Origin of the sequence: Paenibacillus piri (assembly GCF_004354045.1) — a bacterium.
In the GTDB taxonomy this organism is placed as follows: domain Bacteria; phylum Bacillota; class Bacilli; order Paenibacillales; family NBRC-103111; genus Paenibacillus_S; species Paenibacillus_S piri.
On the sequence record NZ_SMRT01000010.1, the window covers coordinates 57,672 to 173,014 of the forward strand.

Here is a 115,343-nt window from a genome sequence, read left to right on the forward strand (position 1 = left end):
CGGCGCTGACGGCCAAGGGAAGCCCGTATATAAGCGGAACGAGCCAGTCGTTCATCCTGTCCGTCGGAAACAACGCCATCCCGTTTACGGTAACGGCGCAGAACGGATCTACCAAGACATACACCGTGAATGTCACCCGAGGAGCCGCGGCCGATAACGGCAGCGCGGAATTGAACGCCTTGACGCTGTCAAGCGGAACGCTGAGTCCCGCTTTTGCGCCGGATATTACCGCCTATACGTCTCAAGTGGGCAACGGAATAACGAGCCTTACCGTCACGGCTGGCGTATACGATTCTGCCGCCACATTGACCGTGAACGGTATTCCGGCAGCTAGCGGACAAGCGAGCGAAGCGATCCCGCTGGATGTGGGCAGCAACGTGATCACAATTATGGTGAAGGCACAGGACGGTCCCGGCAAGACGTACACCGTAAACGCGGTCAGAGCGGCCGCAATCACGGCTGGCGCCGACGCACCGGTTCAAATAACGAACGATCCCGTAACGATCAGCGTTCCTTCGGGCACGGCAAACGCCAAGCTTGCGGTTACGCCTGTAACGGTAGGAACCCGCAAGGAGGCGACTCTTCCGTTAATCGAAGTCCAGGCGGCGACTTCGCTTGGCAATGTGACCGCAGCGTTTCCGGCCGGGACGAAAATTACGGCTTCCGCCGGTTGGGACGGCACGATCCGGCTTCCGGAGGCGCAAAGCAACAGCAGTGTAGTCATCAGGGACGCTATTGTGAACGCCGTTATTGAAGTCGGCTCGCCGGACGAATCGCTGATTTTCGATCAGGCGGTGCGCTTGCTCATCCCGAACCAAGGAGGGAAATTGGCCGGTTTCGTCAAGGATGGCGCGATCGTTCCGATTACGGGGACGGTGACGGAAGATACCCAGGCGGCGACCAACCGGGAAATTGCGGACGGCGGCGATGCCACCATCACCGTTGGCGGCGATCTAGTGATATGGACGAAGCATTTTACCCAATTTGTCGTGTACACGCCGGTTACTCCTTCGAACCATCGGAGCAGCAGCAGAGGGAGCGGCACTTCGGCCAATACCGGAACGATTTCGGGAGCCGACGGAGGAACGCTGACCTTGAATGGGGTTCGCATCGAAGTGCCGGCAGCGGCAGCGGATAGCTCCATGCAAATAACCGTAAACAAAGTAAGCGACACCTCGATTTTGCCGACAGACCAAGCATGGATCCTGTTAAGCGATGTCTACGAGATTACGAAAGATCGGGACGGCGACTTCAGCAAGCCTGTCGTCATTACGCTTCCCTACGATAACGCGAAGCTGGATTCGAGCAAGCATACGATAGGCTTGTACTGGCTGAACGAGCAAACCCGTCAGTGGGTACTGTTGAATGACCAGCAGGTGAATCCAACCAGTTCCGAGGTATCGGGCTCTGTGACGCATTTCACGAAATTCGCCGTACTTGGCTTGGAAAAAGCCGACGCGGCCGCAAAGCCTCAGGTTAACGAAGCGGATTTCACCGATATCAAGGGGCACTGGAGCGAGGCCAGCGTAAAAGATTTGGTTCAGCTTGGCGCGATTAACGGCTACCCGGACGGCACGTTTAAACCGGATAACCGTATTACAAGAGCCGAATTCGTTACCGTTGTCGTCAAAGCCTTCAAGCTGCAGCAGCAAACCGGCAAAAGCTTTGCCGACACCCGGGGGCATTGGGCGCAGGAGGCGATTTCGACAGCGGCGGCGATCGGAATCGTCGACGGGTATGATGACGATGCCTTTGGTCCGGACGACCTCATTACCCGCGAACAAGTGGCGGCGATCGCAGTCCGCGCCGCGCGGATCGAATTGGCGAGCAAGGACATCAGCTTCACGGATCGATCCGAGGTATCCGAATGGGCTCGCGCGGCGCTTGCCGCCGCAGCGGCCAAAGGGCTTATCAACGGCTATGAAGAGGGTACGGTAAGGCCAAAAGCGAATACGACTCGCGCCGAAGCGGCGGCAATTGTGTTAAGAGCCTTGCAAATAAAATAGAAATGGAGAAAGCTGTTTCTTGGCGGGCTTGCCAGCTGAGAAGCGGCTTTTCTCATAGCTGAAAGGGTACCCGTAAGAAGACAAAGACGCCCCCAGCCCCACCAATACAGTGGTTCTGGAGGCGTCTTTGTACTTCTCTGCTTTTCACGATTAGCCTGCCATACCTTGACTACTTGATTAGTCTAATAGCGGTTAACATAATGATAGCAACAGGCAATTTGGTTTTGAAGTCTTACCAAATATGAGGAATTAAATGATAACGTGTTTTCTTACAATATTCCTCATATCCTTGTAACTCTTTTAACAATACCTTTTCTTCATTTAACAGCCTAAGAACGATAAATATGATTATAGAAATCGAGGGAATCAATGCCCAAATTGAACCTAAAGCAAGAGGAGTGAAAAGTATAATAAATATAGCCCCTGTATACATTGGATGCCGAACCAACGCGTATGGACCCGTAGATATAACTTTTTGGTTCTCACTCACTTCGATTATGGCAGACGTGTAAGAATTTTCTTTAAAAACTAAGAAAACAATCGAAAAACCAAGCAAGATGACGACATCTGCTATTAATACAATGAATAAAGGAATATTTGACCAACCAAATCGATAGTCTAAACCAGGAAGGACTAACAATCCCACAAAAAAAGTGATACCAGATATGGATTGGAACATTTTTTGTTCCTTTTCTTTTTCTTTAGCATGACTTCTTCTCTCTATTAGTTCAGGATCTCTCTTCAAAAAATATCCAGTGATAAAGAACGTTGAACCGAAAAAGATTACAAAATAAATCCATGCCTCCCAAAAGTGAAGTGATCCTGCAGGCAAAAAGAGAAAAGTAAAGAAAACGATTGAAAACAGGAGCGTCCTAAAATAGACTTTTTTCTTTAACAAAAAATACACCTCCCATAAGAACTGTTCAAATATATAATTGGATAGTCCTCCTTGTTCCCCTTCTTTATGATACTATGCTGCCCATTAACACAACGCGACTGCCGATCTACGCCGGCAGCCGCGTCTCCGTTTTATATTAAGCTATGGTACTCCGTTAGGTTAAAGTTCCTTGCCCATTTTGTACCAATTTAGCGCTTTCCTTTCTAATTCTTTAACAAACGCATCTTTACCGTCCATATAAGCTTCAATGTCCCTTGGGAACTGTTTGGCGAGGCTTTCTTTTAAATCTCCATAACGACTTGCTTCATCCGAATGCATTCGGAGGTAATCCCTTACTGCTAAATGGCGAGTAATATCTTCCTTGTTATTCCTCTGAAACACATGTACTTGATGCGTGCGATTATCTCCGCCTTTTCGGAAATATCTTCTTCCTTTCATGCCGAGCTCGCCCATACATTCATAACCAAGCTGTTCCATTCGTACATTAAACGAATCTATTTTCTCAATATCTTTTACTACTGGCATAATATCGATGATTGGTTTGGATTTTAACCCTGGAACTGAAGTGCTGCCTATATGATGAATGTCAATTAACTCATCGCCAAAAATTTCCTTTATTTTTAGTGATTCCTCGCTAAACTTCTGTTTCCAATTATCGTTATATTTTGTAACCACAACATTCATTTCAGTAACCTCCTCCGGAAAATATTCATTGTGACCAGTTTAGGGCATTAGATCATCATATAAAACTTCTTATTCAAATACAACCATTTCTCCGACGTCTATAAATCCAAAGCGCTTATAGATATTTTTTCCATCCTCAGAAGCCTGTAAAACAACTGGTTTTTGTTTATCCTTTGTTTGATTTAGAAGGAATTGAAACATTTCACTGCCGTATCCTTGACCTCTAAATGTTTCTTTTGTCATCACATCATAAATACCATAACTATCTTTGCTTTCTATTAATAAACCAGTAGTTACAGTCATTTCGCCTATGCATCCAATAAACATTTGAACTTCTGAACCTAATTTTGTTTGCGAAAACTTATTAAAATAACTTTCTAACACATCTTTTTCTGGTGTACCTTCAAATAGACTCACAAAAACCTCTTTATATTTCATAAGTTCTTCATTATTTCTCACATGAGTAATCATAAGCTGCTGGGAAATTTTTTGATCAACATTAAAAGTATTTTCAAGTTTCATCATTACATTACGTTCCGCTTCTTTTAGGTCATATTCTTGCATAAGCTTTTTCCAGTCATCGTTTAAATACCGAGCATCAATCCAAGTACTAAAGGGATGTTCTTTAAAGGAAAAATTATCGACTCCATGTCTAATCTTAACTGCATTTTTGATACTTGGAGATTTCGGCAATAATACATTGAATGTATTAGTGGGAATTTCTGTATTCGCTATGACGAAATCTTCTTCCTTTGTAAGTTCTCCACTAACTGCATGAGTAAATACTTTTAATTTTTCTTCAAAATTGTTTATAACTAACTGTTGATTTGTAATCATTTTTTTGCACCTTCCAATTTAATTTAGCGCGCTCTAGCAGAATAATTTTGAAAATTACTGTATTTTATTGTTGCACATTATATGTTGTGTTTTTTCGATCATCAAATAATAAGTTCTAAAGGTCACCTTTACTCGGATTGTTTTATTTTATCAAACGTCAGGCGGTTATCGTTGTCCGTTTATGTTTATATGAGTTTCTTTCCAATATACATGAGTTCTGCTATTACATTTTGGTTATGTTGGTCGGGCTGCGAGATATTAGCTTTTGTGCATCCTCTAAATTTGCCTTCCATTCAGCTTGCGGTAATCTCCCGGCGTCAAATTCGTCGCCCGCTTGAAAACGCGAATGAACGATGCCGCGTGCAAGTAGCCGACCATAGCAGCCACAGATTGTACTGGCTCTTTAGTTTCCAGCAGCAGCCGCTTCGCTTCCTCCATCCGAATCCGGGTTACGTAATCGAGGAAGTTCTCTCCTGTCTCCTCGCGGAATATCCGACTTACATAACTTGGATAAAGACCCAGCTTGTCACTGACTAAATTCAACGACAAATCGCTGTCCGCATATTGCTGTGTAACCCATTCTTTGATCAGACGCACCGCGTCTTGACCGGGATGCCGTTGACGCAGCTCGGCTAAGACATCGCTGGCCTCTTGTAAAATGGTTGTATAATGAAGCCGAATCTCATCGAGTAATTCAAAATTCGTAATTTTTTCCATTAGTTGATCGGCCTTCAGATGCCAATGAACTCGGATATCTGGAGCCAAAGCTGCCATTTCCTTATTTAAGCAATAAAGAAAGTAGTGTAGCAGGTTGACAAGCTCGTCCCGGTCTTGCGCATTGGATTCGAGAACGTCGAACAAGGCATTGAGCTTCTCCTTCCACATGTCGTCCCCGAGTCGATAAACAAGGGCAACCTGTCTAACCGCCTCAAGTTGGTGGATTATATCCTCTCGCTCCGAGAAGTCGATATCGCGAATCAGAATAGACCGGTTGCCGCCGAAGGTTGGCTTATATTTCAGCGCTTTGGCCGACTGGGCGTATGCGAATGAAAGATCATGTCCCGATTCCATCGGATCGCTGATTCCGAGCGTCACCGTAAACGGGACATGTTGTCCGAGCCACCCTCTTAGCCGGTCCCCTATAACCAACGAGGATTCAAGCACGTCAGCGGCTTCTTCTCCCGGCACGGTCGAAACAACGGCCGTAAGCTGGTTGGGCTTAATCCATTCCGACCATATGATAACGCCAACATCGATTGACAGCTCCTGCATCACCTTCTGAACCATATATTTGAACAACTCCTGATCCCGCGGGCTGTATTTCTCCTGGAACCCGCGATACTGGTCAATTTCGATCGAAGCAATTACCCCCCGCTCCATTCGGGCAAACACACCGGCGTCGTTTAACTCGTCAGTCAACTGTTCGGTCCATAGCCGATGTCCGAGCACAAGCTCGTAAAACACGTTCCGCTTATGTGTGGCCAAATGTTTATTTTCTTTTTCCCGCTGTTCGTGAATATCGTGAATGAGTCCAACCAATGTAGCTTCAATAACCGACAGCTCGTCTACCTTCCCGGACGCTCCCGATTCCGCTGTGGTCGGATTCACAACTCCGATCTTGTTCATTATTGTGGCGATCGGACGGTAATGTTTGCGCGTTACAAATAACATCCAACTGCAGCCCAGAAGCAGCGCGGTCAAGGCGGCTCCCGACCAAACGTAGGACAGTGTCTTCGCTATACGAAGTATGTCTGGCTTGATGCCGCTCGTAATTGTCCAGCCCGTGTAGTCCGACTTCAAACGGAACAGTAGCCCGTCGTTCGACTGATCGTCCACCGTCGGACCTCCGTTGTTGAATAGCTCGGCTCCACTGCGGTCGGTCAGTCTTATATACTGGGGGGACGAGCCGGCAGAAGCTCCAACGATTCGCGGGATCGCATTGATGCTTATATTTACGACAACATAACCCAGTTCTCCCGAATTGGCCGGGTACTCCTTAATCAAGGAGATAACCTCTTCGGGCTTCTCTGATGAGGCAGCGATTGTTCTTCGCTGCAGCCAGTACGAAAGTGCCGGCTCGTCCACAATGCTCTCCAAAAAACGGTGATCATGAAATTGTGCCAGTGTCGTCCGCTCACTTGATGTCATGACTAGACCGTCACTCAGTCTGAACAAGTACACGCTTTCCAATTCTGGAATCGTATTGCGCAATACGCGAAGCGCTTTGGAAACCTGATATTCGTCCATATATGCGTTTCGGCCTTGAACAGGACGGTAGAACAAATCCATCCAATCACCTACGAACATTTCCTTGATCATGAGCTGATCGACAGTCTGGACATACGTGTCTAAAGAGGCAATCAAGTTGTGGCCAACCATCTCTGCCGAATTCCGTGCTTCTCGCTGCGCGAGCTCTGTCACGAACCATATGAAAGCTAGCAACATTATAACAACGGTAATAAGCAACACCGGTAAATACGAAAGAAACAGCTTGAATGACCACTTGCTCGACAATAGGTGCCATTTCATCCGCATAGCCACCATCCGCCTTTACGTTTTTTATTGAAGTGAAAGAATAGCCGTATTATACCACATGCAAAAGCCGTAGCATTTGATTTATAAAAACGGTCAATGACGTTAAAAACAGTTAATCGATCGACGCAGTTTTCGAAGCCGCTTTCACGAACCATACCACGAACCATACATTAATGATAAAAACGGTTAACCGCAAAAAATAGTGTGCATTGCCGACAGACAGCCGCCTGACTTATCGTTAATGCATGGCAGTCGCAGGACGCGAAGTAAGGAGGTGATATTAATGAAAGCTACTGCAGCGGATTCGTTGAAAAATGCTCCTGCTCCAACTGCCGGAACGAGGCGCTTCCGGCAAAATATACCGCTATTACTTATGTTTGCTCCCGTTGTCGTCTATTTCGTGATCATTAAATACGCCCCGATGGCAGGATTGCTGATCGCCTTCAAGGACTACTCATTGCGTGAAGGCATCTGGGGCAGCGAATGGGTCGGCTTAGCAAATTTCCGCTTGCTGTTTGATAATCCGCAGTTACTGAACATTTTGCGGAATACACTGCTGCTGAGCCTGCTCAACATAGTTGCCGGGTTCCCTGTGCCAATTATTCTTGCTATCCTGCTGAACGAGGTACGCCAAATGCAGTTTCGCAAAGCGGTACAAACGCTTGTCTACTTGCCGCACTTCTTTTCCTGGATTATCGTGGGCGGCTTTGTCGTGACGATGTTTTCCATGGAGAACGGCATCGTCAATCGGATCGCGCTTGCGCTGTTTGGGGAAACAAAGGCGTTTCTTTACGAGCCGCAATCATGGATAGCGATTTTTGTCGGCTCGGCTATATGGAAGGAAGCCGGCTTCGGAGCCATCGTATATTTGGCAGCCCTCTCCTCCATAGACCCGTCCTTATATGAGGCTGCATCGATCGACGGAGCGGGAAAAGCGCGTAAAATTTGGCACGTTACGCTCCCCGGCATTCGGCCGACCATTATTCTGATGCTCATTTTGTCCATGGGACGGGTCATGGAGGTCGGCTTCGATCACATCTACGTTTTGCAAAACCAGGTTGTTACCAGCATATCGGAAGTGATCAGCACTTACATTTACAAGGTCGGACTTGGCCAAGGCATGTACAGCATCACGACCGCTCTCGGCTTGTTCGAGTCTGTAATCGGCCTTATTCTCGTCTGGACATCCAATCAGGTTGCCCGTCGTTTCGACCAATCGTTGTGGTAAACTTCAAGGAGGTACTACATGAAGCCAACCAAAGCGGAACGGCTTTTCGCCTTCTGCAATATCGTTATACTCGCGGCCGCCGCCTTAAGTTGCCTGTTGCCGATCATTCATCTGTTGTCCATATCGTTAAGCTCTTATGACGCCGTCGTCTCCGGCAAGGTGACACTGTGGCCAGTCGAACTGTCCGCAGCCGCATACTCGAACCTGACTGAAGGGACCGGTATCATGAAGGCATTCGGCAATAGCGTGACGATCACTACGGTCGGAGTCGCTTTAAGCATGCTGTTTACCGTTATGGCCGCCTATCCATTGTCCCGGTCGTATTTTTATGCGCGTCGCCCCTTTACGCTGTTCATCGTCTTTACGATGCTGTTCGGCGGCGGGATGATACCGACTTATTTGATCATTAAATCGCTTGGGCTTGTGAACACATTTGGCGCGATTTGGGCGCTACAACTGATCAGTCCTTTCAATATGCTGATTATGAAAACGTTTTTCGAGCATATTCCCGAGGAGCTTATAGATGCCGCCAGAATAGACGGATGCGGGGAAACGGGCCTGATCGGCCGCATCGTACTACCGCTCTCCCTGCCTGTGGTCGCCACACTCGGTTTGTTCTACGCGGTCGGTTACTGGAATGCTTTCATGTCCGTCTTGATTTATATGAACGACACGGGAAAATACAATCTAATGGTGCTCGTTCAAAAAATGATCCAGAGCAACACACTGCTGAACGACATACATGCCGATATGTCGGGAGAATCCGAACCGCTACTGCCCGAAATGGTCAAAGCAGCAGGATTGATGGTACTGATCGTGCCAATGCTGGCCGTCTATCCGTTTATTCAGAAATATTTTGTTAAGGGCGTTATGGTCGGAGCAATCAAAGGTTAATCTTACAATCAAAAGGAGTCACGCCATGAGTATGTTTGCTAATCAGATGATGGTAAAGTCCGGCGCTGCCGTGTTGGCTGCAGCGGTACTGCTGGCAGGCTGCACCCAAAATAGCGGGCCGCAGCCCAAGAAGAACACTTCGGAAACAAAGCCGAAAATTAAAGTGGCACTTTACGACAGCAATAAAGTCCCCCAAGAGGAAGGGACGCTGGAGAACAATCGGTGGACCAAGTGGATCAACGAAAACGGGCCGGTTGAGGTGGAATTCGTGCCGATTCCGCGCGGTGCCACTGAAGCTTTGCAGAAATACAACATTTTATTCGCATCGAATAGCGCCCCGGACATTATTATGGCCATTGATGCTCCCGTTCGCAACAATCTTTATTCGCAGAAGCTGCTGCTGCCTCTTGACGAGTTGATTAATAAATCGAGTACGACGTACAAACAGTTTCTGGACAATAATCCGGAGTTCCGCAAAGTCGCTGTCAAAGATGACGGCAAAATGTACGATATTGGCATTACGAGAAGCTACTACCCGAACCACGTGCTTATGATTCGGACAGATTGGCTCAAGAAGCTGAATCTGTCCGTGCCGAAAACGACCGGCGAGCTGTTAGAGGTTGCCCGTGCCTTTGCCAAGCAAGACCCTGACGGGAACGGCAAGGCGGATACGTACGGCATGGCGCTTAGCGGAGCATCCGATTCGGTGTTAAAGAACATGTTCGGCGATACGCAATGGCTGCTGACCAACGACACGATCACATTAAACTTGGAGCGTTCGAAGGCGTTTGTGCAGTTCAAAAAAAGCTTGTTTGACGAAGGAATTGTCGATAAAGATTTCCTGACTGACAAAGACGGCAAAAAGTCATTGCAGGATTGGGTTAACGGCAAAATCGGCATTTATGGCGACACCTACACCGCGGGCGGATTCAATAATTATCAGGTGCTCAAGAAAAACATTCCAAATGCCGAGGTATCGATCATCCAGTTGCCGGTGAGCCCGTTTGGACAGTTCAGTCCGTTGCTTCACAACCCGCTGTTCCCGACAGCCAGTGTAAACGCCAATACGAAGCAACCGGAGGCCGTCATGAAATATATCGATTTCATGGCCAAGCCGGAAACGCAATATATGCTTAACTTTGGTATCGAAGGGGTTCATCATACGAAGAGTGACGCTTCCGGATGTCCGAAGCCGGTCAGCACGGAGAAGAACAAACAGGAGCTAGACTGGAATCGCTACTACAATCTGCTATCCATTTCTTCCGACAAATGTTTGCAAATTTACAAATACAGCCTTGACCCCGCAGACCCAATCCAGAATGACTACATTCGGCTTGGGGAGGAAGCCGAAGCCGCATACATTACGGCTGAAAGACAAGTTCCATCTTTTACTCATATCAACTTAATGCCCAGCCTGCCAAAAGAAATCGGTCTAATCCATACGAATGCGATGACACCGATTAGCGATTTGTGGGTAAAAGCAATCGTTAGCGGCAGAGCTTATACAGTTGACCAGGCTTATCAGGAAGCGATGGATACGTGGAACAAAGCCGGCGGCGCGAAGGTGGAGCAGTGGTACAAAGACTGGTACAAGGAAAACAAAAGCAAGATCATTCCTACAGCCGATCTATTAAAATATGCGCCCAAAACAAAATGATACTCAAGGACGTGACCTCGGATGAACATTATATACATGCATTCCCACGATACAGGCCGATATATTCAGCCTTACGGCTATCAAGTTCCGACGCCGAACCTGATGCGGCTGGCACGGGAAAGCATCCTGTTCCGTCATGCCTACTGCGCCGCTCCGACTTGCTCCCCCAGCCGGGCTGCTCTGCTCACCGGTATGTCCCCGCACAGTTGTGGCATGCTCGGGCTGACGCACCGCGGCTTTGTTCTGCACGACTATGACCGCCATCTGTCAGCGTACTTAAGGTCGCAAGGCTTCGAAACTGTGTTGTGTGGTGTCCAGCACGAAGCGCCACAGATCAAGATGCTCGGTTATGAACGCGTGCTTGCCGATTCGTCCGACCATTCCGGTGATTTGGCCAGAGCCGGCTTGGCCGCGCAATATATCAAATCGCGCGATACATCCAGGCCGCTGTTTCTTGCATTCGGCATGTTTCATACGCACAGACCGTTTCTTCCTGCTACGCCTGATACCGATCCGGATTTCCTGCAGCCGCCCGCACCACTTGCAGACATCGGGACAAATCGAGAGGATATGGCCGGCTATGTCACCTCCGCTTCAGTTATGGACGACTGTGTAGGCGTAATCCTGGACGCGCTAGCGGAAGCGGGGATGCAGCACAATACGCTAGTTGTTTACACGACCGACCACGGACCTGCGTTTCCGGGCATGAAGTGCACTCTGTACGATGCGGGCATTGGCGTATCGCTTATGATGCACTATCCCGAGGGACAGTTTCGCCGCGGTGCAACTGATGCGCTCGTTTCACAGCTAGACCTGTTCCCGACCGTCTGCGATCTGCTGCGTTTACCGAAACCCGATTGGCTGCAAGGAGAGTCTCTGTTGCCCCTGCTGTCCGGCGAGGCGGACAGCGTCCGGGACTGCATCTTTGCAGAAGTAAATTTCCACGCCTCCTACGAACCTATGCGGTGCATCCGGACCGACAGGTACAAATATATACGGCGATTCGACTCCTACGATGGTTATTTGCTGGCCAATATGGATGACGGACCTGCAAAAGCATTTTTGGCCGGACATGGCGCATTCGAACAGAGCCGCGAAAGTGAGCTGCTGTTCGACTTGTATGTCGACCCTCACGAACAAAACAATTTGGCCTTTACTCCGGAGCAGCGTGATCGGGTAGAACAGCTAAGCGGTCGGCTCCGACAGTGGATGGAATCGACGAGCGATCCGCTGCTGACAGGGCCTCTGGAGAAGCCGGCCGATGCCCGAATCAATAAACGAACCAGTTTATCGCCTTCGGATAGTGACTACGAATAAAAAGCAACAATCCGCAACGTGCAGCCGTACTTGTCCGCAAGGCTGCACGTCGTGGTGCAACAGCAGAGGAGAAGTAAACGGTTGAGAAGCTGAATAAAGCAATGAAAGAAACACATGACAAACGGTTGTATGAACGTTATTTAGCTGTACGATTGCACTTGGAGGGGCGCAGCTTTGCTGAAATTAGTCGTTTTCTTGGTCTTGTTCGCCAAACCATCAGCAGCTACTGGCGTTGCTATCAAGAAAAAGGGTTAGCCGTCCTTCCCATGAAGCATTCGCCTGGAAACACGCCAAGACTGAACGAAGAGCAGCACGAACAATTGGCTGAATAGCTGATCCATAAACGGCCTGCGGATGTCGGCTTTGAGGCGCGTGAAAAAAACTCCTACCATTGTATTTTTAACTTGAGAAATGTTTTGTTCAACAACTTCAAGTAACTCGTCCATTTTTATCTCCTCTTTGACAAAGAACATGCAGCCTACTCTTAGCAGGCTGCATAACCTATAGTATTCTTATCGCTTCACCTTATAAAACTCCTGATACAGCTTCATCAGCGCCCTCTTCTCAATCCGCGAGACGTACGAACGGCTGATGCCCAGCTCCTTTGCGAATTCCCGCTGCGTCCGCTCCTCGCCTCTAGCTTCGAGCCCGAACCGGCCAGCGACAACTTCTTTCTCCCGGTCATCCAATCTATCTAAATTTCTGTAAATTTTACTTTTCTCAATTTTCAATTGGATCACCTTAGTTTCGAAATCCAGAAGATGCCTGACGATACGTGGATGATTTGTTCCTTTGCGTATGATCCATTCATCGTTTTGACAAAGTGGACAGCCTTGCTTTGTGGGCTACTGGAGTAGCCTCGATATGAATTTCATTTGCGCCAACCGACAGAATCTGTTGGATTTGAAGCTCTGGTAAGTTGAGCATTTCCTTGATATACGGGTTCTGCATCTGTTTCATCCTTTTAGTTGTTGGGTAGGATTTTCAACAATACAGGATGTGCGGATGTTTTTCCATTTTTGACCTTGCTTTAGATCGTCAGGCACTAGTTTTGGTTTTGAGCCGGAAATGATATTAAACTTATTGCTCGCCTAGCAAAGTTATGTTTCTTTGTATGCAGTGCATCGTATCTATAAAACGTTCCGAAATTTACTGTTTATTTTTAGATCAGCTTAGGCGAACCTCCTCTATCCGGCAATTAGGCATCTGCACAATCAATTAGTTATTCACCTACGTATCATGAAATACGCTTTAATTTAATTTGGTGAGTATCTACTTGAAGGAGTGGAATCAAATGACATTTTTGCCATCCCCACCGCCGCCTCATCCCCCTGCTTATCCATCATTCCAATATCAGCTATAAAGCTTATCAAGTCTCATTTGTGTTTCTCATATTTTAAATATAAGGAGAAGATCAACATGATTAGTATACCGTTCCCTTCACGGTGGGGTATCCACGCTTCTGTAGGTGGTAGACCCGTCGTTTATGGCACATTCAACATCAGCTCTGTTACAGATAACAGAATAACTGGTACAGTTAATTTTCGTGGCAGGGATATTCCAATTAATGGATTTTGGGATGAAAGCACTCAACAAATAAGCCTCGAATCACCTTATGCCTCGTATTCTGGTAATTTAACTATATTTGATGATCCCTCGATTAGAATTCGACATTTTACTTTAAGTGGACGGATTAATATGAAGCCTCCCTCTTTACAAGCAGGTGAGTTTGGAACTTGGATTGCTACAACCGATACAAGTCTCACCGGATCTCCCATTATTAATAATGCCCTGCCTCCTGTTGGAGTCTTTTTAACATCAGATTTACTTTATGGAGGAGCTGGGAGGTGAACAGACGGATTTTCCTTATTTGCGTCGCATACAAATAGAGTTAACATAATCATTCATACTGGTTCAAAGAAGCCCTAAGATTTTATAATTTTAGGGCTTTTTTTATGTGCGGAATTACCCCTTTCATCTTCCAAACTCATTAAAATCGGACGTGCTGCAGGTGAAGTCAAAAAAAGTTTGCTGAAACGCAAGTACGGTTTGAATCGCAGCCGGTATCGGAGCTTTGCTGGCTCCAAAACCTGGGCCGGTCATCCCATTATTTTACCAGGTCGTGACGGTTTGGCTGTGCAGGAAATTTCAATCTTTATGTCCAATATTTACAGGTAAGTACTAAAACAGTGCTCCTTGTCTAACGTGATTTTTGAAATGCTGCCTGTGAAGTGCGAAAGTTACAGCAACCAGATTCTATAAAGGGCGAGTTACCAATAGGATGAATTATTTAGGGAGAGGACGCGATTATGGTTTATTTAATCCGAAGAGCACTCGTTGTGACGCTATCGATGTGTTTGATTTTGGCTTCATTCCATGCGGTACTCGCAGAAGTGAAGGAAGAAATTCCTGCCGATTTAAAATCTTCATGGGCTTCGAATGTACTGCAGGAGTGGTGGGCGAACGAATGGATTCGTGGCTATCCGGATGAAACATTCCGGCCGGACACGAACATTTCGCGAGCGGAATTTATTACGCTGGTGAATCGGGTGCTCGGTTTGTCGGTACATGCCGATATTTCATTTCCCGACCTTCATCCCGGCGACTGGACATACGGTCAAATCGCTATCGCCCTCCATGCCGGTTATGTGAAGGGTTATGAAGACGGCACGGTTCGCCCCAATTCCGCCGTAAGCCGGGAAGAAGTTGCTTTTATGGTAAACACTTTGTTGCAGTTGGATTTGGGCGGAAACGACGTCTCGAAGTTCAAAGATGCGGCGGGTTTTGCTGGTTGGAGCAAAGCCTCAATCGGCGCGCTTGCGGTCGAAGGCATATTGACCGGTTACCCTGACGGCATGTTTCGGCCTGAGAATAAGATTACGAGGGCGGAAGCCGTCGTTGTCTTGAACAACGCCATGCAATATGCGAAGAAAGTACGTACGAAAACCTACGATAAGACAGGGGTGTACGGAACCGCATCCGGCGTACCTTCGATCGTGGGAAGCGTTACCGCAGCCTCATCCGGCATTACGCTTCAAAATATGCTGATTCTTGGCGATTTTATCATTGACGGGGCTGACGTCGACGGGAATGTCACCCTCCAGAATGTGATCGTGCGCGGTAAAACATACGTATACAGCGGCGTAAGCCGGGTCAGTATCGTCGACTCCTCACTTGATAGCTTACAGGTCTGCATGAAAAACGGTTCCGTTCGTATCGCGGCGGAAGGCCGTACAGATATTCACCGAACCGCTTTATGTTCAAGTGCCGCTTTGGAAGAGAGGCTATCGACCGGAGGCGGTTTTCATGAGGTGAGCTTGGCGAAGGAAATGCCGAGAGGCTCCGTTGCCGAACTCATGGGTGCCTTCGAATCCGTTGCCGTGGATGCGTCCGGGGTTAAGCTGCAGCTCGAGCAAGGCACGTTTCAGACGGTGACTTACGGCAGCGATTCCGGCGGCTCCAATGGAGCGGTCGGCAAAGATGCGACGATCTCGCATCTCGTGCTGGATTCCGTTGTTTCGATATCCGGGCTAGGCACGATTGATACTGCAACGTTAAATTCGGGCGCAGCGGGTTCCAGTTTCGAACGTAAGCCGGGTAAGATCGACGGCTCACAAGCAAGCAGCATTGTCGTATTGCCCGGCGACGGAGGCGGGGGCGTTAAAGTCAAGGTGCCGAGTGATACGACACCGCCAAAATTTTGGCCGACGTACCCTAAATGGGCCGCGGAATCCGAGACTACTGTGCAAGTCCTTTCAAAGGCGGACGAACAAGGACGGCTTTATGCCATTGCGGTCCTCCCGAATGAGCCCTCGCCAACTGCGGACCAAGTGAAAGCCGGCAAAAACAGCAGCGGCGGCAATGCAATATCGTTCTCGCAAAGTCCTTTTGCGGCTAATGACGAGATCGTTCTCCAATTAATCGGCCTGACTGCCGGAACGGACTATGATCTCTATGTTGTTGCGGAGGACAGCAGCGGGAATATACAGTCGAGTCCAACGAAGGGGAGCGTCAAAACAAGCGGAGTCGCTCCTCTCAAGTTCGTGACGACCAGCTTGCCGAGCGGGAAGGTAGGCGCCGCTTACACCGCTCTGACGATCGAAACCTCGGGCGGGATCGGAACGCGGACTTACTCCCTGAAAAGCGGCTCTTTGCCGGTAGGGATGGCGTTCTCGTCGATGGGGATTTTCTCGGGCACGCCGACTACGGCGGGGACTTATTCCTTCACCCTTCGGGTATCGGATAACCAAGGGGCAAGCGCCGAGCAAGCCTTCTCGGTCGTCATCGATCCGCCCGAACCGCTTAAGTTCGTCACGACCAGCTTGCCGAGCGGGAAGGTAGGCGTCGCTTACACCGCTCTGACGATCGAAACCTCGGGCGGGATCGGAACGCGGACTTACTCCCTGAAAGGCGGCTCTTTGCCGGTAGGGATGGCGTTCTCGTCGATGGGAATTTTCTCGGGCACGCCGACTACGGCGGGGACTTACTCCTTCATCCTTCGGGTATCGGACAGCCAATCGGCAAGTGCCGAGCAAGCCTTCTCGGTCGTCATCGATCCGCCCGAACCGCTTAAGTTCGTCACGACCAGCTTGCCGAGCGGGAAGGCGGGCGTCGCTTACGCCGCTCTGACGATCGAAACCTCGGGCGGGATCGGAACGCGGACTTACTCCCTGAAAGGCGGTCTTTTGCCGGTAGGGATGGCATTCTCGTCGATGGGGATTTTCTCGGGCACGCCGACTACGGCGGGGACTTACTCCTTCATCCTTCGGGTATCGGATAACCAAGGGGCAAGCGCCGAGCAAGCCTTCTCGGTCGTCATCGATCCGCCCGAACCGCTTAAGTTCGTCACGACCAGCTTGCCGAGCGGGAAGGCGGGCGTCGCTTACGCCGCTCTGACGATCGAAACCTCGGGCGGGATCGGAACGCGGACTTACTCCCTGAAAGGCGGCTTTTTGCCGGTAGGGATGGCATTCTCGTCGATGGGGATTTTCTCGGGTACGCCGACTACGCCGGGGACTTATTCCTTCACCCTTCGGGTATCGGATAACCAAGGGGCAAGCGCCGAGCAAGCACTCTCGGTCGTCATCGATCCGCCCGAACCGCTTAAGTTCGTCACGACCAGCTTGCCGAGCGGGAAGGCAGGCGTCGCTTACACCGCTCTGACGATCGAAACCTCGGGCGGGATCGGAACGCGAACCTACTCCCTGTTAGGCGGTTCTCTGCCGGTAGGGATAGCGTTCTCGTCGACGGGGATTTTCTCGGGCACGCCGACTACGGCGGGGACTTACTCCTTCACCCTTCGGGTGTCGGACAGCCAAGGGGCAAGCACGAGTCAAAGCTTTACCTTCGTGGTCAATCCTTAAAACATGTAAACCTCATTTCCCGGAAACAGGCAAACAAAGCAGAAAAATCGAAAGCCCATGAGCATGTAAGACTCATGGGCTTTACGTTCAAAGCATCTTGCTTTTAATGATTGGGTACTACATATACGCTGCCGTCGGGCAACAGCTTCACTGTGCCGGAAGCCGACTCAATTTCCCGGATCGCCCAATGGTCTTGCGGCACATCCGGCCAACTCGGTGATTTTACGGCTGCCGCCGGCCGTTCAAACAATCGGTTCAACACCTTCACCGCTTCGGCGCGGTTCAGCCTGTTTTCCGGCTGGAAGGTGCCGTCCGGATAGCCTTCCAGAATGCCGGCCTGTGAAGCTTGTTTGATCGCTTCGGAAGCCCAATGCCCCTGCGCATCGCTGTACTCGCCGCCGCCAGTCAACGCTTGGCCAGTCACGGCTGCTGAGAGCAGTCTGGCAACGATGCTGGCCAGTTCCCCGCGGGTCACGGCATCTTCGGGACGGAACAGCCCGTTGTTATCGCCAAGCATCAGTCCCGAGCGCTGCACGCGGGCGATGGCTTCCGCCGCCCAATGTCCTGCAGCAGCATCAGGGAAGCTTGCCGCCTGCGACGAAGCCGTTTCGCTTGCGGAGCTGCGTACTCCAATGCGATCCAGAATCATCGCCAACTCCGCACGCGTGATCGCTTGCGATGGACGGAAGGTGCCGTCCGGATAGCCGGACAAATAAGGCTCCAGCACCTTCAACACATCGGCTCCATGTTTCTGAATGACTGTAAAAGTGCTGAACTTATCGATTTGTATAGCAATACCGGCCAGCTTGCCTTCCGCATCATAACGGATTTCTCCTTGCGAAAGCGCCTTGTCGCCGTCGCTGTGCTCAATATATACAGCCAGCTCCGACAAAATTTGCTTGGCGGCCGCCTCATTTTCAGGCAGCGTCAAGTTATTCAGCGGGAACATAACCTCTGTCGTGTACCCGGAGTAATTCGTTTCAATTTTGAGCGGTTGGCCGATCACGGCAACCGATTGACCTCCTGCCGCGTTTCGTACAAGCTCGGCGGCCTGAACGCGCGATGCAACCTCGCTGCGTTCGGCATTGTCGCGAATCGGAACAACCCGGAAATAAGCATCTTTACCGTCTTTACCAAGCTGCTGCAGCGAAGCTGCCGGCAACGTGATCTGCGCATCGGGCATCACGATTTGCAGCGACATGCCGCCATCTGCAAGCAAGCTCACAGAATCGGCACTCAAGCTTACAATCCGCTCATCCGCAGGCGCATCAGGCACGTCGGTCACATAAATACGAGCGACGCTGTCCTTGTTCTGAACAGCTTTTTCCAGTATGGCGCGCACTTTTTCCGCATCCAGCTGTACCGTATCGATAATTCTTCCGCCTTCCGCGACGGACCGAACGATTGAGGTTTGATCCGTCCAGCCTCCGGAGCTGCCTGAGATCGTCGTTTGACGTACGTTCCCCGTCTCCGGCTTCTTAGAACCTGGCCGCACACGCTTCACATCGACGGAGTAAGTTTGCGATGCGGTTAAATTAGCGGACTCGACTCTTACGATAACGGTATTATCCCCCACATCGAGATCGGGCATGAAGCTGCCGCCGCCTTTTATCGATACGCCGCCTACCGTCACTGCAGCTTGCGGATCATTGGCAATCGCCGTGACTGTCGTTTTACTGCTAGTCGTCGTTTGGGTGGTGCCATATTTAAGCTTGTAAGGATTGAAAGCACTATCCAGGATCGTATCCACTTGCAAGCTCGCCAACAAAGGCGGCTGTGCAGGCGACGGCTGCTTGCGCAGCAAAGAAACGGTGTACGTGAGTACGGTGCTGCCGTCCTGGGCGCTTACTTCGATCGCAAATGTTTGTTTATCCTTGGTAAATGGAATCGATAGGGCGGAACCGTTCGTCACGGCTCGGCCGTCGATGCGAATCGTTGCATCAGACTGCTCCGCGACAGGCAGAAGCGTAAAGGCTTCAGTCGCATAAGGCACAAACGCCTGATAATTCAATGTGGCCGGATCAAAAGCGGACACCAGTTCCGCTCCGTCCGCAGCCAGCCCTAACTGCTGCAGCCGCGCGTTACTGCTCGCTTCCCGCCATACGGCTACCTGATAGCTGCGCGTTTCCGTGCTGTCCGGTGAAGTAACGGCCACAGGAATTTGATTCTCGCCTACTTGCAGCTGAATCGATTGGGAAGCTTGTCCGTTCTGAACGGCTTGACCCTTAACCTTAATGCCGGATCCCGTCTTCAGGGCGCCAGGCGTCAAGGTAACGCTGTCCACCGAATTGCCTACATAAACGGTATAGCTTTGTTCCGTCCCTGTAAAGGCCGGTGCGGCGATCTCTTCGCCCGTTTGCGAAGCAGTGGCGTTATTCAGCTTCAACGTTTGCAATACAGCAACGCTGGAGAGCGATCCGTCAATTTTCAAGGTGTACAGCTTATCTGCCGCGTTGTCGGGATGAACCCGTATTTGCACGGTACGTCCGGCCGCAGGCACCTCCACATCCGCGTAGCCGCCTTCCGAAAGCGCCTGTCCGTCGACAGTCACCGCGGACGAAGCAACCATCGGAACCGCATAGACGCGAACCTTATCCGAGTTAGCCAATGCTTGATACGAGGTCGTGCCGAATACGTAAGGCGTGTTCATCTTCGCATTCCCCGTCGTCAGTGCGGCAAGGTCGCCAGGATACGCCGATGTCGTGCCCGCCCCGTCCCGCAGCACCTCGAAGCCATACTCCGTCTTGTTGCCGATCCCGTCGGATGCCGTAATCTTAAGCTGGTTCCGATCCGCCTGCGTTGCCCAATCGAGCGGAGCGTAATAGACGAAACGTCCATTGTCATCGAGGGGAACGTTTATTCCGTTAATAACAAGCTTCGCTCCGGCATCCGTTTGGCCGGTTAAATAAATCTTGCTGTCATTGGTAATCGTACCGTTCAACGCAATCGGCTTGCCCTGCGCATCATTGCCCCCGGATACGATAAGCATCGGACCGGTACGATCGACAAACAGCTTGCGATACGCCATGCTGCGATCGCCGCGTTCATTGACCGCCTCGATCAGCAGACTGTATTCCCGCTCTTTCAGCACGCTTACGTTTAGCAGATCATGAAGCGCAAACGCATAAGTCCCGCCAGCCGGTACTTGCTGGCTGCCAAGCCGTTGCCCGTTGACGGACAGAGCCAGCGTCGCGCTTTGATTCGCGGTGACCTTCAAGAAAGCCTGCTCAGCCGCCGTAAGCAGCAGCGTTTCCTCATTTCCGTCCAATGCCGTATAGGTACGCTCGCTGACCGCACGCGAGCCTGCGTCAAGCGATACCGTCAAAACGGCCGGTTGAGGAACAGGAAGCTCCGAGGTCATGCTTGCGGACCGTGGACTTAATACGATACGTCCCTGTTCTTGTCCGATAGCCGATGCGGCAAAGGTGTAGGAAGCTCCGGCCGACAAGCCGGAAACTGCCGCATACTGCCACTCTCCCGGCTGCGGGGTAAAGTCCATGATCGGTGCGGCAGCTTGACCGCTCGCGCCTCCGCCGACCCAAACCCGATACGCCGTCACAGATCCCGGTATGGAAGCAAAACGCAGCGATACTTCCCCGTTGCCTGTAGAGACCGCTTCAAGCCGCTCAGGCGCATGAAGCGTATATGGAGCGGTTACCTCAACCGTTCCTTCTGCTATCGAGTACACCGGCGCTTTGCCGGCGCTCGCGCCCGCCACGGACAAGTAATAAGTTCCGGGCATCGTTGAAGCCGGGATATCGATGGTCGCGCTGCCGGAAGCCGGCTGGCCTTCGGCAATCGCTTCTCCAATGCTTTGGTCGGCGCTGTCCGTCAGCATAATGGTCACTTCCGCATCAGGCGCGGCATTTTCCATCGACCACGTCGCTTGAATACGGTTTTCCGCGCCGGAAACAGGCGATACGGACGCCTTGATAGCAGGCAGCGGGATCAGCTTCTGGATTTGCAGGTCAATCTTTTTCGCATTTTGGATCTTCCATTTGCCTGCAGGCGCGTCCAGCAGCGAGACGTAAAGCATATCCTTTCCGTCCTGCGCAGGGCTTGGCGTGTCAATCTGCGTCTGCTGCAGCGGATCCCCGCCCGCGCTTGCGCTTGGCATCCGGTCTGCCGCCGGCTGCACGTAGGCGTTGCCGTTTGGAGCGTCAAAGTTCAAAGTATATGGCGAGCCGTCCGGGGCAGTAATCACCGTGTTAGCATCTCCCCCGCTGACCGCCAGCATATAATTTCCATTCTCCGGCAATTCGAAGTACTTGGAAAAGCGGCCTTCCATCAGCAGCGGTTTGATCGATTTGAACTTTTTGCTGGATTTGTAGGCGACAACGCTGGTAAAGCCGCTGCCCACTGCCTTCCACTGTCCGTTCAAATCGGCCTCGTTAAGCAAAATGGTCAGCTTCTGCTGCGCTTCGTCATAAATGGCATTCATGCCGGGCTGATTCGGATTAAGCTGCAAGGTATAAAGCTCGCCGCTTGGCGCATACAGCTTCGTCTGCGCGTCCGCCCCGTAAATTTCGACAATGGCCTGACCGTTGTCCGTGGGGCTCATTGGAAATACCGTAGGGTATGCTTGTGCTTGCACCCATTGTACGACATCGCCGATCGTTGTCTGTGACGGTACGATGTTCAATGCTGCCGTCGGGCTGGCACCGGCGCTGACGATCCAGGTTCCCGCCTCCACCGCATCGAGCTTCGCATACAAATTGCCGTTTGTATCGCGGTAGGCGTTCCAATCCGGCTGATTCTGAGCCGTCTGCAGGCCGTAAGGACGTCCGTCCGGCTTGTAGACAATGACCTCGCCCTGCGATGCACCGACCTTCAGTACATAAGCTCCGCGCTCCACCTTGGTAAGCGAGGTGACCGTCCGCTCAGTCGCTTGCACCCATAGCGCCGCTAATGCACCAGGCGTCAGCGATTGGCTCGCAAACAGCAGTTCATATACACGGATGCGGCTGCTGCCATTCGTCGCAAGCTTCCAGTTTCCTGAATACAGCGGCACGCGCATAAAGGTTGTATCGCTAGCAGCGTCATAGAACGTTTCCGGCTGCACGACTTCTCCGGTCTTCTGACCGGAAGCGACAGGAGCGGTCAACACGGCACCCCGCTGATCGCCCGTCAACGTAATAAGCGCGTTATAAGAACGTTCCACCGCAAATCCGGCGGTAAGCTGTCCGCTCGAAGCGTTGGTCTCCGTTGTCATCAGCGGCGTCCGATCCAGCGCAGTAAGCTGTCCGTCGACAATTCGCGCCTTGACGTCCGTTTGCACATTAGCCTCCGGTTGGAAGGACAAACTTACCGGCGTCAAATCAAATACCCTTTTCATCGTATCGGCAGAAGCGATGTTGACCAGCTTGCGCGAATCCGGCTTCATCAGGAACAGTTCCTCCGCCAAATCCAGCCATGGCTCGGCTGCGTCCATAAAGTCGGAAATGTTGTTAACGAAGTCCAGACCCTTTTCCCACCACGACTTCTTCGGCGGCTCCGCTTCCACCTCAAACAAAATCGTGTTGTTGTTAAACGTATACTTCACATTGGCGCCGATCCCGTTATGCTTGAAAGAGCCGTATATACCGGTTTCATTCACGCTCATCGCCACATTTTTGACCGTAGCCCCGCCGATGCGCGGAATGCCTTTTGGAACATATACGGTTCCTTTGATCGCCCCGTTAAATCCTTTTTTATTGAAGGAATAAGTAGCAATGGCTCCCTTCACCATATCATACAGGTTAATCTCGCCCTTCGAGGCAAAGCCGGGGGAAGAAAACCCTTGAATTCCGGCCGTTGTCGGGTTAACCACCGTCTGCATGTTCATGTTATTCACAGGCAGCCAGTAATAATACTCGATCCCGCTGGCGCTAAAGCCGTAGTTGGATATATCCATATTTATCGAATCGGTTCCGATCAGATTGAACTTGTAATTAGCCTGCGGGTGCTTAAGCTCAGGCACGATTACATCCAGTACCGAGCCTGTGACGCCGAACTTCTGGGGAACTTGCGTTTTTTCCGCCAGATTGTCCACGCTGCCGAACAAATAATTGACCTTAAGGCCTGTCGAAGCAAGCTTCGTCTTGCGGTACATACCGAAGTTTACGCCATCAAGACGTCCCTGCTTGGTCTTCATGTTCAGATCGAAGCTAAGATCGGTATCGGGCAAGCTGCCCGTGCCCTGAACGCCGATATATGGAATGCGGCTATCCACGACAAATTTGGTGTCGCTTGCGTTAAACGGCCCCATCTTGAATTTGTTGTTCATCGTATATGTGCCGGTCAGATCAAAGCGGTTATTGCGAAATTTCAGCTCTTCAATCGGTACGGAGCTTGAAATCTTTTGATTTCCTAACTGCAAGCCGACCTCAAGGTCGCCGGTCAGACGCAAGCCGTCCTTGGCAAAAACAAGCGAGCTCGCCTTGACCGGTATGCCGATATTCATATAATCGGTCGCTTCGCTGCTGTTCAAGGCGATGGAGAAGTTGTCCGACGAGATCGTGAAAGGCCCATCCTGAATCGTGTAGGACACATTCGTTCCGAGCTCCCCCCCGCCGTTCATATATAGACGGCCCTCTCCGCTAATCGTGGTCTTGCCTGTAGCCTTGTCCTTTTCCTTGTCCACGACAAGACGGCTGCCCTTGAACATGACCGAATCGTTGATCGCCACGGGTTCGGACGTATCGTTAAGCACGAATACATTCGGCTCCGACGGGTCTTCCGTAAAAGGCCCTTGCAGCACCAAGCTGTTTACTTCGTTGCTTGCGGACGTGCTCGGCACTTCCACACGGGCGAAGTTGCGCGGCTTGTAGAAGTCTAGCGCCGTCAACAACAGCCCTTCCGCATATACATAAGGGTTATAATAGGCATGCTCCAGATGTATATCATATTTGCCCGGCGGCAATTCCTCTTTCCATGTCAGCTCCAACTGACGATCGTTTAAAATATTGTAAGTCAGCGGATATTGCGTGCCGTTCTGGCCCTGCAGGAAGTAATGAATGCCCTCCAATGGCTTGCGCAGCAAATTGGTGACGCCTGTGCCGACAGCAACCAGCCGCTTCTTGTCCTTTACGTGCAGAGCCGATGCGCCGACCCGATCGTACTTGACATCCGGAGGCGTCATGTTCGGATCGTCCTTCATCGCGAAGCTCTTGATTTCGGTATAGCTGGTGCCGATCTCATTGACGGCGTAACCCCGGTATTCGTAGTCCTGCTGCCAGGTCAGACCTGTTATGGTGACGGTAAAAGAGCCTGTTCCTTGCGAGTTGTCAGGCACCTTGGTCCAGGGGCTGTCCCCTGTCTTGCGGTACTCCACTCCCCGCGAAGTGACGGTTCTTGTGCCATCGTCATAAACATTCGCGATGACACTGACGGTATCGTTCGTATGCTGCGGGTCATAATTGATCACCGGTTCCACATCGAACTTGACGCCCGGTGCCGTCGGCGGCGTATAGCCGAAGATCCAGGTTTCGTTCACATTGCCTGCGGGCATATTGCCGACTACGGAGCCGAAAGGCTTGTCCATAATACTAATCTGGCTGCGGTCTCCGCCAAATATGACGAAATTTTTGCCGTCAAACGCCATGCTCGCATAGCTGAGCGGAAAAGGCAGCTTATGCGGTACCGTTTGGACCTGATATACTTTGCCCGAGGCATCAGTATCGCTTTGATAGACCGTTTCCATGGATACTGTGCGCGGATAGGTTTCCCATGCACTGCCTGTCCAGCCGTATGCCAAGTGGTTTGCCATTAGCGGATACGTGGTCGAAGGCAATTTCAGGCCCTTCACCAATACGGCATTAAACATGTGGACATAGTCCCTTTCCCCGCTAAAGAATACAACGCGGCGTCCGTCATAAGCCATAGCCTGGCCCCAACGGCCGTAAGATTCCGGGCCATTGACCAGGCTCCATGTCCCGGCAGCGCGGTCCCACTTCCACAACAGCGGCGAGCCGTCGTCGTGAGTGATCGACTTGGTCTCATGAGTACCGGTGCTCTCATAGGTCGCAGTGATCGGCCCCGTATCGCCGCCATACAGCACAGCCGTGTGGCCGTCATAGGCCATTTGGCCGCCGTAGGCAGCGTCCGGAGACTCGTCGGGATGCGCTTCCGTCCATGCCGTTCCATTCCAAAGCCACGTATCCCCGAGCGGTGTCTTGGAGCTTCCGCCGCCCGTATAACCGCCAAACAATACTAACTGCTCCCCGTCATAGGCAAGCATTGCTCCACCGCGGGCCGAAGGGGCAGGTCCGCTTACTTGCTCCCACTTTTCATTCATGCCGTCCCACAGCCACGTATCGCCAAGCACGCCTGACTGGCCTTCGCCGCCAAACAGAAGCACTTTTTTGCTGGCGGGATCATAAGCCATTACCGCGCCTTTACGCGGAGAAGGCTTGGAAGAAAGATGCTGCATTTCCTGCCAGGTTTTCTCCCTGCCATCCCAAATGAACGTGTCATTTAATAGAGCGGTATTGCCTTGGCCGCCGAACATAACCACATTGCCTGCTTTCTCATCGTGAGTCATCGCCGCGGCATGTCTGGCAGGGATAGCGAAATTAGTCTCCACTTTCTCCCATACATAATCCGTTATTTTACTGCTGATCGATTGGGATGCAATCGTTTGGGGTGCAATCGATTGTCGCGCAATGGGTTGCGCCATCGGCGTAACGACAGTATATGTATTTGACTGCACCGTGCCGGCTCCGCTTCCGTATGTTTGTTCCGTTACTGTACCCTTTGCCTGAACCGCACTCGGTCCCCCATGCAAGAGAGGCGCGCACTGCAGCAGCAGCGCAGCGATCAATAGCTTGGTCAGTCCGACCTTCCACCGTTTTCGCACTTAAGTTTCCCTCCATTTGTACTACACTTGTCGAAAAGCGTTAATAGAAAAACAATCATTTTATCCCCTGCATGCAAGCAGACGAAAATACTGCATAATTTGACACTCCCGCCCTCTCTTTTGTCTAATTTTATAGAATCCGCAGGTTTAAAATGATTATAATCGTCTGCAATAAACAGATTATAAACAAACAAGGGGAAGCCCCTTCAAAATGAAGATCCGTTAAAGCGGCTGGTGCGTACATGACGGCCCCGGCCAAAAGCTTTTTCATATCAGATCGACCCGCTCATATCGTGCTCACCCAGGCATTTTTTGCCGGGCATTTTTTGCTTGACGATTTTTTATTATGATGGTACGATCTTTATAACAACTAAACATACTTGTTTACTTGGTTTTAATTGCTAATTTAACTTTAACCTTTTGTTTTCCGCTTTATTGTTTGCCGTCGACCGGGTAACCGGAGACTTTCGATCCAGCACTTTACGGTCGGAGTCTCTTTTTTTATTTTTCAAAATGTAAAGGAGCGTCATCCCGTGTCAAAATGCAGGTGGAGTTGTTGTCGCCGCTCCGATCAATAAAGTCTCGCAGTTGATCGGCGAAATCGCTTATCGGCAGCCGCTCCGTACAGCAGCAGCCTTATAACCGTTCTCTTACGTTTGCCATGCCGATTGGATCACCAAAGGCTCCCTTATTGTCATCGACCCATGCGTCCGGACAATAGGCGGGGTCTTTTTTAATACTTTTGCATGAGACCAACCAGTCCAGGTTTTCCTGAAAGGAGCGCATTGCCATGAGCAAGCAAGCTAGACACATGCATTTAGGCGCGTTTTTATTCGGAGTCGGCCATCATGTTTCCGCATGGCGCTACCCGGATACGGAGGCAGCCGGTATTTTGGATCCTTCGTTTTACGAGCGTTTTGCCCAAACTGCGGAACGCGGCAAATTCGATATGCTGTTTTTGGCCGATTCCCTCGCCTTGCTCGGCCGTTCTCCCGCGCATACGGTTTCCGTCCGTCCGGAGCCTATAACCCTGTTATCCTATCTGGCCGGAGTGACGAGCCGGATCGGGCTCGCCGCCACCGTGTCGACAACCTACCACGAGCCGTATAACCTGGCGCGGGAATTCGCCACGCTGGATCATTTAAGCGGCGGCCGCGCCGCCTGGAACGTGGTGACATCCAGCCGGAACGAAGAAGCCGCCAACTTCAGCCAGGAGCGGCATCCCGAGCATGCGGTTCGCTATGCCCGCGCCAAGGAATTTATCAAAGCCGCCGCTGCCTTATGGGACAGCTGGGAGGATGACGCCATCATTGCGGACCGGGCTTCCGGCCAGTTCGCGCATCCGGATAAGGTGCACCGGATCGACCATCAGGGCAGCTTTTTCAAAATCCGCGGACCGCTGAACGCTCCGAGACCGCCTCAAGGCCGCCCGGTCATCATTCAGGCGGGCGCCTCCGAAGCGGGCCGGCTGTTGGCAGCGGAAACGGCCGAGGTCGTCTTCACCGCATGGCAGACGATTGAGGAAGCCCAGTTGTTTTACGGCAATGTCAAGTCGCTGCTGGCTCGGTTCGGCCGAACTCCAGACCAATTAAAAATCATGCCGGGCATCTTTCCCGTCATCGGCACATCGGAGGCCGAAGCCCGGGAGAAGGAACAGGCGCTGCAGCAGCTCGTGCTGCCGGAGGTCGGTCTGTCGATGCTGTCGGGATCACTGAATGTCGATCTCAGCGGCTATCCGCTCGACGGCCCGCTGCCCGAGCTGCCCGAGCTGGAAGCCGTAAACGGCGGCAAAAGCCGGTTTCAGCTTGTAGCGGACATGGCCAGGCGGGACGGACTGACCATCCGGCAGTTGATCTACCGCGTGACGGGGGCGCGTGGACACCGCACGATCCACGGCACCCCCGTGCAAATCGCCGATCAGCTGGAAGCCTGGTTCACGCAGGCAGCCTGCGACGGCTTTAATATTATGCCGCCTTATTTGCCGGGAGGCTTGGATGAATTCGTCGATCAGGTCATCCCGGAGCTGCAAAACCGCGGACTGTTCCGTACGGAATACAACGGCACTACGCTTCGCGAACACCTTGGGCTGCATCGACCGACCAGCCGGTTCAGCCGAACGTCCGAAGCTTCCTCCGCCTCCCTGTGAGAGCATGTTTCTTTTGCTGTACTTTGCCAATAAACCAATGAGGAGCGCGATCGAACGATGGCACATACACAACGGCAGCTCCACCTCGGAGCTTTTGTTTACGGCGTAGGCCACCATATTGCCGCCTGGCGGTACCCGGAGACGAACACGCAGGGATTGTTTACCTTCGACTTTTACAAACGGTTCGCGCAGACGGCCGAGCGCGGTAAATTCGATATGATTTTTATCGAGGATATTCCCGCCCTGCCCGAGCATCTCGAAACCTCCGTGCAATATACCGTTCCGGTTCGGGCGGAGCCGCTTACTCTGCTGTCCGGCCTTGCTTCGGTCACCTCGCGGATCGGATTGGCGGGCACCGTCTCGACCACATACAGCGAACCTTACCATGTCGCGAGGAAGTTCGCTTCCCTGGATCATTTAAGCCGCGGCCGCGCCGCCTGGAACGCCGTCACCACCAGCATGGAAATTACAAGCCAAAATTTCGGCCAGGACCATCATCTCGATCATTCCGTTCGTTACGAGCGCGCCGAGGAATTCGTCGAGGTCGTCACCTCGCTGTGGGACAGCTGGGAAGAAGACGCGCTGCACATCGACAAAGCGTCCGGTTTGTTCGCGGATGCCGACAAGGTTCATGCCATTGACCATCGCGGCCGCTTCTTCAACGTGAAAGGCCCGCTGTCCGTGCCGCGAACGCCGCAAGGACGCCCCGTGCTCGTTCAGGCAGGCTCCTCCGATACCGGGCAAAATTTTGCCGCCAAAACCGCGGAGGTCGTTTTCACCGCCTGGCAAACCTTGGAGGAAGCGCAAGCGTTCTACGACAGCCTGAAAGGAAGGATGGAACGATACGGCCGCAGCCGCGATCAGTTAAAAATATTGCCGGGCGTGCTGCCGGTGATCGGTTCGAGGGAACGCGAAGCCAAGGAAAAGGAAGCGCAGCTGCAGGAGCTGGTGCTGCCGGAGGTCGGCTTATCCATGGTATCCAGAACGCTGCGCATCGACCTGTCGGCTTACCCGCTTGACGGGCCGGTGCCGGATCTGCCTGACGCTGCGGAAATCAACGGCGGCAAGAGCCGGTACCAGCTTCTGGTCGATATGGCCCGCCGCGAGCAGCTGACCATTCGGCAGCTGGTAGCCAGAGTAACGGGGGCCCGGGGGCATAAAACGATCTCGGGTACGCCGGAGCAAATCGCCGGTCATCTGGAGAGCTGGTTCGTTAACGGAGGCTGCGACGGCTTTAACATCATGCCGCCTTACCTGCCCGGAGGGCTGGACGAATTCGTCGAGCAGGTCATCCCGATTTTGCAAGCAAGGGGTCTGTACCGGACCGAATACAGCGGGACCACGCTCCGGGAGCATCTGGGGCTTTCCGTTCCGGACAATAAATTTCTATTGAAGGCCCGTCATCAGCACGCCTGAACAATGCCGGTCTATCATTTATATCAATCCAGGAGGGTTACATTCATGGCAACTCGAAATCGTAAATTGTTCATTTCCACGCTGCTCGGCTCCATCCTTTTATCGCTGGCTTTAAGCGGCTGCGGAACTACAGCGGCCACCAACACTTCGGCCACCGCCCAGGCGGGAGGCTCCAATGCCGGTGCGGGGAAACCGCAGGAAAAAATTGTCGTCAATATCGGGGTACAAGGAAAAACGGGCATCCTGCCCTATGCGAGAGATAAGGGAACCTTCGAGAAAGCTTTCTCGGCCGTCGGCGCCGAGGTCAAATGGAACGAATTTGCCAGCGGCCCCCCTCATTTCGAAGCATTAGCCGCAGGGCGGATCGACTTCGGCGCCGTAGGCGGAACCCCCGTCGTATCCGGTCAAGTGGGCGGCATCGATTTCAAAGCGATTGCCGTCACCGGCGACGGCAAGAAAGGAAACATGATCGTCATCCCCAAAAACAGCCCGATCAAAGAGTTAAAAGATTTGAAAGGGAAAAACATCGGGGTAGCCAAAGGCAGCAGCGCTTATAATTTCCTCTATCTGGCCATCGATAAAGCAGGGCTTAAAGGCAGTGATGTCAAGGTCATTCAGCTGCAGCCCGACGAAGCGAGACCGGCTCTCGACACCGGCGCCATCGACGCCTGGTCGATCTGGGAGCCTTACGCCACCACAGCCGTGTTTCAGACCGGAGCCAAAGTGCTAGTGAGCGGTCAGGACTTGAATATTAACGCTCCCGGCTTTCTGATCGCCCGAACCAAGTTTACGACCGATCATCCCGATTTAACCGTTCTTTTCCTTAAAACTTATGAAGAAACGCGAAAATATTACGTCGAGCATACCGAGGAAGTCACGAATGAGCTGTCCAAAGCGCAAAAGCTGGACCGGGAAATCATCAGCACCGTGCTCAAGAACACCGAGCCGCTGCTCTCTCCGATCACGCCGGAATTTGCCAAAGCCCATCAGGAGCAGGCCGACTTCCTCTTCTCCGTCGGGGCTATCAACAAGAAGCTGGATACGTCCCAAGTGCTGGAAAGCAAGTTCGTCGAGCAGGCATTGAAAGAATTGAAGGAGAAGAAGTAGCCGAATTCTGCGAATGGCGCTTGCATAAATAGTGATGGCCGTCATCTGATTTGTCATATGGCAAAACAAAATAAAACCGGTTCGCAATGCGAACCGGTTTTGGTTGTAAAGAAGATTTATTTTAGGAGAACTGCATAACGACAGGCTCACTTATCACATCGATGTCATTGGAATTTAACGCATCCGGCAACATGCTCTCTGAAATCCAGATATGTTTAAGCTCCAGTGTGTTCTTGATTCGAACCATTCGTACTTGGCGCATGTCAAAAGCATTACAAGTCCTTACCGCCGCCTGGACCGCCAAAGTTTCCGTAGGCAGAAACATAGGTACTTTTACAGGAGTTAGAACGGTGCTTGTAAAAGCGTTCATATAGCCCTTTTCCCAATCTATTTCATCGAATAATTTGCGTGTAATCACATCGGCAGGACCTATTCCCAGTGCATTCCCTTGCGTTTTTTCCGTCAAGCCAAGCACTACAATGCGACTGATTGCAGGTGCCTTACTTTGAACATAGGGCGTGTTGAAGCGCCCTGTAATATTAGGATCCATGCCGCTTCCGGATATATCCTTGCCAACCTCGTCCACAATTAAAACATCAATGGGATCGAATAATAAACGCGGCATGAAGGATTTGGCATCCAGCAGCAGCTGCGGCTCAACATGCTGCATGTCTTCAGCCGGTACTGCAATAATTTTAGCCGGCCTATCGTAAGCATTTTCAATAGAAGCCAAACCGAAAATAATAGGAAGCTTGGATAGCGCAATTTTAGCCATCTCAGGAACATGCTCCGCCATGAATTTAAACCCGTATGCATGAGCTGCATCCGCTCCTTTATGCTTACCTAAACCAATTGTGACCATTTTCATTAATCCGCTTTCAATCGGGCCGCTAAAAGCCGTATGTGGTTTAATTCGATTAATTACGATAATTTTATCCGATTGATAAGCGAGTTTGTCTGTAAATACAGGCAGCCCTTTGGGTAATCTCCCGATCTCTACAACCTCCATGCTTGAACGGATGGGGGCGCCTGCACTTTGCTCCGTTACACCTAAATGTTCCAATACTTCGACTTGACCCGCTGCCGTTGCGCCGCCATGACTTCCCATCGCGGGTACAATAAAAGGTTCACCGCCGACAGCTTTTACAGCATTTACGACTTCTCTAACCAAAATAGGAATATCCGCTACTCCCCGACTGCCGACGGCTATGGCCACCCGGTCACCCCGTTTGATCCTGGATAAAACTCCTGCTGTTTTGATTGCTGTATGTACGGCTAATGCCGTATCCTCTATTTCCGGAGCAAAAAAATTTTGCCTTACTTTTGCCATCTTAGGAATGGGTATATTACACAATAAATCCTCCACTTTCTTCATAATGAATCTCCTCATTCTGAATATTTAAAGAAGCTGTCCCTCCATGAAAACAGCTTCCAAACAAAGTACAATTACTTTACTCCTCCTAAAGTCATACCGCTAACCATGAATTTAGAAGCTAATAAGTACAAGATGACAACAGGTACGGAGGCTACGATAGATCCGCCCATAAGAGGTCCCCAAGCGAATACGTCCCCCACCACCATCTCCGCCAGGCCCAAAGTAATCGTCTTATCTGATCCTTTCGTTATAATAACCAGAGCGTATAAATATTCGCTCCAGCATAACGTAAAGGAAAAAATTAACGTAGCGGCGATTCCTGGAGCTGCCAGCGGGAAAATGATTCCGAACATTGTCCTTAACCTTGAGCAGCCGTCAATCATAGCCGCCTCTTCGATTTCTACAGGAATGGACTTAAAATACGAAATAAGCATCCATGTCGCATAAGGCACTGTAATCGTAGGATATATCAGCAATAAGGCGTAAATGGAGTCGTTCAATCCGATCCAGGAAACCAGCATATATAATGGAATGAACAGCACCGCTTTGGGCATTAAATAGGCATATAGAATACTTTTCGATATTAAAGATCTTCCTTTAAAATACAGCCTTGAAATGGCGTAAGCTGCAAGCATACTCGCAAAAATCGATACAATTGCGGAAATTATTGCTACTAATAGACTGTTTTTAATATTGTGCAGGAAATTTTTTTCCACGATCAGCTTTACATAAGAGGACCATTGAAGTTTCTCAGGCCAAAACGCCGGAACCAGCCTGTAGATCTCATTTTGGGTTTTAAGGGAAGTATTAATCATCCAATAAAGAGGGAATAGAGCAAAAACCAGCATAATTGCCAAAGTAAAATATACGATGATTTGTTTGCTTAAATTTGGTGTATTCATGAGCCACTCCTCATTTTGACGACAGTGTTCGTTTAGTAACGAAATTAATCAACAGTATCATTAACGGTAAGGAAAAAATCGAAATAGCGAGTGCCTTGCCTAAATGCAAATTGAGAAACCCGGTAGTGTAGCTCAAGGTAGACAGTACTTGAGTTGCGTTGGAAGGCCCGCCTCGTGTCATGAGCCATATGATCTCAAAATCGTTCAAGGTCCAGATCATTGTAATCACTGCCGCCAATAACGCAACTTCCTTTACCGATGGCAGCGTGATGTAGATAAATCGTTTAACGGCGTTCGCACCATCCAACATAGCAGCTTCATACATATCGCTGGAAATTGCCTGCAAGCCAGCCAAAATGCCGATCCCCACAAATGGAATACCCCTCCATACATTGACTAAAATGACCGAAAACATCGCCAAATGGGCATCAGCCAACCATCCGACCGGAGCTTTAATAATGCCAAGCTGGGTTAATAGAAAGTTCAACACACCGCCTACATCGGAAAAAATCCACTGCCAGGTAAAAATGGAGACGATCGTCGGTATCGTCCACGGTAGAAATAACAGTACGCGGAAAACGTTGCGAAATATCAATTTTTCATTAAGAACCAGCGCCATGATCATACCGAACACGACTTTGGCGCTGACACAAACTAATGTAAAAACAAGGGTATTCGTTACCGCTTTCCAAAACATGAGGTCGGCCAGCAGATTCACATAGTTTTTTATCCCGATGAAATTTCCTGGAGTTCCGACCATTTTGTCAGTAAAGCTCATGTATATCGCCCATCCGAACGGGATTACCATGACCGCCATCAAATAAAGTACAACGGGAGCGACCAAAGTCATGGCCAATCTATTTTCGTAATTCGTTCTCAAGTATAACCACACCCCAATCATTTTCGGTAAAAATATGAATCTGGAGGAATCCTCTCCTCCAGATTCAGCTCATGCTTAGCTTCAGCTATTTCTTGAATACCTCTTCTATTTTGGTCTGCAGGTCCTGCATTGCCTTTTCGGGCGGAATGTTTTTGCCGAGCATTTCCTGGAACGTTTCATTTACATAACGAAGGTTATACACCTCTCCTGATTTAGGATTGAATCCTCCTGGATAACCGAGGAACGTGTACGATTTCGTAGAATCAACAAATATTTTATAATCATTCCAAATTGGCTCGTCCGCCAGCTTGGTCAGCATTGGAGCTGCCAATGGAACACCTTTTTCAACCCAGGTTTTATACCAGCTTGCATCGGCAACGTATTCGAGGAATTTACCGGCCAATTCGGGGTTTTTAGCATTTTTGAAAATACCCAAATTATTGCTGATACCCGGTATGAAAGTTCCTTTCGGCCCTGCCGGAAGCATAGCCAAGCCTGTGTTGTTATAGAGTTCGGGATTGTCTTTTTTAATGGAATTTAATAGACTTCCGACGTTCATTGTCATGGCAACCTGTCCGCTCAGGTAAGCTTTATTGTTCCCGGAATCATCCCATCCAAGTGCAGATGGAGGCGTACTCTTATCCGTTATAAAAATATCTCTAATTAATTTTGCAGCTTCGATCGTTTCGGGACTGTTGACTTTGACGGTTTTGCCGTCACTCGTATCCAGTGATCCGCCGTATGACCAAATCATAGCTCTAGTCTGCCATTCCGCATCGGTATCATTTTTACCAAATCCGATCCCTGCTCCATACAGCCCTTTCGATGAATCGGTAACCGCTTTCGCTATTTTACGGAATTCCTCCCAGGTTTTTGGCGGTCCGTCAAATCCCGCGTTTTTCAATATATCCTTCCGGTAAAAAAGCACCGTTCCTTCAGCCCAATAAGGAAGCGCGTATTGTTTGCCATCATATGTAATCGCTTTCTTCATTGTTTCATAAATAGGACCGTTTTTCTCTTCAATTCTCTTGACAACATCACTTATGTCCGCCAACAAGCCCTTTTGTTGAAACTCGCCGACGACCTGGTAGCCGAACTGGGTTACATCCGGGACGTTACCGGACTCAATCGCGGCGGTCCATTTAGGATAAAAATCATCCGTTGCGATAAGCTCAATGTTGACATCCGCATTATTTTCAACACCGAACTGTTTTGCGCGCTCTACAAACAATTTGTTTTGATCTTCAACCAACAATTTTTTCATCCAAACGGTAAGGGTCTTTTTCTGTTCCTTTTTTCCTGTTGTGCCGGTTGCGTTATTGTTGCTGCATCCGAAAACCATCGAGACGCTTAACGTGATTAGTGTTGCTGTCATCAGCTTTTTTTTCATACTTCATCCCCCTTTAAAATAATAAGTGAACATTATAATGACGCATTAAGCGAGTAACCCTTGTTCCTTATAAGTCATAACTACTTGCTTCAGTTCTTCCATCGCTTGTTCGGACAGCTTGTCCACCGGTAAACGCGGCGGTCCTGCCGGAAGATCGATCATGTTCATCATTTCTTTTAAAACGGATGGAAGCGTCCCCAATCCAAAAGCGCTGCGAATGGCCCTTAAGATTCTTTGCGCATCTTCCGCCTTCCTTATATCTCCTTGCCTCCAATACTCGTAAATCGATACCACTTCGGCCGGAAATACATTGGCAGTCGAGGCTATTGCTCCTTGTCCCCCTGCCAACAAAGTTGAGAGAATCAGCGAATCGGTGCCGGCTAATACGGAAAACTGTTGGGAGTCGGTCGCCGAAATATAGGCCAGAATGTTATCAAAACTGCCGCTGCTGTCTTTGATGCCAACGATATTCGGCAGTTTGGACAATTCCGCTACGGTTTTAGCCTGCAAATGATTTCCGGTGCGAGCAGGAATATTATATAGAACAATTGGCAAAGAAGTTGAATTGGCCAGGCTCATGTAATGATTCTGAAGTTCTTTTTGCGTAAATGATAAAAAGTAAGGAGTAATGACGGAGACGGCATCAATTCCGATGTCCTCAAACTTACGGGTTAACTTCATAGTTTCTTCGGTGCTGATGCCCCCTGCCCCCATGTAGATCGGCACCCGGCCTTTCGCTTCATCCGCTACAACCTCTGCAATAGTTACTTTTTCCTCCATCGAGAGTGAGAAGAATTCTCCGTTCGTTCCTAAACAAAACAGCCCATGAACGCCTTTTTCGATAAAACGGTTAACCATCCGGCGAAGGGCAGCTTCGTTTAGCGCATATTCCTCGGTAAACGGCGTCACCATGGCCGGAATAATACCTTTGGGAATCAACATATAATACCTCCTGTGTCATTTTACTGACTTCATCCTTTTATTTAAGGAAATGTTTCCTGGCAACCGTCTTCAGTTCAGAAAATTGTTGCATGATGCATCGATTATCACCTTAATTATTTAAAATAATCGCTAAATGAATAGTAATACAAAATAACACTTATTGCAACACTTTTGTTTAAACAAAACAATATTAAAAAAATAGTTGTAATTTGCATCAATTTTCTAAGATATAAGTTGCCGCCTTATACCAGAATATTTTCCGCCTTTTTACCTGCCAATACGTCCAAAATCGATTGGGCTGTAATCAACCCAACCTTCCGATACGTTTCATACGTTTCCGCTGCGGTGTGCGGTGTCGTAATCAGATTGTCCAGTTGAAACAACGGATTGTCGGCTGTGACAGGCTCAGTTTCAAACACATCAATTGCAGCACCGGCTATTTCTCCCGATTGCAGCGCATCATACAGCGCATGTTCATCCACAAGAGCTCCTCTTGCCGTATTAATGAAGTAAGCGGTCTTTTTCATTAGAGCGAATTGCTCCCGGGACATCATGTGATAAGTCTCCGGTACGCTGGGCAAGTGCATACTAACCACATCACTTTTCTGCAGCACTTCCTCACAAGTTACGAATGAAGCATGAAGTGCCTCCGCTTTTTCCAGATTCGGATATTTATCGTAAGCAATAATCTCGACATCGAATCCTTGCAGTTTTTTGGCAACCAGCCGAGCGATATTTCCAAATCCGAGAAAACCAATCGTCTTGCCTGCAAGCTCCATGCCGACAAAGCGGTCCCAGAAGCCCTGTCTTGCAGACTGATGCAATCCGGGTATGTTTCTGATAACAGATAAGATTAAGCCTATTGTAAGTTCGGCCACTGCATTCGCGTTTCCGCCAGGTACATTGCATACTTTTATTCCAAATTCGCTGGCCTTGTCCAGATCAATGTTGTCCACACCAACGCCAAAACGGGCAATCACCTTTAGCTTCGGTGCCAATTTGAATACAGCTTCATTCCATGTATCAACCCCGGCGACAACTCCGTCAATATCCGTTACGATTTGTTTCAATTCTTCAAAAGTGAATGGTCGCCCGAGCCTATTCTCGATCACATTGCATCCACTGCTTTCAAGCAGTTGTTTAGCCTCCGGACAGAGCACGGAATAATTCGTAGCAGTAACCAAAACTTTTTTAGTCTTTCTCATTTTCAAAAACCTCCCACCCAACGCCTATAGACCGTTCACCACATGATCTGGTCTTTTTCCTTTGACAAGAACGTCGACTATATTTCGCACGCAGGTTAATCCCAGGGCGTTAACAGCTCCGCTTGTATAGCCTGCAATATGAGGCGCAGCAATAAGATTGGGCAAAGCGAGCAAAGGATGCTCATAAAGCGGTTCTTGCTCAAACACATCGAATGCGGCACCCGCGATCCCCCCGGACGTTAACGCCTCATAAAGAGCTTTCTCCGACACAATCCCTCCTCTGGCGGCATTAATCAGATAAGCGCTTTCTTTCATCCGTGCTAATTGATCGGACGAGATCAAATGTTTTGTTTGCTCCGTTAGGGCAATATGTAAAGTTACAAAATCACTGTTTTCCAGTAACTGCTCCAATGTGACGAACCTTACCCCGTGCTTCTCGGCAAAGTTATGATCAGGATAAGGATCATAGGCCAAAATCTCCATATCAAAGCCAATCGCTCTACGGGCTACCTCTTTTCCAATACTGCCCAAACCTATGATTCCGATTGTTTTATGATACACATCCGTGCCAAAAATGGCGGGCCATTTTCCCTTTTTAGTTAAATCGTTTGCCCCGGGTACTTGCCTAGCTAACGAAAGCATCAATGCAAAAGTAAAATCGGCTACAGCATGCTTGTTCGCATTCGGCACGTTTGTCACCCAAACGTTTCTTTCCTTTGCTGCCCGCAAGTTAATGTTGTCCACACCGACTCCGTGCTTACATATAATTTTTAATTGAGGAGCCTGCGCAAGAACGTTTGAATTAATATCGTTAAAGGCCACAATCGCGGCATCTGCATCTTGGATGCTGGAAATGAATTGCTCTTCTTGAATATCCGCCGGTAAATGTACCAGTTGGATGCCGAACTTCTCCAAATATTCAATAGGCTCGTTAGAATATTTGGCAAACGATGGGGATGTCGATACGACTTTCATGATAGGAATTCTCCTTTAAAGTTTTTCACATGAAATAACGGTGATTCTCATCTGCTTTTATCAACTGTTTTTAGGATAGCAGCTTTCGGTAAATCGCTTCCATATCATCTAAAGTTAAAGTTTTGGGGTTATTGTTCAGCAATCGTGTAACCTTGGATGCGGATACAGCCAGTGCCGGAACATCATTTTCTTCCACGCCGAAGCTTCTTAAGTCTTGCGGAATCTCTAATATTTTCGTCCACTCGACTATACGATCCACTACTCTCCCGGCAGCTTCCGCTTTCGAAGAGCCTCTAATTTGAATCCCCATCGGTTCGGCTACTTGAGACAAACGGTCTGTAATCGCATCCATATTAAATTCCATGACATGAGGAAGCAGCATCGAATTAGCGACACCGTGAGAAATTTTAAATTTTCCTCCCAACGGATACGCCAGAGCATGAACCGCAGCGGTACCCGCACAAGTTAATGCCATACCTCCGTACATCGAGCCAAATAACATTTTTTCTCTCGCATCCGCAGATGAACCGTTTTGATAAGCCTCTACGATGCTGGCCGAGATTAAACGAATCGATTCAAGAGCAAACATATCACTTAAGGGATTCGCTTTATTAGAAATATATGATTCTAAAGAATGAGTGAATGCATCCATTCCCGTTGCTGCGGTAATCGGTTTCGGTAAACCTAATGTAAGCATCGGATCAATAATTACAACTTTCGGCAGTAAGTATTTGCTTACGATACCAACCTTTAATTCTTCATCCGGCAAAGTGACGATTGCGTTCGGAGTAACTTCTGCCCCGGTGCCCGAGGTGGTCGGGATTAATATGGTAGGAAGCCCCGGCTTGGCAACTAAATCGGTGCCCAGCAGCTCACGGATCGAATTATTATTTGTTTTAAGTACCGAAATAATCTTGGTAGTGTCAAGCACGCTGCCACCGCCAATACCAATCAACACATCATAGTGCTCATTGCCTATGCATTGAAAGACTTCTTCAATATTACCGACCGTCGGTTCGGGTAGAACATTTGTATTAATGTCCGCTTTAATCCCTTTAACGGATAATTGACCTACAATATCATCGATAACCCCCAAGGCTTTAATGGACGGTTGGGTAATTATCAATACGGACTTTACATCATGGATGCCGGTAAAATGGAGATTGTCCGCCAAAGCCTGAATTGAATTTCGTCCTGCCACAATATGAGCTGCGGTTTGAAATCGATATAATTGCTGCATTTTCGCTCCCTACTCCTCTAAGAATATGTTATATTTTAAAACACTTGTAAACGATATCGTTTCCTCATTAGATTATAAGTAAATATGTTTTATTTATCAACACTTTTTATATTTATAGTATTAATTACTTTATTGGTTATATTTTGCAACACTTATAATTGCAGTTAAGCCCGTTTCATCGTTTAGACACAAAAAAATCCTTTTTCGCAAACAAGACATAGAATGACTGACCTGTCTGCGAAAAGGATTCACATTTAATTGAAATCAATCTTTAAGGATTCTCCATAACGTCGAACGGTTCAGCCCAAGGCGATTGGCAGCCCTGGATTGGTTCATATCTTCTTCCTGAAGCACGATTTGAATAATATCTTTCTGAATCTCTTGCAGAGATTGATTTAGATTTACAAGTCTGGTACCGTATTGAGAACTATATTCAAATTTGATGCTATTCATAGTTGGCAGCAACTTTTCATCTAAGTATTCGCCTCGGGCACTTTTTACCATTTCTTCGATGGTGTCTCTTAATTCGATCAAGTTTCCCTTCCAGGCATGCGAATGGAAAACTTCCTCCACTTTCGGGCGAATACCTACGATCTGCTTCCCGTATTTCTCGTTATTCTCAGAGATAAAGATCCTGATCAATTCATCTAACTCCTGCGGATTTTCTCGAATCGGCTTTAAATAAATTAAAGTTTTACTCAGATAAGCATATAGTTCCTCATCCAGTAAACCGTCCTCTTTTAATTGCAGTGGAGGCTTTTCAACGGATATAATTATTAAAGCAGGGCAGCTCCTAAACATGTCCTCCAATTTCCTTTGATCCTTTAATTTGAATCGTTCAAGTCCGCGAATATAAATTATGGAATGACTAACCGATACCTCCAGCAAATGTTTTAAATGAATAAAAGCTTCCTCAGAGCCGCGAATTACAGTGACATCAAATAAATGCTCCTCTTCAACGTTAAGCAATTTCTGAATCGTTCCCGCTAACACACGCTTTCCCGTCCCCATTTCTCCATACATCGTGACGAGCTTTTGTTGCCGCAATCCCTCCATCGCGGTATTTAGGGCTTGTTGAAAATCCCCTCTGGCTTGAATTAACTGGGGGAAGGTCTCAAGGAACTGCTCCATGTATTGGACTTGGATGTCATTTTCACTCTCGCCAACAGGGCGTACATACATGTTAAACAACGACTGGTTTTGATCATTCTGTTGACTTAGGATCGTTATTTTATGCTTATAGGTGGGATCAAACAGTTCCAATTTGGTTTTCGTTTGGCGTTTCTTTACCGCTTTTTGCAGCAAGTCCATTAAATTGGGAAGCTTGGCATGCAAGGCTCGGCTCGCTTCATTCTCGGACCTGATGTTAAAAATACGAAGAAAGCTTTGATTAAAGTAACTTAATTCCCCGTCCGCGCGAATGACTGCCATCCCTGTTTCCAAGCCATTGGACAAGCTGTCCATCATATTGTTCTCAAATTTAGAACCGGAGATAGCATGATACATATTTCTTGCATTCTCGAAAGCCTCCAACACGGACTCTTTCCCGGATGTTATCAGGATTCCTTGCAATCCCTTTTCTTTCGCCATTCGGACTACGTGCGTACCACCGACAATAACCAGAGCTCCCTTTTTCTTCGCATTTTCCAAGGCACGGTCTACTTCATCTTCTTTATGGATAATGGTATGCGGAATCTCTACATTCAACAATCTGGATACAGCGACAACTGCTTCGATAATGTGGGGAAAGCCGATCATTTCAATTTGCGTTTTATATTCCTTCAACAAAGTGATCAGCCTTAAAATATCATAGCCGGAAACTTTTATTTCCACGACTGGGAGCTTGCTATTCTCTTTAATAAGACTGGCCGTTACACCGCGGCTGATAATAATATCGTAACCCTCGGCTTCATACTGCCGAATCGAGTTCAGTGACTCGGACAGATCCCCCTGAATGACAGTTAACTCAAAATCGTCAAATTGTTCCGCCAAACTTGAAGTTAATTCTAACAACCCGCGATAAGGTGCGATAACCAGTGTCTTTATTTTCATCAACAAATGCCCCCTTTCAAAAACTTAGCTACGAACATTTATAATTATAAGCTTACCGGGATAAACGGTCCCTAAGGGACGTGCGCCTTTGTCAAGGTTGGTAAAACAAAGCATACAACTTATACTTTCTTTACCAACTAAAGAAAAGAGAGGCAACCCAATTGAGGTCGATCTCTCTTTGAAGTACGTTTGATTATGTTACAATTTTAAACACTTTTTAAATAAATATTACTAATTTCAGTCTAATGTGTCAATTTAAAACTAAAAACAATGCAGCCTCTTCGGTTCAATTGTCAAAACAGAAAAAAGGAGAGAGCCGAAACTAATCCTTCCGCCCACTCCTTTTTGTAAGAAAACCAGCATAAACGGCTTCGCCGTCCAAAACGGACTTGTGCGTTTGTCAAGGCTGGCACAGCCCATTATCTTTACAACGACACGCCCAGGAGCCCTCGCGTTAATTGAAAATCAACGTTGCCTTGTTGAAAGAGACGCGGCGTATAGCTATGCTCGATGATTTGCTTGCAGCTTTCCAGAATCTGGTTGGTCCAAGCGGCAGGATTACCGGTGAGCAGCAGATCCAAATCATTGGCATAGGCTTGCTGCATAGCCGGCTCCGATGCCACTTGCAGCATAGGCACGAACGGATGCGTCTGCATCGGTTGACGATCGACCAGCGCTATGATTAACTCTACGCCTGTGGCCGCTAAGCCCGTAACGGTCTCCACCCAATGCTCGGTCGGCGCTTCCATGACGTGGAAACCGGTTTGGCGGGCATGTTCGCCATAGGCCAATGACGGCCGGACGTTGGATGCAGCCAATACATTCTCGCTGTAAGCAGGCGTTGAAAGCAATCCGCTGTTCTCGGGGACAACCACCATGCCGCCTGCTCCGACAATCATTTTTGTCAACAATGCCAGTTGTTCACCGGCTGCGTCTGCAACGGAACCGTCGCTTAAGATCCCGATGCGCAATGCTTCCAGCCCGACACTCTCCTTCGTCGCTGGCCCGGCTGCCGACAATTGATCGACAAACCATGCTTCGACCTTCCGAGTTACCTTATCGATCCCGCCGTCAAGCTGAATGCTGGCAAAGCCAAGACGGCTGGAATCGACACCCATCTCCTCCATCTCGTGACGCATAAAATCATTATGCGTTTTCTCACAGCCATGTTCCAGCAGCAGACAATACTTGACTAGCGGATGGGTGGCATAGCCGATCATGGTTCGGGCATACAACTGCTCGGATTGGCCGGCCGAATTCCCGCATCCTTCCGTATGAGCCAAAGCCACAAAGCGCGAGAGCTGCTCGGGTTGACCAAGCCCCTGTTTGTTCAGCCGAAGTGTAATCATATTCGCCACCTGCCCGGCACAGAGACTGGTGGGCAGGATCAGGCCGATGCGGTCGCTGGCCCGATGGTCTTGGTGACGTGTTAATGTGAACCGGATGGGATTGGCAGCCGCGGCTGCAGCCGCTCGAATCGCAATAGGTTCCCCCGACGGCACAGGTGCTTGGAGCAATGCATCCAGCTGACTCGCATCCGTTTGCCGCCAGTTGCGCCAAATCTGTACCTGCGAATGGCCGGCCTTTTCGCCAACGCTGCGCTGGCCAGAGGCTACTTGCAACGAAAGTTCAAAGGCTTGCTTGCCCAACTCGTCCATGGATACGCCCTCCAGGTACTGACCTGCGTTGACATCCATATCATTGGACAGCAATTGGAAACGACGCGTCGTCGTCACCACCTTGACCGTCGGCACAAAAGGAAAGTTGGTAATGGAGCCGTTGCCTGTCGTAAAGAAAATCAGGTTGCAGCCTGAAGCCACCTGCCCGGCAATGCTTTCGAGGTCGTTACCGGGGCTATCCATAAAATAATACCCGGATTCTTTCATGATCGCACCATAGTCAATCGCATAGTCAAGGCGTGTAGCCGGGTCTTTCTTGCGGGCAGCGCCAATGGACTTGAGGTAAATATTATAAAGGCCGCGGTATTTATTGCCGCCAGACGGGTTGCCTTCAGCGTTAGCGCCATGCCAGGACGTACGCTCCTTGAATTGTTCCACAAGCGTCAAAAATTTGCGGGCGGTTTCAACATCGCGTACATTTTGCAAAACATAGGGCTCTGCCCCAATTAATTCATCGGTTTCAGCCAGACTGGCGGCGCCGCCGTAGCGTACCAATTCCTGGGCAATCCAACCGAGCAGCGGGTTAGCCGAAATGCCGGAAAATGCGTCTGAACCTCCACATTGCAGACCAATCTTTAGATTGCTGATGGATTCGGGGGTCCGTTCCATCGCATTGACTGTCGGCAACCAGCCACGTACAGCAGCTTCCCCTAGTGCCAAGTTATCTTGAAAACCGCCTTGGATCGACAGGAACCGATGCAGCACATCATCTAACGGATAATTGTGTTCGCGCAAATATGCTTCTACCATCTGATTGGTCACGGATTCATTGCCATGATCTACGACCAGGACCGCGCCCACGTTAGGGTTGACGATAAATCCGGCCAACGTACGCAGCAGCAGCGCCAGGTTATTAGGCTGTTCGATGCCCCCCTCCGTATGCGCGACGGGGACAATCCCGTCCACCCGGGGATAGTTCTTCAGTTCGCCTTGCAGACGAGCGGCAAGCTGCTTGACATAGCTCCCCGTACGTGAGGTTGTCCCCAACAACACAATCGTGTTGCGGGTACCGACACCGCGCTCTTGGCTGCGCCGATAGCCCAGAAAAGTCCGTGTATCCGGGTATGCGGGCAATGCTGGAGCCGGTTGGAAATTTGCCTCGTCGAGAACATAAGGATGAACTTGATCGGCAAAATTGGGCGCCGCGGGCAGCGCAAACTTCAACGAACGCACATTAAGCGCCTCCAGCACAGCCTCGTTGATCACGTAATGGCCGGGCGGAATGGGTTGTATAGCCACACCGAAGGGCAGTTCCCAAGAAAGCAAGTCTTCGCCAGGGGCAATCTCCTTCACTGCAAAGCGATGGCCTTCCATGACCGTATAATCCAATGTCAGAGGTTGGCCTTGATAGTAAATGATAGTGCCAGCGTCCAGTTGACGAGTGGCCACGGCGACATTATCCCCGGGTAAGGGCAGTCTGCCGACTTCGTCAAATTGATAAGATACGCTCATTGGTTTATAACTCCTCCTAGTTATGATTTCACTTGAGTTGAATATAAATTGCACAGATCTTCAAAGAGCTTGCTGTCTAATGAGAAGAAGATTTGAAACCGATTACAGGAAGTTGAGTCCGAAGCTTGGCTTCAGCTCATGTTCATGCAAATATTGTATCATAAAATTGAACTGACAGATGGAAATTTTCTGTGCAAGGGAAAGGTACTTTATTATGTTGGTCTTGGTGGAAAGACCGCAGTAAAGATAGGCCAAGGCATGTTCGTTTCATACCTGCGGAATGCTTTATTGACACTTATTTGCTAGCGAGTACATGATCGTATTCCATTCTGACGAAAAAAAGAACAGTCAAGAAAGCTTCACTGTTCTTATTGTGTTAAATATCTCTGTTCAATTTTTTCAACCCAGGATGGAAGCGAATCCCCACGATGTATGATCGAGCCGCATCTTATTACAAGTGTAATTTCACCTTCTGCGCGGCTGTTATCCACTACGATCAAATGGTCAATCATGTGAAGATGGGGAAAGTAAATTTTGAATTGAAGTGTTATGTCGTCTGATAATATCCTCAGTAGGAATGTCATGACCACCATTTTTAACTCGAACCGTAACTCTTTCAATATTTAATCGATAATCACCCAGACCTACATAAAACATTGTAATTTCGAATCCGCTTGCCTTGGCATCACGAATAAGACGAATCACATTTCTGGATGAATAGAATCAATTCCTCGAGCCAAGGCATCAGGGTCAATGTTAATACTAATCCCAAGCCGGTCAACGATTAGATTACGGATTGTACTTTTTCCGCTGCCATTGTTGCCGGCAAAAACGTACATGATCGGTATCGTTTCATGCATGAGAACCGTCTCGGTCGGTAACGGGAATAACATTACCGTCATTGAATTCCTTTACAATCTGGCCTTTGGCAGACTTATATACAATGTATGTTTCGTTGGCTTTGGCATCCAACTTAGCACGCTCGCCTGTGAGCTTAATGAGCTTTTGAAGATCTTTAATTTGATTCATTTGCCTCACATCCTGTTCCTAAGTATAGGCACTTAATCTAATTATAACATAAAAAACAGGAAGGCTTCTTATCGAAGCCTAGCAGTAAACTAGCGAATTCTCTCTGCACAGTTTAAACATTTAACAAAATGGCAATTTGGGCGGTCGGAATTGATTTCCGCAGAAGCATTTCGAGACGAAGCGATTCGCTGAAGCCTGCGACCGCGAACTTCGAAGCCGCGTAAGGCCCGTATCCGGGAAAGCCGAGCCGGCCGCTCACGCTGCCGATATTGATAATTTTCCCGGACCTGGTTGTACGCATATGCGGCAGTACCTCCCGGGTCGTCGCCACGACCCCGAAAAAATTGGTCTCCATCGCCCGCGCCCAATCTTCCGGCGGAATTTCTGCCTCCGAGTGAAATCCCCGCATTGTTCACCGGCACATCGATGCGCCCGTGACGCCATGATCCGCTGCACCGCGTACCGAATCGTTTGGCCGTCCGTCACGTCCAGCGGCAAGCATTCGATATGCCGGCTCAGACCCTTTTGCCCCGCGGTCACCCTTGCAGAAGCAAGCTTTGCTTCCACTGCAGGCAACCGGACTTAGCCCCTCTTCCTAAAACGAGAGCTTAACGGACTCCAGAGCCGCTATTTACGCTTAAATGAATGGTATTCAGTCCTAGCGGACCGAGGAGACGATATTGGCCAAATTTGGGATGAATCCAGGGATTTCCAACCGAATAACGGCACCTCGGTCCGTTACAATTCCATTCCGGCCAAATCGGGGCAAATAGCGTCCACTCAGTCCATTAGCGCGACGATCGCAGTAGTTTCGAACGTCCACATCCACACAGCCGCATGACTATGCGCATCATGCACCTTTTGGCAAGGTCAACTAACTCTAACTGTACGAACATCCCCGCCCTTGGAGGACGTCGCATCCGCTTGGCGTGCAAACACAAAAAAGGAAAGGCTTTAACTATCCTTCCCTTCCTTACTAATCTGCAGCTGTTATCCAACGGACACGCCGAACGACTCACCCGCGTACAGCTTGATACGCTCGTTCACAAAATGCTGGCGAGACGATGTTGACTTACCGCTTCTTGGACACATCGGCCCAAGAAGCGGATAAATTTGGAATCACCGCTATAAGTCAGGAATAGCCGCTTCAAGCGCGCGCAAACAGCAGACGGCACAAGCCCCCTTCATGTCCAGAAGCTCTGTACCGCCTGGCTCCATCCAGGCTCACTTCCGACTATCGCTCAGTAGGTGCAAGCAAAATTCCAGGTCCGCTTGCAAATGCTGCTGCATCAGCAACTCGGCCTGTTGTCCATCCCTCGCTTGAATCGCTTCATAAATTCGCTCATGCTCGTCAATCAGGAAAGGACGGTTATAGTAAACGACCGTGCGCCTGAATAAATAAATGACAGACTGCATACGGTCGATGATATCGATCATAGCTGCATTATTGCTCGCCTGAACGATGATTTCGTGAAACCGTTCGTTGGCGCTCATGATTTCGTCGATAGAGCCTGTATGACCTATTCGCACGCACTCCTGCAAAGCTTGCAGCTCCGTATCCCGCAAGTACGTTGCCGCGCAGCGGGCCGAATATCCTTCGAGCAGGATTCGCACCTGAAACGTATTGCGCAAATCTTTTTCGGTCGGGGTCACTACCTTTTTATTGACAATAAGGCCCTCTTGCTCCAATTTGCGGATCGATTCCCTGATCGGAGTGCGGCTGACCCCCAATTCCGCCGCAAGCTTCTCCTCGACAACCTTGGTTCCTTGCGGAAGGGCACCGTTCAAGATCATATCGCGAATAATTTCGTAAGATTGACGGTAAGCGGGAATAAACTTTTCTGCCATTAGTAACCCCTCTTTACTGACATACTATGAAGATGGATGCTTAAAATTGTATACAGAAATATATTGACTGGATACATTTTACCGTATATTGTATGTAATGTGCAATAGATATTGAAATGTAAGCCTGGTCCTAACTTCCAACAGGCACGGCAGAACATAACGATATAATGTGAAACGGAGGAAAAATATCATGAAACGTATCGGATTCATAGGTTTAGGAATTATGGGCAAGCCCATGACGCTCAATTTGCTCAAAGCAGGTTACCCTGTAACCGTTTACGATATAAACAAGAACGCCGTCGACAGCCTGGCTCAGTCCGGCGCGACAGCTGCCGGTTCGCCAAAGGAAGTCGCCGAGCGGGCCGAAATTATTTTTACCATGGTTCCGAATTCGTCGCATGTCAGGGAGGTTGTGCTTGGCAAGAACGGCATTGTCCAAGGCGCGAAGCCGGGCTCGATCATCGTCGATATGAGCTCCATCACGCCTGTGGCTTCGAGGGATATTGCCAGCGAAGCTGCAAAGTTCGGCATTGACATGCTGGATGCGCCGGTCAGCGGCGGAGAGCCGAAAGCGATTGACGGCACGCTCGCGATTATGGTCGGGGGCAAGCAGGACGTTTTCGATAGCGTGAAAGAGGCGCTGGCTTGCATGGGCAAGGATGTAACGCTTGTCGGAGACAGCGGCTGCGGGACAACGGCCAAGCTGGCGAACCAGATCATCGTGAACCTGAATATTGCGGCTATGTCCGAAGCGCTCGTCCTGGCGGCAAAAGCAGGGATCGATATTCAGAAAATGTACGAAGCCATCAGAGGGGGACTCGCGGGCAGCACGGTGCTGGATGCGAAGGTGCCTTTAATTCTCGAACGCAATTTTGTAGCCGGCGGCCGCATCGACATCAATCTGAAGGACATCGCCAATGTGATGGAGACGGCGCATGAGATCGGCGTCCCGCTCCCGCTTTCGAGTCAGCTGCTTGAAATTTTCCACGCTTTGAAGGTGGACGGCAAGGAAACGCTAGACCACGGCGGTATCATCCAGTATTACGAGAAGCTGGCCCAGGTTGAAGTGAAGAAGCAGGAGGTGTAACGATCGTGAACGATAGCGATAAGCTGAACTTCTCGTCTGTTGCGGCCGGGGCGCCGGCGGCATGGCCGGAAGCGAACCTCCGTATGACCATCCGACAGCTGAACGAAGCGCGGCAGCGAAAAATTATCGTCCTGGATGACGATCCTACCGGCGTACAGACGGTTCACGACATCGATGTGCTGACGAGCTGGGACAAGGAGCTGCTCTCCGAGGCGTTCGACAAGCCGGAAACGGTATTTTATATATTAACGAATACACGCGGTCTCGATGCGCCGACAGCTGCGCGAATCAATCGGGAAATCGCCCGAAATGTAAGCGCGGTTGCCACAGCAAAAGGCAAGGAGTTTGTATTCGTCAGCCGCAGCGATTCGACATTGCGGGGCTATTATCCTTTGGAAATCGACGTTTTGTCCGCGGAATTGGCGAGTTTGCACGGCCGGCAGCCGGACGGCCACTTGATTATCCCCGCATTTTTTGAAGCCGGTCGGGTGACCTACGGGAACGTTCATTATATCGTAGATCAAGATGAGATGGTTCCTGCTCACCAAACCGAATTTGCCAAGGATCGGGTCTTCGGCTTCAGCCATGGCGACTTAACAGAGTGGGTGGCGGAGAAAACGGAAGGCCGAACGCCGCCGGGCGATTGCATCGTCCTCACGCTGGACCAAATTCGGCGCGGCCCGGAGACGGTCAAGGATATTCTGCTTGCGGTAGAAGGCAATCGGCCGATCATCGTCAACGCCTTGTCGTATCCAGACCTGGATGTGCTGGCTTATGCGCTGCTGCAGGCGGAGGAAGCCGGGAAACGGTTTATTTTCCGCACAGCCGCTTCCTTCGTCAAAGCGTACGGGGGCATCGGAGATCGACCGTATTTGCTCAAAGACATGCTGATTGCCCAAGGTCAGGAGGCCCATGGCGGGCTGGTTGTGGTCGGCTCCTATGTGCAGAAAACGACCGACCAGCTGAGGCAGCTGCTTGAGCACAGCAGCGTTGTACCTGTGGAAATCAACGTCGAAAATATTTTGAATCCGGATGAACAAGAGGCTGAATTGAAGCGCGCGATCGCGACCGTTAATGAGCAGTTGGCGCAGGGCAGCAATGTAGTCGTATACAGCAGCCGGAAGCTCATTGCCCGGAGCAGCAAGCAGGCGAACCTGGATATTAGCCAGACCGTCTCGGGCGCGCTGGTGCAAATCGTGCAATCGCTGCAGGTTACTCCGAAATTCATCATCGCCAAAGGCGGGATCACCTCCAGCGATGTGGCTACGAAAGGTCTCGGCATCCGCAAGGCGAAAATTTTAGGGCAGGTCTTTGCGGGAATCCCCGTCTGGATGACAGGTGAGGAAGCGAAATTTGCCGGGATTCCCTACATTGTCTTCCCTGGCAACGTAGGAACGGAGCGAACGCTGCTCGAAACCGTGCAGAAGATTGAAGGTCTGGCCTGAGCGGCAAACAACCTTAAGCGATATTCGCTCACCAGCGGATGAGCTGAAAAAATACAGTGAATACATACGATTCCATGATCCATTCGAATCAGCCCATCATTGATGGGCTTTCCTTCTTGTGTATATTTCACGTTGGCGATACAGTCGGTTCAGGCACTTTCGATGGAGTTGTAAAGAAAATAAACGGAACTACAGTGCCTGTCTACTGAAATCACGGCACCTTCATTGTCGAAAAAGGTAAGAAAATAGAAAGCGCAGCCTTATCTGGAAGCAAGTGGATGACCGTACAATGGGTTAGTCTCTGCTTGAACCTCTTGGGTTATCCACCATCCAGTTCAATCTCAATGCGTTCAATCAACCGCTGTAGCACTTTGCGAAGTGTTTCCTCGTTATCAATCTGCAATTCCGCAACGACCGCGGCAGTCAGTGGTGCTATCAGATGAAAAAGGGCAGACCTAACTGAGTAAATCATGTCAGGTTTGCCCCTATTAATGTATATTGCTATTATTGCGTATCTCGAACTTTCAACATTCTGAGCGCCATTACTATCGCTTCCGCCCTCGTCGCCGTATCGTTCGGAACGAAACTGTTGCCATCGCGGCCGCTAACGATGCCCTGTTTGCGAATCATCTCCACCGTGGCTTTTGCCCACTTCGGAATCTCTCTGTCGTCCGCGAAGCTGGTTGTTGCATTCTCGTCAAGGGAGAACTTTAGCGCTCTGGCAATCATGACCGCCATCTCCGCGCGGGTGATCCGCGCAGTTGGCCGGAAGCTGCCATCCTCGTACCCGCTGACAATGCCCGCCCAGACTGCCCGGGCGACCGATTGCTTCGCCCATGAACCAATCTGGCCGTTGTCCGTGAATGCAAGCTCCTCGCTGGACCCTTCCAATTTCAGAGCACCCGTAAGCATTACGGTAAACTCGGCGCGGGTGATTGGTCCATCCGGATTGAACGTGCCGTCCGGATAGCCGCTAACGAAGCCCATCCCGACCGATTGCCGGATAATTGCCTCCGCCCAATGACCCGCAATATCACTGAAGTTGACTGGCTGCTTCGCGTCTGTCTCCTGACCTATTGCGAATACCGCAAATTTGGTAAAGTGATCGACGGTTACGGTGATTGCATTGCCGTTTACCTCGCCGCCGATATCAACCCAAACCTTCTTCGATTCGTCATAATAAAATACAGAAGGCTTTTGATGATCTTTCAAGCTATTCGGATTGAAGGTAAAAGTCAGTGTAATCGGCTCACTGAAGTTTTCCGGAACGTTCTTCAAAATTTCGAATATCGGGCTGGCCAGACCGTCTTTGCCCGTAAACAGGTTTTGCACATCTGTCACTCTATTGATCGTTATTTGCAGTTCTTTATCGAAAGCATCGTCAGAAATAACGATCTTGACCTCGTCACCTAAGCTAAGTTCACCTTTTTTGCCTAATGGCAGCGTTATGCTGCCATTTGTCGAAATAACGGTATCACTCGAGGGCGTTGATGACGACCCGCCGGATGAACGGCCTCTGGAAGAACCTCCGGTATTGTTGACCGTCCACTTCGCATACAGCGTCACATTCGCTGCGTCCATCGGGAATGCTGCGCCCGTCGCGTAGCTCGTTCCGTTGCCGTCCGACTGCGTATTCCAGCCCGTGAACGTGTAGCCCGGCTTCATCAGATTGCCGGTGTTGTCAAGCACCGTGACTGTCGTTCCCGTCTCATATGCATGGCTGTCGATCGGCACGCTGCCGGATTCAGCGCCGTTGCCGTCATATGTTACCGTGTAGGTCAGCGGCGGATTCGACGTCCACATTGCATACAATGTCACATTCGCCACGCCCATCGGGAATGCTGCGCCCGACGCGTAGCTCGTTCCGTTGCCGTCCGACTGCGTATTCCAGCCCGCGAACGTGTAGCCCGGCTTCATCAGATTGCCGGTGTTGTCAAGCACCGTGACTGTCGTTCCCGTCTCATATGCATGGCTGTCGATCGGCGCGCTGCCGGATTCAGCGCCGTTGCCGTCATACATCACGGTATAAGTCAGTGGCGGATTCGATGTCCACTTCGCATACAACGTCACATTCGCTGCGCCCATCGGGAACGCTGTGCCTGCCGCATAGCTTATTCCCTTGCCATCCGACTGCGTATTCCAGCCTGCGAACGTGTAGCCCGGCTTCGCCAGATTGCCGGTGTTGTCAAGCACCGTGACTGTCGTTCCCGTCTCATATGCATGGCTGTCAATCGGCACATTGCCGGTGGCAGCGTCATTGCCGTTATACGTCACGGTATAAGTCAATGCTGGATTCGACGTCCACATTGCATACAGCGTTACATTCGCCGTACCGATTGGGAACGTTGCGCCCGCCGCATAGCTCGACCCTTTCCCATCCACCCGAGTATTCCAGCCCGCGAACGTGTAGCCCGGATTCATCAGATTGCCAATGTTGCCGTATACCGACACCGTGACCCCCTGCTCATACACATGGCTGTCAATTGGCACGCTGCCGGATGCTGCGCCGTTGCCGCTATACGTCACGGTGTAGGTCAGCATCGGATTCGATGTCCACATCGCATACAGCGTCACATTCGCTATGCCCATTGAGAACGTTGCGCCCGCCGCATAGCTCGACCCTTTCCCATCCGCACGCGTATTCCAGCCCGCGAACGTATAGCCTGGTTTCAACAGATTGCCAGTGTTGCCGTATACCGACACCGTGACCCCCTGCTCGTACGCGTTGCTATCGATCGGCACATTGCCGGTCACAGCACCATTGCCGTCATACGTCACGGTGAAAGTCAACGCAGGATTCGACATCCAAATTGCATACAATGTCACATTCGCCATACCCATCGGGAACGCTGCGCCCGCCGCATAGCTTGTTCCCTTGCCATCCGACTGCGTATTCCAGCCCGCGAACGTGTGGCCCGGCTTCGCCAGATTGCCGGTGTTGCCGTATACCGACACCGTGACCCCCTGCTCATACGCGTGGCTGTCAATCGGTGCGCTGCCGGATGCAGCGCCGTTGCCGTTATACGTCACGGTGTAGGTCGGAATTCCCGCCCACATCGCATACAGCGTCACATTCGCCACGCCCATCGGGAACGCTGCGCCCGCCGTGTAGCTCGTTCCTTTGCCGTCCGCCTGCGTATTCCAGCCCGCGAACGTGTAGCCCGGATTCACCAGATTGCCGGTGTTGCCAAGCACCGTTACCGTCGCACCCGGCTCATACTTATTGCTGTCGATCGGTACGCTGCCGGATATACTTTCGTTGCCGTCATAGACAACCTTAAAGAGCGGTAAAACCTCAAACAAATAAGGATAGCCGTTGTTTGTCCCTTCGCGAATGCTCCATAGTGCATCGAAATTCCATCCGTTATAGGTACTTTCTCGCCACATTTCTTCGGAAGCTTTGCCGTCTCCCTTTCCTCCATCCAATTGCCCTGTCGTTTCCTTATCATAATAGGAGTCGATAATGTTGGAATTATTGACTCCCACGAGTCCGCCAACGCCAACGTTTGCAACAACGCTGCCTGTCGCATAGGTGTTCACAATTCTTTCAGACTTATGGACCCCCACCAATCCGCCAACGACTTGGTCACCCTTTACCGAGCCTGTCGCATAGGCGTCTCCTACGTAACCTTCATTCCCCCCTACCAACCCGCCGACATAATAGCGTCCGGTTACTGCGCCCGTCGAAAAGGACAATTCGATCGAACTTGTTTTGTTACTCCGACCCGCTAAACCGCCGACTTCATCCAGAGCATGAACTTCACCTAAAGCATAGGATTCCAGAATAGAGCCGTAATGGGACCCGACCAGCCCGCCTGCATGGTTGTTGCCCTCTACCATCCCTGTTGCAAAGGATCGGGAAATAGAACCGTTGTAGTCATTTGCGCCGATCAGTCCGCCGACATTGTCGCCAATGCCCAGACTCTTGACCGCCCCCGTGGCATAAGAATCTGCAATGGAACCGCCGTTATTGTAACCGATCAGCCCGCCGGCGCCATACTGCTTGCTCGTGACTGCGCCTGTAGCATGGGAGTGCTGAATATTCCCATTATTTTTACCGACTAGCCCGCCGACATCGTTGCTGCCAGTTACGGCCCTTTCGGAATAGGAGTCGGCAATGACCGAAAAATTTTCACCGACAAGACCGCCGACATTTTGCCCATTGCCAGTTAGCTCATTTGTCGAGTAGGCTTTAGAGATGGAACCGTAATTGTATCCCGCCAGCCCTCCGACAGAATAGCTGCCGGATACCGTTCCGGAAACCCGGGAACTCGTAATCGAACCGTTATTGCTGCCGACGAGAGCGCCAACGCCATTGTTGCCGCTCACATTCGCTCCGGTTAAACCAACATTCTGAAGATCAGCGCTCGCTGCCGTGTATCCGAACAAGCCCTGGTTATTTGCGCCAGGCCGATTGATGAGTAGCCCCGTAATTTCCTTTCCGTTTCCGTCCAATGTTCCGGTAAACGGCACACTTGCCGTTCCAATCGGCACCCAGCCCGCGCCGTCGTTATATCCAGCCCCTCCGCTGGCGAGATAGCCGGATAAGTCAATATTTGCGGCCAGCTTAAAAGAAGCGCTCAAAGCGTTCCTGACACGATTCAGTTGATCGGCCGTCCGGATTTCGAAGGGGGAGTCTGCCGAGCCGTCCCCGCCTGCAAAATTCGACGTCCACATCGCATATAGCGTCACATCCGCCGCGCCGATCGGGATCGATTCGCCGGCGGCGTAGCTCGTTCCTTTGCCATCCGCCTGCATATTCCAGCCCGCGAATGTGTAGCCCGGCCGCGCTAGATTACCCGTATTCTCCAGAACGGCGGCCGTCTTTCCCTGCTCATACACATTGTTGTCGCTCGGCACGCTGCCGTCCTTGCTACCGTTACCGTCATACAACACGGCATAAATCGGCGTAGAGGCGGTCTTCACTTGAATGGCGCTGCTCGGCGCCGATTCGGAGGCATCAATGAACGCGTTCACCGTAAACGTATAGGAAGTGTTCGGCGCGAGTCCGCTCAACCTGACAGTGGGGTTAGTCCCGGTCGCAACGGCCGTTTCTTTTCCATTCTGATAAATACGGTAACCGGTTGCTCCGGATACGGCGTCCCACGAAAGCACAGTCGATGCATGCGTCGTCTTGCTGGCTTGCAGATTCGACGGTACGGCGGGAGGGAGCAGCATTTGTTTAATCTCTCCGTCTATTGACCCCGCATATAGGTTGCCGTTAGCTGCGACCAAGGCATTCACATTGCTAGGGGAGTTGTCCAACTGTGTCCACACGCCATTGCTGTACGACCACACAGCGCTGCCGCCATTCAGTGTGCCCGCATATAATGTGTCATTCACATAGACCAGACTTCGCACCTTCTGCGGCGAGCCCTTTAACTGCGTCCATGTTCCGCCGCTATACGCCCATACGTCACCGTTGACGCTACCCTTTTGAGATCCTGCGTATAACGTGCCGTTCACGTTCAATAAAGCAAATACTGAGCCAGGGGAGCCGCTCATCCGATAACAATAGCTATTGCAATACCATACGTCTTCATTCTGATAATTTATCGACCCTACATACAGAACGCCATTCATATCCGCCAAAGCATAAACTCTCAACGGAGAATTGAGCAGTGTATACCACCCCATGGGGGAGTATGCCATAACGCCATCTCCTAATGCCGACCCCGCATAAAGCTGATTGCCGCCGGTCGCCGCATCGTGCACATACGTAAAAGAAGTCGCGGCTTGTACAGATTTTTCCATATGCTGCCATGTTCCGCCGCTGTACACCCATACGTCATCCATTCCGTTACGCGTCCCCGCATATAGCTTACCGCCCACGTTAGCTAACGAGAACACATGGCTCGGTGAACCGCTCATTCGTATCCATCTGCCGTCCTGATATTCCCATACGGTGTTGTCCCATGTGGAATCGATATCGGTCCCCGTCGCCGCGTACAGCTTACCTCCTACTTCAGCCAAAGCTTTTACATTGCTCGGCGCATTTATCCCTGCCGTCGTCCAGGCCGGCGTCGCTGCATGGGCCACATGATCTGTATTCAAAGAAGGAAACAACATGATGACAACAAGCAGCAGTGCCAGAAATCCCTTTCCCGCTCGGGACAACCGGCGCTTGATCCGCCCGAGCGAGAAGGCCGCCAACCTAGCCCAGAGCAATGACCTCTCACTTCGCCGCATTTTGATTGATCCTGCAGATCGTTTCATATCGCCCTATTATCCTCCTTGCTTTCTCGTCAAAAATGGAAAGATAACGACAGCATATCAAACCCGCCTCCCAAAACACTCCCAAGACATGGAGCCGTACATAAAATAACCCCACAAAGTGAGGCCTTGGCTTCGAAGCTGATTCAGGTACTTTGCGGGGAGCCCCGAAATTTATAAAAACAGAGAGACTCTCTTTGTAAAACTGCGAGAATCTCTCTGTTTGACCTGTTCAGTTAATAGGAGATACATATATCCGCTACGCTTCCGTCGATTTATGTACGAATGCCGCCGCCAGCTTGCGGATCTCCTCCGCAGGCGCTGCGCCAAGCTCCGCCGCTAGTCTTCCGACATACCGCTCATATTGCGTGCGAAAAGAACCGGCCTCCCCATCTTCGACATACAGACGAAGCAGCTCGCCGGTCATTTCCTCATCCAGCGGGGCATGCAGCAAGTAGACGCGCAGCGTTTCCTTCGCCGCCGAACGTTCTCCGATTCGCCGATAATAGGCGGTCAGCATGCGGACAAGACTTGCTTGTTGAGCCGCAATCCCGGTTGCCAGACCCGCGCTCCAGCTATAATCTTTGCTGCCGAACAAGGAACCGGCATACGACCGCAGCAGCTTGACGGCTTCCGCCGCATACCGCTCGTCGATCTCCGCCGTACGGTTCATGAAGTCCCGGAAACGCTCCAAATCCGAGAAATCGGGAGACAGCTGCAGACGGTATCCTTCATTGCTGTTGGATAAATCCAAGCTCACGCCGGCATCCTTCAGCGCTTTTTTCAACCGGTACACCGAATTGTGCACATTATGGAGCGCACGGTCTTCATCCAGATCCGGCCAAAGCAGATCGGCCAGCTGCCATTGACCTACAAGCCGGTTCGGATACGCCAGCAAATAAGCAAACAGCTCTTCCGTCTTGCGGGTTGGCCAATTGATCAATCTGCCGTCCGAGCCCCTCGTTTCAAATGTGCCGAAGCAGCGCACGATCGGTTCGTGATCCGCCGCGACAACGGGTCGAAGCGCCGAACGCATGACATGAAGCTTCTGCAATCTTGCCGCTACCCGCTCCAATTCCTCCGAAGTGATCGGCTTCAGCAAATAATCGATCGCATGGACGCGGAAAGCATCGACCGCATAATCCGGATACGCCGTTGTGAATACGATCTGAAGCTCCTCATTTTGCGCTTTCAGCTTCTCTGCGAGCTGGATGCCGCCCATCTTCGGCATTTCCACATCAAGGAACACGGCATCGGGCTTCAACTCCGCATGGCGGTTCAGCGCGGCAATCGGACTGGTGAACGCTCCGGCGACTTGCAGCAAGGGATGCTCGCCGACAAGTCTCTCCATGAGCTCCAAAATCGGCTGCTCATCTTCCACAATCATGACACGAAGCAAGTATACTCCCCCTTAGCACAACAGTTTGCATCACCACAAATGCTAGCCGGCCGCATTCGCCGCCTCTCGTTTCGGCAAATAAACGACGACCCTCGTTCCTTTCTCCAATGCCGAATCAATGGATAGGCTCGCACCCGGCAAGGACATCAGCCGTTTGCGGACGTTGGTCATTCCAATGCCGGAGCCATCCGGCCGTTCGCCTGCATTCAGTTGATACAATACATCGTCTGCCATGCCTACGCCGTCGTCGACAATTTCGAACCGGATATACCCGTTTCCGTCCGTAATCGATAACGTTACGGTTCCGGCGCCGTCCTTTTCAAAAATGCCATGCCGAATCGCATTTTCAACAAATGGCTGGATAGTGAAAGAAGGGATGCTGGCCGTTTCCAATCCGGAATCCTGCTGCAGTTTGAAGGAAAGGCGATCGCCGAACCGCGCCTTCTCAATCTCCACATAAGCCCGAATCAGTTCCAGCTCTACGTTTAACGGCACATGCGATGCATGAAGCTCCCGCTGAAATACCGTTCGCAAATAGCGGCTCAGCATGGAGAGCAGATAAGCCGCTTTTTTCCCATCCGTGTAACAGAAGGAAACGATGCTGCTGATTGCATTATACAGAAAATGCGGCTTGATCTGCGCTTGAAGAAAGGCAATCTCATTACGCATGGCTTGATCCATCGAGGTTTTCATCGACAATAGCGTCCGAACCCGCGCGGCTAATGTCTTCGCATCGAACGGCTTGGCGATAAAATCGTTCCCTCCGGCCTTGAAGCAAAGCTCGATATCGTACAAGGAATCTTTCACCGTGGCGAAAAGGACAGGCAGTTCGAGCACGGAACGCGTTTCCCGCACGGTTCGGCACAAGTCGATACCCGAAATTTCGGGCATCATGACATCCGCAATCATCAGATCGACGCGCGGGTGGGACTCCAGCTTTTGAAGCGCCTCCTTGGCGGAAAAAGCCGTCAACACATTATACTCGTCGCCCAGCAGGTTGAGCAAAATTCTCACGTTGGACGCTTCGTCGTCAACTATCAGCACGGTATTCTCCCGCATCGGATCGACGACATCCAGCTGCATCTGGAGCGTGGAAGCTACCCTGCTTCCAAACCCCGGCGATAATAACGCTGGCTCGGCCAGTTCATCATTGCCGCCTTGGGCAGCCGGCAGAGTAAAGGTCATCCGTGTGCCTTGCCCCGGCTCGGACCGCTCAACGAAAATACGACCGCCCATTCTCTCAATCAGCTGCCGGCTAATATATAGACCGAGCCCCATCCCCGTGTAGCCGTCGTTCGGCAAAAGCCGATCCGCCTGTTCGAAGTAGCCGAAAATCGCTTCATGGCTTTCCGGCGGTATGCCTACTCCCGTATCCTCGACCGACACGACTACCCGGCCTTCCGCCGCTGCAGCGCTGATTTCGATGGTTCCTTTTTTCGTATGCTTCATGGCATTGTGTATCAGGTTATACAGCACCTGCCTTACCCGATTCTCATCGGCGGCGGCCAGTGTACCGGGCGGAATGCGGTTCTCCCAACGCACATCTTTGCCGGTCAGCTCGAATTCCAGCACTTGAAACGCCGTCTCGGCAGCGACGCGAATATCTACCGCCGTCTGCCCCAGCAGCAGATCGCCATGCTTCAACCGGACAACATCAACCAGGTCGTTCACGAGTTGACGTATCGTGAATAAGCGCGAGCTCCGTCCGCTGCCTATCGGATAGCACGCCGGCTTTGCCGTCGAGCAAATAGGAAGCGATGTTCTGGATGCCGTGCAGCGGCGTTTTCAACTCATGCGACGTATTCGCCAAAAATTCGTCCTTCAGCTTGTCGCGAACAAGCAGCTGCTCCGTCAGCTTCTCGGTCTGTTCCGTTGCAGAGGTCAGACGCAGCGCGAGCAGCGAATTCATGAACATAATGACGGCAAGAAAGGCCATCCGTCGTCCCATGTCGGTCTGAACCAGACCGATTGAATAGAGGAACCCGACCAGCAGGATCATGGTGACGGAGATCAGCATGCCGACCACCAAAAAAGATTCCTTCTGCTTCAGTTGCCCGTCCTTCCTCAAGCCAAGTCTGACGGCCCGGTACAAGTAAAAAGCAACCACCAGCGTAACGTAACCCCACGGCAAATTGCCAATCTTGGAGTATGCCTCGTAAGGCAGCGCAAGGACGGCGCCCAAATATAGAGCGATCGGCGAAAGCAGCAGGGCAAGATGACTGCGCGTCAGCAGCTTGCCGTCCAGATGATGGAGGAAGATGCCGAGTACGGCAATGTTCGAGAACCCGCCGAGGTTATACACTTTATGGTAAAATTCATTGGAAATGCCCGGCACGAGCTGCAGCACAAGCTTATCGCCATCCAGCACGACAAGCACCATCAAGGTTAAAAAGTACAGACCGCTGTACAGGTAGGCCTTGTCCTTCAGGCGCATGACGTAAATGCTGAGGTGGTACCCGCCAAACAGCAGCAGGATGAACAGACCGAAAAATTCGAAGGCAAACCGGATTTGGTCTAACCGTAAAATATCGGCCTGCGAGCCGAAGTACAAATCCTCGAAGCCTCCGCCATTTGACAAGGTGAAATTGGCCACCTGCAGGACGATTTCCAGCTCCGGCCCCTGCACCCAGGCGAATGTGCTGTAGGGTTTGTTTTCAGCCTTGTAATCAGAGCTGGCAGCGGTAGTCGGGTTGCCTCCATGACCAAGCAATAGGCCGTTCACATAAAGGCGGTGCGACGAGTGAATGTTCGACACCCGGAACCCGTATTGGCCGCCAGTCTCGGGCAGCTTCGCGATTAACCGATAAGTGCCGTATGTCGTCTGGCTGGCTTTGTCGGCAGGAATGCTGCTGTACCACGCATTCGGAATTTGGGCGGAATAGGAAGACGCGTTCGCCGTTCGCCCATTACGGAAATCGTCCGGCGTAAAAAACTCTGTCGGGTAAAAATTCCATTCTCCGTTAAGCGCAATAAAGCTTTTTTGTCCGAAATTCCATCGGCTCAAATCGAGAACGCCCTGCCGCGCTTCCGGCGCTGTCCGGTCAGGAACGGTATATTGGTACAGCGCGATCAGAAGAATGAACGAAATGAGCGGGATGAGCGCAAGCCCCGCCGCCCGATAGCCGAAGCGTATTCCTCCCCGTAAACTCCAGCTTTGCATCGCCGCCCTCCCGATTCCGCCTTCGGCTTTCAGCATGTTCCATCAGCCATAAATTTCATTCCAGACATCCCCTTGCAACATTTGTTCCGCAGTGCCTCTATGCTGAATCATACCATAGCCGTACTTCCAATATCCTTACTTTTTAACATGAGCCGGTATATCCAAATTGTGGTGAGGCAGAAAACTTTTACTGTACGGATACGCAACTTATAGCCGACAATTGTTAAAGTTATTGTATACCAATATTTTATAGGAACGTAATCCCAAATTGCTCACAAAAAATAAGGTCTCATAATCACTTATTGACAACTGCTACAACTTGTCGTAATATGAATTTGCGACAACTTGTCGCAATAAAATTCCAGAGGTGCGCACGATGGAGAAGCTAGGAAGATTGTCGGAAACGGAATTGGAGATCATGGAGGTAATATGGAAATTCGCCGAACCCGTGACGGTAACTCAGTTAGTCGAAATTTTTGAAGGCAGAGATTGGAAAACATCAACTGTATCCACTATGCTGAAACGGCTGATCGACAAAGGATTTCTTACCAAATCAATGAGCGGAAAAGTAAATTATTATGAACCTGTTTTGTCATGGAGCGAATACAAGAAGTACGAAACCCAAACCTTTCTTCACCGGTTATACAACGGGAAAGTGAAAAATTTTATCGCCGCCCTCGTTGATAATGACGAGCTCAATCAGGATGACATAGCGGAGCTAAAAGACTGGTTCAGCCGCAAGGATGGCAAAAAATGACGAGTTTTTTCTTCTCCCTCCTCATTGCGACATTGGTCGGAACGATCATGTGGGCATTGCAAAACAGTATAAAGTCTATCACGCAAAACGTTTTTTCTCAGGCATGGCATTATTATACCGGTTTGATCCCCGTATTTTTTCTGCTGGGCGGGACAGAGATTGTCGGCAGACTAAGTACCTTGATCCGTTCAGTCGTGCCTGACTCAAGGACAATCGCGGATTCAGGATCGATGGCGGAGCCCTATGTACGCATTGCTCCAATAGAGCCAACGGCGGCAAGCGCCCTAATCATATCGAAGCGCTGGTTTGACTCCTTGTTACGGCTTGATCATTTGAACGAAATTGTTCTGGGTGCAGTCATCGTTTGGGCCATAGGCACCGCCGTCTTTCTTGCTATCCATATCAAAATGTATCGAGCCTTTAAACGTTCGATCTTACAGGAAAGCCGGGTATGCGATCCGATACGGCAATGCCCTGTGAAAGTGGTCGTAAGCCATAACGCAACAACGCCAATGGTTATAGGTTTATGGAAACCGATGATTGTACTACCGGATACCCCAATGGGGGAAAAAGAGCTTGCCATGATTCTATCCCACGAGCTCGTGCATATAAAACGCGGCGACGTGCTGGTGAAGCTGCTCGTATTTATGGCCAATGCGGTTCACTGGTTCAATCCGGCAGCTTATATGCTTAACAGACAAATGAATACGCTTTGTGAACTGTCCTGCGATGAAAAAGTCGTTCAGGAAATGGACATGGAAAACCGAAGATTTTACGGCGAAACGCTTTTATCCATGCTGGAGTACGGCGTTAAGCGGAGAAATGTAGTTTTTGTCAGCAGTCTTTGTAATTCTAAAAAAAGCATGAAAAGGAGACTTGTAAACCTGATGAACGCAAAGAAGATAAATAAGTCTGTTATGATGCTGTCTCTTGCTGCAACCATCTCCATGGTTGGAATTGGCGGATTTGTTGCGTCTGCTGCCGAATCGGCAATGCCGGACAGAGCAGCGGCGACCAAAATTCCGACCGGGAAAGAACCGCAGGGCCGCAATGTTTACGTTCAATTGGAGGATGGAACGGTCTTTTACTACGATAAGGATGGGAATAAATCAGAGGTACCCGAAATGAGAAAAAGCTTATCGCCGCCGGAATATACCACTGAGGAGCTTGTAGATCACATCAAACAATGGGTGAAAGATGAATCTCCCGTAGCTCAAGAGCATGTCGATAAGCTTCCGCAAAAATATGTGGACGAGATCAATGAAGCTTATGGCTTGCAGCTTAAAAGGACAGTAAGCTTGACCGTCGAGGAGCTTGTAGAGCTGACGAAAAAAGGCATCGAGAACAATGCCGTACCTCAAGCCTACGTCGATGCACTCCCGCAACAAGAACTAGATGCGATCAACAAGACTTACGGCTGGGAACTGCGAAAGTCCAAATAAAGGAATTACATGCAGCTAGGAGATGATGATTTGGTACAAACCAGATGGAAGCTTGCGATGTTGTCCGGCTTGCTCGTTATCCTGTTGATCGGAAATACGGCGTATGCAAGGAACCCGGATGATTATTTCTTTTGGTCGGATGTCGTTCCTATGCCTTCCTGCTCCTCAAAACCAAGCCGCGGCGGCGAATCCGGCAAATCTATGGAAGCGGCTGTGGTGAAAGACGGCAAGAAGGTTGCCATGGAGCTTCCCTCATGTGAAGAAGCGCAGAAAAGTCGTGTCTTGGTGCTGGTAAATGGGCTATATCTCCAAACCGTATTTGGAAGCGGAGCGGAGCCGTTTATCGAGAATGGCCGAACGATGATTCCGTTAAGGGCGCTTGCGGACGCGTTCGGATTTGAAGTGAGCTGGGAGCAAAGTGAACAAAAAATCACGTTGAAAAATGACGATAAAATGATCATTCTATACATCGGAAAATCCGACATGCTGGTTGACGGCGAAAAGTTGAAGTTAGATGAAGCCGTGCCGATGATTAAACATGATCTGACCTTCTTACCCGTCAGGCAGCTTGCCGAAATACTCGGTGTTAAAGTCGAGTGGGACGGGGATACAAGGACGGCAACGTTTACGGATAAACAATAAATTTTTTACGAGTCCTTTTATACGAAGGGCATACAAAAACAGCAGTCTAAAGTTGACTTTGAACTGCTGTTTTTATTTTACCGCATGATTGACGTCATGCAGCGCACCGGTCAAAAAATTTGTATTAAGATATTTGAGGATACCTTAATTTTTGAACTTTAGCATCTGGACGATGGCCGACACGGCTTCCGCTCTGGTTGACTTGGCATCCGGCGCAAGCCGGTTATCGCGCAAGAAATCGACGATGCCGGATTGCTTGGCTGCGGCTGCGGCATCTTTCGCCCAGGCAGGTATGTCAGCCTCGTCGGCAAAGCCGGTTTGCGCCTGTCCGTCGACAGAAAAGCTTAACGCTCTGGCAACCATGACGATCATTTCAGCATGGGTGATGTTTGCCGACGGCTGGAATGTATCGTCCGGATAACCGTTAATAATGCCGAGTTGTACGGCCTGTGCCACCGCCTTAACCGCCCAGTCCCCGATCCGGTCTTGGTCTACAAAGGTGAGCTCAGCGCCTTCCGCAGCCGGTTTCATCCCGTTCATCAGCAGGACGGCAAACTCGGCGCGGGTCACGTTGCCATCCGGCCGATACGTCCCGTCCGGATACCCGTTCGCGATCCCAAGCTTGGCAGCTTCAATAATGTTCGTCTTCGCCCAATGCTCTGCAATATCGGCGAATGGAGATTCCGGCGCAGGAGCCGGTACGGGAGCCGCTGCAGGAGCTGGTGCAGGGGCCGGTACGGGGGCCGGCGCAGGAGCCGGTGCGGGAGCCGCTGCAGGAGCCGGTGCAGGGACCGGTGCGGGAGCCGCTGCGGGAGCCGCTGCAGGAGCTGGTGCAGGGGCCGGTACGGGGGCTGGCGCGGGAGCCGCTGCAGGAGCTGGTGCAGGAGCCGCTGCAGGGACCGGTGCGGGAGCCGGCGCAGGGGCCGCTGCAGGAGCCGGCGCAACCGTGACGACGCATTCGGCGACGAATCCTCCGTCCTCGGCAGTCGCGGTAATTTTGGCTGTACCCGGTGCGACTCCGGTAACTTTCCCCATGCCGTCCACCGTAGCCACCGTACTGTCGCTGCTTGCCCATTTCACCCGTTTGTTCGTTGCTTTCTCGGGGTTCACATTTGCCGTCAACCCTTCGCTGCTTCCCGCTTGCAGGCTCAGCGTATTTTTATTCAAGCCGATTCCGTTTACGGCGACGGTGCCCAGCGCGTGCAAGGAATAAAAAGAGACCGCATAGACAGTGCCATCGTTTCCAATTACGGGGGCTTTGGATCCGATTCCGGCTGCGGCAAACTCCCATTTCACTTTCCCGTCGGCATCTACCGCGTACAATACACTGTTGGTACCGGCATAAACGGTGCCGTCCGTTCCTACCGCCGGTTTCGGACGCATCGTATCTCTTGTAAACATCCTCCATTTCACCGTTCCATCCGGGTTGAAGGCAAGCAGCTCCATCTCGGCGCCGACATAAATAGTGCCATCGGCACCGATGGACGGGGAGGATCGTGGAAAGGAGTATTCCGTAAAGCTCCATTTCTTCGAGCCGTCCGGATGAATGGCATATAATCCTTGTTCCTTTAGCCCCAGATCACGCGTCGTCACGTATATGGTACCGTCGGACGCAACCGTCGGCGCGCTAAAAATGTATTTGCCGATAGGAAGCGTCCATTTTCTGGCGCCCGTCGTTGTGAAGGCATACAGAACCCCGTTGGTATCGCCGACATAGACCGTCCCGTCTTTCCCGACGGTAGGGGAAGCGGCCAAACCTCCTACCGGATTCTCCCACTTTTTCGATCCGTCCGGCTCGATCGCATACATCTTCCTGTCGCTGACCCCGCCGATGAAGATGATCCCGTTCGCTCCGACGGCCGGAGCTGAAAACGGATTGTCAAAATAAACCTTGATTTCGGGTCCTCCCCTTGTGAATTCCCACTTCTTTTTCCCATCCGAATCGAATGCATGAACCTCATTGCTTGAATTTGGATCTGCGGCCACATAGATCGTACCATCGGATCCGACGCCGAGATCGCTCGGCCATATACTTAATCCGGTTTCCCACTTTACGGATCCGTCCGGCTTGATCGCATGCAGTTTCTTCTTATCCGTGCCGACGTAGATCGTTCCGTCCGGACCGACCACCGGCGAAGTAGTTGCTACAGCATTAAAATTGTATCCCCATCGAACTGCCGCTTGCGGATTGCTTGGTTGTGCCGGTTGGTTCGGTTGTACCGGTAGTTGTATCGGAGTTTTGAGTATTGGCTCGTTTAGTTTGACGTTCGAATCAATCACTGCATCCTTTAAATCGAGCGGTATCCCTGCAGCGATAGAGGATAGAAACATGGTTGATACCAATATTGTCATTGTTAAAATGAACGTCGTTATTTTCCATTTGACCTTTATAATTCTCATCCAATGCTTGTTTGGTTCCAATAAATTCCCCTCCTCCAGATCGATTCTACAGAAGGGAGCGCTTCAAAAACGTTTCGAAAAGGACATCAAAGAATCCCGGATATCATATCAGGAGTGGTTTAATGAATCCAGTCATTGGATTGGATGTATCTAGAGGAGAAAATCATGCAGCCGCATAAAGTCCGTTATTACTTGGAGAGACGCGATCCCGACGGGCGGAAGTACTTTGCGCTTTATCGATGCAACGGTTGACCTTGGGCACCGTGGTGTCAAGCGCTTCTTGGACTGATACTTCTTTTTTCTGGCCCCACTTCATTTCAAAGGTATATGACACGATATATATTGTAATATATGTCGTAAAGTTGCTCACAAAACAGGAGGCACATAGAACGATGAAAACAAACGTAGATAAGGTGGGTTTTATTTGAAAAAACGATGTTCATCTATCCTTTTGACTTTCCTGCTATTCAACACTATCATAAGCGCTGCTGCCGCTGAACAAACGAACATTCACACGGAAAGCAAAAACAGTTCATTCAACGACATTTCCGGCCATTGGGCTGAACCGCAAATTACTAAAGCCGTTGCTGCCGGATTCGTAAATGGATATTCGGACGGAACCTTCAAACCGGACGCAACTGTCACCGGCGAACAATTTTTAACCATGATGGTAAAAGCATTGCGATACCCTATTGAAGCGCCGCGTTCTGGCGAATCTTGGTTCGCACCTTACAAACAAACTGCTGTAAGTCATAAGCTTTATAACGATGACTATGTTTCCGGCTTGGACCAGCCCATTACGCGCGGCGAAATTACCGGCACCCTTGTTCGAGCTACCCAAGATTCCGTTTACAGAACATTGGTAAAAGAAGAAATGACGAAGCGATTTTCCCCTGAACATTTAGCGAACCAATATCCTTTCGAGTCCTATGAGAAGGACAAGATCAAAATTGAATCAAGCCCTTATTTTAAAGGAAATTTAATTGTTAACCCGGATAACCCGGAATCGACGATAAAACAATTGGATCAGCTTCTATCGGATATTCCCAAGCCAAAAGACAGTTTGAACTGGACTGCGGACGATTTTAAGCATACTGCTGTAATAGGCTCAGCCAAAAACGTATTATCCTATATTAATGATGGACTTAACCCAATTAAAGATTTGAATGAAAAACAAACAACACAAAACCGCATGATTTATGAAGCGGCATTACGTGGTTTATTAACCGGTACGGGTAATGGGAAGCTGTCGCTTGATTCCAAAGTTTCCCGGGCGCAAGCAGTTACTTTGGTGAACCGTGTTGCTGCATTTAATACCGGAGAACGTTTCGAAGCTGATAAATACACGGTGGGGAATGCGGAGCTGGAGTGGCACAAGACCAATCTGGTTACGTTGCTGCCGCAATATTTTAGTCATCCTGCTAATGGTGAGGATTTTCAATACGAAAAGATGATTTCAACCTCGCCTGGCGGTAAGGTCAACTGTACCGTTGAGAAATACGTAGTGGTTGATCTGGACGATCCCCAGGACCCTAATCGAAGTTTAGTTACGGATCATGATTATGGGTGGTTCAATGATACCCGCTATTTTAAACTGCAAGATGTTAGCGGCGGCTATGCCATTTTCTCTATCAATAAAGTGACCCTAACCGGTAATCCGAATGTGGCATTTGACAAAATTCAACCTTGCAGCGCTTCTATTTACAATGAGGATTGGTATCGTACACCCAGCAATGCGCCGGATGCTCAATCGCTCAACAGAAACTATGGATTCTCACCCTGGAATCCCAAGTATGAGCAGATTATGTCCGTTGTCGATATTGCCGGGGTAGAACTTGGAACCATAACGTATATAAATGGAAGTCTGATTCCAAAAACAATCTTAAACTCCGATCATGAATTCAAAATTCAATTTTCGCCGCTCGGGGATTGGCCCGGTTCCGTACAAAATATTTACAGCTCGAGGATGAAATAGATTTCATTTTGTGTATGGTTGCGTTGTAAATTGACATGGCGGCCAGAAGACTGGTCGCCATGAGTGTGTTTACAAGTATTTGTGAATGTCCGGAAGCCCGTTGTCATTCAACGGCTTTTTGCACGTTCCCTCTGGGCATCCGTACGGTCAAAGCAAGCATCAGCACGCCGAGTACCGCGCATGTCCACGCCATGCTGTGCAGATGCGGGGTCGTAATATTTTTGCCGAAGAGCGCCGCAAGCAGGCTGGAAGAAAGAATCGTCCCGATAAACCGGGAAGTCATGAACAGTCCGGAGGCGATGCCGGTCTCTTCTTTCGTTACGAAATCATAAAGCGCCGTCTGCATGCCCAAATTGTTAAAGCCGTTGGCGATCCCGAGCACACAAAGCACAAGGGAGATCGTCACCACACTCGCCTGGTCCTGAATGAGCAGCATCTGCAAGCTTCCCCCAACGACCAAAGCCGTTCCGGCAATCAGCGGCGGCTTGGATCCGCTCCGGTCAATCCAGTGGCTGACCAGCGGCGTCACCAGCACGCTAAAGCCGGCGATCGACAACATGACAAGGCCCGTCTTCTGCGGGTCCATCATCTGCACGCGCTGCAAGTAAGAAGGAATGCCGAACATGATCGAATAAAACGCGATATTCGTCAAAATAAACTGCGCGTAGATCAGGGTTACGTTCATATTTTTCCGTAAAAAAGCAACATTGATAAACGGCTTGCTCTGGCCGAGCTCGTACCGGTAAAGCCAGAGCGACAATCCCGCGCCGACTATGAGCTTCCACAAGCTGAACCCGTCAGCGAGCGACAAGAAAAACAGCAGCCACATAAAAATGACCGCAGAAAATAACGCCACACCCCGCCAATCCATATCGGACGCGCGTCCGGCCGCTTTCGGATCGTTCGGGAAAAGCTTCCATGCGAGCACAAAGGAGCCGGCAATAAACGGAAAGTTGCAAAGGAATATCAGAGGCCAATCTCCGTAGTGCAACAACAATCCGCCGAATGAGGGGCCAAATGCGGCCGAGGTGCTGGAAAATATCGATACGATGCCAAGCGCCTTCGCCTGATTGGACGTGATTTGACTGCGGATGATCCCCATGCCGGACGGAAACAAGGCCGAGCTTCCCACTGCCTGAATAATCCGAAACCCGATCAGCCAGCCGAAGTTGGGGGACAGCGGAGCGAGGCTCGACGACAAGGTGACGAGCAGCAGCCCGAGCATAAACACCTTTTTACGGCCGAACAAATCGCTCCACTTGCCCATGAGCGGCTGGCCGATCGCGCTGGCCAAATAATACGTGGAGATGAGCCACGATACGTCGGCAAACGTAAGCTGGAAATCCTCCTGCAACCGGGCCAAAGCGACCGAAATCATCGTCGTATTGAGCGGGTTCAGCAGGATGCCGAGCGCTACGGCAGTAATAAGCAGCATTTCTTTTCGTTTGATCGCGGTCTGATTGAGCGCCATGATGCCACCTCATTTTTCTCTCGTCCGACTCTTCCATTTAGTGCGAATTATATAGCAACTACATGCCGTTGGCAAAGCTTTTTTCAATGTGAAGGCTAAACGGGACTATCGAAATCAAGCCGTGGCTGCGCAGCCCGGAAACACAGCACCATATTTAGTTTAGGACATTAAAACTTGGTTGCATCTGCCAAAACGTATGAATAAGCCACCTGTCCATTTGCGAACAGGTGGCTTTGATTGTTGGCGGAGCGGAAGTCTATATGCTATTACTGCAGCTGCTCCCCTGGGACATTCACTTGAAAAATAACCCCGAACTTGTCTCTTACCATCCCGTACAAGGGGCTCCAATCCGTCTTCTGAAGGGGCATGACGACTTGTCCACCGTCTTCCAAAGCGGCGAAGATTTCTCTCGCTCTTGCTTCTTCTCTCGGATGGATGGCAATCTGAACCGTATCGCCTGGCTGAAAAGGCATGCCCGGGAACGTATCGGAGAACATGAGATCCGCGTCGCCAACTTTCAAGTGCGCATGCATAATACGGTTCTTCATGTCATCCGTCAACGGGTGATTCGGGTCCGCCGGCATATCTCCGAATGTCATGATGCCTACCAATTTCCCGCCCAGCGCTTTCTCGTAAAAATGGACCGCTTCTTTCGTGTTGCCGTCAAAATTCAAATACGGGTTCAAACTGATTGACATCATTCAACAGCTCCTTTGGAATAAAATTGGACAGCCTGCTTATTAGACTGCACAAGCTTCTTATTCTTCTTTTGCCGTTTCCGCATATTTTTTGAAATTGTCTAAAATCGCCTGCCATCCTCCTTGCTGCATCTCGATGGCGTTGGTCTCTTCCGCTTCGAACGATTCGATGATTTGCGTATCGTTGTTTTGACGAATAAATGCGATCTTCACTTTCCTACCGTCGCCAAGCGTGTAGGAGATGCTCTCGTTAATGCTCACCTCGTCGTATACTCCGCCGAAATCAAATCCAAAGCTGCCGTCTTTGGCTTCCATTCTTGAGACGAATTTGCCGCCAACCTTTAGATCATTCTCGGCGTAAGGCGTGTGCCAGTCATCGGAAGCCTTACTCCATTGTGTGATATGCTTTGGTTCTGTCCAATATTTCCATACGCTTTCGACGGGAGAATGAACAATCGTTTCTACTGTTATCGTTACTGGATTACCTGTTCCCATAGTTTAGCCTCCTTGTAATGAACAATTTACCTATACCTATATTAACATAAAAGTGCGAGCTAAACTTATTTTCGATTGCTATTGTACACGAACTGCTACTCTCGATATTCATATGATAATCGCCTAATAGATAGCTATGTTGCCTGAATTAGATCGCTGGCAAGGGGGCGAACAAAACTTTGTGTACTGTCGCTTGGAGGGTAAGGCATTTCACCAACTTCACACTGATATGTATACCATAAACCTTCACTTAAAAGTTCGAGGAACCGGTTTCCACAAATCGGTAGAAAATAACTATTACTCCTTAAACCGCACGCTCGTTACCTTCTTCGCATCATCAATATGCTCATGATCTAGCTTCACTTCCACGCGACCTCTTCGCCGCGCTTCACGCCATAGAAGCAGCTCTTCCTCATTCTCCAGCTTCAATTCGGATATTTCTATTGCACGGTCGAATATGTACTTTGACGTAAAGGCAATGCTCCGAACCCCATGACCACCGGGAAGAATGATTTGTTTCCTTGTCTCCCAGTCCTCGATTTCGAACACAACATAAAGCTTATCCGGAGGATTATGCTTAGAGGGAATTACCGTGATTTCGCCGCGTTTCAAAATCTTCCAATCTCTTATTCGTCCGTAGTATCTCACGCCTACGATTTCATTAGTCTTACCGAAAAACTTCTTTGATTGATAAAGCGCCACATACTCCAATTGTGTAAGGATCTTATGATTCGTGATATTCTCGAGTGGGGTATGATAAAAATTATGCTGCAGCGCTACTTCCAACTGTTCCTCGCGGCTCATGCAACCGACCAGCACATTTTTCCCGCTGTACTTGTTATCGTAATACTCCTTCGACCCCTTTGGTCGAACAGCTCGCTCGTATGCATTCTCCGGACTGTCCAAAATAATTTCATCCAGAAACTCTTCCAACAATTTTGTTGATCCCGGCAGAAAAGGAAATGCCCCGACATTAACGGCCTTTACGCTTTTGTAAAATCGATGCTCCTTATACTTCTTTTCATCCGGGTAAGGGAACAACACATACGCCCCAAACATCGTCCGCTCGAATTGCTCCGAGTCTTTCTCTGCATAAACGATGGCGTCTCGGTAACGATGCATGGTGTTGATGTCTCCTTCCTCCGGTCCCGGAATTCCGTCGTACTTCGTATAATAAGCAGTTCCCGGCTCCGCAGGGTTCAATCGATACTTCGCATCGAACACATACTTATACTCCGTAGACGTTTCCACTTTCCTAAGCGTAAGGACATTATCTGGTTTTTGTGTAAGTGTCGGTCCCCGAAGTGTCTGGTTGTAATACAATTTAAAAATTTCCCCATTATTAGGGTTGCGGTAGGTTACTGTCGACGCGGCAGATTTCTTTAGTTTAACGAAGATGCCACTATAATCTAGCTTTATAATGTCCTGTCTTACCAACTCATACTTTTTACTAAGCAACTGATGTATCTTAAGAAAACACCAATATTCATACAAGGTGGCTAGATCCTTTAATGACAACTGGAATAAGTCATCCTGGATGGCAAGACCTTTAAGCAACATAAGGTATAACTTGTACACCTCACGATACCCCGGAGCCATCTGCATGACCAGGGAAACCGACATTTGCTTCATGAAACCCACTTGTAGAAAGTCGAACTGAAGTACCCTTCGCACTTCCTTCTGCATGCGAGTCATCATCTGAGCCAACATGGGGTCCTCTAGCCTCTTTTGGGTCTTCAGCAATTTCTCCAAATCTTTCAGTTTCCGCTCAATGCGAATGAATACCCACCGAACGAATCGGTTTTCCTGCGTATCATAATTAACGATTCTTCGCGTGTCCAACACATGACTAGGAGCAAATCGTTCGCCTCTAACCTGAACCATTCCATTCGCTTGATCTTTGACCAACAGCTGTGGGTGTCTGCTCAAATATTGAAAGGTTTTATAATTGATCTTCTTTGCCCTCTCAGCTGGGACGATACGTTGGTCTTGATGCATGTTTGTATGAGGGGAGCCTTCGATCCGTTGAACAGCCTTTATTAATTGGTCAAAAAGGTAGCGTAATATGGTGAAATATTCCGTCAAACTCTGCTGGTTCGTCTCTTTGAGACCGGTTAATTGGTACGTTTTGCGTAGGAAGTCAAACGTCAGGTTATGAATCTGATGGTTAACATCTTGTAAGATTGCATGATAATCTCTCTTGTAATCCATCTTCACAGGGAAAACTTCCATCCTAAGCTTCAATAGAGACGAACTGTATGAACGAAGTTCCAGCTCCGTAAATCCGATCTCATTCTGAAAATTTAGATTCCCCGATAAGATATGCTTTCCTTTCGGCACAACCGCTTCGCGCAACGCGAAATTCTCATGGTAGAAAGTTAAATCTATCTCTTCCTTCTTCTCGACCAATAAACCATAGGTTTGCGTCTCGTAGAAGATTGGAAAACTAGCTTGTTTGTTCTGCCATGGCTCTAGCTCTCCCGTTTTCGGATTAAAAACAGCAATAGATAGAACCTGCAATTGTTTGGAGTATGAAGACACATGAAGATCCGCCTGCTCCCATTCTCTCCACTCTGTTCGATGCAGCTGAAGCATATCTACCGTTGGATGGTATGGCTTTCCTTCCAAGTAAAGATCAAACAGATTGGTTTCAATGTACAGAAGGATCACGTTCTTCTTAAGAGACCCAGAATGAAGTGAATCCGTCATGATCTAGCCTCCGTAGCATATAGATGAGCTTCTTAGCCGATTGAGGGTATTTCACGTTATTTTCGCTTATATGCTTAGCCCATAACTGCTCGATATCTCTTTCTCCATCCACATATTCTTTGCTATTAGAGATGGATCCGCTAATTGAAAACAACAAGAATTCAATAATCACCTTTTTAACTACTGAATTATTTCCTTGTATTCGGGGTAGGATTTTCTGCATGATCTGCATATCCATTGCCTCTTCAGGCGTCATTAAAGAAAACCGCTCGTTGTAGATCAAGTAGAAACAGATTGAATCTCTGACACGGAAACCAACATGGGCATGGATACTTTCTAGAATCGTATTGATCTTTACCAACTGACTAACCGTACTTTGGATGATATTTTTATTCTCTGCGTATGCGTCCTTTAACTGTATGTAGTTGCTAGTCAGAAACTGCGCCGTTGGGTACAGAGACTCTGATTCCTCTTCTATAGACACTGCCGCATTTTCTAAGCCTATGAAATTGTCGAGTTGGATATGGTTGAATTCGATGGTATTTGCTCGATCCAGTACCTTTTTGCTAAAAGGATGCGTGGTTTCGTCCATGTTTACCGTGCCAATAAAGAATACATTTTCAGGAATGCCAATGTTACGACCTACTTGATCTTCAGCCACAACCGTATCTGTCACAATTCGACCTTCTTGCCAACGCTGTGTTTCTAAGATGCTCAGTAAATCACTGAAGTAATGCTCCACCCTCGCAAGGTTCATTTCATCCAAACATATAAAATATGGCTTCTGTTGATTCTCTGGCGCGGATGCTACTTCCAGCACATATGTTAATTTGCCTCGACGGAACGTCCCACTGAGATCCTTGTAACCGATTAAATCGGAAGGGTCGTTCCAATCCGGTCTAACGGGTATGAGTGTAAATTGTCCATTCGCTTCTGTTGCCCCAAGGGCTTCTGCAAATTTCTGGATGAGCTTCGTTTTTCCTGTGCCGGATATCCCAGCTAGGATAACGAATGGCTTCGTCTTTAAGGATATGTAAAAGTTCTCAATCAGGAGCTCAGGGTATGTAAAGCCTTGCTGCTGAATGTAGCCTTTCACGATTTGTAGATGTGCGCTCGTTTCTTCATCGTTAAGAGTCACGAGCTCCACATCCTGCTCCACCTCTTCGACCTCGGAAAGCAGGGTGAATTCCGGCCAGGGAGTGTCCTTCGATTTATTCTGGACAATACTTAGCCCTTGCAACGTGAACGGGAAGAGATAGCCTTGATTTACACCACCCTTTTTGTTAATCGGCCCTTTTGTAATATGAAGTTGAAGTAAATCTTGAGAGATGGCTTCTAAGGGTATCGGTGGATTCAATTCATGGTACTCGGTAACGACTAGACGTCCTGTTTCCTCCCACTGTTGATCGGGCAAACTCGCCGGCTTCGGTCTCTCGACCGCTGCTTCCTGGACCTGACTGACGGCACGTAAAGCCCCTATAGAATAATGGAGGACAATGTCATTAACCTTAACATCCTTCATCGTTTCCCAGTGATGTTGTGTTTTTCCACCTATGTTCTTGAGCGGAGCCCACAGAACGCCCTCTTGTTTCTGAGTGTTATAAGACGTACCTTGACATACCCACCAGATAGAAGGATGATCTTCGGGGATTGGGATGTCGTTCGTGATGAATTTCAGCTCATACACAAAAGGATTGTCAGTTGCGTAAAACTCCAAGTATTCCGCGTATTGTTCTGGAACCGTGATTGGATTTTTTGTACTCGCCGCCTGGTTACGCTTATGGAACAAGTAATTGTATGAAGAGTTAAATCTGGCTATCATGTAATCCTTAAGCTCTGAGTTTGTGTCGTACCTGATTTGCAATGCTTCTCTATTTTGCTTCCTTTGGTTGATCCGGCTTAAGTTACACTCGAACTGATTTCCTTCGGTAATAAGAAGGACTCTTTGGCTTTGCCCTAGGGGAACCTCGATATTTTGATTTGCCACGACAAAATCTTCGTGAAAGTCCATAGGGATATGTGTCCCGTATTCAAATATAGACCAATCTATTTGCTTACGTCCTATAAGGTTAGAAATGGTATCATCTTTCCACCAGCTGCGGTTTTTTTTGATCATCGGTTACCTACCTACTGATTGTATTGTACAAACTCTAAAGATTAGCAATACAGATAAATTAAATTATAGTACATTTGCCTGAGTAAGAGCATAGTTATCGCGGGAGTTAATTTGTACTTAACCCTATTCATAAAAGAGCCCTTCCAATTCAGTTCAAGTAATGTAAAATTACGACAAATTACCTAAGCATTCGCCATCCCAACGTTAATTCCTGCAAAAGGAAAGTATTGTGCTAAAAATAAAAAAGCGATGCAGCTAGATGCATCTTTAAACGATTCGAAACAATCTATTAGATATAATGTTAATTGCTTCATTCTGAAAAGAAAACATGTTCGGCTCCCGTCTGTACAATGTACGGCAAAATATCCAGGGGCTTCTCAATGCTTGAACTTTTATATTCAATAATCATACTGCTTTCATTTCCTAATCTGTTGAAGCATATTCCAGTTACCGAGAATTCCCGATTCGAATTGAAGTTGTGATTAGGCTGGTCAAAGTCAAGCCAACCAAGATCTTTCAGTTCTTGGTATTCTTTATTACTGACTTCAATAAGCTTAAGGAATCCATCATCATATCTTGTTCTTAACAATTGAAAATTATCTTCCTGATGAAGCAAGAGATACTGCCTGTCTTTATGAAAGATGATCTTTTTGAACTTATATGCTGCTTGTCCCATGTTATCCGCCAAAATTATTGAATCTACCTTGCTTACTTTAGGAATCACTATCATCACCTCTGGTAATAATAATGAAATAATATCACTTTTAAGTTATTTTATCATTATTTTAAACTCTTAGTGTCATTTAATTTTTGTATTTAATCATCTACTCTTGAATAAGGGGAGTGATCGTATGGGTGAGTTAAAAAGAATTATAGGTGATAAAATACGTAACATACGTAATTCCAGAGGAATGACCCTGCAGCAGCTTAATGAAACAACTGGACTGCAGACTTCTTATCTTGGAGATGTTGAAAGAGGCAAGAGAAATACATCTCTTGATTCATTAGAGAAGATTATGAACGCACTTGACATAAGACCCGGGGATTTATTTGATTTCCGTGAGGTTGATGTTAATTCAAGCGAATTTGAGATAAATTCCATTCTCGAGGTGCATTATCAGTTTTTAAAAGAAAAGAAAACCGAGGATGTAAAAATGATTCATCGTATTACAAAGGATATTTTTAATTCAATCGAAGGATCTCGTCAGGAATAGTAATAAGACTCTAATATAAACAAGAGGAAGGGCATTTCCGGTATCTTCCCCTTGTTTATACAATCACTACTTTGCGTTATTCACTTCTACTTTTGTGCTGTTCGATGTACCTTCAATTCTTCATCCACCTGCTCGTCCCCGAATGGATTTACATACATCCCCCTGTTTGCATGATGAAACCACCAGCTTGAACGAACACCATTTCTCACCTCAAATTGCTATTAGGAAACCATCAATCCTTATAAGGATCAAACTCATCCGCTCCAGCCATACAAACACCAATTGGTTTCAGCACGTGCATGATCTCGATCGTTTCGGCATGTGCATCCAGCACTTCTTGAAGCTTGCGATAGACAAAAGGACTTTCATCCGTGCCAGCGCCGCGCAGTTCAACACCGAAGTTCCGGATAGCCTCCATCATTTGCTCCGTGCTGATTTGACCGCCGCTTCGGGTTCGGGTTTTCCAGTTCATTCTCCCTGCCGCTTGGGTCCGGCTCATGATCCGTCCGGCTCCATGAACGGTGCTGTAATAAGCATCGCGGTTCTCTAAGCTGTCCTTACCTTTTACGATAACGGATATATCCCCCATACTACCACCGATAAAACCAACCTGGCCGGGTGAGGACGGGGTTGCCCCTTTACGGACGACGATGACTTCTTTTCCGTTGTGCACCTCTTTCCAAGCATAGTTATGATGGTTATGCACTTCAAGGTCCGCTTCCGTTCCCAGAATGGCTAATACTTGTCGGATCACATAATCTCTTCCGGCGTAGGCATAACGCCCAGCCAGCTTCATCGCCCGGTAATACATATCGCCTAGTTCGCTGCTCAAATCAAGCAGCAAAGGCGGTTGATCCATCTTTTCACCGGGGGTGCTCCCTAGAAACTCTCTGCCGGCAGCTAGGTTGATAAAACCACTTGCCGTTTTATGGCCGAAACCTCGGCTCCCAAAATGATTCGCGATCCACAAACGGCCGGTTCCCGCTTCTTCAAACAAGTCTACGAAGTGGTTGCCGCTGCCGACTGTACCGAGTTGACCTTGCGCCAAGGCTTTCAGCTTGTCGTGCTCCTGCTTGCCTACCGCCTTGTAAACAGCCCAATCCGGATCATCGAAGAGGTCATGGTCGACCTTTTCATTATTGACACGGCCAACACCGAAGGAGATTTTGCGGGCAATCCCATCCATAATCTTCGCCAATTTTGGTTTCATGTCTTCAACAAACAAGCTGGTTCGCACTGCTTTATTTCCGCATGCAATATCATATCCAACGCCGGAAGGGGAGATTTGCCCGTCATATACAACAACCCCGCCGATCGGCTGACTGTACCCTTTATGATGATCCGCCATGAGCAGGGTTTGAACCACATTGCCGGTTTCTGCGCACGTCCTCGCTTGAACAAGCGCCCCCTCATCGGGGTTACCCCAAACACGCACGCCGTCTATATTTTGATAAGCCATAAGACTATTCAACTCCTGTATAAATGAATACATTTCTCTAGTTTACAATCCTTTTGCTTCCAGTAGCTTTATATCTGTCTTCACAAGCTTAGCATACAGAGCCCTTCTTGTTGAATTCTTAGGATTTCTGGATTGCTTCGCTAGCAAGTAGGCCAACCGCGTGCCTCATCCGTCATCTTATCAGGCCCTGCATGGTGTCCGAGTGCTCCATCCAAACCGCCCGCTACCCATCTGATTTTACTGCCGGACCAAAATTCTTCGTCATCCGGCAGCGATTCGTCCACGGATTCCCCTTGTTCCTGAATATACGAATAAATGGAGGACTTGCCCTCCCAAAGCGGCCGTTTAGCTCTATCGAAGAAAATAACCATCGTTCACTTCACCTCTTCCCAAACTTCCTTCAGCACCGATCGAAACAAATTGTCCAGCCGCTGATCCTGGCCTCCACCGCAGTTTTGCATCCCCGCCGCCATCCGATCGTAATACTCGATTTTTGCTTCCAAATACTCATTGATCGGATTGATCCTCGGTTCGTAATCCATTTCATCGCCTGCTCTTTTACGGACAAGCAGACCTTCAATAATCGTCTTAAGCTCGCTTCCCATCGGCACTAAAACATCGACAAGCCGATCAAATTCAATAGGCGGCATGCTGTTGTGCTTCTCGATCCATTCACATGCTAATATCGGGCGGAGAACATAGAAGTATTTTTTGATTTTCACCCGCTCACCCTGCAGGTACTCCCGGTAGTTCCCCTTCGCCATATGCAAATAGTGATACATACAGGACTTTGGTGAAAACGTGAATGGAGAAATATGGCGGATTTGCTCCGCTATCGCATGGTTCTCCCTATATACAATCGGAGACTGAAGCCACTCGAGCAGTGGCGGATTCGACTTACGAAATAAATTCAGGGCTTTTCGCAGATCCCAGCCATTGATGTCCAGCATGTCGCTGATCGGCCACTCGATGACATCCCGCTTCTCAAAAATTGACAAGTACCAATCTTCCGGCCTAACATAGAGAAATCTGACGTCGTAATCGCTATCCTTGGACGGGAACCCCCATGCGCGGCTGCCCGATTCGCAAGCATACAGGATTCGAACGTTCTCTTCCTTTTCTATTTTTCTTAGCTCCTCTAGTACCTGCTGTTTAACATCTGACATGGCGGGCTCCCCTTTCTGGATTATAATTTTGATAATGGCCTTTGGGTCGGCATCCACGGCCAACCCACCTTTTTAACCGTCTAAACTTACTCCCTCTACCCGCTCCACCAGCGAAGAATAGCCTTTTACTGACTGCGCGATATAGGAAAGCACAGTATCACTCCAACCGTAAATGTAAAAAGTCTGAGGATCTTGATCCGGTACCATCGCATGCCGGTACGGAGCAATATCAACAATAAATGCCTTCACGTCCCGGTTCACTTTCGAACGGTATAGTCTCAGCTGCTCATAAAACGGACTGCCGCTGTTTTGCTGCTCATCCGTGATGATGATGATTTGATCTACCTTCCGCCGCTCTTGGATCAGCTTCCGAACAGGCGCACCTGTATCGGTTCCTCCACGAGCATGGATTTGTGCCGCCTGGGTTAAGATACTGTCTTTGCGGGAAGGCCGAGCATCCACAACCTCTGTATCAAACAGCCAGAACAACGAACTGCCCTGCGTCTTTTTGTACAGTGCCAAAGCAAACACCGAACCGATCTCTAAGTACTGGCCGTTCATCGAGCCAGAGATATCAAGGAAAATTGCCGTCTTTTCCCCGAGCTCAGGCAGGTTGTTGAACGTAAGCTCGGCAGCTTCTCGCAAAGCATCCCGTAACTCCGGATGATCCACCTGGCGGAAAGCCGTCGCTAACCGGAATGGCAGGATTTTAGCCTTCCTCAGTGCCTGTTCGTCGGTAATACGGTTTACGACATAGTCCAGGTTGCGCTTATCCTCCAAAGCCCCAGCCCGCTGCAAAGCATTCATATGCCGGAGTAGTGCAAATGTCGGCATCTGGTAAAGCAGCGCTTCCCAAACGGCTTTGGATGGCTTGATTGCACCCGTAACCGTTTCATAAGGAAGCTTACCACGTTCAATCCACGCGATCTGCTCCTCCTCGGTTGAGGCGAGCTTCAGATTTTCCAGAGCCTCGACTTGAGGCAGCAAGGCAAGGTTAGCCTCCAGTCCCCGCAAATATCGGAACAATGCTTGCTGCTTCAAGTCTTCCGGTTTCGGATGAGCGGTTGCAATGGCATCACCCAGACTGTAGCCGCGTCCACGGCCGTTATATTTTATAGCCCAATATTCGGACACTCCGGACAAGAAACGGTTTACCTGCCGCTTGACGGCACGTCCGCCCTCTCCACGCCCCATACCTTTCAATATCATTAGGAAGTCCGACAAATCGGAAGGAATCCGAACCACGAGCAGGAAGATCTTCGCAAACAAATCCGGCCGATAAATCGAGAGAATCGCCAGGCCGAATAAAGGTTGCAATCGCATAAAGCCCTCGTTCCGAGCAAATATAATTGCCTTAGCCATAAAATTCGGGTTACTGTTCGCTATCTCCTGATGAAGCTGTTCTGCATCGGATAGCAGTTCATTTTGATCCGCGTAAAAGGTATTACTCATGGTATTGGTCAGTAGTGTCTGTAAATACTGCTCCTCCAGAGATCTTACGAATGCTGGGTAGTGATCTTTATTGAATGTATTCGGTCTAAGCGAACCGAATAGTTTTTTTGCCATACTCATACTGGATTGCCTCCTTCAAATAGCAATGGTGAGGAAAAGGCGGGATAGGTTTGCTGCAGGAGTCGAACCTGCCGTATTGCCCGGGTAAAACATTGGTCGATTAAGCTCGAAGTAACCCATCCCAGCGCCTCACCGGCTGCTTAAGTTATTTCTTAACGAAGCGAGGAAATGATTGAAAAGGCCGTTAGTGCCAAGACAGACACCATCAATACTTATCCCATATAAGTCGAAGGAACCCTTTCTGGCGCCTCGCTACGCTATTGACTTTTTAAAGCTCATCGAGGAAAGAGTTGATTTGGAAAGGTGCAGACGAATGCTCTACCACTGAGCTACTCCACCCTGCGGTGAAAGTTGGATTTGAACCAACGACCTTTCGTATCGGATGCGAAGTAACCCTTCCATGCGCCTCGATGATCTTTTTAGCCGCCGCATTATCGCATCGGCTTCTGTATCTATATTCGCTTATTTTTGGAGCAACGAACATGGCGAAAGTATTACGACCGGTCATAAAGTTTTCCATTTCATCCAATTCCCTCCCCTGTTACAATGGAAGAAGATGTTTTTTTGAACGGGGGATAACTTTGGCTAAGGAGAGCTTCGATAAAGAAATTCAATTCCTGCGTATGTTGGTGCTGACAAGTGGTGCGTTCAGCAGGCAACAATTCGCAGAAAGATTGGGCATTTCCGTCCACACTTTTGATAAAACGATCAGGCGACTCAAAGAGGTCGTCAGCTCCGTGCACCAGAACTTATCACAGGAACAGAGCAAAGAATTTTCTGAAGCCATTCGGTTCAGCTATTATGACTCCACCGACCCGCTGCTCTTGTTTCTGTTTCGCGCCAAATCCGTCAAAGAATCCGAAAGCCAGAGAATCTCGCTGCTTTTAGCCGCGATGAATGAGCAGGCTTTGACTGCGATGGAACTCCTGGATATGTGCTGCAGTAGTCTGCCTTCCGATCTCCCTCTGCCTGACGAAAAAACGATTCGGTCGGATCTCAAGTACCTGGAGGAGGTCGGAGTTATCAAGAGGGAGACCGGGCCTCGCCCCTTCCGTTATCGCATTCAAGACAACTTGATTCGCAGCTTATCGGACGAAGAGCTTCTCGATTTGTACGATTTTGTGGATGTGATGGCGAACACCCAGGTCCCTTCCGTTCAAGGATATCTGCTGCGTGATGGACTGAAGAAACATCTTTTACGCAATCAAGTCGAGCAATATGCTGTAGAGCCATTTTTATATAAATATCATTACTACTCGCGGATCCTGGACGAGGCACATCTGTTCACGCTCCTCCATGCCATTCGTCACCGCCGCAAGGTCCGTTTTCTGTACTTCTCACCGAAGTCTGAAAAAAGCTACGCCTCCAAGAACACCAATCCCCTGTTTGAACGGGATACGGAAGGCAAAGCCGAAAAGACGCTGCCGCTTAAAATTGTCTATGATCATCAATATGGAAGATGGTATCTTCTTTCCCACGGCCGAGAGGGAATTCGAAAATACCGCATGGAGGGAATCACGCAAATTGAAGAGGACGAATCCGTTGACGAGGCTTGGTATGAGGAAAAGAAAATCGAGCTTGCCGAGAAAATAAGCTATAGCTGGCTGATCGATACTGGCCGGCCGGTGACGGTGCGCGCCCGATTTTATAACCCGGAGGGCTCCGAACCGAACTTCGTGAAAGAGCGGGTCATGCTGCAGGGACAGTGGGGACAGATTGTGTTTGAAGATGAACATTCTTTTATTTATGAGATAACCGTAAACGGTACTACCGAAATCAAGCCGTGGCTGCGGAGTTTTGGTTCCAGCTGTGAGGTTCTTGAGCCCGCTCAGTTCCGTCGGGAAATGATTGCCGAATGGAAGGAGATCCAGTCTTACTATGAATCTGTTTGAGAAAATATTCAATCACCAGATCATCTCCAGGTTGGAGGATTCCGGTACCTTCATGGTCACTTCGCACGAACGGGCATGGCTGAAGACGATGCTGGAACATCCCGCGGCGGCAGATGCTTTTACTGCGGATACGTTAGACAAGCTGCATTCAGCCCTCGAAACGGATCAGGTGATGGATATATCCCAACACTTGATTGAAAAAGCCCGTACAATGAAAAAGCAGGTCTACCACCCGCTCCTGCGGCCTTTGCGCCGTCACATCATGAATAAGACAGGTATCCGAATAACGTACGAGGTCAAGGGTGGGCGTGTAAACACAGAGCATTCGGGCTTTCCTTATAAATTGGAATACTCCATGGTTAAAAGAGAATGGTATTTGCTCTGGTATCACGTACGGCATCACGCCTTCATGAGCACTAGGCTGAAGAAGATCCACTCTGTCACGCCAGAACCTATCAATCCGTCTGCAGCGGAAAGCATTATAAAGAAGATCGGAAAAGCTCTTGAATCGCGTAAAAGTGAAGTGATTATTGAAATTGTCCCTGTTTATAACGCAGAGTTGTCCCGTATCCTGTACGCCTTCTCCAGCTTTGAAAAAAACGTTGAGTACGATACGGAGAACGATACCTATCGAGTCAGGGTTTCTTTGCTTGGAGATGAAATGGAGTATTTACTATCCAAGATCCGTTTTCTGGGGAAGCGGGTTCGGGTGATTGTAGGCGATTATTTGAAAAGACGGATGCTCGAATCATCGACGAAGGCTTTGGAGCGCTACGGAGTTATTGCGGCAGATGAGGAGCTATCTTCGTAGTTGGTAATGAATTTTGCTGTTGGAGGTCAAAGACATGCTAACAAAGTCATTACAAGAGAGCCAGTAATTCTTGTTGATGATCAGAATGATTTCAAACCAATTCGATTTTAAAGTGAAGTTAGGGAAAAAGGAGAGAGATCAATGGGGCAACGAGCTAATCTGGTTATCGTTCATCAAGATGGATATGATCTTTACTATAATCACTGGTGCGCCAACACTCTTCCCCGAGAATTGTTTTGGGGACCCCAGCATGCGATTTCATTTGTAGAGGCACAATCTAAGATAGATGAGACAGATTGGTTGGACGATATTTGGGCTGAAGGCGGAGTTGTCATTGATGCAGAGAAAAAACTGCTTTTATTTTTTGGCGGTGAAGAAGAACTATGGAGCATTCCATACAGAAGAATCTTCCTAAGGTTAATGCAAAAAGTTTGGGGGGACTGGGAGCTCCTGTGGGCAAATGAGGGTATCGTCGATATTGCAGGATATGTTGGAGTTTCAAGAGAAGTTGTTTTAACCCGCCAAGATGATGATTTAGCTGAAATAAGTTTAGCTCCACCTGAGGAAAAGGATTTGGTTGATACTATTGTTACTATTACTTTTGATGACGAGAAAACACTGATTTTTCCTCTATATGGTGGCATCGAAGGATTTTTGCTGCATGGACCGAAGCTCTTACAGAGCTGCAATAGATCCTTTGGCTATAAAGAATTTCATATTGGAGACTGGACAAAGGATTTTCCGTCTTCCGGAGTTCATCTGGACTTCAACAACAAGCAAATGGACATATGGCATGCGGATACGTTTTCAAATATCATTCAAAGAATGAAAGAGCTGTGGCCAGATTGGGAAATCCTCGAACATAATGATCAATATGAAGTACAAATCCAAAAAACTTCTGGCCGACTTCATTTTCAAGATATAGATCCAAATGAAATACTGGTTGAAATAACCTCATCTCTTTTGCGCGCGCCGATAAATCCGTTAGATACATTATCTTCCTTGGTCAAAAAGTTACAACAAGATGGTAAAGAAGTATGTGTAAGTGAGTATGCACTTATGCATGGGGACATAAATTTGCCAGAGAAAATTCGCCAAAACATTATTCAGTACGCAATTTCTGCCCTTGAGATTGATGGGAATTGATCGGTTAAACAGCTTTGGTCTTCCCTAGGTATCTCGGAGAAGTCTATTCATACAGACAACACTGCTGACCTTTACCGCGTCGGAGTACAAGCGTGATCAGTAAATCTTTATTAATTTCACTTAAAACAATCCTGCCTAAGTTCAAAGAATATCTTTACTAATGGATGTTCATCGTCACTTAGGACTATTCCTTCAAATCTACGCCTCCCTAGCCTTCTATCAATTAATGAGAATGCTTTATATATGGGATTATTTGAAGTCAGACTTTCTGAAAATGATGTATTCATATAGTTATCCAGATTGATGAGTATATGACTTGTTTCGTGAACGCCATATCGCATTATTTCTTCAACCTTTTTGGATTCAATATTTACTTTATAAAAATCATTGTGGAATCCATGTTGAAGTTGAAATGAGTTTAATAATTCATCGGGAACAGGTGTCATATACCAATGGTAATATCCGCCGCCAAAAATCTTTTTTCCGTCTAATGTAATCCATATTTCGCCATAACCGTCATGTGCATCATGATATCGAGTTAAATGAATATCAATTCTATTCCTTAGCTCTTCGGTAATAAAACTCTTTAATCTCACCCTTAATTTTGACCACATAATAAAAGTTCCTTTCAAGTTAATTATCCTAATTATATTGTATTGGAGTTGGTTGGAACGATGATGAACATTAAAGTACCCTCGTCTCCACATATGGATAGTAATGATGATCTTGCTCTTAAAATAGTGAAGAGCATTTTGGATGATATTCAAGGAAGATACGGACTAGATCAAATGATCATCGGTGGCCCGGATCATAAGGAACAAGAAATTATTATTTTGATGTTCGAACAGTGGCGACAACTCGTTTCACGTGAGCTTCACGCAAAGGGATTAATCAATGACTGTTATAGGCCAATGGAAAACCATGAAATTGAAAATCTAAGTCTTTATGATTTACTGGAAATACGAGAGAAATATTTGCAACTTGATGCTTCAAATACTTGAAAACTGAAGTTAGTTCGATTTATTTTTTGGGGATGGCAATAGCGGTCTATTCTTCAATTATGCTCTTTCCAGCTTAAAACGTTTCTCCATCTTCTTGCTTCTGCAACTTTTTCAATTCGTTCATTACGCCTATCTACCCTTTGGTGATAAGCATCTCGCTCCTCGGCACTCATTGCCTGTAGTTTTTGAAGATTACTCGTAATCTCAGTATCTCCCCCGGTACCAAGGAGATCACTTTGTTTTTGATTAGAGCCCCGCTCTATGCCATCTTCCCAGGCACTTTGGAGTTCAAAAGCAACTTTATCAGCAAGTTCTTCCGTCGGTAGCTCCATTAACGGGGTATCGAAGATGCCATCAACTACAAGAACAAGAAACTTGCCATCTCTTATTACCGATTTGTACAAAGTTCCAGCCCCCTTTTTGAATCATATTAGTACCTATCTTCCAACCAGCTTATTCTTCTGCCCTATTCCAATCTGCCGGAGGGGCAAAGTAAGCGTCATATTCTCGTAATGCTTCTTTACTCAACCCTTTTCGCCATTCCCATAAATACATAAGATAAGTTTCTCCTGTTCCCATCCTCCAAAACATGCTGTAGGGATGGTGCTCAGGATAGACCAACCATTGTGGCAAAAAGAACTCTGGCGAATAGCCCTCCTGTTCGCTGCGAACTTCCATCAAAGTTTGGCCGAGCATGTTACGTCCGGTTCCATCCCCGTTGTCACCCCAGAAAGAATCATTGGAAGTATGCTCAACCAAAATACAATTGCCCGTAGACATCAAGATTTGTTTAACTTCCTGATGTTGTTGAACCTTAGCTCGAACAGCTTCTTTTATTATACTGACCTTGCAATCTTCCCAGTCCCTTCTAAGCGGGCGTGTTCGGTCTCTGCCCAATCTTGCTGCTTCCATAGCGGTCGGTGCTAATCGAATGAATTCTTCATGTTCTGTTCCTACAAACTTCATGGCTTGAAAATAATGCTCGGACGTTGGCCACACTTTCTCTTCTATTTCAATTGGAAGTCGGGCGAAATTGGAAAAGCAGCCATAAGGCTTGTTGGTTTCGTAAAACCTTATGATCCGTTCCTCCGGCTTTATCTGCAGCAGCTCACGCCTGCGTTCTGCGATTACCCTCTCCCAATGATTTTTTAACTCTTCAGGAATATGATCCATACTTTTCACCTCTCTGGGTTGACCTCTAGTTCCATTATCGATTTATAAAACTGTTCCGGGTCCGCATGACTTGGAAGTCCTGAGACCTGCCCATCTCCTATCTCAATAACCGTCCATTCTCCGCTTATGGTTTTGGCAATATCCATCGTAAAAAACTGACTAGCCACGCCCTTTGCTAATTCTATAAACGAGTCGAGATTAGGAGCTTCTTGTTGATAAACCACCTCATCCCAATACCCCATAGACTGAATCAGCGTGTGTTGGAGGAAAAATAGCCGGTGCTCATTCGATAAAGGCATACCGCTTTTAGGATGATTGGCGAGCTGCTCCAGTTGAATAAACTCACGAATCACAATACCGCCATTAAGCTCCGAGCCTTGGCGATCAATGAAGTTTCGAAAAACCGTTTGGGCTCTTTGCTGATCGGAAGCATCTGGTATATAGCAAGCTTCTTCCCATTCATGCTTTCTGGACTTTACGTAATCCTTAACCATAACCGGTTTGTTTTTGAATATGCGCATCTTCTCTAACAGAACATCGAAATCATTTGAAAGCTCTTCAATTCCGAGCCAAATACTCTGTGGGGTTGCTTTTTTAATAGCTTCATAAGAATAAGGAAAATAGTGCCCAATTGTATATTCCATAGGAGAACTGATCAGGACGGCATTTTTCTGCTGCAGTGCGTAATATAACTTTTCGTAATCATTAGGCTTTAGCATCCATCCCCTATAGATAAACCTCTCCTGGACTTCAAATGTTGGGATCCGCTTAACTGCCTTGGTTAAGTCCCCATCCAAAACGGACTCCAGTGAAACCAAATGGACATCCATCCCTAGCTTTCGGGCACATTTGTATTCCTGTTCATATTCCTGATCAACAACCTTGCTATCCAAGGGATCAGAACAAAATAGGATCTTCATACGGAGTCCTCCATAAATAAAGTTAACCAAATCGTACCATATCTTGGCAGCTGCTTGGAGTGAGAAAATAATCATTCAAGCACAATCACCTTTTTAATTTCTGAGAAACATATTTTGATCGACAGCGTTTATATATACAGAAACTAACAAATTCAGATGAGGTGAGAGTATGAAGAAATTAGACGGCCTCTAGCTTCCCCCTAAGGAGGTTAGAGAGCCCAATGAGTAATAGCGTAAAAAAATCACCCGTATCGACAGACCACCGGACACCAGGTACCCGTTGGAGCAAACGGCAGGCAAGCAAAACCGTTCGTCGCTTTACGGGTGACGTTCAAAACGGAAAATGGTACCGAAAGCTGTTCTGTTCCTGGAATATTTGCGACTACCGTTTTTACAAAACAAAGCAGCAAGCGATACATGAATGGAAAACATCCCGATGGCTGAGGAACCGATTATTGACTCAGGAAGAAGTTATAAAAGATTGGGAAAAGTTCTATAGAAGAAAATAAGCTCAAGCGTCGGTCAGGGAAGCCCGGCGCTTGAGCATTTATAAGCGATTGTTGCTGCCACTCGTTACTATATCCCTTCGAATTAAATACCGAAAAACTCCGCCGCTGTCTCCGTTGTTGCCTTAGCGACCTCTTCTAAAGGTCTTCCGATACATCGTGCTACGGCTTGCAGGATATGTGGCAGGAATGCAGGCTCGTTCCGTCCATCCGTTGGCTTTTCTTTTAAGTCCCGTGGAGTCAAGAACGGTGCATCAGTCTCGATCATAAGCCGATTGGGCGGAATCATTCGTACAAGTTCCCTCAGATGCTTGCCTCTTCGTTCATCGCAAATCCAGCCGGTGATTCCTATATAAAAGCCCATTTCAAGGTATACCTTAAGCTCAGACTGAGTTCCTGTAAAACAATGGACCACCGCTTTTTGAACCGAATGTTCCTTAAGAATCGCAATAAAATCTGAAAATGCCTCCCGCTCATGTAGAAATAGCGGCATGTTTAACTCAAGAGCCAAACGAATTTGCTCGGTGAACCATTTACGCTGGACATCCCGCGGCGAGAAATCCCGGTTATAGTCTAGACCGCATTCCCCAATGGCTACCACTTGCGGCAGTGCCGCTAGTTCTTTTAGCTTCGTGATCGTCTCTCCATTGCAATTCTTCGCATCATGGGGATGGACTCCCGCAGTAGAGTACAGCTTCCCCTCGTAACGTATGGCATAGCGGGCCGCTTCTATGCTGTTCCTCTGGCTCGTTCCTGTAATGATAAGGGGTGAAATGTGGTTTGCCATCGCTCTTTCAACGACCTGCTCGCGATCTTGGTGAAAGGAACGATGCATCAGATTGACGCCAATATCAACGATTGGATGATTCATGATTCGAGTGCTCCTTTTCCCTAGTCTCCATCACCGAGCAGCTTTCAGTCGGCACACGGTCAGCTAACCATACTTCGTTACCCGCGTAATAGAACGTGACTCCCAGTTGCTTCGCACTCATCGTGTCGATCTTAAGAATCACTAGCTCACCTCTACGACTTCCCGCGAGCGTTGCAAAATGGGGGCCTTCCGACAAATGAACATACTGCCGGCTCATCGGACTTAGGCCCTCCTTCAAGATCGATGGGAGAGCTTTCTTGTTCGTCCCATGGTAGAGAATAGCCGGAGGATCAGCCGGAGCATATTGAACTTTATCATGGCTGTGGCCGTACCTTGCTCTTATACGGAATCCTTCGATTTCAAAACGCTGCTTATCCGAATTGCGTACAACTTGCTCTATATCTTCCTGTCTCACCAACGCCCATTTCGGCTGGGCTTGAATGGCCTCCAGTAAAGTGCTTAACGTACACGAACCGTCCACTGGATCTAGGACAATACCAAAATCCTCGGGAGTGTGCCGAAGAATCTTCGTCATCATTTTACTTAAGCTTTTTTCCATTGCTTCATTTAACATCGCTTCCACTTCACTTCCTAATTGCTCTCATTAATCGCATTATAACCTTTTCAAATGCTCGGGGGACGGGAATATTTGGTTAAATCCAAACGTTCCGAGATTTCCATGTAAAAAAAGATGCCCGAATCAACTGAATGATTCTGACATCCTAAGATTATAGACGCGGATCGATCTCCCGCTCTTGCGCAACTTCAAACAGCAAATTGGCCGCGATCTCTTTATATGCCTCATGCTCAGGCGCAATCTCTTCAAATGGTACCGCCAGCATTCGCATCCCAAGCTGATACTCATTAAGCGAGGTGCGAAGCTTTTGATTCACATTCTTTTGCTTGAGCAGCTTGCGGTATTTATGCGGGAACTTGTAATCATACCCGTAAATGATGGATAAATACTCGGGATTCCGCACCTTCATATAAGGAACCGTATTTCCATCCCACAGCTCGGGTTTGATCACAATGCCCTCCATATGGTTCTCCATCGTAAGCTTGGAAAAGTAACGCTCAGCATTCTCCAGGCAGTCCGGCTCGGCCAAGTCTAGCGTGAGCGCCTCGTCCTTCGACAGAAAACCGTACATCTCGGAGGTCTTCCATTCCGGGATTTCTTCCTTACCGTCTTCATAAACAATCTTCAGAACAGCAAACGGCTTATACTCCATGGCTTCGTCTTCCGCATACAGCTCCAGCTGCCTTCTGTACATCTGATAAGCCTCTACGTGCTCAGTTAGCGGGACATAAGTATCCCTGATTTCATGGACGTACTTGTAGTTTTGGTACACACTAGGGCCATACTTTTCGCTTAAAGCAGACTTCGCAATATGATGCTGATCTTTCTCAAACCCGCTCGCTTCATATTCGGCGATGAGCTTGCTAAAGGCTTCCTCAAAACCGTTTTGCTGAAGGTACGTCAGCTCTGTCTCCAACGCTTTTTCAATAGGCTTGAACTGCCTTTCGATCAGCCCCTCGCCCAGCGCCTTCCACGGGAGAAGCTCTCCATCCAGAATCAGCATGGCAATTTTCCGCTGTTCCATAAAACCGCCGAATTTCTGCAGTAGCTTGCCATAAACCTCCGTTAAATCCACATGATTAATCTTGTAACCGTTCCGGCTGACCGCAAAGCACTGCTCCAGATCTTTATACAAATAAACGTTGCATCTCGAGCCCATATATTTGGGCTGCAGGACGACTTGCTGAACGCCGAGTCCCCTGAAATAATCGAGACCGCACTTCAACGACTCCAGTTCATTCGTCTCGTCATTCTTGTCCGCCGGAGACATCGTACCTGAGATGAAGTTGATTCTATTTCGCGAGCAATAGTGGAGCCTGCGAATGTCATCCTCGCCAAGGTCTTGAACGGAAACCTTTCGTTCCACCTTGAATAAGGTTTGCAGTTCCTAGGTAATCATCGCTTGGCGGGACTTCCGGGACTTCATAAACGGTTTATACGAGATACTGACGGAGGTCAACAGGTTGCCGTGTACGCTGCCGGTGTCGATATGAATCTTATTACCGATTCGGAAAGACTGCTTGGCCGCGACGTGCCCGAACACGTGGTACGGATGATTTTTGGCCGATTCCTCCTGCAGAAAAGCAAGCTGCCCCTCAAGAGGCACTTCCCGGTCGATCCGGAAATTCCTTTAATGCCGTATGGAATTCGTATCCAGCTTGCCGATGTATTTATTCCGGCACGGGGCATGAGTGACATAGAAGGACGGCCCCCTTGTACCCACATACCGATAAAATGGCTTCGAAATCGAGACCAGGTGCTGAAATTTACCTAGCAGTTCCGGGTCATTCATTAATGCTTGTGTCGAGTCAAAATACGTGTGGAGCAGTTCTTGGTCAACGCCTTTAATTTCACCCTTATATATACTTGTCGACGAAATTTTCATGATTCCCAAGCACGAAGTAAAAGTGCTCCTTATTATCATATAGAAACTCAACGACGTCCTTCGTTTGTTTGCCCTTGTCAATCCAGTCACCAACCAAAACCAGCTTGGTTTGCTTCAACTTATCGGTCACTACCAGCTTGCCCGCTTCGATCTTGTATCCGTGATCGAGCAGCAGCCCCTTCAAATCGTCCACACATTCATGAACGTCGCCAATGATGATGTACTGCTGTTCTTGTGGAAGAATGGTCACCAAGTATGTATCCAAATCCTCAACGATGATTTGGTATTCCGGATTCGCCCTTCCCTCTTCGGCCACATAAAAGTCTTTAGCACGTACTTTATGAATCTTACCGTATCCCTCGCGGGGCAGCGAACCGAGAACCTCTTTTTTCAGCCGGTTAATGTGGTTCGTGATCAGCTTCTTCGAACGCTCCGACGCATAGTAATCCTCCCGCTTCCGGTAATCGAAGACGATGACTTCGAGGTTGTAGTTGTTTTGAAACGCAATCTCCTTCACCTTGGTCCGAAAATCCTCAGACAACCCGGAAGATAACGTCCAATTGCTGACTTTCTTGCCACCTAACTGCCTATTAGGGACTTAAAATTTTTTCTCAATATTTGATTTACAGACTCTGTGTTAACACCTTTTATTTTTGAAAGGTAGCATCCCCACAACACTTAACAACAATCTTTACATATTCTTAATGGCGGAAAAATACTCGGTTAATAATTCGTGATTATAATCAGGAATGAGCAATATAAAGCAAAAAAAAATAATTATTCGCAGAATTGAACATTGAGCTATGTGAAAGGAGGAAGTCTTTGTTAGCGGTCGAGAGAAAAATGCGGATGGTAGAATTTGTCAGACAGAACCGAACTGCGACGATCGCCGCACTAGCCAAGGAATTTCATGTGCACGAAGCGACGATCCGGCGGGATCTGACGGAAATTGAACAAAATGGCTTACTGAAAAGAACACACGGTGGAGTCGTCATGATGGAGCAATGTAACCTTGACGAACCCCCTTTTATGGAAAGGTCCACCCAGCACTTGGACCAAAAAATGAGAATCGGAAAAATGGCTGCTAGCCTGGTTCAGGATGGAGAAAGCATAATTATCGATTCGGGGACGACTACTCTGCACATCGCTAGAAACCTTATAAACCGCACCAATATTACGGTAGTGACGAACGATATGAATGTCGCTGCAGAACTGCGCGATGCACCGCGAATTCAAGTTATTTTGACCGGCGGCGAGCTGTCCGGTTATTTTCTGAACGGCATGTTCACGGATCATGCATTGAGATCGTTGCATGTAGATAAGGCGTTTATCAGTCCCAACGCTTTGCACCCTCAACACGGCTTAATGCATCCGGAAGCATGGGTGGTACCGGCCAAGCAAGCGATGATTCAGGCGGCTCGGGAAATGATTGTGGTTGCGGACAGCAGCAAAATCGGAAAGCTTTCCCTTCATTTGATGGCCCCAATTAGTTCGATCCACGCGCTGGTCACAGGGAAAGAAGCATCGGAATATGACCTCAAGCCGTTTCAAGACAACGGTATCACGGTTTATTCGGTTTAAGAACCATGTGGGTTGTATGGCAGTGCTACAAACATTAACTATTCAAAAATAATAGTTATCAAGGAGAGTTATCATGTTAAAAAAGTATTTTAATTTAGTACTAGGATTCGTCGCTCTAACATTAGTTTTGGTTGCATGCAATTCATTGGGATCTAGCAAATCTTCTGAAGCTAGCGGCCCTTCTAAGAAGGATCCAACCGTTATTGAATATTGGTATCCAAACGCAGAAACACAAGGCGGAAAAACAGTTGTTGAATTGATTAACAAGTTTAACGCATCACAAGGTAAAGTTGTGGTTAAGGGCGTATACAACGCAGGGATGTACCAAGGTCTAATGAAAAACTTACAATCTGCAGTTGCTGCAGGTCAGTCTCCAGCTTTAGTACAAATTGGTTGGTCGTATAGAGAATATTTTTCTAATAATTTTAAATATGTAGAGCCTCAAACAATTATCGATAAATATTATCCGAATGATAAAAACTTTTTAAAAGAAAAATACCTAAGTAATATTTTAGATTTAGCGGTTAACAACAAAGGATCACAAGTAGGATTGCCATATTCACTAAGTGTTCCAGTTCTTTATTTAAACATGGATATTTTAAATAAAGCAGGTATCAATCCAGATGATTTGAAAACATGGGAAGCTGTTGCAAAGGCTTCAGAAAAAATAACTCAGGTTACTGGAAAAAAAGGGCTATATATTGCTGAGGCAGCAGATACTTGGAACGTTCAACAAATGATGGAAAGTAACGGTGCGAAAACCCTTACTAACGGTAAAGCGTCATTTGATAGTAAAGAGGGAATCGCAACATACAAATTCTATCAAGATTTAGTTAAAGGCGGCAGTGCATTACACATTGGTATTGACCAAGGTCAACAGGCATTTGTTTCTGGAGATGTAGGTATGGCTCATTTGACAATTGGTCAAAGAAAAAATATTACCCAAAATAGCAAATTTAAAGCAATTGCAGTTCCATCCCCTACATTTGAAGGCAAGGAATTAAAAGTGCCAGCAGGGGGATCATTGTTGGCAATTACGGCTGATAAAGCAGAAGAGCAAAAAGCAGCATGGGAATTTGAGAAATTCTTATATGAATCAGATAGTGTAGCTGCTTGGACACAAGGTACAGGATATCTTCCTGAAACAACCGATGCAACGAATAATAAAGATCTTGCAACGTTAATTGAAGAAGATAATATGATGGGCGCAGCATATTCAACATTGAAAAATCTTATTTCTTGGGCACCGTTCCCTGGAAACTCAGGTCTTCAAGCAGAGCAAATGCTGCTTGATATGAGAGATCGTATTTTAGGTGGCGGAGATGTAAGTACGGAACTGAAAAAAACTCAAGATGCTATCAATGGATTAATAAAATAGGTTCATGAATGTAAATAGGAAAATAGGTTACAACCAGATAATCTATTTTCCTATTTTAAACGTTGTGCATAATATTGGAGGACAATATGTTAGTTTATTTTAAGAAGATACAATGGAAAACAATACTTCTTTTATCACCTTCAATAGTGATTCTTAGCCTATTTGTACTTTGGCCGACTATATACACACTGTACTTAAGTTTCTTTGATTGGAATATGATAGCACCTACTAAGAACTTTGTTGGGTTAGCCAATTATACTGATGTTTTAACGAACCCCAATACCTATAAAGTATTGGTGAATACTTTTTGGTATATTGTTATTTTGTTAATTTTAAATTTTGTTGTGCCTTACATTTTTGCTTTCGTACTTCATTTATTAATACGAAACTTTAAAAATTTCTTTAAGTCAGCATTTTTCCTTCCATCTTTTATATCATTAGTGGTGGGATCAATTTTGGCAACATGGATACTAAATCCTATTTCCGGGCCATTAGCACGAATTGCTCAATCTATCGGTTTGTCAATACCAAATTGGAGCCAGACGCAAGGTTTAGTTATTGTCGTAATTAGCTTAGTTGTGACCTGGAAAGTATTTGGATATAATTTTATAACCTTATATGCAGCGATATCAGGTATTTCAAATGAAGTTATCGAAGCGGCAAAGCTTGATAATATTCCAAGCTGGAGAATCTTAAAAGATATTGTAATGCCAATGAGCAGTTCAACAGGTGTGTATATCCTCATTATGACGATCGTCACAGGTTTACAGTATGTTTATTCGCCAGTAAAAGTAATAACTCAGGGGGGCCCTGATTCGGCAAGTTCAAACTTGATTTATCAGTCGTATCATCTGGCATTTGATATTTATAGCACTGGGACTTCTGCAGCATTTTCAATTCTAACATTAGGTTTGTTTGTGCTGCTTCTATTTTTAGAGTTTTGGTTTGTAGAAAGAAGGGTCCACTATGAAAATTGAGGGTAGATTATCTTCAGTTATTTGGAAATGGTTATTTATAGTAGTTGTTATTATTTGGATTATGCCAATTATATTTGCATTGGGAACATCGTTTAGAACATTACAGGATGTATATAATAATGTGCTGGCTATATTTCCCACTTCACTAACTTTTGAAAACTACAGTCAATTATATGAGCAATTACCGTTGTTCAAAATTATCATGAATAACTTTACCATTGCGACAACTGTGACGATTTTAAAATTAGTAACATCGTTCTTAGCAGCCTATGCTTTTGTTTACTTTAGTTTTAATACAAAGAAACCTCTGTATTTTATATTAATTACAACGATTTTTATTCCATTTACTGTAACGATGGTTCCAAACTATTTAATGCTCTCTAAAGTTGGATTAACGGATAATACCTTAGGTGTTATTTTGCCTCAAATTGCAGATGCAGCGGGGATTTTTTTGTTAACTCAAGTTATGAGATCTATTCCTTATTCATTAATAGAATCTGCAAAGCTTGATGAGATTAGTAATTATAGAATTATGAAAGATATTGTTTTACCTCTAATACAACCACAAATGACATCAGTAGGAATTTGGTTTTTCGTAAATTCTTGGAATGAATTTGTATGGCCTTCATTGATTTTAAAATCAAAAGAAACTTATACTTTGCCATTAGCACTACAGATGTATATAAGCTCAGAAGGTGGCACGAATTTTGCGGTAGCCATGGCTGTGTCAGTGATTACAATGTCAATTCCACTATTACTTTATCTGATTTTCCAAAAATACATTATTGGAACATTTACTTCATCGGGAATAAAATAGGAGGAATAAATAGTGGCAAATATTAGGTTTGAAAATGTAAGAAAATTATACGGAGATCATGTAATTATTGACAATTTGAATTTTGAAATTCATTCGGGTGAACGTTTAGTGCTGTTAGGTCCGTCAGGTTGTGGAAAATCAACAATTTTAAGAATGATTGCTGGTCTAGAAAATGTTACTGAAGGTCATCTTTACATGAGAAATGAGCGGGTAAATGATATTCCACCTGGTAAACGTAATGTTGGAATGGTTTTTCAAAATTACGCACTATATCCTCATATGACTGTTAAAGAAAATATTACGTATGGTCTTAAAGTAAAGAAAGTACCCACAAATGAAATTGAAAAAAGACTGGATGCAGCAGCTGATTTTCTTCAATTAAAACCGTATTATGACAGAAAGCCAAGTGAACTTTCTGGTGGTCAAAGACAAAGGGTTGCCTTGGCAAGATCTACTGTAAAGAATAGTGATTATTTTTTACTAGATGAACCACTTTCTAACTTAGATGCCCAATTGAGAATTTCAGCTCGGACAGCACTTATGGATATTCATAATCAATATAAACAAACAATGGTTTATGTTACACATGATCAAATTGAGGCGATGACGTTTGGTACCAGAATTGCCTTATTAAATAAAGGGGTATTACAAATGCTTGATACTCCAGAAAATGTTTACCATCGTCCTGCTAATATATTCACTGCTAAATTTATTGGAAATCCACCTGCGAATATTTTAGAAAATGTAGAATATACAAATGGAATTCTACAAATTGGAAAGCAGTCTATACAGCTAAGTGATTATTGGAAGAATTATGTTGAAAAAAGGGATCGCAATCAATTAGTTTTAGGCATCCGACCTGAACATCTTCAATTATCAAAAACACCTATCGAAGGAAGTATACGTGCAAAAGTAAAACATTCAGAAAACCAAGGAAGTAATTTTGCAATTCATTTAGATGTAGAAGGTGTAAATGCGATTGCGATAGAGGCCTCTAATGTTTTTAAAGACGGTGAAGAAGTGTTCGTAAATATAACGATGGATCAAATTCATTTCTTCGACAAAGAAACAGAAAACAATATTGGTTATCCGGAAAATATCATTTTGAAAAAATCCCAGTTATCAAATAGGAGGACAAACCCATGAATCAAATATCATTTATTCAATTATCCGATACTCATTTAAGAAATAACTATATCAATGATCCACTGGAAGAAGTTTTTAAGGAAGTTAAAAATCCAGCAGAAAATTTAGTAGATGTACTAAAAAATATTGATTTTGGAGAAATAGATTTTATTACAATAACGGGTGATCTTGTACATGATGGAAGTGCGGAAGACTATAAAAACTTAAAATTGTTAGTGGAAGGCAATATTCCGCCTGGTTTTCCAGTCTATTATTGTTTGGGGAATCATGATGATAAAAAAAGCTTCTATCAAGGCTTTTATCAAATCGAAAATAAATCAACTTCATTAGATTATGTGGAAGAGATTAACGGATATCGACTAATTTTCTTAGATACATCCGTTGAAGATTTACATGAGGGATATTTATCAGATGCACAGTTAGACTGGCTAGAGGCCATATTAAAAGAAAAATCAGAAGCTGGATCACTATTATTTATGCATCACCCATTAGTCTGGAATGGTGATAAAACAACAGAAGTGTCTGATAGATTAATTGATATTCTTATAAAGAGTGACATTATTAGCATTCATAGTGGACATCTCCATACCTCAGGCATCAATCATATAGGGAATATACCGCAATTTTCAATTGAAAGTCTTGCATTTGGTGTGCAGCATTCAAAAGAAATGGTGTATTATTCAAACCGAAATTCTTACAATTATTATTCAATTCGTGACCGAGAAATTTTTTCAAATACGATTTATGTAAATCCTAAAGAGAAAGTGATTTGGGCTCTAACTCATGAAGAAAATGAAAGACTTACCATTGAACATTATGGACACTAATCATTAATTTATTGCAGGTAAAACGACGATGATTCGGCGGTTCAAGTGCTGGGTTCAAGTGCTGGATCCGACGAAGTACAAGGTGCTTTACTTGTCGGACTCCAAGCTGACGCCGCGCCATTTCTACAAGGGATTGCTGGAGCAGCTCGGCTGCGAATCCAAGTTTTATCGCGGTGACGCTAAACGCCAACTGCATCGCGAAATCGAGCTCATGCGCGGCATTCATCGGCTTCAGCCGGTTGTCGTTGTCGACGAAGCGCATCTGCTGGATCGTGAAATGCTGGAGGAAATTCGTTTCCTGCTCAACTTCAAGATGGATGCACAAAGCCTCGTTCCGCCGAGTATGGGTTCAAGATATCAAGAAAAATTGAATGAAATCATACTTTACACAAAACAATCCGAACTTTATGTTAAGATTTTGCTAAGGAATTGTACGAGGAGGGGGAATTATATGGAACGAACGGAAGTCTCCTTTGATATTGAGACCATACCGCTAACCATTAGGCAGTATATAAAAGGGGCAACAATTTATGATAGTAGTTGTTCCGAAAATGCAAAGACACTTTTTGTTTCGGGTGAAGAACGTGCTTTTCTAAAGATAAGCAAAAGAGGTTCGCTTGAACGTGAATACAAAATGACAAAATTTTTACATAAACATAACGTCGCACCGAATGCCATAGCCTATGAATCAGGATTAGATTATGACTATTTATTTACAGAAGCAGTAAGTGGTGAAAATGGAACGGCAGTGCCACACATTGAGAATCCTAGTAAATTAGCATGTGTATTTGGCGAATATCTAAAAATGTTGCACTCACTACCTACAGAGGGCTGTCCATATGGCAATAGAACTAATGAATTGTTGAATGAAGCACATATTAAGGGGATAGACCTTAGTATTATGAATGAGTACAACTATTCAGCTATTGACAATGTGATAATACATGGTGATTACTGCTTACCTAATATCTTAATGGATAACTTTTCATTCAAAGGTTTTATTGATTTAGGATATGGTGGAGTAGGCGACAGACATTACGATATCTATTGGGGAATATGGACACTAAATTATAATTTGAAGACTGATAAATACAAAGATATATTTTTAGATGCTTATGGAAGAAATGATATTAACGATGACGGACTGAATTATTTTACAAAACTGATTAAGTTGACGGATTAAAATCATTCATTCAACAAAAAAGAGGGGTTCGCCGCCCCTCTTTGCTATTTTCGCCAATACATCTCCGATTTAATTGTCCTTCCGCACTAACAGTGAACAGCACTCCACATGTGTCGTATGCGGAAACATATCCACCGGCTGAACCGTGACGGTGGTGTAGCCGCCGTCCTCGAGGACGCGGAGATCGCGGGCTAGTGTCGATGGGTTGCACGACACGTAGACGACGCGATCGGGGCGCATCTCGAGGATGGTCTCGAGCAGCGCCGCGTCGCAGCCTTTGCGCGGCGGGTCGACGACGATGACGTCGGGCGACACGCCTTCGGCTTGCCAGTGCGGGAGGACGACTTCGGCTGCGCCGACAGCGAATTCGGCGTTGTGGATGTTATTCAATAATGCATTGCGCTTAGAGTCCTCAACGTCCAAATCCAAGTCCAAAACGACTGAAACCTCGATTTTGTCCCTGGGCTATTTCTAAAGTCGTTGCCGTCCGCCGTGAACGTCATAAACCGCGCAATGTGTTGAATACAAAGGAGGGTGATTGGTACGTTTCTGAGGTGCCTTGCAGCATGCCTTCGATCTGGTCCGGAATCATTTATTCGGACAGTTGGATGAAGACATCGCGAAATCTGCAATAACCATCGAAGAACGGCCGGATTACCTTGAGATGTTCTACACAACCGTTAATTAGATCAGGTTAATCTGCCATGAAATTCCGTAACGGTCATTCAGCCAACCGAATTTTTTACTGAACCCATAATTGCCCAATGGCATCAGAGCTTGTCTATCTTCTTTAAGTTTCTCATAGAGCGCCTTGATTTCTTCCTCAGTACTGCAAGCAACATAGATTGAGAACGAAGGTGTAAAGGTAAATTTATGTTTGACATTACTGTCAATGCACATAAATTCTTGCCCTTTTAATGTAAAAGTAGCCTGCATCACGGTCCCTTCTTCTCCGGCTTCATTCGCTCCATACCGAACAATGCTTGTAATTTCAGAATCCTCGATGAGTAATGTGTAAAAGTTCATCGCTTCTTCTGCTTTGCCATCTTGAAACATTAAGAAAGGTATCACCTTATCCATAGTAAATCTTCCTCCTTTTATACTTCGATTCAAAATTGCATCGATTCCACAATTACACATGCTACTGAAGTCCATGCTGCACCCATGTCCGCAATGTTTGCAACAATCGCAACAAAAAAGTAGCTTCCTGTACAGGCCGAAAAGGCAGCCCATCCGCGCAGTTTGGCGGCTGCAAAATACCGAGCGTATATGAAGCTTGCAATGATCAAAGCCAAAAAACCAAGCTGGCCAAATATAAAGTGGAGCATACTGTGCCAGCTTATCGTCTCCGGATATACATCAGGTGTGCCAGGCGGAAATCCTAGCGACGGGTCGGTGACGAATATGCCGCCGCCGATCACGCAAACGCCATAGACGCCAATGAACAGCGCACCGCGCCTTCAGCGCTTGTCCCCCTTGACCGTCCGACGCAGCCCAATCGCGCCAATTACCACTAAGAAACCGGTCAAAATGAATTTGGTTATTTGGATCCATCCAAGATCGCCTGTGCTCATAAGGCTTAGTGGATGTCGGGTCATATCGAAGCCTTCTCGGGTCAAGATCTGGGCCAAGCCGACGATGATATAAATCGGCCCGGCAATGGCGGCGCACACAAGTAACCTTTTGTTCAGCGTCATTAGCTACATCTCCTCTTACACTCGACTACTGAAGCCGATTCAGGTTCCGATAGTTTTGCCGCAGTCGTATTTGAGTTGCCTTGTGATCCCGGACTTGTAGACCACGATTCCGTCAGAAAGTCGGCGAACCTTCAACTTTGCCGCATCTTTTTGCCCCTCGCGATCTCGGTTTCGAGTGCGCTGAGCTTCGGTTCCCAGAAGGAGCGAAAACGATTGAGCCAATCGTCGACCTCCTGCAGCGGCTGGGCGTCCAGCGAATAGATGCGGCGCTGCTCATCGACCTTTACGCGGGCGAACCCGTTGTCCCGCAGAACCCGAAGATGCTGCGAAACGGCGGCTTGGGTAATGCCGAACTCGTGCTGGATGACCTCGACAATATCGCCAGAACGTCGCTCGCTCTCAGCAAGCAGCACCAAGATGCGGCGCCGTACCGGATCGCCGAGAACGTCGAAGGCGTTCATTCCGCCTCCTGCGACCCGCTGCCAGTGTAGAAGACCGTAACCCGCTTCGCTGCCTCCTCAGCCTGGGACAAATTCTCTCCGGCTGCAACAGCCGCACGCCGCCATTCCTCGCTGCAGTCGGCCATGAAAGTCTTTCCTTCGCTGGAGGCGCTAAAAGCGTTTTCATCTATACGGTCCGTATCGCTCGCCGAGAGGTGGAACGCCAGCCCCACCAAGCTTAGATCCCAGCCGACACCAACCGCGCCAGGCCCATACGTTCTCCAGTGGTCGTCAATAGGGCTAATGTGAGACAACGTTAGGCGGGACCGGTCTTCCCCTTCAGCGGCTAAGCGCAGCTCGACCCAACTCATGCCACCTCCGAATTCCCAGGTCACGGAGAAAAAATGCGGTGGCACACATTCGGTAATTACGCCGCCCGCGTTATTCTGGATTTGATACCGGCCTCCGAGCTTCAATTCACCGCTAACAGGCGCAAACCAGCGAGGCAAGCGCTCCGGATTGGTCATCGCATCCCAAAGATCGTCCGGCGTCGTGTCGTAAGACCGCTCCAGCGTAACGTTGCGAGCAGGCTTTCCCTCTCGCTCGAGCTCCGACACCGTGCGGGTTACTTCTCCCAAACAAGATTCTAGATTGAACATATGACTCACCTCCATTCACAAATTAGCGTTATACAAGTTTAATGTTATACAAGTTTATTGTTATACAAGTTAACGCTTATATAAAGCGTAGCTTGTACTAAGGGTTTTGTCAAGGGATCAGCCTATGTGAAGTTGCATGGTCAACCGGCTTTTGATTAAGTATATTAAAAGAGAACGCCGCAGGAAGGCGCTCTCTAATATATCAAACAAAACTGGGGAAGAATTTGAGGTTAGAGGTTAGAACTCCACATCTGTGGTCTGTGGTAATATGCCGGGATTCAATATCTTTTACGATATCGTAGCAGTGTTCAGGGAACTGCCCGATGATCGATTACCGAATCGGGTAAAACGGCGGTATCAAGCAGCTATAGCCGATCAACAGTCTCTAAAACGATCGTTTTACGGACACCAAAAAGCCGGGGTCATTTATTAGGGTTCCCGGCCTCCAACATGTTCCAATATCCGTTCCATAATCAAAGTAACGTAAACTTGTCTGTTTGTGATACGATGGAAGTTAACCCATAGGGTAATAAATTGCATGATTAAAAAATGTACTTATTGCTGAGCATCCTTTCGATGCGTGTACGATAAAAATCCCTCAGCTTTACGGCCGGCCGAGGGATTCTAGCTTAATACACATATACGGTTGCTATTGTCTTCAGGCCATTATTGATTACCGTTAAGACGGTCACACCTTGTTTCAATCCGGTAATATTACCCATGGCATCGATGGTTGCGACCGACGGGTCGGCAGTAGAGTAGGTAACCAGCCCGGTAACCTTAGTTGTTTTGCCGTCCTTCGTTAATCTGAGGACTGTGTCCAAGGTAGAACCGGCACTCAGGCTGTAATCTTCGGAATCCAGTTTCAATTCGCTTCCGCTTCCGGTTGCTCCGCCGTAAACATAAACATTGGCCCTAGCTTGCGAACCGTTATAGGTAGCGGTCAGAACGGTTTGTCCGTACTTAAGGCCCGAAATATTGCCGGAGTTATCTACGGATGCAACGGAAGGGTCGGCAATTAAATAGGCACCGTATTGGGTGACATTGATCTTTTGATTTCCATAGACAGACGTAAGGATGGTATCCAGCGTTTGTCCGATGCTTAGGCTGTAATCTTCCGAATCGAGCTTCAGCCCGGTTTGCGGGGGTTTCGATTGTCCGGCCAGTTTCAACAGAGTGTCTGGAGAATACAGAATGGCTGCACCGCCATCCTTAGTCGGGACGGCCTTTGTCATATTGCTTACGGCTTTAGACCATTGCACCGAAGCAAGAGCATCCGTTTTGAACACTCGCTGGGATGTACCTATCAAGTAGCCTCCGTCAGTGGTATTCTCAAGTGAAATCGGTTTTCCGCTGCCGCCGCCAATCGTTTTCTTCCATTGCTCTTTACCGAGTGTATCGGTTTTCGTCAGTACGACATCGCCTGCAGTGAGAGTACCTGCGATTGCGTAACCGCCATCCGCTGTTTGGACTACATGACCTTCGTCGAATCCATATATCTTATTCCACTCAATTGCACCCGAAGCATTCAACTTCCAAATGGAAAAACTAGTGTCTTTCGAACCGCAGACAATATATCCGCCATCCGCTGTTTGCTGAACGGAACTTGCATAAACATTCGGACTACTCGGTCCGCCCCCGCCCAGCACGGTGGTCCATTCTGTTTTTCCGCTGCCGTCCCTTTTTTGCGCCGCTGTATGGAATGATCCGGCATTCAGACTCTCAGTAAATATCACATTTACAGAACCGCCGTCGTTCGTTTCCCGAATCATGTTAAAGTGACCGTAGGCGCCTGAATCAAAAACCTCTTTCAACTGTATTTCTCCGTACTTATCTGTTTTGACAATTACATAGTCATTATATCGAAAGTGAAAACCAGGGACTGTTCCTCCTAAGAGATAGCCCCCATCTCGTGTGTGCCAAAAGGCAGTAACGGTTGCCTTTTTTTCAGTTCCGGATGAATTTTTTGCGTTCAGTTGGAATGTTTTTGACCACTGCTCGTTTCCTTGTTCGTCGCTTCTAGCTAGATACACCTTATCTTCGTATGTAGTTCCCATCACAGTGTAGCCAATATCCTGAGTTGCTTGAACTTCAATGAGATTTATGCCTGGACCATAATTTTTTTCCCACTGAATCTCCGGTCCTTGCCTCTCAGAAGCTGCAAGTCCGGTATTCCCGCCCAATAAAAGGCTGAATGATAGGACACATGCAAGAATCAGTTTTCTGAGTACATCTCTTTTTTGCATCGAATCCCCATCTCCTTCTGCGAACATCCGTTTCTTCCATAAACCCTTTTTTCTCAATTGTTCTCCCTCCTCAATGAATGTAATAATTTGGAATACACTAAAGATATTCGCAGGGATGTTCGTTTTAAAGAACGTGGGGTAGAAAAAAATGGAAACCAGGGATGTATGTTCTATCTGCTGACGTATATGGAATTAACACGTTTGTCGACGATTCCATCCATGTTAAGCGCGGCTATTTGCGAATACAACTGCTTCACGATTAAACGATACCCGTTTCATAATTGTCCCTACTCGCAAATCCTAGCGTCCTATATACCGCGATTTTTCCAACCCAAACCACGAAATGCTGATTATGCAACTGGAAAAAAAACATGCTATAATATTGATAAGTACGGATTGGAGTTGATTCAATTGAATGACCTTCTTGATCCCAAGAATGATTTTGTCTTTAAGCTGGATATTCGGAAGTGAAGAGAACAAGGACGTATTGCTTGCATTCCTGAACAATACCTTTATCGAAGCGGATGGACCGCCACTGACAGAAATCCTCCTAATGAATCCGTACACCGATAAAGATGCGCCGCGAGAAAGCAATCCATTTTCGACATTCGAGCCAAAACAACAACCGGCGAACAGATCAATATTGAAATGCAGCTTTTTAATCAATATGATATCGAGAAACGGACACTGTACTACTGGGGTAGACAGTATTCAGGACAATTGGAAGAAGGCCAGAGATATCGCCAGTTAAAGAGTGCGTAACGATCAATATTCTCAACTACTCTTTTCTTCCGAATGATCTTTACCATAGTGTATTCCATTTGAGGGAAGACCACAGCGGTATTCCATTGAGTAACGATATAGAAATCCATATGATTGAACTTTCTAAGCTAGATGAGCAAATGATTCCTATAAAAGGCGGATTGGTGAACTGGCTATTGTTTTTGAAAGGCGTGAGCAAATCAAACTGGGAGGTATTGACGATGAATGAGCCCGTGTTGCGTAAGGCTATGGATACATTGGAGTTTTTAAGCCAAGATGCAGAAGCCCGGCGCTTGTATGAAGTGCGGCAAAAATTTCTCCACGATGAAGCTTCCATGCTGGCTGGTGCAAGAGAAGAAGGAGAAGCGGTAGGGAAAGCAAAAGGGGAATACAAAAAAGCGATTGAAGTAGCTAAAAAGCTGCTAGCTAAAGGAACAGATATTGCCACTATTGCAGATATTTCTGGCCTCTTAGAAGAAGAAATTGAGCGTTTAAAAATGCAATTAAAAAACTAGCAGAGAATTACTGAAATGCAAAAACAACAACATCGTCTATCACACCGGGCAAGAAAAAATAGCTGTAGAGCTCAGAAAAAATCCTTTCCGCTGATCTTCAGCGAATGAAATGTATCAGGCAACATCCACATAGCACTGAAATGGGGACGCGAATCACACCGCGTCCCCATTTCGTCCCCAACAACCATCTACACTCACTCAAAACCCTTATAAATCAAGGAACAAACCTTTTTCGCACAAAAAAAGAGCGGGCTATCTTTTCGATAACCTGCTCTTGTACTTGATTTTAAGCCCCGCGCCTTAACTTAATGACATTGGGCAATAGCCTTCAGTTCTATCTTTACAATATTCGAAAAGATGCGACAATTTCGGTTGAAAGGTTGCTTGAGATTTTAACCGCCCCTACTGATGTTGTCGAACCCTCTTTACCCCACCTTTACTTGACCGTTCATAAGCATAGGCAATAACCAGTTTCGTAGTTTTGTGAGTTCTATGTTTTCTCTCTTACGAATATTGATCAAATCAAAGATTTTACTTGTTTTTTTATTGAATAAATTAATTGTTTCATCATTGTTAAGAAGCGGCATATCGTTATGGGCGATCTATTAAAGGAGATAAGGACCTTCTCAGGGCTTATCAACTTAAAAACTCCAATAAAATAGTAGGTGCGGAAGGCTGGAGACTTTTTGATGCCTCAATTATGAAACGAATAGAAGTTTTGCCAGAGTGCATTGAAAAAATAAGATCTGGTTATGGTTATGAAGATGAGGCATTAATGAAACCATTTTACGCTGAATTAATACGATAACAAACCTCTTCGACATTGTTGTTGTTCATCGTTATACATCACATTATCGATATCAATTTATTTGCAATCGTACGTTCGCATGAAAAGGGTAAGATTTATGCTAATTCTGATTAATATCACACAATATCTTCAGCCGTTTCAGCAGTATCAGCACTATGCCAGCATCTAATTTACCAGCATAGTAGCCTGAGACAAATCGGTCTGCTCTAATAATTGTTGTGAAAAGCCTCCTGATTGTAATCAAATCAGCGTCGACTATCAAAGAAGGCGAATTAAAGTAAGCGTTGGCTTCTTTGCTCCAATTTGACCAATCAAATGATACGATGATGTTGCTACAATATAGCAAATTTATAAAATGGTTTGCTTGATCATGATATCGATAAGGATCAAAACCGAGTTCTTCTGACACATCGTATTTTTTACCATCTGATTCAAAGTAAGCGATAAACTCAAATAAAGCTTTCACATTGTCAGAAGGAACCCAATGGTTGTAACCCACTACATAACCTCCGTCCTGTTACTTACTATATTCATTATAATTCATGCTATTGCTGCTCCTTCCTAAGTTGAAGCCATTTCATAAAATAAGGTCTATCATTATTTTGAGGCACTTCATACCACTCAGAACAAATGAAGTATTTATCTCCATATATTTCAACCGTACCAGCCCAATATCTAAGAACTTTTTTATCGCTGCTTAAAGAGGATTTTATTAATAACGGATACTGAATATCAAACGTTTTCTTGGAGTATTCGGATGTTTGCATCAATGCTACTTCTTCGGGGGATATTTCATTGTTCTGGAACATTTTGATTAAAGTGCTGCGTACAAGGGCACCTATTTTCATTTCGGTTAATCCGCTGATATTTGTCACTTCAATCTTTTCCATTTCTTGTACGGTCTTTGATTCTCTTGCAGAGGCAGCAGTTTTTATAGTATTTTGCTTTTTATTTGCAAATAGATTATACATTTGTAAACTACGCATAAACAGTTCAGAAGTATCAGCGACAAATGAGGTTACAGCTAATACTGGCTGTAATATACTTTCCCCGAATTCGTCGTTCGCAAGTAATCGGACATTATAATTGAGACCCTGATCACGTAATAAATGCTCAACTTGGTTCAAGCAAAGTGAAAGAGGTGCCATTACATTATTATTAATTTTAGGAGATGCAAAAATAATATCTGCACTAGAATAACCAAAGTAACCATAGATGCACATAGCGGCTCTTAAGGTTTTCTTGACAATCCGCATTATAGTTTCTTCTTTTGTACCGTAGTTAAGTCCCGCTTCGTGAAAAGCAACATCAATAGCATATAGGTGCTGCTCATTATTTGCGTAAGCAACACCAATCACATCAATTTCAGCCTGTTGAATTAATTGTGTGAAAGAGGCATTTCCCTTATAAATCTCATAATCATAATTTACGTTAAAGAACTCATTCGATTGGTTCATGAGTCTTTCTATTTCTCCCTCATTCATTAAATCCCACGAATTCACTGAAGCCTTCCAATTTGTTTGCACTAATTGACATCCCTTAACATGCCGTAACCAAGACAATAACAATGATTCACCTATTTCGATCTTCATTATAATCCAATACCTACTTTCATCAAATAAAATTGGATAAACGGATACCTTAGATATGTATTATCGCTAAAATCATACCAATTTTCGCCAAATTAATACATACGTAATCTAAGTGTAAACCGTGTAAACAAAATAAGAACCTCCTCAAAAGGAAGTCCTTCATTTTAAGATTAACTCAATCCTCACGATATATTACTACCACGCACTCCACATGTGTCGTATGCGGAAACATATCCACCGGCTGCACCGCGACGGTGGTGTAGCCGCCGTCCTCGAGGACGCGGAGATCGCGAGCCAGTGTCGACGGGTTGCACGACACATAGACGACGCGATCGGGGCGCATCTCGAGGATGGTCTCGAGCAGCGCCGCGTCGCAGCCTTTGCGCGGCGGGTCGACGACGATGACGTCAGGCGCGATGCCCTGACGCTTCCAGGCGGGGATGACCTCCTCCGCCGGGCCAACCTCGAACTGAACGTTGCGTACGCCGTTCAGCTGCGCATTGCGCCGAGCATCGTCAATCGCTTCGCTGACGATCTCGACGCCGTACACTTGGCGCGCGCGCTGCGCCAAGAACAGCGAAATCGTGCCGATGCCGCAATAGGCATCGATCACGGTTTCTTCGCCGCTCAGGCCGGCGAAGTCCAATGCTTTCCCGTACAGCACCTCGGTCTGTACGGGATTTACTTGATAAAACGATCGCGCCGAGATCGCGAACCTTACATCGCCGATCGTGTCGTAGATCACGTCGTCGCCACACAGCACCTTCGTCCGGTCACCGAAGATGACGTTCGTTCTGCCGGTGTTGATGTTCTGGCAGATGCTTTTGACGCCCGGGATGGCGGCGCGAAGCAGCCCGACAAGCTCGTCGGCATGCGGGATATCCACCCCGTTCGTGACAAGCACGATCATGATATCGCCCGTATTGAAGCCGTACCGCGCTACGACGTGACGCAGCAAGCCTTTGTGCGTCTCCTCGCTATACGGCCGGATGCCGAGCTCGCGGGCGATCCGTTTGACCTCGGCGACGACGAGGTCGTTGTTTTCTTGTTGGATGAGACATTCATCCATATCGATGATGCGGTGGCTGCCCTGGGCGTAAAATCCGCCGACCAGACCGCCTTCTTCAGCCGCGCCGCTTAGCCCTGCCGCTCCCGCGGCGGATGCCCCCGACCCTGCGGCGCCGAGCCCGATCGGCACCTGCGCCTTGTTGCGGTAGCGCCAAGGCTCGCTCATGCCGATCGTCGGCAGCACGACGATGCCGTCTCGTGCAACCGCACCGCTGGCAGCAGCGGAAAGCCGCTGCTGTCCAAGCCCGCCATCACAGGCATCACCGCTGCTTTCATCTCGGGAACCGCCACGTTCGCCCAGAGCTCCGCTCCCGGCCGCGACTTTGAGCTTGCCGATCCGTTCCAGGTTGTCCACGACCAACTGCCGCTTGTAGCGCAGCTGGGCTTCGTAGCTCAAATGCTGCAGCTGGCAGCCGCCGCATTGCTTATAGATCGGGCATGGCGCCGCTATCCGGTCCGGACTTGACTCCAGAATACGGACAAGCTTGCCGTAGCCGTATTGTTTTTTGAGCTTGACGACCTTGGCAAGCACCCGCTCACCCGGCAGTGCGCCCGGGATAAAAAGAGTAAAGCCGCTCACGCGGCCCACCCCTTCCCCTTCATGACCAATACCGACTATGTCCGCTTCATATTCGCCGTTCTTTACGACCGGCAGTCCTTCCAATTCAACCGCCCGGCCGTTTCCGGCTTTACGTTCAGAACGCACGTTCGTTCCCCCCGCGCCGCCTTGTTTGTTCGTTCTCCTCATGTTTTCCTCCTACGCATACGCCCGTTCAATCGTCCTGCTCCGGTTCCTCCGCGCCCGGCTTAAACTTCCAGGGCAGCTTGATTTGCTGCAAAGGGTTCGTTTTATAAACGGATTGCCCGCTCTCGTCGGTAAAAATCCGCAAATGCGAGGGCAGGTTGGTGAACACGCATGGAAGCGTGCCGCCGAATTCGCCGTCCAGATTGATTTGCACATAATCGGGCGAAGTGACCTGGATGCTGCGGGTTTGCAAATATATAATATTCGGATCGCCCAGATGTTCGCCGCGCATAGCCAGCGAGACGACGCGGATGAACTCGGCGAGGTTGCATTTTTTGAGAATCAGCACGTCGAACAAGCCGTCGTTCATCGAGGCGTCCGGCGCGAGCCGTTCGAAGCCGCCTACCGAATTGCTGTTGGAAATCAGGAACAGCATCACTTCCTCGTGCAGATCCTGCTCGTCGGTGCGGATGTACAGCTCGATCGGCCGCAGGCGCGGCAGCTTCTCGATGCCTTTAATATAATAGGCCATTTGGCCGATCATCGTTTTGAGCTTGCTCGGCACCTCGTAGGTCAGCTCCGTCATGGAGCCGCCGCCGGCGATATTGATGAAGTAGCGCTGATTCATTTTGCCGACGTCGATAGCTTTAACATGCTGCTGCAAGATAACGTCGACCGCACCTTCCCAGCTGCGCGGAATATTCAGCGCCCGGGCGAAGTCGTTCGTCGTCCCGAGCGGTAAAATGCCGAGCGGCGGGCGCCAGCTTTTCTCCGCCATGCCGTTGATCACCTCGTTCAGCGTGCCGTCGCCGCCCGCCGCGATAATAATGTCGAAGCCGCGTTCGATCGCATCGGCGGCAGCCAATGTCGCATCCCCTTCGCCGATCGTCGCGTGGGTCGAGGTTTCCAGGCCGGCCCGCTCCAGCCGCTGTAGAATCTCCGGCAGCCGCCTCTTCATTTCCTCCCTGCCGGAGGATGGATTATAAATCAGTCTTGCACGTTTACTCATTCCTTAACCACCTGTTCGTTCCGAATTCCGTATGGTCCCGCTCTAAAAAAGGAGCCGTCTGCCGTTCCATCCACCTCGACAGCAGCGGATGCGGCAGCAGCGCCCTCCCGTTGTATTTATGAGGATAGCCTGACAGCCTTGATGGAATCACATCGTTCGTAAAATAGCCTTCGCTCAAAAACAGCGGCACCGCCAGCACCGTATGCTGCGGCTTGTAACGCCGCCAACGCTCCATCGCCCCCGGCAGCTCGTCCGGCAGCAGCATCGCCGTATCCGCTTCCGCGAACCCGCCCAGCTCCCTGACCCTGTCGGCCAGCCGCTCCAGTCCGTCGCGCCAGCGCTGATGGAAGCCCTGCTCCGCACTGCCATGCCCGACCAGCAGCACGATTTCGCGCGCGGGGTCGATTGACAGCGGCTTCATTTTTTCATACAGCACTGCCGCAATGTCCGGATCGTCGTCAATCGGAGCCGCAAAATGAATCCGTGCCCGCACGGCAAACGGCTTCATCTCCGTCGGCAGCACCGGCTCCGGCTTCACGCCAAGCGCAAAGCTGATTTCATCGAGATGCGTACTGCCCGAAGAGACGAAGAACGGCACCGCAATAATGTCAGTTACCCCAAGCTCTTCCAAATGCGTAATCCCGTCCTGAATGAGCCTCCCCTCCACAATTTCGAGAAAAGACGAAAAGACCGGAATTCCCTGCGGCACTTTCATCGCCCCGACGGCCTCGTCGACCAAGCGAACCCATTCCGCGCTGCGTGAACCATGGCTTATGACTAATATACCGTAATATTCCACCGACTATCCCCTTCCTTTTCGTGAAAAAAAGAAGGCGCCTCTGTGCCCTTCCAGTTTGTGCATGACCATTTTCCTAATTATAGCATAAATTAAAAGCATTCGTATGGCGGGATGATGGCGTTCCGGTGAATGCCGTGAAAAGCGCAGCCAGTCGGTACGAATATACACGCAATCACCGAGGTAAGCCGTACGGCTCCGGGTACCCGTCTTTTCGGACGCGCAAAAAGAACCCTCCTGCCATTCCAAAGGAATTTGAAAGGAAAGGGCTCCCGCCATGGCAGCATTACAACCAACACGACCCGGCACGTCAAACCTCGTCATGCCGCCATTCCATCCTGACCGTCTTCCGGCATCCTTAACCCACACGAACGGCCGAAATCCAAACGTCAGACGACCCCCGCTCCGTTAGCGGCCAAGCCGCTCCAACGTCAGCTTATAGCCATCGTTTCCGTAGTTCAGGCATCGCTTCACCCGGGAAATGGTCGCCGTGCTTGCGCCCGTCTCCGCCTCGATCTGGTTGTACGTGTTGCCTTTGCGCAGCATCCGGGCTACTTCCAGCCGTTGGGATAGCGATTGGATCTCGTTCACCGTACATAAATCGTCAAAAAACACATAGCATTCCTCGATATCTTTAAGCGTCAAAACCGCCTCAAACAGCTGGTCGATAGCTTTGTCGTTTAATTTTTTCAATTGCATAATCGTTCAACCCCTTGGTGGTCTACTTCAAATTCTTAAGGTTACTATTCGACACAGCCGTTTAAAATCCTCCCTTTAGATTAGCAAAACGTTACTATTTTTATGCGGCAGTGTGCTAAAACATCCAAAATCGTTATAAAACCGTGACAGGAGTCCAATCCATCCATTCGCCTATGACATAGACTAATCTAGGTAAAACGTCTATTTCATCCGGTAAAAACGGCGGCGCGATGCGGCCGGACTTAGCCAAAATCCAATAAAAGGATCGTGAAAACCTGTGAGTATTCAAAAACCGATAATAGGAAATCAAGGCACGCCGGCACATCAACGCAGCCTCCAGCAAGGGCAAACTTCGTTACTGGGAGGCGGCGGAAATTATCCGGGACTTGAAGTAAACAGCTTCAACCAGCCGCTCCCGGCAAATTTCCAGCAAGGCTTCGGCGGTGGCGGTGCGCCCGGGCTTTTCGGAGGAGGCGGCGGTGGGGGCGGGCTTTTCGGAGGAGGAGGCGGTGGCGGTGGCGGTGGGGGCCCCTTCAACATCGCCCAGATTAAGCAAGTCATCGACCGGTTGGGCGGCATCGAGGGCATTATGTCTACGGTAGCCAAGATACAGCGAATCGTGCAAAATGTCCAGCAGATGGCTCCGATGATAAAAGTGCTTATGGACTCTTTCGGCAAGAAGAAGGAATCGACCTCGGAAGGAACCGGACGCCGCAAACGCCGCAAACGCAAAGGCGCCGCAAAAAGAAGCAAACGGAAAAAATCCGGCTGACCAAGTCATTTTCGCAAATACCGCCTTACCCGAGCCGGGAGCTGATGCAGCTGAAAACCGCAGCGGCTCTGCCCGCGTAACCGGTCTGATAATCAAAGCACAGCTTACGCGCGCATAAGGATAAACGGCTTCGCCGTCCTTCGAGAAATGCGTGTTTCTAACAACAATTAAAACCCGGCCGGAACGAGGATGTTCCAGTCGGGCTTTGCTGTCTGTCATTAACCGTATAAACAATGAATCGGATTAACCTTTCGCCTTGATCGCCTCCAACGGCTTGTGGTTGCCGTATTTCGGATATTCGCGGGTCGTCGGTGCGGCCCAATGAACGGCATTGCTGATGACGCGGCGAATCTGGTCGTTATAATAAGTACGGTACGTTTCGTGGCCGGGACGGAAGTAGAAAATTTTGCCTTGTCCGCGATGGAACGTGCAGCCGCTGCGGAACACTTCGCCGCCCTCGAACCAGCTGACCATAACCAGCTCGTCCGGCTGCGGGATGTCGAAATGCTCGCCGTACATTTCCTCGGCTTCCAGTTCAATATATTCGCCGATCCCTTCGACAATCGGATGACCCGGGGAAACGACCCAGATGCGCTCCTTCTCGTCGGCCTCTCTCCATTTCAGATCGCAGGAGGTGCCCATTAACGCTTTGAACACTTTGGAAAAATGGCCCGAATGCAGCACGATCAAACCCATCCCCTGGAGGACGCGGTCCTGAACGCGTTTGACGATCTCATCCTGCACTTCTTTATGCGCCTTATGCCCCCACCAGATGAGAACATCGGTATTTTGCAGTCTTTCCTCGGTCAAGCCGTGCTCGGGCTCATCCAACGTAGCGTAGGCAACCTCCACGTTGCCGCTGATGCCTTCGCCGATCGCTTGATGAATGCCGTCCGGATAGGCGGCGCGCACTTTTTCGTTTTCTTTCTCGTGACGGAACTCGTTCCATACGGTAACTCGCAGCTTTTGACTCATGATTTTGACTACCTCCAACCGTTAATGGCGTGCTTGAATACCTAAATTATATAAGATACGGCAGGCAAAAAGAATTCTCAATACTGCTGCATCTATATGCAATAATGTCCTTCCCTCCTTAAAACATGCTATACTAATAATGAAAATCTTATTCATTCCCTATACAATACTGGTTTGGCGGAAGCGATATCGTTGGAGGTGCGGCAGCGCTTGAACATCATTTTAGAGAATGAGCCGGATGCGCATAAGGAGCAGGTGGAATACCAGAATCCGCTGCTGCGTTTGAAAATATGGCAAATTACGCAGCCGGCTTCCGTCGCGCTGCCGGTGCCCAAAATATTTCGTTGGCATTACCATAAAGAAGTCGAATTTCTCGCCGTCCTGGAGGGCGGCCTCGCGATTCAGACGAAGCATGAGATGCGGGAGCTGCGGCGCGGCGACGTGCATGTATTCGGTTCTTCCCAGCTGCACCGCACCAAGAAGGATTTGCCGGAAGCGCTCAGTTACATCGTATGCCAATTCGACTTGGCGCAGCATTTCGACGAGAGCACGATGC

Annotated in this window: 83 protein-coding genes and 7 pseudogenes (2 of these 90 cut by a window edge); 34 read left to right on the top strand and 56 right to left on the bottom strand. The window is 48.1% G+C overall.

Going from position 1 to position 115,343, the window contains the following annotated elements; genetic code table 11:
• Positions 1-2,006 carry the 3' portion of a DUF2252 family protein gene (locus E1757_RS20085; RefSeq protein WP_133231410.1) on the top strand. It extends 2,887 nt beyond the left edge of the window, so the window shows 2,006 of its 4,893 coding nt (coding positions 2,888-4,893); its start codon lies beyond the left edge, outside the window; it ends in the stop codon at positions 2,004-2,006.
• Between the two features lie 232 nt (positions 2,007-2,238).
• On the opposite strand, the gene E1757_RS20090 is transcribed toward E1757_RS20085, so the two are convergent.
• The 4 genes from E1757_RS20090 to E1757_RS20105 all read right to left on the bottom strand — a co-directional run bounded on the left by E1757_RS20090 (position 2,239) and on the right by E1757_RS20105 (position 6,804).
• Positions 2,239-2,904 carry a methyltransferase family protein gene (locus tag E1757_RS20090; protein WP_220446512.1) on the bottom strand — a complete coding sequence of 222 codons (666 nt, stop codon included), beginning with the start codon at positions 2,902-2,904 and terminating at the stop codon, positions 2,239-2,241.
• A gap of 159 nt (positions 2,905-3,063) precedes the next feature.
• Positions 3,064-3,588, bottom strand: a complete 525-nt coding sequence (locus E1757_RS20095) for a GrpB family protein (RefSeq protein WP_133231414.1) — start codon at positions 3,586-3,588, stop codon at positions 3,064-3,066.
• A gap of 69 nt (positions 3,589-3,657) precedes the next feature.
• Complete coding sequence (locus tag E1757_RS20100; RefSeq protein WP_133231416.1) at positions 3,658-4,425, bottom strand: GNAT family N-acetyltransferase; 768 nt, start codon at positions 4,423-4,425, stop codon at positions 3,658-3,660.
• Between the two features lie 276 nt (positions 4,426-4,701).
• The gene (locus E1757_RS20105) at positions 4,702-6,804 is read right to left on the bottom strand and encodes a helix-turn-helix transcriptional regulator (protein WP_165972196.1); all 2,103 of its coding nucleotides are present in this window, start codon (positions 6,802-6,804) and stop codon (positions 4,702-4,704) included.
• 439 nt (positions 6,805-7,243) lie between these two features.
• Here E1757_RS20105 and E1757_RS20110 point away from each other — a divergent pair, with 439 nt between their 5' ends.
• From E1757_RS20110 to E1757_RS20130, 5 genes are all read left to right on the top strand, one after another.
• On the top strand, positions 7,244-8,188 hold the full coding sequence (locus E1757_RS20110; RefSeq protein WP_133231420.1) for an ABC transporter permease: 945 nt from the start codon (positions 7,244-7,246) through the stop codon (positions 8,186-8,188).
• A gap of 18 nt (positions 8,189-8,206) precedes the next feature.
• Positions 8,207-9,082, top strand: coding sequence for a carbohydrate ABC transporter permease (locus tag E1757_RS20115; RefSeq protein WP_133231422.1), 876 nt, complete (start codon positions 8,207-8,209; stop codon positions 9,080-9,082).
• 25 nt (positions 9,083-9,107) lie between these two features.
• Positions 9,108-10,739, top strand: coding sequence for an extracellular solute-binding protein (locus E1757_RS20120; protein WP_133231424.1), 1,632 nt, complete (start codon positions 9,108-9,110; stop codon positions 10,737-10,739).
• Between the two features lie 21 nt (positions 10,740-10,760).
• On the top strand, positions 10,761-12,056 hold the full coding sequence (locus E1757_RS20125) for a sulfatase family protein (protein ID WP_133231426.1): 1,296 nt from the start codon (positions 10,761-10,763) through the stop codon (positions 12,054-12,056).
• A gap of 101 nt (positions 12,057-12,157) precedes the next feature.
• Positions 12,158-12,388, top strand: a complete 231-nt coding sequence (locus E1757_RS20130) for a helix-turn-helix domain-containing protein (protein WP_133231428.1) — start codon at positions 12,158-12,160, stop codon at positions 12,386-12,388.
• A gap of 180 nt (positions 12,389-12,568) precedes the next feature.
• On the opposite strand, the pseudogene E1757_RS20135 reads toward E1757_RS20130, so the two are convergent.
• Positions 12,569-12,793: pseudogene (locus tag E1757_RS20135) on the bottom strand (sigma factor-like helix-turn-helix DNA-binding protein); the annotation flags it as partial.
• A gap of 682 nt (positions 12,794-13,475) precedes the next feature.
• Here E1757_RS20135 and E1757_RS20140 point away from each other — a divergent pair.
• Together E1757_RS20140 and E1757_RS20145 are read left to right on the top strand one after the other, a co-directional pair.
• Positions 13,476-13,907, top strand: coding sequence for a hypothetical protein (locus tag E1757_RS20140; protein WP_133231430.1), 432 nt, complete (start codon positions 13,476-13,478; stop codon positions 13,905-13,907).
• Positions 13,908-14,365: 458 nt separating this feature from the next.
• A complete protein-coding gene (locus tag E1757_RS20145) occupies positions 14,366-17,419 on the top strand; it encodes a putative Ig domain-containing protein (RefSeq protein ID WP_133231432.1) in 3,054 nt (1,017 codons plus the stop codon).
• Positions 17,420-17,522: 103 nt separating this feature from the next.
• On the opposite strand, the gene E1757_RS20150 is transcribed toward E1757_RS20145, so the two are convergent.
• Complete coding sequence (locus E1757_RS20150; protein ID WP_133231434.1) at positions 17,523-26,255, bottom strand: cadherin-like beta sandwich domain-containing protein; 8,733 nt, start codon at positions 26,253-26,255, stop codon at positions 17,523-17,525.
• 790 nt (positions 26,256-27,045) lie between these two features.
• Between E1757_RS20150 and E1757_RS20155 the strand changes: the two genes are divergently transcribed.
• From E1757_RS20155 to E1757_RS20165, 3 genes are read left to right on the top strand one after another with little or no spacing between them, the layout of a single operon-like run.
• Positions 27,046-28,401: an LLM class flavin-dependent oxidoreductase gene (locus E1757_RS20155; RefSeq protein ID WP_133231436.1), complete on the top strand. Its 1,356-nt coding sequence runs from the start codon at positions 27,046-27,048 to the stop codon at positions 28,399-28,401.
• A gap of 57 nt (positions 28,402-28,458) precedes the next feature.
• Positions 28,459-29,817 carry an LLM class flavin-dependent oxidoreductase gene (locus tag E1757_RS20160; protein WP_133231438.1) on the top strand — a complete coding sequence of 453 codons (1,359 nt, stop codon included), beginning with the start codon at positions 28,459-28,461 and terminating at the stop codon, positions 29,815-29,817.
• Positions 29,818-29,862: 45 nt separating this feature from the next.
• Positions 29,863-30,924, top strand: coding sequence for an aliphatic sulfonate ABC transporter substrate-binding protein (locus E1757_RS20165; protein ID WP_246079328.1), 1,062 nt, complete (start codon positions 29,863-29,865; stop codon positions 30,922-30,924).
• A 121-nt stretch (positions 30,925-31,045) separates the two neighbouring features.
• Here the strand turns inward: E1757_RS20165 and E1757_RS20170 are convergent, their stop codons facing one another.
• The 14 genes and pseudogenes from E1757_RS20170 to E1757_RS20230 form a co-directional block, all read right to left on the bottom strand.
• Positions 31,046-32,299 carry a nickel pincer cofactor-dependent isomerase, group 22 gene (locus tag E1757_RS20170; RefSeq protein ID WP_133231442.1) on the bottom strand — a complete coding sequence of 418 codons (1,254 nt, stop codon included), beginning with the start codon at positions 32,297-32,299 and terminating at the stop codon, positions 31,046-31,048.
• Between the two features lie 71 nt (positions 32,300-32,370).
• Entirely contained in the window at positions 32,371-33,201 is an 831-nt protein-coding gene (locus E1757_RS20175) for a carbohydrate ABC transporter permease (protein ID WP_133231444.1), read from the bottom strand.
• Positions 33,202-33,211: 10 nt separating this feature from the next.
• A complete protein-coding gene (locus E1757_RS20180; protein ID WP_246079330.1) occupies positions 33,212-34,081 on the bottom strand; it encodes a carbohydrate ABC transporter permease in 870 nt (289 codons plus the stop codon).
• Positions 34,082-34,166: 85 nt separating this feature from the next.
• Complete coding sequence (locus E1757_RS20185; RefSeq protein ID WP_133231448.1) at positions 34,167-35,471, bottom strand: ABC transporter substrate-binding protein; 1,305 nt, start codon at positions 35,469-35,471, stop codon at positions 34,167-34,169.
• 45 nt (positions 35,472-35,516) lie between these two features.
• Positions 35,517-36,413: a 4-hydroxy-tetrahydrodipicolinate synthase gene (dapA, locus tag E1757_RS20190; RefSeq protein ID WP_133231449.1), complete on the bottom strand. Its 897-nt coding sequence runs from the start codon at positions 36,411-36,413 to the stop codon at positions 35,517-35,519.
• Between the two features lie 242 nt (positions 36,414-36,655).
• Positions 36,656-37,618 (bottom strand): phosphoglycerate dehydrogenase, encoded by a 963-nt coding sequence (locus tag E1757_RS20195; protein WP_133231451.1) that lies wholly within the window; start codon positions 37,616-37,618, stop codon positions 36,656-36,658.
• A 24-nt stretch (positions 37,619-37,642) separates the two neighbouring features.
• Positions 37,643-38,593: a phosphoglycerate dehydrogenase gene (locus E1757_RS20200; protein WP_133231453.1), complete on the bottom strand. Its 951-nt coding sequence runs from the start codon at positions 38,591-38,593 to the stop codon at positions 37,643-37,645.
• Between the two features lie 70 nt (positions 38,594-38,663).
• Positions 38,664-39,833 carry an iron-containing alcohol dehydrogenase gene (locus E1757_RS20205; RefSeq protein WP_133231455.1) on the bottom strand — a complete coding sequence of 390 codons (1,170 nt, stop codon included), beginning with the start codon at positions 39,831-39,833 and terminating at the stop codon, positions 38,664-38,666.
• Positions 39,834-40,097: 264 nt separating this feature from the next.
• A complete protein-coding gene (locus E1757_RS20210; protein ID WP_133231457.1) occupies positions 40,098-41,885 on the bottom strand; it encodes a sigma-54-dependent Fis family transcriptional regulator in 1,788 nt (595 codons plus the stop codon).
• Positions 41,886-42,310: 425 nt separating this feature from the next.
• Positions 42,311-45,016: a UxaA family hydrolase gene (locus E1757_RS20215; RefSeq protein WP_133231459.1), complete on the bottom strand. Its 2,706-nt coding sequence runs from the start codon at positions 45,014-45,016 to the stop codon at positions 42,311-42,313.
• 368 nt (positions 45,017-45,384) lie between these two features.
• A pseudogene (locus E1757_RS37245) lies at positions 45,385-45,876 on the bottom strand (ATPase).
• Entirely contained in the window at positions 45,869-46,045 is a 177-nt protein-coding gene (locus tag E1757_RS35890) for a hypothetical protein (RefSeq protein ID WP_165972197.1), read from the bottom strand. Before E1757_RS35890 ends, E1757_RS37245 begins: the two are co-directional and overlap by 8 nt.
• Positions 46,046-46,157: 112 nt before the next feature.
• Positions 46,158-46,454: an SDR family NAD(P)-dependent oxidoreductase gene (locus E1757_RS20225; RefSeq protein ID WP_425464856.1), complete on the bottom strand. Its 297-nt coding sequence runs from the start codon at positions 46,452-46,454 to the stop codon at positions 46,158-46,160.
• An 815-nt stretch (positions 46,455-47,269) separates the two neighbouring features.
• Positions 47,270-47,893, bottom strand: coding sequence for a GntR family transcriptional regulator (locus E1757_RS20230; protein ID WP_133231461.1), 624 nt, complete (start codon positions 47,891-47,893; stop codon positions 47,270-47,272).
• Positions 47,894-48,080: 187 nt separating this feature from the next.
• Here E1757_RS20230 and garR point away from each other — a divergent pair, with 187 nt between their 5' ends.
• Both garR and E1757_RS20240 read left to right on the top strand, forming a co-directional pair.
• The gene (garR, locus tag E1757_RS20235) at positions 48,081-48,980 is read left to right on the top strand and encodes a 2-hydroxy-3-oxopropionate reductase (protein WP_133231730.1); all 900 of its coding nucleotides are present in this window, start codon (positions 48,081-48,083) and stop codon (positions 48,978-48,980) included.
• 5 nt (positions 48,981-48,985) lie between these two features.
• Positions 48,986-50,425, top strand: coding sequence for a four-carbon acid sugar kinase family protein (locus tag E1757_RS20240; protein WP_133231463.1), 1,440 nt, complete (start codon positions 48,986-48,988; stop codon positions 50,423-50,425).
• Between the two features lie 504 nt (positions 50,426-50,929).
• Here the strand turns inward: E1757_RS20240 and E1757_RS20245 are convergent.
• The 4 genes from E1757_RS20245 to E1757_RS20260 form a co-directional block, all read right to left on the bottom strand.
• Positions 50,930-56,641, bottom strand: a complete 5,712-nt coding sequence (locus E1757_RS20245) for an InlB B-repeat-containing protein (protein ID WP_133231465.1) — start codon at positions 56,639-56,641, stop codon at positions 50,930-50,932.
• Between the two features lie 256 nt (positions 56,642-56,897).
• Positions 56,898-58,037 carry a response regulator gene (locus tag E1757_RS20250; protein WP_133231467.1) on the bottom strand — a complete coding sequence of 380 codons (1,140 nt, stop codon included), beginning with the start codon at positions 58,035-58,037 and terminating at the stop codon, positions 56,898-56,900.
• Between the two features lie 42 nt (positions 58,038-58,079).
• On the bottom strand, positions 58,080-59,708 hold the full coding sequence (locus E1757_RS20255; RefSeq protein ID WP_133231469.1) for an ATP-binding protein: 1,629 nt from the start codon (positions 59,706-59,708) through the stop codon (positions 58,080-58,082).
• Positions 59,692-61,197: a histidine kinase dimerization/phospho-acceptor domain-containing protein gene (locus E1757_RS20260; protein WP_165972198.1), complete on the bottom strand. Its 1,506-nt coding sequence runs from the start codon at positions 61,195-61,197 to the stop codon at positions 59,692-59,694. The genes E1757_RS20255 and E1757_RS20260 overlap by 17 nt, the downstream gene beginning before the upstream one ends.
• Positions 61,198-61,573: 376 nt before the next feature.
• On the opposite strand from E1757_RS20260, the gene E1757_RS20265 reads away from it, so the two are divergent.
• Genes E1757_RS20265 through E1757_RS20275 form a run of 3 tightly spaced genes read left to right on the top strand, consistent with a single transcriptional unit; the run spans position 61,574 to position 64,038 of the window.
• Positions 61,574-61,954 carry a BlaI/MecI/CopY family transcriptional regulator gene (locus tag E1757_RS20265; protein WP_133231473.1) on the top strand — a complete coding sequence of 127 codons (381 nt, stop codon included), beginning with the start codon at positions 61,574-61,576 and terminating at the stop codon, positions 61,952-61,954.
• On the top strand, positions 61,951-63,396 hold the full coding sequence (locus tag E1757_RS20270; protein WP_133231475.1) for a M56 family metallopeptidase: 1,446 nt from the start codon (positions 61,951-61,953) through the stop codon (positions 63,394-63,396). Before E1757_RS20265 ends, E1757_RS20270 begins: the two co-directional genes overlap by 4 nt.
• 30 nt (positions 63,397-63,426) lie before the next feature.
• Positions 63,427-64,038: a stalk domain-containing protein gene (locus E1757_RS20275; RefSeq protein ID WP_165972200.1), complete on the top strand. Its 612-nt coding sequence runs from the start codon at positions 63,427-63,429 to the stop codon at positions 64,036-64,038.
• A 144-nt stretch (positions 64,039-64,182) separates the two neighbouring features.
• Here the strand turns inward: E1757_RS20275 and E1757_RS20280 are convergent, their stop codons facing one another.
• The gene (locus E1757_RS20280; protein WP_133231479.1) at positions 64,183-66,459 is read right to left on the bottom strand and encodes an S-layer homology domain-containing protein; all 2,277 of its coding nucleotides are present in this window, start codon (positions 66,457-66,459) and stop codon (positions 64,183-64,185) included.
• Positions 66,460-66,862: 403 nt separating this feature from the next.
• Here E1757_RS20280 and E1757_RS20285 point away from each other — a divergent pair, with 403 nt between their 5' ends.
• Positions 66,863-68,413, top strand: a complete 1,551-nt coding sequence (locus E1757_RS20285) for an S-layer homology domain-containing protein (protein WP_133231481.1) — start codon at positions 66,863-66,865, stop codon at positions 68,411-68,413.
• Positions 68,414-68,516: 103 nt separating this feature from the next.
• Here the strand turns inward: E1757_RS20285 and E1757_RS20290 are convergent, their stop codons facing one another.
• From E1757_RS20290 to E1757_RS20315, 6 genes are all read right to left on the bottom strand, one after another.
• Positions 68,517-69,884: an MFS transporter gene (locus E1757_RS20290; protein WP_133231483.1), complete on the bottom strand. Its 1,368-nt coding sequence runs from the start codon at positions 69,882-69,884 to the stop codon at positions 68,517-68,519.
• A 266-nt stretch (positions 69,885-70,150) separates the two neighbouring features.
• Positions 70,151-70,582 carry a VOC family protein gene (locus E1757_RS20295; RefSeq protein WP_133231732.1) on the bottom strand — a complete coding sequence of 144 codons (432 nt, stop codon included), beginning with the start codon at positions 70,580-70,582 and terminating at the stop codon, positions 70,151-70,153.
• A 60-nt stretch (positions 70,583-70,642) separates the two neighbouring features.
• On the bottom strand, positions 70,643-71,077 hold the full coding sequence (locus E1757_RS20300) for an SRPBCC family protein (protein WP_133231485.1): 435 nt from the start codon (positions 71,075-71,077) through the stop codon (positions 70,643-70,645).
• Positions 71,078-71,374: 297 nt separating this feature from the next.
• Positions 71,375-73,786, bottom strand: coding sequence for a DUF2357 domain-containing protein (locus E1757_RS20305; RefSeq protein WP_133231487.1), 2,412 nt, complete (start codon positions 73,784-73,786; stop codon positions 71,375-71,377).
• Positions 73,755-75,902 (bottom strand): McrB family protein, encoded by a 2,148-nt coding sequence (locus E1757_RS20310; protein WP_133231489.1) that lies wholly within the window; start codon positions 75,900-75,902, stop codon positions 73,755-73,757. The genes E1757_RS20305 and E1757_RS20310 overlap by 32 nt, the downstream gene beginning before the upstream one ends.
• Before the next feature lie 310 nt (positions 75,903-76,212).
• On the bottom strand, positions 76,213-76,626 hold the full coding sequence (locus E1757_RS20315; RefSeq protein WP_133231491.1) for a hypothetical protein: 414 nt from the start codon (positions 76,624-76,626) through the stop codon (positions 76,213-76,215).
• Between the two features lie 127 nt (positions 76,627-76,753).
• Here E1757_RS20315 and E1757_RS20320 point away from each other — a divergent pair, with 127 nt between their 5' ends.
• Positions 76,754-77,116 carry a helix-turn-helix domain-containing protein gene (locus E1757_RS20320; protein WP_133231493.1) on the top strand — a complete coding sequence of 121 codons (363 nt, stop codon included), beginning with the start codon at positions 76,754-76,756 and terminating at the stop codon, positions 77,114-77,116.
• A gap of 232 nt (positions 77,117-77,348) precedes the next feature.
• Here the strand turns inward: E1757_RS20320 and E1757_RS20325 are convergent, their stop codons facing one another.
• From E1757_RS20325 to E1757_RS20345, 5 genes are all read right to left on the bottom strand, one after another.
• Positions 77,349-78,575, bottom strand: a complete 1,227-nt coding sequence (locus E1757_RS20325) for an RtcB family protein (RefSeq protein ID WP_133231495.1) — start codon at positions 78,573-78,575, stop codon at positions 77,349-77,351.
• A 140-nt stretch (positions 78,576-78,715) separates the two neighbouring features.
• Positions 78,716-78,946, bottom strand: coding sequence for a hypothetical protein (locus tag E1757_RS20330; protein WP_133231497.1), 231 nt, complete (start codon positions 78,944-78,946; stop codon positions 78,716-78,718).
• A 3-nt stretch (positions 78,947-78,949) separates the two neighbouring features.
• A complete protein-coding gene (locus E1757_RS20335) occupies positions 78,950-79,741 on the bottom strand; it encodes a nucleotidyltransferase domain-containing protein (protein WP_133231499.1) in 792 nt (263 codons plus the stop codon).
• Positions 79,742-79,813: 72 nt separating this feature from the next.
• Positions 79,814-81,313 carry a TROVE domain-containing protein gene (locus tag E1757_RS20340; protein WP_133231501.1) on the bottom strand — a complete coding sequence of 500 codons (1,500 nt, stop codon included), beginning with the start codon at positions 81,311-81,313 and terminating at the stop codon, positions 79,814-79,816.
• 268 nt (positions 81,314-81,581) lie between these two features.
• Complete coding sequence (locus E1757_RS20345; protein ID WP_133231503.1) at positions 81,582-81,842, bottom strand: hypothetical protein; 261 nt, start codon at positions 81,840-81,842, stop codon at positions 81,582-81,584.
• Positions 81,843-81,894: 52 nt separating this feature from the next.
• Between E1757_RS20345 and E1757_RS20350 the strand changes: the two genes are divergently transcribed.
• The 3 genes from E1757_RS20350 to E1757_RS20360 all read left to right on the top strand — a co-directional run bounded on the left by E1757_RS20350 (position 81,895) and on the right by E1757_RS20360 (position 85,162).
• Complete coding sequence (locus E1757_RS20350; RefSeq protein WP_133231505.1) at positions 81,895-83,205, top strand: helix-turn-helix transcriptional regulator; 1,311 nt, start codon at positions 81,895-81,897, stop codon at positions 83,203-83,205.
• Positions 83,192-84,016: a WYL domain-containing protein gene (locus E1757_RS20355; protein ID WP_133231507.1), complete on the top strand. Its 825-nt coding sequence runs from the start codon at positions 83,192-83,194 to the stop codon at positions 84,014-84,016. The genes E1757_RS20350 and E1757_RS20355 overlap by 14 nt, the downstream gene beginning before the upstream one ends.
• Before the next feature lie 141 nt (positions 84,017-84,157).
• Positions 84,158-85,162 carry a hypothetical protein gene (locus E1757_RS20360; protein WP_133231509.1) on the top strand — a complete coding sequence of 335 codons (1,005 nt, stop codon included), beginning with the start codon at positions 84,158-84,160 and terminating at the stop codon, positions 85,160-85,162.
• Positions 85,163-85,278: 116 nt separating this feature from the next.
• Here E1757_RS20360 and E1757_RS20365 read toward each other — a convergent pair whose 3' ends face one another.
• A complete protein-coding gene (locus tag E1757_RS20365; RefSeq protein WP_133231511.1) occupies positions 85,279-85,776 on the bottom strand; it encodes an SF0329 family protein in 498 nt (165 codons plus the stop codon).
• A gap of 60 nt (positions 85,777-85,836) precedes the next feature.
• On the opposite strand from E1757_RS20365, the gene E1757_RS20370 reads away from it, so the two are divergent.
• Positions 85,837-86,163, top strand: a complete 327-nt coding sequence (locus tag E1757_RS20370; RefSeq protein WP_133231513.1) for a hypothetical protein — start codon at positions 85,837-85,839, stop codon at positions 86,161-86,163.
• Positions 86,164-86,216: 53 nt separating this feature from the next.
• Here the strand turns inward: E1757_RS20370 and E1757_RS20375 are convergent, their stop codons facing one another.
• The 3 genes from E1757_RS20375 to E1757_RS20385 are packed head-to-tail and all read right to left on the bottom strand — an operon-like array spanning position 86,217 to position 88,256.
• On the bottom strand, positions 86,217-86,567 hold the full coding sequence (locus E1757_RS20375) for a hypothetical protein (protein WP_133231515.1): 351 nt from the start codon (positions 86,565-86,567) through the stop codon (positions 86,217-86,219).
• 49 nt (positions 86,568-86,616) lie between these two features.
• On the bottom strand, positions 86,617-87,336 hold the full coding sequence (locus E1757_RS20380) for a riboflavin biosynthesis intermediates N-glycosidase (protein ID WP_133231517.1): 720 nt from the start codon (positions 87,334-87,336) through the stop codon (positions 86,617-86,619).
• Between the two features lie 5 nt (positions 87,337-87,341).
• The gene (locus E1757_RS20385) at positions 87,342-88,256 is read right to left on the bottom strand and encodes an ATP-grasp domain-containing protein (RefSeq protein WP_133231519.1); all 915 of its coding nucleotides are present in this window, start codon (positions 88,254-88,256) and stop codon (positions 87,342-87,344) included.
• Between the two features lie 221 nt (positions 88,257-88,477).
• On the opposite strand from E1757_RS20385, the gene E1757_RS20390 reads away from it, so the two are divergent.
• The gene (locus E1757_RS20390) at positions 88,478-88,765 is read left to right on the top strand and encodes a hypothetical protein (protein WP_133231521.1); all 288 of its coding nucleotides are present in this window, start codon (positions 88,478-88,480) and stop codon (positions 88,763-88,765) included.
• An 82-nt stretch (positions 88,766-88,847) separates the two neighbouring features.
• Here E1757_RS20390 and E1757_RS20395 read toward each other — a convergent pair whose 3' ends face one another.
• The 3 genes and pseudogenes from E1757_RS20395 to E1757_RS20405 form a co-directional block, all read right to left on the bottom strand.
• The gene (locus E1757_RS20395) at positions 88,848-89,633 is read right to left on the bottom strand and encodes a TatD family hydrolase (protein ID WP_133231523.1); all 786 of its coding nucleotides are present in this window, start codon (positions 89,631-89,633) and stop codon (positions 88,848-88,850) included.
• Positions 89,614-90,207 carry an RNA 2'-phosphotransferase gene (locus E1757_RS20400; protein ID WP_133231734.1) on the bottom strand — a complete coding sequence of 198 codons (594 nt, stop codon included), beginning with the start codon at positions 90,205-90,207 and terminating at the stop codon, positions 89,614-89,616. The genes E1757_RS20395 and E1757_RS20400 overlap by 20 nt, the downstream gene beginning before the upstream one ends.
• 154 nt (positions 90,208-90,361) lie before the next feature.
• Positions 90,362-92,645: pseudogene (locus E1757_RS20405) on the bottom strand (metallophosphoesterase); the annotation flags it as partial.
• A 272-nt stretch (positions 92,646-92,917) separates the two neighbouring features.
• Between E1757_RS20405 and E1757_RS20410 the strand changes: the two are divergent.
• The 8 genes and pseudogenes from E1757_RS20410 (at position 92,918) to E1757_RS20445 (ending at position 100,004) form a co-directional block, all read left to right on the top strand.
• Positions 92,918-93,676: a DeoR/GlpR family DNA-binding transcription regulator gene (locus E1757_RS20410; protein ID WP_133231525.1), complete on the top strand. Its 759-nt coding sequence runs from the start codon at positions 92,918-92,920 to the stop codon at positions 93,674-93,676.
• 73 nt (positions 93,677-93,749) lie between these two features.
• Positions 93,750-95,054, top strand: coding sequence for an ABC transporter substrate-binding protein (locus E1757_RS20415; RefSeq protein WP_133231527.1), 1,305 nt, complete (start codon positions 93,750-93,752; stop codon positions 95,052-95,054).
• Positions 95,055-95,140: 86 nt separating this feature from the next.
• A complete protein-coding gene (locus tag E1757_RS20420; protein WP_133231529.1) occupies positions 95,141-96,031 on the top strand; it encodes a carbohydrate ABC transporter permease in 891 nt (296 codons plus the stop codon).
• The gene (locus tag E1757_RS20425) at positions 96,021-96,848 is read left to right on the top strand and encodes a carbohydrate ABC transporter permease (RefSeq protein WP_133231531.1); all 828 of its coding nucleotides are present in this window, start codon (positions 96,021-96,023) and stop codon (positions 96,846-96,848) included. Before E1757_RS20420 ends, E1757_RS20425 begins: the two co-directional genes overlap by 11 nt.
• Before the next feature lie 12 nt (positions 96,849-96,860).
• Positions 96,861-97,994, top strand: a complete 1,134-nt coding sequence (locus E1757_RS20430; RefSeq protein WP_133231533.1) for an ABC transporter ATP-binding protein — start codon at positions 96,861-96,863, stop codon at positions 97,992-97,994.
• Positions 97,991-98,821, top strand: a complete 831-nt coding sequence (locus tag E1757_RS20435; protein ID WP_133231535.1) for a metallophosphoesterase family protein — start codon at positions 97,991-97,993, stop codon at positions 98,819-98,821. The genes E1757_RS20430 and E1757_RS20435 overlap by 4 nt, the downstream gene beginning before the upstream one ends.
• 28 nt (positions 98,822-98,849) lie before the next feature.
• Positions 98,850-99,092, top strand: a pseudogene (locus E1757_RS20440) (AAA family ATPase); the annotation flags it as partial.
• A 180-nt stretch (positions 99,093-99,272) separates the two neighbouring features.
• Positions 99,273-100,004, top strand: a complete 732-nt coding sequence (locus E1757_RS20445; RefSeq protein ID WP_133231736.1) for an aminoglycoside 3'-phosphotransferase — start codon at positions 99,273-99,275, stop codon at positions 100,002-100,004.
• Positions 100,005-100,073: 69 nt separating this feature from the next.
• Here the strand turns inward: E1757_RS20445 and E1757_RS20450 are convergent.
• The 6 genes and pseudogenes from E1757_RS20450 to E1757_RS20480 form a co-directional block, all read right to left on the bottom strand.
• Positions 100,074-100,421: pseudogene (locus tag E1757_RS20450) on the bottom strand (class I SAM-dependent RNA methyltransferase); the annotation flags it as partial.
• Positions 100,422-100,688: 267 nt separating this feature from the next.
• Entirely contained in the window at positions 100,689-101,084 is a 396-nt protein-coding gene (locus E1757_RS20455) for a VOC family protein (RefSeq protein WP_133231537.1), read from the bottom strand.
• Between the two features lie 29 nt (positions 101,085-101,113).
• A pseudogene (locus E1757_RS36560) lies at positions 101,114-101,701 on the bottom strand (DUF998 domain-containing protein).
• Between the two features lie 131 nt (positions 101,702-101,832).
• Positions 101,833-102,162, bottom strand: coding sequence for an ArsR/SmtB family transcription factor (locus tag E1757_RS20470; protein WP_133231541.1), 330 nt, complete (start codon positions 102,160-102,162; stop codon positions 101,833-101,835).
• Complete coding sequence (locus E1757_RS20475; protein WP_220446513.1) at positions 102,159-102,779, bottom strand: SRPBCC family protein; 621 nt, start codon at positions 102,777-102,779, stop codon at positions 102,159-102,161. The genes E1757_RS20470 and E1757_RS20475 overlap by 4 nt, the downstream gene beginning before the upstream one ends.
• Positions 102,780-103,429: 650 nt before the next feature.
• Positions 103,430-105,103, bottom strand: coding sequence for an Ig-like domain-containing protein (locus E1757_RS20480; protein WP_133231545.1), 1,674 nt, complete (start codon positions 105,101-105,103; stop codon positions 103,430-103,432).
• A gap of 354 nt (positions 105,104-105,457) precedes the next feature.
• On the opposite strand from E1757_RS20480, the pseudogene E1757_RS20485 reads away from it, so the two are divergent.
• Positions 105,458-106,323, top strand: a pseudogene (locus E1757_RS20485) (Rpn family recombination-promoting nuclease/putative transposase).
• 908 nt (positions 106,324-107,231) lie between these two features.
• Here the strand turns inward: E1757_RS20485 and E1757_RS20490 are convergent.
• The 6 genes from E1757_RS20490 to E1757_RS20515 form a co-directional block, all read right to left on the bottom strand.
• On the bottom strand, positions 107,232-107,630 hold the full coding sequence (locus E1757_RS20490) for a DUF6508 domain-containing protein (RefSeq protein ID WP_133231547.1): 399 nt from the start codon (positions 107,628-107,630) through the stop codon (positions 107,232-107,234).
• Between the two features lie 46 nt (positions 107,631-107,676).
• Entirely contained in the window at positions 107,677-108,657 is a 981-nt protein-coding gene (locus E1757_RS20495) for a hypothetical protein (RefSeq protein ID WP_220446514.1), read from the bottom strand.
• A gap of 241 nt (positions 108,658-108,898) precedes the next feature.
• Complete coding sequence (gene rlmD, locus E1757_RS20500; protein ID WP_133231551.1) at positions 108,899-110,539, bottom strand: 23S rRNA (uracil(1939)-C(5))-methyltransferase RlmD; 1,641 nt, start codon at positions 110,537-110,539, stop codon at positions 108,899-108,901.
• Positions 110,540-110,564: 25 nt separating this feature from the next.
• Complete coding sequence (locus E1757_RS20505; RefSeq protein ID WP_133231553.1) at positions 110,565-111,545, bottom strand: diacylglycerol kinase; 981 nt, start codon at positions 111,543-111,545, stop codon at positions 110,565-110,567.
• On the bottom strand, positions 111,538-112,344 hold the full coding sequence (locus E1757_RS20510) for a sirohydrochlorin chelatase (protein WP_133231555.1): 807 nt from the start codon (positions 112,342-112,344) through the stop codon (positions 111,538-111,540). The genes E1757_RS20505 and E1757_RS20510 overlap by 8 nt, the downstream gene beginning before the upstream one ends.
• 405 nt (positions 112,345-112,749) lie before the next feature.
• The gene (locus E1757_RS20515; protein ID WP_133231557.1) at positions 112,750-113,040 is read right to left on the bottom strand and encodes a YerC/YecD family TrpR-related protein; all 291 of its coding nucleotides are present in this window, start codon (positions 113,038-113,040) and stop codon (positions 112,750-112,752) included.
• Positions 113,041-113,317: 277 nt separating this feature from the next.
• On the opposite strand from E1757_RS20515, the gene E1757_RS20520 reads away from it, so the two are divergent.
• Positions 113,318-113,812 (top strand): hypothetical protein, encoded by a 495-nt coding sequence (locus tag E1757_RS20520; RefSeq protein WP_133231559.1) that lies wholly within the window; start codon positions 113,318-113,320, stop codon positions 113,810-113,812.
• A gap of 243 nt (positions 113,813-114,055) precedes the next feature.
• On the opposite strand, the gene E1757_RS20525 is transcribed toward E1757_RS20520, so the two are convergent.
• Entirely contained in the window at positions 114,056-114,787 is a 732-nt protein-coding gene (locus E1757_RS20525) for a ThuA domain-containing protein (RefSeq protein WP_181956672.1), read from the bottom strand.
• A gap of 210 nt (positions 114,788-114,997) precedes the next feature.
• Between E1757_RS20525 and E1757_RS20530 the strand changes: the two genes are divergently transcribed.
• Positions 114,998-115,343 carry the beginning of a helix-turn-helix domain-containing protein gene (locus E1757_RS20530; protein ID WP_133231561.1) on the top strand. Its footprint extends 563 nt past the window's final position, so the window shows 346 of its 909 coding nt (coding positions 1-346); it begins with the start codon at positions 114,998-115,000; its stop codon lies beyond the right edge, outside the window.

What these genes read in the sequence shown, in the direction of transcription:
- E1757_RS20370 (WP_133231513.1), top strand. Translation starts at nt 85,837, where the DNA reads ATGATGAACATTAAAGTACCCTCGTCTCCACATATGGATAGTAATGAT.
- E1757_RS20295 (WP_133231732.1), bottom strand. Translation starts at nt 70,582, where the DNA reads ATGTCAATCAGTTTGAACCCGTATTTGAATTTTGACGGCAACACGAAA.
- E1757_RS20455 (WP_133231537.1), bottom strand. Translation starts at nt 101,084, where the DNA reads ATGGATAAGGTGATACCTTTCTTAATGTTTCAAGATGGCAAAGCAGAA.
- E1757_RS20175 (WP_133231444.1), bottom strand. Translation starts at nt 33,201, where the DNA reads ATGAATACACCAAATTTAAGCAAACAAATCATCGTATATTTTACTTTG.
- E1757_RS20170 (WP_133231442.1), bottom strand. Translation starts at nt 32,299, where the DNA reads ATGAAGAAAGTGGAGGATTTATTGTGTAATATACCCATTCCTAAGATG.
- E1757_RS20395 (WP_133231523.1), bottom strand. Translation starts at nt 89,633, where the DNA reads ATGAATCATCCAATCGTTGATATTGGCGTCAATCTGATGCATCGTTCC.
- E1757_RS20525 (WP_181956672.1), bottom strand. Translation starts at nt 114,787, where the DNA reads ATGAGTCAAAAGCTGCGAGTTACCGTATGGAACGAGTTCCGTCACGAG.
- E1757_RS20155 (WP_133231436.1), top strand. Translation starts at nt 27,046, where the DNA reads ATGAGCAAGCAAGCTAGACACATGCATTTAGGCGCGTTTTTATTCGGA.
- dapA (WP_133231449.1), bottom strand. Translation starts at nt 36,413, where the DNA reads ATGTTGATTCCCAAAGGTATTATTCCGGCCATGGTGACGCCGTTTACC.
- E1757_RS20110 (WP_133231420.1), top strand. Translation starts at nt 7,244, where the DNA reads ATGAAAGCTACTGCAGCGGATTCGTTGAAAAATGCTCCTGCTCCAACT.
- E1757_RS20400 (WP_133231734.1), bottom strand. Translation starts at nt 90,207, where the DNA reads ATGTTAAATGAAGCAATGGAAAAAAGCTTAAGTAAAATGATGACGAAG.
- E1757_RS35890 (WP_165972197.1), bottom strand. Translation starts at nt 46,045, where the DNA reads ATGAATCAAATTAAAGATCTTCAAAAGCTCATTAAGCTCACAGGCGAG.
- E1757_RS20380 (WP_133231517.1), bottom strand. Translation starts at nt 87,336, where the DNA reads ATGGATCATATTCCTGAAGAGTTAAAAAATCATTGGGAGAGGGTAATC.
- E1757_RS20365 (WP_133231511.1), bottom strand. Translation starts at nt 85,776, where the DNA reads ATGTGGTCAAAATTAAGGGTGAGATTAAAGAGTTTTATTACCGAAGAG.
- E1757_RS20265 (WP_133231473.1), top strand. Translation starts at nt 61,574, where the DNA reads ATGGAGAAGCTAGGAAGATTGTCGGAAACGGAATTGGAGATCATGGAG.
- E1757_RS20130 (WP_133231428.1), top strand. Translation starts at nt 12,158, where the DNA reads ATGAAAGAAACACATGACAAACGGTTGTATGAACGTTATTTAGCTGTA.
- E1757_RS20290 (WP_133231483.1), bottom strand. Translation starts at nt 69,884, where the DNA reads ATGGCGCTCAATCAGACCGCGATCAAACGAAAAGAAATGCTGCTTATT.
- E1757_RS20165 (WP_246079328.1), top strand. Translation starts at nt 29,863, where the DNA reads ATGGCAACTCGAAATCGTAAATTGTTCATTTCCACGCTGCTCGGCTCC.
- E1757_RS20505 (WP_133231553.1), bottom strand. Translation starts at nt 111,545, where the DNA reads ATGAGTAAACGTGCAAGACTGATTTATAATCCATCCTCCGGCAGGGAG.
- E1757_RS20445 (WP_133231736.1), top strand. Translation starts at nt 99,273, where the DNA reads ATGGAACGAACGGAAGTCTCCTTTGATATTGAGACCATACCGCTAACC.
- E1757_RS20425 (WP_133231531.1), top strand. Translation starts at nt 96,021, where the DNA reads ATGAAAATTGAGGGTAGATTATCTTCAGTTATTTGGAAATGGTTATTT.
- E1757_RS20470 (WP_133231541.1), bottom strand. Translation starts at nt 102,162, where the DNA reads ATGAACGCCTTCGACGTTCTCGGCGATCCGGTACGGCGCCGCATCTTG.
- E1757_RS20355 (WP_133231507.1), top strand. Translation starts at nt 83,192, where the DNA reads ATGAATCTGTTTGAGAAAATATTCAATCACCAGATCATCTCCAGGTTG.
- E1757_RS20415 (WP_133231527.1), top strand. Translation starts at nt 93,750, where the DNA reads ATGTTAAAAAAGTATTTTAATTTAGTACTAGGATTCGTCGCTCTAACA.
- E1757_RS20515 (WP_133231557.1), bottom strand. Translation starts at nt 113,040, where the DNA reads ATGCAATTGAAAAAATTAAACGACAAAGCTATCGACCAGCTGTTTGAG.
- E1757_RS20300 (WP_133231485.1), bottom strand. Translation starts at nt 71,077, where the DNA reads ATGGGAACAGGTAATCCAGTAACGATAACAGTAGAAACGATTGTTCAT.
- E1757_RS20330 (WP_133231497.1), bottom strand. Translation starts at nt 78,946, where the DNA reads ATGGTTATTTTCTTCGATAGAGCTAAACGGCCGCTTTGGGAGGGCAAG.
- E1757_RS20115 (WP_133231422.1), top strand. Translation starts at nt 8,207, where the DNA reads ATGAAGCCAACCAAAGCGGAACGGCTTTTCGCCTTCTGCAATATCGTT.
- E1757_RS20095 (WP_133231414.1), bottom strand. Translation starts at nt 3,588, where the DNA reads ATGAATGTTGTGGTTACAAAATATAACGATAATTGGAAACAGAAGTTT.
- E1757_RS20160 (WP_133231438.1), top strand. Translation starts at nt 28,459, where the DNA reads ATGGCACATACACAACGGCAGCTCCACCTCGGAGCTTTTGTTTACGGC.
- E1757_RS20435 (WP_133231535.1), top strand. Translation starts at nt 97,991, where the DNA reads ATGAATCAAATATCATTTATTCAATTATCCGATACTCATTTAAGAAAT.
- E1757_RS20390 (WP_133231521.1), top strand. Translation starts at nt 88,478, where the DNA reads ATGAGTAATAGCGTAAAAAAATCACCCGTATCGACAGACCACCGGACA.
- E1757_RS20245 (WP_133231465.1), bottom strand. Translation starts at nt 56,641, where the DNA reads ATGAAACGATCTGCAGGATCAATCAAAATGCGGCGAAGTGAGAGGTCA.
- E1757_RS20310 (WP_133231489.1), bottom strand. Translation starts at nt 75,902, where the DNA reads ATGATCAAAAAAAACCGCAGCTGGTGGAAAGATGATACCATTTCTAAC.
- E1757_RS20120 (WP_133231424.1), top strand. Translation starts at nt 9,108, where the DNA reads ATGAGTATGTTTGCTAATCAGATGATGGTAAAGTCCGGCGCTGCCGTG.
- E1757_RS20340 (WP_133231501.1), bottom strand. Translation starts at nt 81,313, where the DNA reads ATGAGTATGGCAAAAAAACTATTCGGTTCGCTTAGACCGAATACATTC.
- E1757_RS20105 (WP_165972196.1), bottom strand. Translation starts at nt 6,804, where the DNA reads ATGGTTGGCCACAACTTGATTGCCTCTTTAGACACGTATGTCCAGACT.
- E1757_RS20210 (WP_133231457.1), bottom strand. Translation starts at nt 41,885, where the DNA reads ATGAAAATAAAGACACTGGTTATCGCACCTTATCGCGGGTTGTTAGAA.
- E1757_RS20385 (WP_133231519.1), bottom strand. Translation starts at nt 88,256, where the DNA reads ATGAAGATCCTATTTTGTTCTGATCCCTTGGATAGCAAGGTTGTTGAT.
- E1757_RS20140 (WP_133231430.1), top strand. Translation starts at nt 13,476, where the DNA reads ATGATTAGTATACCGTTCCCTTCACGGTGGGGTATCCACGCTTCTGTA.
- E1757_RS20360 (WP_133231509.1), top strand. Translation starts at nt 84,158, where the DNA reads ATGGGGCAACGAGCTAATCTGGTTATCGTTCATCAAGATGGATATGAT.
- E1757_RS20205 (WP_133231455.1), bottom strand. Translation starts at nt 39,833, where the DNA reads ATGCAGCAATTATATCGATTTCAAACCGCAGCTCATATTGTGGCAGGA.
- E1757_RS20335 (WP_133231499.1), bottom strand. Translation starts at nt 79,741, where the DNA reads ATGTCAGATGTTAAACAGCAGGTACTAGAGGAGCTAAGAAAAATAGAA.
- E1757_RS20145 (WP_133231432.1), top strand. Translation starts at nt 14,366, where the DNA reads ATGGTTTATTTAATCCGAAGAGCACTCGTTGTGACGCTATCGATGTGT.
- E1757_RS20305 (WP_133231487.1), bottom strand. Translation starts at nt 73,786, where the DNA reads ATGACGGATTCACTTCATTCTGGGTCTCTTAAGAAGAACGTGATCCTT.
- E1757_RS20225 (WP_425464856.1), bottom strand. Translation starts at nt 46,454, where the DNA reads ATGCGGGGATTTCACTCGGAGGCAGAAATTCCGCCGGAAGATTGGGCG.
- E1757_RS20230 (WP_133231461.1), bottom strand. Translation starts at nt 47,893, where the DNA reads ATGGCAGAAAAGTTTATTCCCGCTTACCGTCAATCTTACGAAATTATT.
- E1757_RS20200 (WP_133231453.1), bottom strand. Translation starts at nt 38,593, where the DNA reads ATGAAAGTCGTATCGACATCCCCATCGTTTGCCAAATATTCTAACGAG.
- E1757_RS20125 (WP_133231426.1), top strand. Translation starts at nt 10,761, where the DNA reads ATGAACATTATATACATGCATTCCCACGATACAGGCCGATATATTCAG.
- E1757_RS20270 (WP_133231475.1), top strand. Translation starts at nt 61,951, where the DNA reads ATGACGAGTTTTTTCTTCTCCCTCCTCATTGCGACATTGGTCGGAACG.
- E1757_RS20215 (WP_133231459.1), bottom strand. Translation starts at nt 45,016, where the DNA reads ATGAGCGTATCTTATCAATTTGACGAAGTCGGCAGACTGCCCTTACCC.
- E1757_RS20100 (WP_133231416.1), bottom strand. Translation starts at nt 4,425, where the DNA reads ATGATTACAAATCAACAGTTAGTTATAAACAATTTTGAAGAAAAATTA.
- E1757_RS20185 (WP_133231448.1), bottom strand. Translation starts at nt 35,471, where the DNA reads ATGAAAAAAAAGCTGATGACAGCAACACTAATCACGTTAAGCGTCTCG.
- E1757_RS20260 (WP_165972198.1), bottom strand. Translation starts at nt 61,197, where the DNA reads ATGCAAAGCTGGAGTTTACGGGGAGGAATACGCTTCGGCTATCGGGCG.
- E1757_RS20325 (WP_133231495.1), bottom strand. Translation starts at nt 78,575, where the DNA reads ATGGCTTATCAAAATATAGACGGCGTGCGTGTTTGGGGTAACCCCGAT.
- E1757_RS20420 (WP_133231529.1), top strand. Translation starts at nt 95,141, where the DNA reads ATGTTAGTTTATTTTAAGAAGATACAATGGAAAACAATACTTCTTTTA.
- rlmD (WP_133231551.1), bottom strand. Translation starts at nt 110,539, where the DNA reads ATGAGGAGAACGAACAAACAAGGCGGCGCGGGGGGAACGAACGTGCGT.
- E1757_RS20320 (WP_133231493.1), top strand. Translation starts at nt 76,754, where the DNA reads ATGGGTGAGTTAAAAAGAATTATAGGTGATAAAATACGTAACATACGT.
- E1757_RS20195 (WP_133231451.1), bottom strand. Translation starts at nt 37,618, where the DNA reads ATGAGAAAGACTAAAAAAGTTTTGGTTACTGCTACGAATTATTCCGTG.